This window comes from Priestia sp. YIM B13551, from assembly GCF_042787905.1.
Taxonomy (GTDB): Bacteria; Bacillota; Bacilli; order Bacillales; family Bacillaceae_H; genus Priestia.
Genome location: NZ_JBHZOX010000003.1, coordinates 288,357 through 403,699 on the forward strand (window position 1 = coordinate 288,357; position 115,343 = coordinate 403,699).

The following is a 115,343-nucleotide window of genomic DNA, read 5'->3' on the forward strand; positions in this document are numbered from 1 at the left end:
TGTTGCTTGCAGCAATCTTTATGGCCGTGGTAGAAAAACGAGTACGTAAATTTGTCCCTCAGTCACTGGATATTATTATTACACCAACCGTTACGGTGTTAATTACAGGCATTATTACGTATGTAGTATTCATGCCAATCGGAGGCTTAATTTCAGATGGAATCACAAAAGGTCTTTTAGGAGTTCTAGAGGTTGGAGGAGTTGTAGCAGGCTTTGTTTTAGGAGCAACGTTTTTGCCGCTCGTTATTACAGGACTGCATCAAGGTCTTACTCCTGTTCATTTAGAGCTTATTAATTCAATTGGAGATGATCCGCTTCTTCCTATACTAGCAATGGGCGGAGCCGGTCAGGTAGGTGCAGCTTTTGCTATTTATATCAAAACAAAGAAAAAACGTTTAAAGCGAGCAATTGGAGGGGCACTTCCTTCAGGTCTGCTGGGAATCGGAGAGCCGCTTATTTTTGGAGTCACACTTCCTTTAGGGCGCCCATTTTTAACCGCTTGTCTTGGAGCCGGAATCGGAGGAGCGTTTCAGGCGCACTTCCATATTGCAACTGTAGCAGTGGGGGTATCCGGTTTGCCGCTTACGTTTTTAGTTCATGCGCATCAAATTCTTCTTTATTTACTTGGATTAGTTATTGCTTATGCAGCAGGGTTTATTTGTACCTATTTCTTTGGATTTAACGATGAAATGGCGAGGGAGTTTGAATGATCGGTATTTCGTTTTATTTAAATGATAGTGATGCCAAAAAAAGATTAATAGAAGCGAGTGAATGCGGAGTTACACGCGCATTCACTTCGCTTCACATTCCAGAAGAAAAAGGAGATTTGGCTGAACGGGCAAAAGAATTGCTTCATGTGGCTAGAGATTGTGGAATAAGCGTGTATGCAGACGTATCCAAGCATACGCCGGTTCATTTAGGTATTGAAAGCCTTATGACGCTATCTTCACTTGGCGTATCGGGTATTAGACTAGACGATGGCTTTAGTGTAAAAGAAACTCTTTCGCTTGCGAATGAATTTTATATTGCTGTTAATGCAAGTACGTTATCCAAAGAAGAAATAGAATCGCTGTTATCTGCAGGCCTTCATCATCATCAGCTGCTTGCATGGCATAATTTTTATCCGCGGCCTGAAACAGGACTTGAAGAAACGTTTTTTCAACAGCAGACAGATTTATTTAATGAACTTCGTATCCCAGTCTGCGCTTATATTCCTGGAGAAGGCGAAAAAAGAGGCCCTGTTTATCAAGGTCTTCCTACTAGAGAAAAAGACCGTAATAGATGTCCTTTTACCTCTGCAGTAGATTTATACGGATGCGGAGTAACGGAGGTTTATATTGGAGATCCATACGCCGGTTCAAGTTTATTAAAGCGTTTAGTTCGATATCAAGAAAACCGCATTATTCCGCTGCGCATTCGTTCACTTCATATAGAGGGAACGTACAGCGTGCGTCCGGATGTATCAAGAGACGTTCTGCGGTTGGTTGATACTCGATCTGTAAAACCAGTGCCGCCATTTCGTACAGTAGAACGCAGAATCGGAGCAATTACAATGGACAATGATGGCTACGGACGCTACAGAGGAGAGGTTCAAATAGCTAAAACGAATTTGCCTGCAAATGCTAATGTTAACGTGATTGGGTATGTGATAGAGGAAGATCATGAGCTACTTTCATTAGTGAGACCGGGGCGAAAACTTGAGCTTGTCACTGTCTAAATGGAAAAATCGTGTATTTTTAAAAAAGCCGATAGCTAACTAGTAAGCTTATAAAAGTAAAGAGCACACACTGCTTAAAAAAGGTGTGTGCTTTTTATTTTACTAAAAAGGAAACTATTTTCATTGCTGAATCATGAACCTTTCTATTGAATAAACCGCTTTACTATGATAAAACTATTAAAGGTAAACATATGATAATAGTTTAATTTCATAGAGATACAACACCACTAGGGGTGCTTTCGAAGCTGAGAGAGACGAGAAGTCTTAACCCTTATAACCTGAACTAGGTAATACTAGCGTAGGAAAGAGGTATTGTAATGGATGTTTTGTATGGGATTTCCTTACGAACTCGTTATAATAATTTTGTGTATATAAACAAAAACACTTCTTTCCTGCGAAAGAAGTGTTTTTTTATGCATAAAGGAAGGTGTCATACATGGAAGAAACAATTGATTTGCTTGTCAAACAGGTAGAGGAGCGCAAAGGGGAGCTAATCCAGTTATTAACAACGCTTGTTTCATATAAAACGCCGGCGCCTCCTGCACGAAATTCTCATGAAGCGCAGCTATACGTAGCGGATTTCCTTAAAAACTGCGGTTTTTCCATCGATATGTGGGACTTATATTCCAACGATCCCATCGTAGTAGGTACGTTAAAAGGGAAAAAATCAGCTGACTATCAAAGCTTGATTATTAACGGGCATATGGATGTTGCTGAGGTACAAGAAAATGAAAAGTGGGAGACAAATCCGTTTGAAGCTGTGGTAAAAGACAATATGATAATCGGACGCGGAGTTGCTGATATGAAAGGCGGCTTGGCAGGAGCATTATTTGCAGTGCAGCTTTTAACGGAAGCAGGAATTGAACTGCCGGGAGACTTGATTTTTGAATCCGTTGTAGGAGAAGAAGTGGGAGAAGCAGGTACGCTGCAATGCTGTCAGAAAGGATATACAGCTGACTTTGCGCTTGTAGCCGATACGAGTGATTTACATATTCAAGGTCAAGGCGGAGTAATCACAGGATGGATTACGATAAAAAGCAGCAAAACCTATCATGACGGTACACGCCGAAGTATGATTCATGCTGGAGGAGGGCTGTTAGCTGCGAGCGCTATCGAAAAGATGGCAAAAGTGATCGGAGGGCTGCAAGAATTGGAGCGCCACTGGGCTGTTACAAAGAGCTATCCAGGATTTTTGCCAGGAACAAACACGATTAACCCAGCAGTAATCGAAGGCGGAAGGCATGCTGCGTTTATTGCAGATGAATGCAGGCTGTGGATCACCGTTCACTATTATCCTAATGAATCATACGACCAAGTATCAAAAGAAGTGGAAGAATACATTTTAGCTATTGCAAAAGCAGATCCATGGTTAAAAGATAATCTGCCAACCTTTGAATGGGGAGGCACATCAATGATTGAAGACAGAGGAGAAATCTTTCCGTCATTAGAAATTGATGAAGGTCATGCAGGAGTGCAGCTGCTTGCACATACTCACGAACAAATTGAAGGGAAAAAGCCTCCAATTGATGTGTCAACTAGCGTAACAGATGGCGGTTGGCTAGCTGATGCGGGTATTCCAGCAGCTATTTACGGTCCTGGGAATTTAGCAAATGCACATGCTGTGAACGAACAATTAGATATCAATCAGCTTATTCAATATACAAAAGTGATGGTGCAGTTCATTTATACGTGGCTGCATACGCATAAGGAGTGATCATCATGAAATTTAGTGAACGATTATATGAAAAGCTGCAGCCGATTTGGCGCCAAAATCATAATCATCCCTTTGTAGAGGGGATGGGAGACGGAACGCTTGAAAAGGAGAAGTTTCGCTTTTATATGATTCAAGATTATCTTTACCTAATTGATTATGCTAAATTATTTGCGATTGGAGCCATGAAAGCTACCGATGTTCAAACGATGGGGAAATTTGCTGCACTTTTAGATTCTACATTAAACGAAGAAATGAGCCTGCACCGTGAGTATGCCAAGAAATTTGAAATCAGCGAAAAAGAATTAGAAAAAGCGCAGCCATCTCCTACAACGCTTGCATACACACACTATATGCTGCACGTTGGTCAAAGCGGAACATTGGCTGAATTAGTGGCGGCTCTTTTGCCTTGTATGTGGAGCTACTGGGAAATAGGAAAAGAACTCAGTGAAAAGCCTGGAGCTAACAATGAGTTTTATCGTGAGTGGATTGAAATGTACAGCTCAGAAGAATTTGGAGAACTAGCGACGTGGTGTATCAACTTATTTGACTCACTTACTGAAGACAAATCAGAAGCGGAGTTAGAAAAGCTCGAAGAAATTTTCTTAAACACAACGCGTTTTGAGTATATGTTCTGGGATATGGCTTATAACGAAGCGATGTGGCCAATTTATGAATAAGTCTGTGTTATCTTTTCAAAACGTAAGTTTTACGTACAAAAACGGTGATCAAGCGATTTTAAAATCATTAAATTTAGACGTGAAAGAAGGCGAGTTTGTAAGTATCGTTGGAGCAAGCGGATCTGGAAAAAGTACGTTGTTTCGTCTCATTACAGGTCTTGAACAGCAGAGTGAAGGCGATATCATGATTAACGGACAGTCTTACGAAAAACGTCTTGGAAAAGTAGGCTACATGCCGCAGCAAGATTTGCTTCTTCCGTGGCGCACGATTCTAGACAATGCAGCACTGCCTCTTGAGCTTCACAATGTGTCAAAGGCAAGTGCTCATAGGCAAGTATCTCAGCTGCTCGAAGAGTTTGGGTTAAAAGGGTATGAAAACCGTTTTCCAAGTGATTTATCCGGAGGGATGAAGCAGCGTGTTTCTTTTCTGCGAACGGTATTAAGCGGTTCTAACGTGCTGCTTTTGGATGAGCCTTTCAGTGCGCTTGATGCCATTACGCGTCTATCGATGCAGGAATGGCTGCTTGAACAATGGCAAAAGCGTAAACACACCATCTTATTTATCACTCATGACGTAAACGAAGCGCTTTTTTTATCAGATCGTATTTTTATCTTTTCAGACAAGCGGGTAAGTCATCTTGAAGAGATTCAAGTGCCGCTTAGCAGACCTCGAACGCAAAAAGATTTGAATCAACAGCGTGTGCTTGACGTGAAAGATTATTTAATTGAACAGCTTAGATCGAAGGTGAACACATGAAAAAGTACGGAGCTTCAGTGATATTAGTAGTCATTTTACTGGCTGCTTGGGAAATTGGAGCACGCATTGTAAACTATCCGTTTATTTTACCAACGCCCACCGGTATTTTAACAAAGCTTTGGGATTTGCGAATGGATTTATTGTTTAAGCATTTACCAGCTACGTTATCTATTGTCGTAATTGGGCTGCTTATATCCGTTGTGCTAGGGGTTCTGCTGGCCGTGTGGATGAATTGGAGTCCGCTTATTGAGCGTGCTTTCTATCCGCTTATTATTGCGTCACAAATGATCCCGACCATTGCCATTGCTCCTGTATTTGTTCTCTGGTTTGGCTACTCCATTTGGAGCAAAGTGATTGTGACCGTATTAATTACTTTTTTTCCTATTACGGTTAGCACATTCGACGGGCTTCGTTCCACAAACAAAGAGTTAAAAGAACTCATGCTAACGATGGGAGCAACAAAAAAAGATATTTTCTTTAAGTTGAACATTCCTTCTGCACTGCCTCATTTTTATTCAGGGCTCAAAGTAGCGGTTACCTTTAGTATAATAGGTGCTGCCATTGGGGAATGGTTAGGTGCACAAGCAGGCTTAGGATATTTCAGTCGTCGCATGATGACACAGTTTGATGCAGCTGGTGTATTTGCACCAATTGTGATTTTATCCGCGCTTGGTATTTTATTCTTTATTATTGTAGTAGGTTTCGAAAAACGTTCATTAAAGTGGAGGAAAACAGAATGAAAAAATGGTTTGCGATTGGGTTAAGCCTGATGCTTGTTTTGATGCTCGCTGCTTGCGGCCAGGACAAGGAAAATAAAGCTGGTGACAGTAAAAAATTAAAAGACGTTACAATTATGCTTGATTGGTACCCAAATGCAGTGCACAGCTTCATTTACGCTGCACAAGAAAAAGGATATTTTAAAAAAGAAGGGCTGAATGTAAAAGTACAGTTTCCTGCTAATCCAACAGACTCGCTTAATTTAGCAGCTGCGGGGAAAGTTACGCTCGGACTTTATTATCAGCCTGATGTAGCAATGGCACGAGCAAATGAAGATGTGCCGGTAAAGTCGGTGGGAGCGATTGTAAGATCTCCGTTAAACCGAGTTGTGGCGCTGAAAGATAGCGGTATTAAGCGTCCTAAAGATTTAGAAGGAAAAGTAGTAGGCTACAGCGGAACACCATTAAGCGAGTCTGTTCTAAAGAAAATGGTAAAAAGCGATGGAGGAGATCCGAATAAAGTAAAACTAGTAGACGTAGGATTTGAGTTGAATTCATCGCTGATAAGTAAAAAAGTAGATGCTGTAATAGGGGCATATATTAATCACGAAGTACCATTGCTTCACAAAAAAGGATACAAAACGGTTGACATTGATCCTTCGGATTACGGTGTACCATCTTATTATGAGCTAGTGGCAGTTACTGGGGATCAAACGTGGGCAAAAGATTCTGATACGATTAAAGCGTTTTGGCGTGCTGCGACAAAAGGGTATGAGTACACAGAGAAGCATCCAAAAGAATCACTTCAAATTCTATTAGATAACCAAGATAAATCAAACTTCCCTCTTGAAAAAGACGTGGAAACAAAAAGTTTAAATATTTTACTTCCGAAAATGAAGTCTGACCAAGGATTTGGCAGTCAAACGAAAGAATCATGGCAGTTAAATGTGGACTGGTTAAAAGAGTCAGGATTAATTAAGAAAAAGGCAAATGTAGATGAAATGTTTGAGAATATCGGAGAATCCAAGTAAATAATTTAAGACAAATTTAAAAAAACCTTCTTATACTGAACGTAACTTTCTGAACGAGAAAGTGAAAAGGTAAAGGAGGTTTTTTTATGGCTTTTACGATAGTAGATAAGGAAAAATGTATTGCTTGCGGAGCATGTGGAGGGAGCGCACCAGATCTTTATGATTATGATTCAGAAGGTCTTGCTTATGCCGTGTTAGATAACAACGAAGGAACAAAAGAAGTTCCTGAACATCAGCAAGATGAGATGATGGAAGCGTACGAAGGATGCCCCACAGAATCGATTAAAGTTGCAGAGCAGCCCTTTTATGGAGATGCACAAAAATTCGAATAGGGCTTTTGAAAAAAGTAAATAATGATAAAGTACATTTAGTTTCTATGTGAGATAAGTTAACATTTCGGCATGTTCAGTATAAGGTTTCAAAACAAAAAGGTCTTGCCTAGGCAAGACCTTTTTTTATTCTAAATTTGCATGCTTTCCGTACATTGTATGGGTATCAAGTTCCTTCTTCTCCATGAAGCGAAGAATCAGCGCATCGTAAAAGAGAAGAAGCGTTTGTTCAAACAGTGACGCCATAGGCTGCACTGTTTGATAACTGCTTTGTTCTTGATCCTTCGGAGCACCGGGCAGCTTCACGATAAAGTCAGCCAGCTTGCCAAGCGTGGAGTCGGGAGAAATTGTGACTACTCCAACTTTTCCCCCAAGTTCTTTTGCTTTTTGAGCGATAGGAATCAAGCTCTTCGTCTCGCCAGAACCTGATCCGATGATTAATAAATCATCCTGCGTGAAAGTGGACGTCACGGTTTCTCCAATGACATAAGCATCAATGCCCATATGCATCATACGCATAGCAAACGACTTGCCCATAAGGCCTGAACGGCCTGCTCCTGTGACAAACACTTTTTTAGATGAGATGATGCCATTTACAAGCTGTTCAGCTTCATCGTCAGCGATTAGAGCTGTTGTTTGTAAAAGCTCATTCATAACCGTTTTTAAATGTTCGCTCGTCTGCTGTTCGCTCGTCTGCATAGAAAGCTCCTTAATTTGTAATAAGCTCTTTCATTTGAGAAGCAACTGATTTTTTATCGTCTTGGCTCGTGATTCCTCCGCCAACGATAACAAGATCAGGCTGTGCTTTTACTACTTCAGGTAAAGATTCTAATTTAATACCGCCAGCAACGGCTGTTTTTGCATTTTTTACAACGCTTTTGATTGTTACTAAATCTTCAAAAGAGTTTTGGCCAACTGCTTGAAGATCGTATCCTGTGTGTACACAGATATAGTCAACGCCAAATTCGTCTAGCTCTTTTGCGCGTCCTTTAATATCTTTTACACCAATCATATCGACTAGAATTTTTTTACCTTGTTTTTTGGCTTCTTCAACTGCACCTTTGATTGACATATCTTCAGCCACACCTAAGATGGTAATGATGTCTGCTCCAGCTTGAGAAGCTTGCTGTACTTCATAACCAGCTGCATCCATGATTTTTAGGTCAGCTAATACTTTTAAATTAGGAAATGCTTCTTTAATTTCTTTAACGGCGCGAAGCCCTTCATTAATTACAACGGGCGTACCGATTTCCACGATATCAATATGTTCTTCAACTTCTTTTACTACCTCTTTTGCTTGAGAAATATTAACAAGATCTAATGCTAATTGTAATTCCATTCTACTCCACTCCACTCCTTATAGAAATCTATAGATACCTTTTGTGCTTTTTTACATAAAAAGCAGCTGGTGTAGTTATTGTACCCGCAGTTTGAGGTTCTTAAAAGTACGCACTTTTCCCACAAATAGTGTGGGGAATGATAGTATACAGAAGTATACTAATGGACATATCAGTCTTGTAACCGCTTAATTTTCATTGAAAATGCGGATGATATTGATTAATATCATCCGCATAAAAAAATAAAAACTATGGAATAGAAGGATTAGTTTCCATTATTTAATTAACGTTTCTGCCTTTTGTTCTTGATTGATCAGCACTGTATCACGGTAATTTTTACCCCAATCGTACATGGCTGTCAAAATAGGCATTAAACTTTCTCCTTCTTTTGTAAGTGAGTATTCGACTTTAGGTGGTACGACAGGATAAACTTTACGGTTAACAATTAGATCTTCTTCCAGTTCCCGCAGCTGGTTAACCAGCATGCGCGGCGTAATATCAGGAATAAGCGATTTTAGTTCCCCGAACCGTTTTGTTCCTTCACGTCCTAAGTGCCATAGTATCAGCATCTTCCATTTTCCACCGATAATAGCAAGCGTTAATTCTTTTTCACAGTTAAATTCCTTATTAAGCTGGCTCAATTGCTTCACCCCTATGACCAATAGTATAAAATTTAAAGTACTACTTATTATACCGGTGCTGACAATCCTTTTACAAAAATCCGGCTTGTATCTTCCCATTAAAAAGCTCAGCTTTTCTTACTATATAGTTATTCTTGACTAGTGAGGTGTAAAAGGTGGCCTTTAGTCATGTTTTTTATTTTTAAGGAATTCAATTGTTTAAATATAAAAAAAGATGGGAAATCACTCAATAACAATGCTAAAGGAGGCAGTAAAAATGGAAAGAAGCCGATCTGAATTACAAAACCCTGCTTTAAGCAACAGCGCAGGCATTAATAACGACGTAGGAATCAATAACAATCCACAGACAGCTAATAGCACTACTGCTGTTAGCGCTGGAAAAAGCTGCAGCAGCAAGCTAGTAAAAGGTGTTGTTGTCGGGGCAGTTGTGGGTGGATGTATAACATTGCTTGATAATAAAACTCGCTCATCTGTTAAAAGAAGAGCCGTTACATTAAAGGACTCTTCTGCAAACATGATTAATCAAGTAAAAGAGAACCCTCAAGAAACAAAAGAAAAAATGGTGCAACAAATGAAAAACGCATCGAATCTTTTAAAAGATGCAATTAATGATGCTAAACATTTGTACGAGCGTGTAAATGAAGATTTCTTTAAGCAAGCAGAAGATGTGAAAAGCGTTACGCATGATGCAAAATCGACGGTAGAAGATGCTAAAAGTGATTTACAGCAAATTGGTGAAAAAGTGAAAGATGCAACTTCTGAAATAAGTAAAGAAAAAATGACACCAGACGAAAAACCAGAAGCTGAGCGTGAAAGAACATACCAGTCTATTCACTAAAAAGGAGATGTTAACTGTGAGTCAAATGAATGAAGGAACTACAAAAGACATGAATAAAATTGAAGAAACGGCAGATAATTTAGGGACGGAGAAAAAAGAAGCAATTTTGCAGAACTTTGATACGTTTACTGATTATTTGAGTCAAAAAGTTCATGTCGGTAAAAAGCTCGGGTTAAGCGAGGAACAATTAACGGCTGCTACAAAAAAAGTGGCTAGCTATTTAGCCAAAAATGAGGAGCCTCGAAACCGAGAAGAAAAAGTCCTTCATGAGTTATGGAAAGTCAGCAGTGAAGAGGAAAAGGAAGTCCTTTCTCATCTCATTTTAAAACTAGTTGCGTAACATTAAAAAAGCATCCCATCTATCAGGATGCTTTTTTAATGTATTAAGATGATTGATTTTGAGCCTCTTGAATCGTTTTATCCCAGTCAATACCGCAATCATCCGTTGTACAAGAAGATTGCTGTGCGCAGCTTGCACATTTTCCCTGAGTACTCTTGCGGAAGAATTTTGTCATATGATAAAGGGCATATCCAAATATCAAAACCCCAATTAAAATGTTAATAATCAATATTATTCACTCCTTTTAAGAAAAACCAAGTACTTTTCCAATAGTGTGTACAAGCAAAGCTACGAGATAAGCGACAACCAAAGGGTAGGCCACAGCAAATGCTGTCCATTTCAATGAGCCGGTTTCTCGTCGAATAACAGCGACGGTTGCTAGACACGGAACATAAAGAAGAACAAACACCATAAACGTATAGGCTGTTAGCGGTGTAAAGAATGTCTTCATTGTGTCGCCAAGCTGTCCTTCTTGTACTTTATAAATGATGCTCATAGTTGAAACAACCACTTCTTTTGCTAGGAAGCCTGTAATCAGTGATGCTACAGCTTGCCATGTCGCAAAACCTAAAGGGATAAATAGAGGAGCGATAGCACCTCCAATAATAGCCATAAAGCTATTTTCCATATCTACTCCAAAACCGCCAGGGCCAGCGTAAGATGATAGCCAGATAAATACAGAGCCAGCTAAAATAACCGTACCTGCTTTTCGGACGAAATTTCGGCCTTTTTCCCACGTGCTTCTCCAAAGAGTCTTGGCTTGAGGTACGCGGTAAGGAGGAAGTTCGACAATAAAAGTTGATTGTTCGTCTTTAAGAAGCGTTACTGATAAAATTTTCGTTACAACAAGTGCTAAAATAATGCCAAGCAAGTACATAGAAAACACCACAGCTGCTCCGTTTTGCACAAAAAACGCACCTACAAACAAAGCGTATACAGGAAGGCGTGCTGAGCAGCTCATAAATGGATTTACTAAAATGGTCATAAGGCGCTCTTTTCGCTGTTCAATTGTACGCGCGGCCATGATCCCCGGTACGTTACATCCAAAGCTAATAATCATCGGAATAAATGCTTTTCCGTTCAAACCGAAAAATTCCATGATACGATCCATTACTACAGCAATTCGAGCCATGTATCCTGAATCTTCAAGCAGTGAAATGAAAAAGAACAGGACAAAGATTTGTGGTACAAATACTAGTACGCCGCCTACGCCTGCGATGATGCCGTCCACAATTAAATTATGAATAAATGGAGCAGCACCAGCTGCATTTAGAAGAGAATCAGCGCCTTTACTAAGCGTTCCGCCAAAAAAACCGTCCAGTTTATCAGAAAGAGGAACGCCAATCCAAGTAAACGTAATATTAAAAATCAAATACATTAAGCCAAGAAAAATAGGGAGACCAAGCCACTTATGCGTCACAATTCGATCGATTCGATCTGTGAAGGTTAGAGGTGTTTCACTGCCCTTTACGATACACTCGCTGGAAATGCGCTCGATAAATGCTGTACGCACGTCGAAGAAATGCTCGCTAAGCGGCTTGGTTAATTTTTGTGCAGCTGCTTTTCGAAGCTCAAGCAGCTCTGAGTAACTCGTTTTTTCTTTTAATGTTGATTCAATTACGCTATTTTCAGCTAAAAATTGAATGGCAATCCATCTGCTGACATCCGCTTTTGTTTGAATCATATGAATTGCGTGTTCAGCGGTTTCCCCGTAATTTAGTTGAAATAACGGGGCTTTTAAATCTTGCTTCAAAGTGGAGAGAAGCTCATTAATTCCTTTTCCATTGCGGGCAATAATTGCAGAAACCGGAATATGTAATGATTTGCTAAGCTTCTCCAAATGAAAAGTCAATCCGCGTTTTTCCGCTACATCAATCATATTTAAGCCGATTACTAATGGCTTTCCATATTCCAATGCTTGAATAGTGAGATGCATGCTTCTTTCAAACTGAGAAGCGTCTACAATATTCAGCATACTGTTAAATTCTCCGGTTAACAAAAAGTTAGTTACCACTGCTTCATCTGAAGAAAGAGGAGTAAAATCATACACACCCGGCAAATCAACCAGCTGGCTGTTTTGCTTTTTAATAGACCCAACTTTCTTTTCAACGGTTACACCGCTCCAGTTTCCTACGTATTCATAGGAATCTGTTAATATATTGAATAAAGAAGTTTTTCCTGTGTTTGGATTTCCTAAAAGTGCAATTGTACTCATGCTGTCTCAACCTCAATTTTAGCCGCATCGCGTTTTCGGATGCTAATCATTTGACCTTGACATTCAATAATACAAGGTCCTCCTAAGATGGTTTTTTGCTTCATGCATAGTTCGCAGCCTTTTTTTACTCCAAAAGAAAGAAGGCGGCGTTCTAATGATCTATCTAAAAATTCAATGTTTTTAACTTTTACTTTGTCGCCAATACTCACGGTAGTTAAATTCATCATTCAGCACTCCTGTTAATGATAATCATTTTCAATTTGTATCTATCTCGATTATACATAAGGTTCTAAAATCAATCAATGCTTCTAGAGCGTTACAATTAAAAATATATATTTATAACTATATTTTTCAGGTGAAATTATGTACGATTTTAGCAGCAAATTGTCAGGAGGGATGTGAGTGGAGGTAATCATTCGCAAAATGAGAAAAGAAGATATTACGTCTGTTCAATACGTCGCAAAGATGAGCTGGTATGATACATATGAAGGAATTATTCCTAGAAGCGTTCAGAATCGGTTTCTTTCAGAAGCATACTCCAATAAAAGGCTGCTGTGGCGCCTGCACAATTCGTTCATTTATGTAGCAACTATTGATGAGAAAATCGTAGGGTACGCTAACTTTTTCCGACTACAAAACAGAGGGGAAATAGAACTAGGATCTATCTATATACTGCCTGCTTATCAAGGAAAAGGAATCGGTTCGCAATTGTTAGAAAAAGGAATGAAGCGCTCGAAGGAATTAAAAATCGTTTACATTAACGTAGAAAGGGAAAACGGAATAGGCCGTGCTTTTTATCAATCAAAAGGTTTCCAGCTCGTGGGTGAATTTGATGATGAATTTGAAGGGCATTTGTTAAAAACGATGCGGATGAAGTTAATGATTTAAGCCTGTAGCATGAACGTTATCTTAAAAAAGCTGATTTTAAACTTTCTGCTAAAATCAGCTTTTAATTACAGAATAACGATTGACCTTATTCTTGTGAATATGGTAACATTAATCAGAACTTAATGACCGAAAATGTTTTTCGGTCAAACAGTCAGGCGGAAGTAAGGATTATTGGAGGCTAAAAAACATGAATATGATTAAAGGAGAATGGAAAAAAATCTTTTCCAAACCAATGACTATTGTTGTGATTTGCGGATTGTTATTTGTTCCATTACTTTATAATGTCATCTTTTTATCTGCTTACTGGGATCCATATGGAAAAACAGATCAAATTCCAGTTGCAGTGGTAAATGAAGATAAAGGTGCTACGTTAGATGGAAAGAAATTGAATGTCGGTCGTGATTTTGTTGATGATTTAAAGAAAAACGATAAATTTGACTGGAAATTTACGAACAAAGAAAAAGCGTTAGAAGGCTTAAAAAATGAGGACTACTATTTAGTTTTAGAAATTCCAAAGAATTTCTCCAAAAATGCAACAACATTAATGGATAAAGATCCTAAAAAAATGAAATTTATCTATCATACAAATGCCGGAAAGAACTATTCAGGCGCTCAAATTAGCTCAAATGCAGTGGCTAAAATCAATGATCAGATTAAAGAAGCGGTCACAAAGCAGTATGCTGAAACGGTATTTGACAGCTTTAAGCAAGTAGCGGACGGTCTTCAAAAAGCAAGTGACGGTGCAGGAGAGCTCGAAAACGGCTCAAAAACCCTGCGAGATAACATGAAGAAATTAGCAGACAGCACCGTTACATTCGAAGACGGTACAGCTAAATTAGCAAACGGGTTAACGGATGCACGAAAAGGAGCAACAGATTTAAATGCTGGTGCAGCTAAGCTACTAAACGGTGCGGACACAATTAATGAAAACTTAGGCAGCCTAAACAGCGGTTTAGGAAAGTTAGAAAGTGGGAGCGGACAGCTTTATGCGGCTTCTAAAGAACTTGAAACAGGTGCAGGAAAGCTTAGCAATGGATTAGGACAACTACAAGACGGAACTGCAAAACTGCAAGGTGCGACACAACAGCTCAATGAAGGAACAAAGACACTTCAAGGGAAATTACCGCAGTTTACAAGCGGCTTAAATCAAGTGGACGCTGAAGTGAGCAGTGTTACGCAGCAAATTAATCAAGCGGAACAGGAAATTACGCAGATTAAACAGCAGGTCGATTCAAAAAAATCAGAGTTTGAACAGCAGCAGCAAGCCCTCATTGACAGCATTAACAGCAACGAGTCCATTCCTGATGAGCAAAAACAAACGCTGATTGCAGGAATTAAAAAACTCACGTCGCAGCAGTTTATGGATGAACAGCAGCAAAAAGCAGAGCAGTTAAAAGCAAAAGTAGATAAAGTGCAAGAGTTATCTGCGGCTCTTCAAAAGCTGTCTAAAGGCGGAGAAGATATTCAAAGCGCTATTAATAAAATTGCTGATGGACAAAGTCAGCTGTACAATGGCCAAACAAAATTATATAATGCCCAAACTCAATTATACAACGGTGCTGTTAAACTAGCAGACGGAGAAAAGCAGTTCAACAGCAAATTTGCAGAGCTAAACAGCGGTATTGCTGACGCTCATACAGGAGCTGGAAAGCTTGCTGACGGGCAGCAGCAAATTGTGGATGGGCTTAAGAAGTCTGAACAAGGAAGCGCAGCGCTAGCAAATGGTTTAACACAGCTAGAAAACGGGGCAACCAAGTTAGCAAATGGTTCTAAAGAGTTAACAAATGGTTCGTCCAAACTATATGATGGTTCATCTAAATTATCAGATGGAACGAGCGAGCTTCATTCATCTTTAGCAGATGGTGCAAAAGATGCAAAAGATGTTAAAGCGGATGATAAAACATATAGCATGTTTTCAAATCCAACGGATTTAAAATCAGATAAACAAAACAACGTAGATAAGTACGGTGTCGGATTAGCTCCATACATCTTATGTATTGGCTTGTTTGCGGGAACATTAATGTTTTCAGCGGTATATCCAATGAAAGAGCCATCAATTCGACCGACATCAGGCATTTCGTGGTTCTTAAGTAAGTTTAGTGTCATCACTATTGTAGGTATGCTGCAGGCAGCGATTGCTGTTACAGCTCTTCTATGGGGCTTGCATTTAAACGTAACAAGCATTTGGCACTTCTATATCTTTACCATGATTACAGGTGTGACGTTCTTTACACTTATCTTGTTCTTAACAACAGGGTTAGGGAAAGTAGGGCAGTATTTAGCCTTCATTATTCTGCTGCTTCAAATTGGCGGCAGTGCAGGTACATTCCCTAAAGCACTTGTGCCGGAATTCTTCCAGGCAATTAATCCGTACTTGCCTATGACCTATGCAATTCGCGGTTTCCGTGAAATCATTTCAATTGGTGATGATTTCGGCTATGTATGGCATCAGGCTGGCGTACTTGGAATCTTTGCAGCAATCTTCATCACTCTTTCATTGATAATGTTTTATATCAATGCCAGAAAAGAGAAGCATCACACAGAAGAAGAGGCAGCAGCATAATTTAACTAATATAAAAAGAGAGTTCCAGTTTAAAAAGGAACTCTCTTTTTCTTTATGATAGTATAGGTTTACGTATAAAAGAGGGGAACGTGAATGCATGCAGCTTACAAAATTTTCGGTATATGAAAGTGATCGTGTAAAAAAGTGGCAGGAAGGGCTGAAGGAATGGGACGGTTCAATATCGGAACGGATGATAAACGACCGAGCTGAAGATGAATTTTGGCAGCAGTATTTAGAGAAAATGTCTTTTAATTCAGTAAATGACCCTGTAGTAAAACAGCTTCAACAAGAACTTCTTGCTTTTTTGAATCCAAATGACTCTGTTATGGAAATTGGCCCTGGCTGGGGGAATTATACGTTTTCGATTGCTGATTATGTAAAAGAACTTACGTGTATGGATTGTTCGCCAAGCATTATTCGCTACTTACAAACGCAATCAGATGCCCGCTCTAATCTAAAGTTTATAGAAGGTAAATGGGAGTATGAGCGTCTAACAGATAGCTATGATGCCGTAGTAGGAATAAACTGTTTTTACCGTATGCATAATATTGTCGATGGTCTCTTAAATATGAATGATTCGGCTAATCGTTTGGCGGTTATCGGCATGTCAACGGGTCCAGAAAAGCCTCATTACGTAGAGTTACATAGAAAACTTGGGTACGAGATTAAATGGCGCCGTAAGGAATATATTGACTTACTAAATATTTTATATGAACTGGGTATTTACGCAGATTGTAAGCTGGTTCCTATAACCAAAACGGTAACCTATGAGACGTACGAAAATCTCATCAAGAAGAACTCGACAAAGGTGCTTTCTAAAGATATTGACAAGTTAGAAACGGAGAAGATTATTTTACAGCATGTAAAGAAAATAAATGGCAGATATGAATATACGTATCAATATCATATGGCTTTTATTTATTGGAAACCGATAAAAAGAACCCGTTGAGTAAAATCAACGGGTTCTTTTTAGTAGTGATAAAGCTGTAATTTAGAATAAGCAATATTAAAATCGTCGCCGCTTAGAAGAACTTTCAATTCCTGCTTCTTCACGGTATTTAGCTACTGTTCTTCTTGAAATTTGAATTCCTTCGCTGGAAAGAAGAGACATGAGCTTTTGATCTGAAAGAGGTTTTAATTTATTTTCTTCGGCAATTAATGTTTTAATTTTTTCTTTTATAAAGGCAGTAGAATTGCTTTGTTCGCCATCAGTTCGCTCTAAAGAATTGGTGAAAAAGTATTTTAACTCAAACAGCCCGCGTGGCGTTTGAATATACTTTCCGTTAGTCGCACGGCTTACCGTTGATTCGTGACAGTCTACTTTTTGAGCAATATCTTTTAAGGTAAGCGGCTTTAGCCCCGAAATACCCATTTCAAAAAAATCTTGCTGATGTTCCACAATGGCTTTGGACACGTTGTAAATCGTCGCATTACGCTGCTCAATACTATTGATTAGCCAAGTAGCTTCATGAATTTTTTCCTGTACGTATCGATCGGTTGTTACGCATGCAGAGCGATGAACCAGCTTTTGATAGGTACCGTTAATTTCGATGGGCGGAAGCAGCTCGCTATGAAGAATAACATGATAGCGGCCGTCAACTTTTTGTACCGTTACATCAGGCGAGATGTACTTCGTAAGCGGGACGTGGAAATCTCCTGCTGGACGAGGATTTAATGTCCGCAAGCAGTCAACAATTTCTTGTACTTCACGCATCGAAATAGAGTATTTTTTTGAAATGTTCCGATATTTTTTGTTAGCAATATCTTCAATATCGTGTTTTACCACGTCGTATAAAAGAGGAGGCTTTGACGTTTTGGCCTTAATTTGAATAAGCAGTGAATCGACAAAATTTTGAGCGCCCACGCCAATCGGATCAAAGCTTTGTAAAACGTGAATCATATCGTTGACTTCGTTAATTGAAACATTCAACAGTTCGGCTGCCAGTTTTGGCTCAATTGCTAAAAAGCCGTTTTTATTTAAGTTTCCAATTAGAAATTGAACGATGTGTTTTTGGTGTGAGTGTAAATGATTTAGCATAGACACCTGCTCTAATAAATGACTCTCTAATGTCACAGTTTGATCAGATATATAATTAAACGGATTATACTCGTGGTCGGTATAACCTTTTGAATATGAACGCTGTTCTCGAGTATCAAATGAATCTTTTTGCTGAGAGTCGCCAGCAGACAGTTTAATTACAGGATTTTCATTGACTTGCTGATGAAGATAATGAACTAAATCGGCCGTAGAATAATTTAAAATGTTGATAGACTGACGTAATTCAGGTGTCATGGCCAATTTTAATAGTTGTTTTTGGGATAAATCTAAACCTAATTGCATCATTGAATCACCTATCATTCTTGAGTTTTATTTCGACAATTCTGGCTGCATCGTTCGACATCATCATAGCTGAAAATGCGAAAGAATTCTATAGTGTTGTCAGATGTTCTTACACAGGGACGAATCGCAAGAAAGAGTAGGAGAATAGATAAAACAAAAACGAATAGCTCTTGGCAATAGCTATTCGCTTGTTTTAACAGAGCCGCTAGGAGAACTTAGCTGCAATTTGGGGTGTTTCCCATTCTTCTATCTCCCCATGCGCACATCATATTTAAAATTTCTCGTAAGGTTTCGCCTTCTTCACTGAGTGAGTACTCTACTTTAGGAGGAACTTCATTGTATACCTTTCTATTAACCACACCGTCTTTTTCTAATTCTTTTAGCTGTTGGGACAGCATTTTTTTGGTAATAGCAGGCATAGCTCGCTGAAGTTCACTAAAACGTTTTTCGCCTTCTTTTAATAGGCATAAAATAACGACTTTCCATTTCCCGCCGATTACTTCAAGCGTTGCTTCAACAGGTACATTATAGTGGGGTGCTTTCACCGTTAATCCTCCATTCATAAACAGATATGAAATATGGATATAATAATTTAATATCCATAGACCTAGGTTACCGGGAAGGTACCTGGTTACATGAAAGTGCCGTCTTTTGTAAACAACATGTATTTATTATACTGAAAAAGAACTTTTAATTGAAGGAAGAAATGTAAAAGGGGAGATCTTGATGAAAGCTTTACTGCTAGAAGGCAAAGGGAAAGTAAGTGAGATGAAAGTCGGAAATATCCAAAAGCCGCATCCAGCTAAAGGTGAAATTTTAGTTAAAATTAAAGCTACTGCCCTGAACCCTGTAGATTATAAAACAGGAAAAGGCGGTAATCCTAGTTGGACATATCCTCACGTATTAGGACTTGATTCAGCTGGCGTTGTCGAGGAAGTGGGAGAAGAAGTCACAACTGTCAAAGTCGGAGACCGCGTTGTATATCATAGCGATTTATCAAAAAAAGGCGGGTTTGCACAATACGGAGTGACAACAGCCCACACAGTTTCTCTTATTCCGCAAGGAGTTTCATTCGAAGACGCTGCGGCTATTCCATGTGCGGGATATACAGCATATCAAGCATTGTTTCACAAAATGAACGCTTCAAAAGGCCAAACGATTTTAATTCACGCAGGTGCTGGAGGGGTTGGAGGGTTTGCCATTCAGCTTGCCAAAAATGCAGGCCTTACAGTGCTCACAACCGCATCTTCTGCCAATCATGAGTTTGTAAAAAGTTTAGGTGCTGATTATGTAATCGACTACCGTAAAGAAGACTTTGTGAAAAAAGTGTTGGAGCTTACCGATGGAATCGGTGTAGATTTAGTCTTGGATACCGTTGGACGAGACAATGCAGACGAGTCGGTAAAGGCTCTTGCTTTTAATGGTCAAATTGCATTCATCGCAGGACCGCCTAATGTAAACGATGCGATTTCGTTTGTGCACCCACTATCGTTTCATCAAATTGCATTAGGAAGTGTACATCAGTCTAATAACGTAAAAGAACAGCGGAAGCTTGCTGAGATGGGAAATAGAATGCTTTTGCTTTTACAAGAAAATAAGCTAAATGCACTCGTGGAAAAAGTCATTTCACTAGAAGAAGTGCCAGCAGCATTAGATGAACTGGCGACTCGTCGAGTAAAAGGGAAAATTGTAGCTGTAATAGATAAATGATAGAACGAAAAAGAGATTGAGACATAACTACATCAATTCAATCTAAAGACAAATAAATGGAATAAAGGAACTCGTATCGACCATTTATTACACCGCTGTTGATTTCCGTGCAAGGCTTCGCTTTCCGCGGGCGGCCGATGAGCCTCCTCGTTGCTTGCGCTCCTGCGGGGTCTCATCTGTTCCGCTGTTCCCGCAGGAGTCTTCGCCTTGCTCTCCAATCAACAGCTAGAAGCAACTAACTGGATGAACCCTACGTTTACCAACACAATGAAAAGGTCCGAACAATTACTCGTTCGGACCTTCCTTAAACTAACATACTTTTTATTTTACTCTTTTAAATCGTAAACTGCTGCGTATAGAGCTTGTGATAAAACCCTTGTTTTTCTAGCAGCTCGCGATGATTTCCTTCTTCAATAATTTGTCCGTCTTTTAAGACAAGGATTTGATCTGCATTTTCAATCGTTTTAAGGCGGTGGGCAATCACAAAGCTTGTTTTTCCTTTTAATAGATTACTCATTCCTCTTTGAATATCAATTTCTGTTTTTGTATCAATGTTGGAAGTAGCTTCGTCTAAAATTAAAATATCACAGTCAGAAAGCATGGCTCGAGCAATCGATAAAAGCTGCTTTTGACCTTCACTTAAATTTCCTCCGCCAGCTGAAATCACGGTATTGTATTGCTGCGGCAGATGCTTGATAAACGAATGAGCATTGGCCATCTTTGCGGCGCTTTTAACTTCTTCGTCGCTGGCATCTAACCGGCCAAATCGAATATTATCCGCAATCGTACCGGAAAATAAATAGGTATCTTGAAGAACAATGCCGATTCGGTTTCGTAAATCATGGATGTTATAGTCACTGATGGAACGTCCGTCAATTTTAATGTCTCCGTTTGAGATGTCATAAAATCGTGTGAGCAAGTTAATGATTGTTGTTTTACCAGAACCTGTCGGACCGACCAAAGCAACCATTTCACCTTTTTTTGCTGTCAGTGTAACATCTTTTAAAATCATTTTTTCATCGTTATAGCCAAATGATACGTTCTCAAAAGCAACGTCTCCTGCAAATTTTGTAACAGAAAGAGCGTTTGGTTTGTTTGTGACGTCCGGCTGCTCATCCATAATCGCAAACACGCGCTCTGCGCCGGCAATAGCCGAAAGAATGGTGTTTACTAAGTTTGCCATTTGACTGATTGGGCGAGAGAACTGACGTGAGTAGTTAACAAATGAAGCGATCATCCCAACTGTAACGCTACCTTGAACAGCCATAAATGCTCCCGCTCCAATCACTAGTGCTAAGCCTAAGTTGTTAATAAAGTTTGTGACAGGACCTAAAAAGCCTGAAAATGTTTCCGCTTTTGTTGCTGAACTTCTCAGCTGTTCATTTCGTTCATTAAAAACAGTTAAAAAGTCTTTTTCCTTACTAAAAAGCGTAACAACTTCTCCTCCAGAGATTGCTTCTTCTACAAAGCCGTTTAGCTCACCTAAATCTTTTTGGCGTTTGACAAAATTTTCACTGCTTCGTTTTAATATTTGTCGAACGATTATAACCATCAATGGAATAACAATCAGCGTGATAATGGCAAGAATCCAGTTGAGCGAGAACATCGCAATGGTAATGCCCACTAAAGACAAAATAGAGGACAGAGCCTGAATAACGCTTTGACTCAGAGCGTTGTTTAGATTATCAATATCATTTGTGACTCTGCTCATTAACTCTCCGTGAGCTCGTTTGTCAAAAAAGCGAAGGGAGAGAGTCTGAAGCTTTGCAAATAAATCTTGGCGGAGCATTCCAATAGTCGTAAACGAAACGTTCACCATTAAATAGGTTTGCAGCCATGTTAATAAAGATGTCGTGATATAAATTCCTGCAAGAATAAGGGACATTCGTATAGTCCCGCTGATATCTTTAGGAATAATATGCTCATCAATAATAACCCCAATTAAATAAGGGCCTAATAAATTAAGCAGGGAAGTCACAATAACTAAGATTATCGCAGCCGCAAGCGGAGGTTTTCGTTTCCCCATATATGACCAGATTCTGTACAGTGTTTTTTTCGCATTCTTTGGCTTAACTACAGGGCCTTTCATCATTCCTCTAGGGCCGCGAATAGAGCTCATTTGATTTTTACCTTGATTATTCACTAGGCAACACCTCTTTTCCGCCTTGTGCAAGATAAATGTCGTAATAAAGAGAGCGATAACGAAGCAATTCTTCATGAGTCCCTTGTTCAGCAATTTTGCCTTCATCCATGACGATAATATGATCAGCGTGGAGAAGAGACGAAATTTTAGAAGCAATGATGATAACGGTCGCATCAGCAAACTCTTCTTTTAAATGTTTTAGTACCTGTGCTTCTGAGACAGCGTCTAATGCCGAAGTTGCATCATCGATGACCAGGATAGCGGGCTTTCTAACAAATGCACGCGCGATTGAAAGACGCTGCTTTTGCCCTCCTGATAAATTGGTTGCCCCTCGCGTTAAAGGATACTCATATCTTTCTGGGAGTTTTTCAATAAACTCCGTTGCGCATGCAAAATCCGCAGCATCTTCAATTTCTGAGGAAGAAGCATGATCTTTTCCCATTCGAATATTCATATCAATCGTACCGGTAAACAGCGTAGCTTTTTGAGGAATAAACCCAATGGATGAGCGAAGCTCTTTTACGTCATAGTCCGTAAGATTTTTTCCATCTACAAAAATTTCGCCGCCATCGGGATCATATAAGCGGGAAATAAGTTTTGCAAGCGTCGACTTTCCGCTTCCAGTAGAGCCAATAATGCCAATGGTTTCCCCGTGTCTAGCAGTAAACGAAATATCTTTTAATACGTTTTCGCCATTTTTACTATAGCTGTATGTAACGTTTTGAAACGATAGATCACCTTTAAGTCTGTTGATTTGAGCAGCAGAGTTTGCTGGAGGAATGTCTATTTTTGTTTTTAAAACAGAATCGATTCGTTCAGCTGAAGGGAATGCGCGTGTAATTTGCATCAGCACCATGCTGCTTGACATAAGTCCGTTTAAAATAATCGTTAAGTAATTAATAAAAGCTAAAATCACACCTGCTTCAATTTTTCCTGCTTCGACTTGAAGTCCTCCCAGCCATAGAGTAGCTACCATTCCGATATTTACTACAAATAAAATAACGGGCATTAAAAGCGAAATAAGCTGAACAGCACTCATATTAGCTCGCGTCAAGGAACTGTTTGCTTCTTTAAACTGATTGATTTCATACGATTCTCTTACATACGCTTTTACTACACGCATCCCTGATAAATTTTCTTGGACTTTTGTGTTTACACGATCAACGCTTTGCTGAACTTTTTTAAAAAGTTTTCCAGCTTTCGTGATCACAAACCAAATGCATAAAAATAAAATAGGGACGACCACGACGATAATAGGAAACAAAGAACGAGCGGTTAATAACACGATGACAATACTTCCTGCAAAAAGTAAAGGACCTCTAACTAATACTTTGAGCGTCATATTCAATGCGTTTTGAACACTCGTTACATCATTTGTGATGACGGTAATTAAGTGACCAGTCCCTAGTTTGTCTCTGTTGCTGTTTGAGAGGTTTTCAATCTTTTCAAAAAGCGATTTCCGAATATCGGTAGAAAAATTTACTGCCGCTTTTGTGCTAAGGATGGCGCAGACGATACCGGCAGCTAAACCAATGAGTGCTAACATGAGCATAAGGATACTTCGGGTGATAACATATGTTTGATTGTTGTTTGCAATGCCATAATCAATGATATGCTGCATAATAGTAGGCTGAAGAAGGTCAGCTAACACTTCAATTACCATCAATAGCGGGGCAAACAGCGCGAGCCATTTGTAAGGTTTTAAGTAAGGGTACAAAGATTTAATTGTATTCACACATTGTGGCACTCCTTTCTGTAAAAAATATGGTAACATAGAATAAGTTTAGAAGTTTGTTTCAAGCACCATTTATTATACGCCAATGCAAGCAGAAATCCACTTTTTGAGAGGGTCAGGTATGCAATGAATCAAACATTACGAGTACATCATCCACTTTTTGGATCTTTGTTATATGACTCGGCCTGGGTTGGAGAAAAACAGGTCACTTTCTTTGGACAAAAACAACAAGTGTTGCTGACAATTGATGGAGATAAAGAGAAGCCATTTCAAAAACGACAAGAAGAGGCCTTTCAAGCATTTTGGCTTCAAGGTGAATTATTGTTAAAGAGGACGGAAAAAGCTCTTTTTGATTATTATCAACAGGTGCGAGATGAATACAGAACTCAAGTTGAAAAAGACGTGGTAGACTTATTAGTTCCGAATGTAAAAAAGCGAAAAGACATCGGTTTTTTAGTTGAGTGTATTCAAATCTTTGTTCCTGAAGCACCTCATGATACAAGAGAACTTGGTTTGTTTTTTGAATGTACGTGGGAAGAAGAGCATATGTTAGCTGTAAAATTTAGAAATGAACAAATTTCCGCTATTGGTTTACAAGAAGATTTATTTTAGTAAAAAGCCTTGAAGCAAAAGTGCTTCAAGGCTTTTTGGCATTAATGTTTGACAGGCTCTTCGATTCCCATACCTGTATTTGCTTTTACTAAAATCTCATCAAATTTCTTTTCGTCTGCTTTTTTAGACGAAAGAAGTGTTCCTATAAAAGCAGCTAAGAAGCCTAGAGGAATAGAGATAATACCAGGGTTTGTTAATGTGATGAGCGGTTCACCTACAAAGATAGCAGCTCCAGGCTCAGGTGCCCACACGTTTGGACTAATGGCAACTAAAAACAGTGAGCTGAATAGTCCAACCAGCATGCCAGTGACTGCTCCTGCTGTATTAAAACGTTTCCAAAAAATAGTAAGAAGAATAATTGGCAAGTTAGCGCTCGCTGCTACAGCAAAGGCAAGTGCAACTAAAAATGCTACGTTCATGTTTTGAGCAAATAATGCAAGAATAATAGATAGAATGGATACCCCAATAGAAGCCCATCGTGCAGCCACTACCTGTTCTTTTTCAGTTGCAGCTCCTTTACGGAGAATATGACTATAGAAGTCGTGCGCGAATGCTGAAGCTGCTGAGAGCACCAGCCCAGCTACAACAGCTAAAATCGTAGCAAAAGCTACAGCTGAGACAAACGCAAAGAGAAAGTCTCCGCCAAGAACTTGAGCGAGCAGGGGAGCTGCCATGTTTCCTGCTGCATTTGCTTTGACAATATCATCGTACCCTACAAATGCAGCAGCACCGAACCCTAAAAAGATTGTCATAATGTAAAAAACGCCAATGATCCACGTTGCATAAATAACAGACTTTCGTGCGGTGATGGCATCTTTTACTGTAAAGAAACGAATAAGGATATGAGGAAGGCCTGCTGTACCAAGAACAAGAGCTAAATTCAACGAAATCATGTCCAGCGGATTTTTGAATTTATTTCCTGGATTTAAAAAGCCGTCACCAAGAGGAGTTGCGGTTTTCATCTCAGAAAACATTTTAGCTAAGCTAAAATCAAATTTTGAAAATACAATAATGGAAATAATGAACGTACCAATCATCAGAAGCAAGGCTTTGACAATCTGCACCCAGCTGGTCGCCGTCATCCCTCCAAATACAACGTAAACCGTCATCAAGACGCCGACAATCAAGACAGAATACACATAATCTAGACCAAGTAATAAATGAATTAATGCCCCTGCTCCAACAAGCTGTGCAATCATATAAAAAATGGAAATGGTGATCGTGTTTAACGCAGCAACTCCCCGCACTTTCTTTTCGTTAAAACGAGCTGCTATCATATCTGCCATCGTGTACTTTCCTAAGTTGCGAAGTGGTTCAGCTACAATGTATAACACGACGAGATAGGCAACTAAAAAGCCGATGCTGTAAAAAAAACCGTCAAATCCAGAAAGCGCTACCATTCCAGCTATGCCTAAAAATGACGCAGCAGACATATAATCTCCGGCAATCGCCATGCCGTTTTGCCAGCCGGTTAAACTTCCATCTGCTGTATAAAAGTCACTGGTCGTTTTTGTCCGCTTGGATGCCGCATACGTAATGATTAGCGTAAGACCTACAATGGCTAAAAAAAGTGAAAAAGCTAGTACGTTCATTCATTTAACCCCCTATTCAATTTGCAGCTTCTTTTTTTATCGTGTCAACAAGTTCATCAAATTTCGAGGCTCTTTTTGTGTATAGAATGCATAGGGTCCAGGTCATCACAAACTGTGCAAAAGCAAATACCCATGCCCAGGTCATAGAAGCAAAAGCTGGTTTGTTTAAGACGGTTGTGTAAGCCGTTAAGATAGGCAAGGTAAAATAAAAAGCAAGAAAAAACAGAGAGAGCGGTAAAATAAAATTGCGTTTTTGTTTCAAAAGCTTTTGAAATGAAGCAGACTGTACAATTTCTGTGTAATCAGGAGAGGAAGAAGCATTGTTTACCTTCTTTAAAGAATTTTCATTCATCGCCAAGCGGAATTCCCCCTTTGATAATAAATAGATGAAGCGAAAAGCTTCATATCACTTGAATTATATTATTTTCGGAATAAAAAGTAAATTCTGTCTTTTTGTGAGAATGGTAACTGTGTAAGTTTTTTAATATACTGAAGGTTCACAATAAATGCATACTGCCATAATAAAAAAAAGAACAACATTCAATACAAAGGAAAAATCATTCGCAAAAGAAATGTTGAAATTCATCCTTAGTTTCTTTTATATATAAGGCTTTTCTTTATTATTTAAACGTTATTTGGTTGTTTGATCTTTTGAAAAAAGAAGAGAAGATGATGATAAAATTATAAGCACACAATAATGCTTAGAGAGGAAACAGGTTGAGAAAATAAGCTATTATTTAGAGATGGTTATAAATAGACAAGATATTATGAAAGATTTCTATATGAATGATATTTTTTCTTTATAGTAAACAAATAATGTGACTACTTATATAAAAGAGAAAAGGTGAAAGAATGGCATTTGGAATTAAACGCCCGGAACTAAACGCATGGAAAGCAGCTGTTAAGCGAGGAGAGATCGCATTTTTAACTCATTATTGGCTTGATGAGCGTTTTCCACATGCAACTACCGTAACAAAAGTAGGTTGCAGTGACTTAAATAAGCTGATTAAGTGGGGAAAAAAGTATGGTATTCCCGCTAAGTATATTGATAATCGATCCGGCTATCCTCATTTCGATTTACTAGGCGAGCGTCAGAAAGAAATTATGAAAAAGGAAAATCAGCTGGAGCAGCTGAAGCGATTTGAAGAAGTTAATGAGTGAAAAGCAAAACTAATTTAAAAAACTGTAAAAAAATTCTATTGTTAAGGCTTTTTTTATGTTTAAATAGAAAAAATAGTGGAATAGATTAAGAAGAACAATTACGTCATGTATTCTCTCATATAGGGAAAACAAATTAGAAAAGTTTCCTTATTTGATACAATAAAGAGCTTTGCTTTATAATAAAATTGTTGTTCGGATAAAAGGAGGAAGAAGGGCATGTCCGAGGTTGGAACTTTAAAAAAAGGATTAGATATCTTCTCTTTGCTTTTAAACCGTCCGAATATGACTATTCCAGAAATGATGGAAGCGCTCGGTTTTAATAAGAGTACGATGTATCGTCTTGTGAGCACGCTTGAACAAAATGGATTTATTGTAAGAAACCCGTCTAACCGCTATACGGTTTCACCACAACTGGTGCTGGCACTCGTGCAAAATACGATGCATACGAACTATGAAATGAATTGGCTGTCTGTTCCTGCTATGCAGAAGCTGAGTGAAGAGACCAATGAGACCATTTACGCGGGAATTCTCCATCATAAACAAATGGTTACAACTCAGGTGGTGAACGGGCAATATAGCACTCGTACGCATTCCGAAGTAGGAAATAAAAAGCCGCTTCATGCAAATGCTATTGGGAAGTGTATTCTTGCTTATCAAGAGGACAGCGTGCAAAAATCTATTCTTCACGAACTTTCGCTTGAAGCTTATACAGATCGAACGATCACCGAGCTGGACGAGCTTGAAGCTGATTTGGCTTTAAGTAAGGAAAGAGGATATGCTGTCGATGATGAAGAACGGGAGCCTGGCGTTCGCTGTATTGCAGCCCCTATTTTCAGAAAAGGAAAAATAATGGCGGCTATTGCTTTATCAGGTCCATCCGTTCGTATTTCACAAGAGAAAGACGAAAAGCATGCTGCACTTGTTAAACAGTGCGCAGAACAAATTTCACAAGCAATTACTCTTTACGAATAATTCAACAGTAAAAAAGGGGATGAACAGCAACATGGAAAACTTACAGTCAACGACGACCTTAGCAAACGGCGTTAAAATGCCTTGGTTAGGTTTAGGTGTTTATAAAGTAGAAGATGGTCAAGAAGTTGTAGATTCAGTTAAATATGCAATCAAAGCTGGATATAAAAGCATTGATACGGCTAAAATTTATGAAAATGAAGAAGGCGTGGGACAAGCGATCAAAGAATCAGGTGTTTCTCGCGAAGAACTATTTGTTACATCAAAAGTGTGGAATGCAGATCAAGGATATGACACAACTCTTCAAGCGTTTGAAACAAGCTTAAACAAGCTGGGTCTTGAATATTTAGATTTATACTTAATTCACTGGCCAGTTCAAGGTAAGTATAAAGATACGTGGAAAGCACTTGAAAAGCTTTATAAAGACGGGAAAATTCGTGCAATCGGCGTATCGAATTTCCAAGTTCATCATTTAGAAGACTTAATTGCAGATGCAGAAGTCAAGCCGATGGTAAACCAAATCGAATTTCATCCACTTTTAACACAAACAGAAGTGCGTGAATACTGCAAAAAACAAGGAATCCAAGTGGAAGCATGGTCACCGCTTGCACAAGGTGAGCTGCTTGATAACGAAGTGTTAACTCAAATTGCTGAAAAGCACGGAAAATCAACTGCTCAAGTTATCTTACGTTGGGACTTACAAAACGAAGTAGTAACTATTCCTAAGTCAACAAAAGAACATCGTATTATCCAAAATGCAGACGTATTTGATTTTGAATTAAATGCAGAAGAAGTTGAAAAAATTAACGCATTAAATCAAAATCATCGCGTAGGTCCAGATCCGGATAACTTTGACTTTTAATTTTAAAGCAAGACTAAAACGTCTTGTAAGATAAATAATAAACAAAGCGCTATTGTCATTCATGCAGTAGCGCTTTGTTTATTAAAAAGTAAATGTGACGGTTGAACGAGGAGGAAAAGTAATGAAAATGTCAGGAAATACTCTTTTAATTACGGGCGGAGCATCCGGAATTGGGTTGGCGCTTGCAGAACGTTTTTTAAATGAAGGAAATGAAGTCATTATTTGTGGAAGAAGGGAATCAAAGCTGCAAGAAGCAAAAGAAAGATTCCCTTCATTACATACAAAAGTGTGCGACATATCAATGGAAGAAAGCAGAGTAGAGCTAGTAAAATGGGTGACTCAAAGGTTCCCAAAATTAAATGTTATTGTGAATAATGCAGGCATTCAGCAGCGCGTAAATCTTTTACATATGCACGAAGAGTGGCAGTATTACGAAAAAGAACTAATGAGTAATGTAAGTGCTCCTATTCATTTAACGTCGTTATTGATTCCTCATTTCGTTCAGCAAGAACGTGCTGCGGTTATTAACGTAACGTCCGGGCTGTCTTTAACACCTGGAGCATGGGTGCCAATCTACAGCGCAACAAAAGCAGCGTTAAGGTCGTTTACGATTAGTTTAAGACATCAATTAGAAGAAACAAATACCGAAGTGATAGAAATTCTTCCTCCAGCCGTGAACACGGATTTAGGAGGACCGGGACTTCATACATTTGGAGCACCGCTTGATGACTTTGCTGATTCGATATTTGAAGAATTGAAAAAAGGTAAAATCGAAATTGGCTATGGGGATAGCGCTAAGAGGCTTCAAGCTTCCAAAGAAGAAATTGAGAAAGCTACAGCACAGGCTTGGAATGGATTTTTGAAAAATAATCCTGAATTTTAAAGGCAGCAAATAAAAAGCTTCCTAAACTCGTCAAGAGTAGCGGGTCATAAAAAGCGTGTGTCCATAAAATAAATGAACACACGCTTTTTGGCATTAACGATCCACAGTTTGTCTAATTCGTTTTTCCATTTTTTCAAGCATGCGGAGGTACTCATCCTGTTCTTCAGGAGTTAGAGCAAAAAGCATGTCTTGCCAAAATAAATTTCGCTGCTCAATTACATAGTTCACTAATGTTTCGCCAGCCTCTGTTAAGGATATCCATACAATTCGGCGGTCTTTTTGGTCACGTACGCGCTTAATGAGTGCATCATCTTCTAATTGATTTAATAAAATGGTAGTAGCCCCGGAGGTTAGCTTTAGATTTGAAGAAATTTCGGCTACCATACGTTTAGAGCTGGCTCCAATGAATTTTAGAATTAAAAATTTCGTAATGGTCAAATTATAGGGCTGCTCACTGATTTTATCTTCCAAGAGCTTTCGCTTGAGTTCAAATAATGAGGTTTTAACTTGGTCAAGTTTTTCTAGTTTATCTATTAACTGCTGATCCATTATAATCACCTTCTCTTTATCATTATAGGTGTTAAACAAGTGCTGCTAGTTACCTATTGTGGTTTATGTATATAGGGAGTTTGTTCCAAAAAAAGGAGCTGTTTTTGTGTATAACCCTATGCTTATATATCTAACTTTAAAGTAAAGTAAAGTACTTGTAAAGAAACCAAAACTTTTAAGTTGTATTTCAGTTAAAGATGTAGTAAAGTATTCAGTCGGGAAAACTTTATGAAACATAAATGTTTAGTTTTAAAAATAAATTAAAATCAAAGTTATTTACAACTAAATATCTTTGTGATAAAGTTATCTAGCGTAATACTTAACTGAATGAAATATTAAGGAGGTAAAATAAATGTCAAGAGGGCGTTTAATTTTAATGAACTTTATCGGAATTATTGTAGTATTAGCTTTAATTATTGGTGGGGGATACTATTATATTCAAAAATCTAATTATGTATCCACAGACAATGCAAAAGTGTCCGGCGACCTTTATACAGTAGTAGCCCCAGCGGCAGGTAAAGTAGCAAGCTGGAACGTTGAAGAAGGTAAAGATGTTTCAAAAGATGATGAGGTAGCTAAAATCCAATCAGAAGATGGAGAAAAAACAGTTACAGTACCAGAAGACGGTAAAATCATCAAAACACAGGTAAAAGAAAATCAAATGGTTCAAGCTGGTCAACAAATTGCTAGCGAAGTAGATATGAATAACTTATTCATCATTGCAAACATTAAAGAAGACAAATTAAAAGATATTGAAGCTGGCGATGACGTTGATGTAACAGTTGACGGAGATACTAAAACAACAATCGATGGAAAAGTAGAAGAAATCGGTTATGCAACAAACTCAATTTTCTCATTAATGCCAAGTTCTAATTCAGACGGCAACTATACGAAAGTATCACAAACAGTTCCTGTTAAAATCTCTATTTCTAACTACTCTGAAAACGTACTACCAGGTATGAACGCAGAAGTTAAAATCTCTAAAAACTAAGAACGTACATGATTAAGAAGAGAAGAAAGGAGGAAGGAACTGATGTCAGCAAACACGATACAACCAGAGGAAAGCTCAGTTAAAAAGCATATTCCGCTGCTAGTCGTACTTATGCTTGGATTGTTCTTAGCAATTTTAAACCAAACGCTGCTAAATGTTGCGATTCCGCATCTGATTACAGAGTTTGGTGTTACGGCTAATACGGCACAGTGGTTGCTTACAGGATATATGCTTGTAAATGGTGCACTTATTCCATTATCAGCCTATTTAATTGAACGTTTTGGAGTTCGTCGCTTATTCTTATTTGCAATGGCCTGCTTTACAATAGGGGCACTTGTCTGCGGAATTGCGCCTACTTTCTCGATTATGCTAATCGGACGTCTGGTTCAAGCAGTCGGAGGCGGAGTGCTAGCACCTCTAGTTATGACCATTATCGTATTTATTTTCCCTCCTCATATGCGCGGAAAAGGAATGGGTATCTTTGGTTTAGCCATGATGTTCGCTCCGGCAATTGGACCGACGCTTTCAGGATGGGTTATTCAGAACTATGACTGGCACATTTTATTTACGGGAATGGTGCCACTAGGTGCGATCGTACTTATTATTGCAGCTTTTAAATTAAAAGATATTAAACCACCTCAAAATGTAAAAGTAGATCTAATTTCTGTGTTTACATCTCTTGCAGGTATGGCTTTACTTCTATACGGCTTCAGTGAAGCTGGAAACGATGGCTGGACGGATTCAGTTGTATTGTCAACGATGATTGGCGGTATTGTCTTATTAATCATCTTTGTCGTGCAGCAGCTTCGACTTAAGAGTCCATTACTTGATGTGAGAGTATTTAAATACAGTATTTTCTCATTATCTAATATCATTAGTATTGCCATCACAATTAGCATGTATGCTGGTATGTTCTTATTGCCAATTTACTTGCAAAATATTCGTGGCTATTCAGCATTTGATTCAGGTTTATTAATCTTGCCTGGTGCACTTGTTATGTTAGTTATGTCACCAATTTCTGGTACACTGTTTGATAAATTAGGACCGCGTCCACTAGGGATTGTCGGGATGTTGATTACGGTTGTGACAACATTTGAATTTACAAAATTAACGCTTGAAACACCGTTTAGTCATATTGTTATTATTTATATGATCCGTGCATTCGGTATGTCATTATTGATGATGCCAATTATGACGGCTGGTTTAAATCAGCTGCCGGCAAAATTAAGCAGCCATGGTACATCAATGGCGAACACGCTTCGTCAGGTGAGTGGTTCAATCGGTATCAGTTTAATGACTACAATCTTTACAAATCGCACAACATATCATGTGAATGAAATGAGCAGTTCAATGACTACATCCGATCCATTCTTTATGAATAACTTCCAGGTATTTGTTCAAAAGATTGCTCAAACGCTTCACCTTTCTCAAACAGAGGCGCAAAAACAAGCTTTAACAACATTAGCTGGAAAAGTTCAAGCGCAAGCAACTGTACAAGGAATTAACGACGCGTTTTACTGGACAGTTATTATTGCCATTATTGGATTGATTTTAAGTTTCTTCCTACGTGATGTTCGTAAAGATGCAGTAGTAGAAGTAGAAGAGACAGAAAAAGAAACAACAGACGATATTCGTATGTTACCGGCACCAAAAGATATGAACTCATAAGCAACGGAGGGATAAAGGATGAAAATTTGTATCGTATATGATAGTGAAGGCGGGCATACAGAGGCATTAGCAAAAGCGATTGCTTCTGGCGCCGAGCTGTCTGGAGAAGCAACCGTATATGTAAAGTATGTCGAAGATGCAGATGTACGTGAACTGCCTGAAATGGATGCTATTATTTGGGGCTGCCCAGGGCATTTTGGAACAATTAGTTCAGGGTTAAAAACGTGGATCGATAAATTAGGTTATCTATGGGCAGAAGGTAAATTAATTAATAAAGTAGGTGCGGTGTTCTGTACAACAGCTACAACGCATGGTGGCTTAGAAGCGACGCTTTTAAATTTAATTACACCTATGCTTCATCAAGGTATGATTATTGCTGGGTTACCAGGTAACATCCCAGAAAATGCGCTTTACGGTACTTATTACGGTGTTGGAATTACTTGTCCAATCGAAGGTGACGAATTATTAACAGAGAACGACCAAGCGCTAGGTAAAGCATTAGGAGAACGTGTTGTTCAAGTGACTAAACGAATGACACAAGGACAGTAGGTGACGGTATGTTAGGTATTTTACTGATCGTTGTAGCTGTGATTCTGGTTGTACTAATTATTACAATGAATGCCAAAGCATCATCTTCTAAGCGCCAGCGTACAGTTCCACCTAAAAAAGAAGCGGCTGCTTCAAATGCTCCTAAAGAGCCGAAAGTAGAAGAGAAAAAAGTAGCAGAAGAAAAACCTGCAGCACCAAAAGAGCCGCAGACGAAGACGGAAACAAGAACATCTAGACATAAGAAAGAAAAAGATGTCATGAACGATGATATGTATCGTCAAGTGCTGCAAAAGTTTAGAGAAGGCGAAAAAGACGACACGGTTTTTACAAAAGAGGAACGTGACGTTATGAATGATGACGCTTTTCGTAAGGCTTTAAGATCGTTTAAGAAAAACGATAGTGAATGAGTTTCTTCTATTATAATAGTACGGAATAAAATAGATAGAAAATAGGTTATAAGCATTCCGCGAAACCAGCCGCTCTCCCCAGGCTAGGTTTCGCTTGGAGTGTCAGGGGGCTGACATGTTAACATCGACTCCCTGATTATAAGAAAGGGGACGTCAAAACATGGAACAGCTCACATTTATTGAAGAGGTCCAGAGAATTTCGATATCCCTTAACAAAAAGGTAATGACAGAGATAAAAGAAAGGTTACTTTCACAAGGGATTACACCTTTTCAATATCATATCTTATTAATTATCGGTAAGTGCAGTCACATTGGGGTAACCAAGCTGGCAGAAGAGATGCGCGTCAAGCCTAGTGCGATTACTCCTGTTATTAATCGTTTAATAGACTTAGAGTTAGTTTCACGCTATCACTCTAAAGAGGATCGCCGTAAAGTAAACATTGAGTTAACAGCTAAAGGTGAACAAGTGATTGAAGAAGCAAATGAAATTGTGCAAAAGATGATTGCTCATTTCTTTTCTTGCTATGAACCGAAAGATCAAGAGCAATTTTTGAAATTATTTAAGAAACTAGACGCTAATATCTAATGAAAGAAAAATCACTTCTTAATGAAGTGATTTTTTTTAATAAAAAGATTGTCAACTTCACTTTTCCATGTTATCATTTGTGTAAACGGTTACATATATGAAGGGAGGGAAATAAGGTGGTAACAATTCGCGATGTAGCAAAAGAAGCAGGCGTGTCCGTTGCGACCGTTTCGCGCGTTTTAAACAGTACAGGATATGTAAAAGAAGACACGCGTGTGCGAGTAATGAATACAATTCAAAAATTAAACTACAGCCCTAACGAGGTAGCCCGTTCGCTTTATACACGTGAATCGCGTTTGATTGGTCTCTTGCTTCCAGACATTACAAACCCTTTTTTCCCTCAGCTTGCACGAGGAATAGAAGATGAAGTACATAGCCATGGATTTCGTTTAATTCTTGGCAATAGTGATGAGCAGTTAGAGAAAGAATTAACCTATCTCCAAACGTTTACGCAAAACCATGTAGTAGGGATGATCACGGCAACAACAAGTCTAGCTCAGAAACTATATGAAGGTCTTACATTTCCCGTTGTGTTTTTAGATAGAAGTTCTGATCAGTATCCATCCGTTTATGCTGATGGTTTTGAAGGTGGAAAACTTGCTGCAGAAGAAATAATTAAAAGAGGAAGTAAAAGAATTACACTTATCAAAGGTCCAGTAAATGTAAAGCCTGCCCAGGAACGTTTTCAAGGCTCTCTGTCTGTTTTGAGTCAGTCTGATGCAGACTTTTACGTATTAAATACAAATTCTCTAGCGTTTGACGATGCGCAGAAATGGGCAAAGGAAATCTTTCAAAAGTACCCGGAAACAGACGGGATTATTGCAAGTAATGACATTGTAGCCGCAGCCGTTTTACATGAGGCGTTTCGATTAGAAAAAAGCGTGCCTGATGATCTGCAAGTAATTGGTTTTGATGATATTCCGCAAAGCCGCTTTTCGTTTCCAGCGCTGTCTACAATTCGTCAGCCTGCTTATGAAATGGGCAAGCAAGCAGCATGTCTGTTAATGAAATGCATTAAGAAAGAACCTTTAATTCAAAAGCAAGTACAACTACCCGTTACGTTTATTGAACGAAATACGACACGAAAGGTTGAGGAACATGGCTAAAGTAACTGTGATTGGAAGTTCATCAATGGATTTAGTAGTAACATCAAATATTCGTCCTGGAGCTGGAGAAACAGTGTTAGGAGAATCATTCAAAACCGTTCCTGGAGGAAAAGGAGCGAACCAAGCTGTTGCAGCAGCCCGTCTTGGAGCTGATGTGAGTATGATTGGGTGTGTGGGCGAAGATCATTACGGAAAAGCAATTCTGGAGAATTTCAAATCAAACGGTGTATCCGTGAAAAATGTGAAACCGGTTACAGATTCAGATAGCGGAACAGCTCACATTATACTCGCTGAAGGAGATAACAGCATTGTAGTTGTCAAAGGAGCAAACGATTATATTACTCCAGACTACGTAGAAAAAGCAAAAGAAAAAATTAAAGAAGCTGATATCGTACTTATTCAGCAAGAGATTCCAGAAGAAACGGTTGAATATGTTGCTCAGCTTTGTCAGGAACTTAAAGTACCGCTTTTGTTAAATCCAGCGCCTGCAAGACCATTAAAAGCAGAAGTGATTGAACAAGTTTCTTACATCACTCCAAATGAACATGAAGCAGAGCTTTTATTTGAAGGAAAAGAAAAAGAAGAAGTATTAAAACAGTATCCAAATAAATTGTTTATTACAGAAGGAAAACAAGGTGTACGCTATTTTAACGGCGAGAAAGAAGTATTGGTTCCTTCTTATCAAGTAGAAACGATTGATACAACAGGAGCAGGAGATACATTTAACGCAGCGCTTGCTGTGGCACTTGCCGAAGGAATGGGTTTTGAAAAAGGAATTCGGTTTGCTAATCGCGCAGCTTCGCTATCCGTCACTAAATTTGGTGCGCAAGGCGGTATGCCGACTCGAAAAGAAGTGGAGGAGAGTCTGTAAATGAAACGTCACGGAATGATTAACAGTCATATTACGAAAATACTAACAGATCTAGGTCATACAGACACTATTGTCATTGCAGATGCAGGGTTACCTGTTCCGAGTGACGTGCCTAAAATTGATTTATCTTTAAAGCTAGGGGTGCCTAGCTTTGAAGATGTAGTAGTAGCTGTGTTAGAAGATATGGCTACAGAAAAAATAGTGATTGCTTCTGAAATGAAAGAAAGAAATCAAAAGGCTTACGAGCTGATGGAGAAGCAAAACATCTTAGTAGAAGAAGTATCGCATGAACAATTAAAAATGCTGACAAGCAAAGCGAAAGTTGTGATTCGTACAGGAGAAGCAACTCCTTATGCAAACTGCATTTTACAAGCGGGAGTTATTTTTTAAAAGAGGTGAACAGCATGCATATTGCAATGAGAGGGATTCATAAAGCCTTTGGAGCAAACCGTGTACTAAGGGGCGTGGATTTTGAATTACATGAAGGTGAAGTTCACGCACTAATGGGGGAAAATGGAGCGGGGAAATCTACGCTGATGAATATTTTAACCGGCCTTCATAAAAAAGATCAAGGGCAGATTCTGATTGATGGCAAAGAGACGTATTTTCAAAATCCAAAAGAAGCAGAACAAAACGGAATTACCTTTATTCATCAAGAGCTGAACGTTTGGCCTGAAATGACGGTGCTTGAGAACTTATTTATCGGCAAAGAATTAAAAACGCCTTTAGGTTTTTTAAAAACAAAAGAAATGAAAGCGTTAGCAAAGAAGCAGTTTGAAAAATTAGCTGTGACCATTCCTCTTGACCAAGAAGCGGGACTTTGTTCTGTAGGACAGCAGCAAATGATTGAGATAGCCAAAGCGCTGATGACGAATGCAAAAGTCATTATCATGGATGAGCCAACCGCAGCGCTTACTGAAAGAGAAATTCAAAAGTTATTTGACGTAATTAATGCGCTGCGAAAACAAGGTGTATCGATTGTCTATATTTCACATCGTATGGAAGAGATTTTCGCTATTTGTGATTCCATTACGGTCATGCGTGACGGACAGACGGTAGACAAAAAGCCGATTCCAGAAACTAGCTTCGATGATGTTGTTCGCAAAATGGTAGGAAGAGAACTAACAGATCGATTTCCTGCTAGAACTTCTCCTAAAGGAGACGTTGTATTTGAAGCAAAAGGCTTAGAGAGAAAAGGTGTCTTTCAAGACGTTCATTTTTCAGTGCGATCAGGAGAAATTGTTGGCGTTGCGGGGCTAATGGGAGCTGGCAGGACCGAGATTATGCGCGCTATCTTCGGGCTTGATCCGTTAGAAAAAGGCGAAATTATCTTAAATGGAAAGCGTGTCAACATCACAAAGCCCGATCAAGCCATCAAATTGGGTCTCGGCTTTATTACAGAAGACCGTAAGACAGAAGGGCTCGTCCTGGATTTTTCTATTCGAGAAAATATTGCGCTCCCAAGTCTATTCAGCTTTTCGCCAAAAGGATTTATTGAACAAAAAAGCGAGCAGCAATTTGTAGATTTACTTATTAAACGTTTAACGATCAAAACCGAGTCGTCTGAGACGAGTGCGGGTAACTTATCGGGAGGAAATCAGCAAAAAGTAGTTATTGCCAAGTGGATTGGCATTGGACCAAAAGTGCTGATTTTAGATGAACCAACTCGAGGAGTTGACGTCGGGGCAAAACGTGAAATTTATCAGCTTATGAATGAACTGACAGACAGAGGCGTGGCCATTATTATGGTGTCTTCAGAGCTTCCCGAGGTACTCGGCATGAGCGATCGCATTTTGGTTGTGCATGAAGGAAAAATAACGGGTGAACTGACAAGTGAAGAAGCAACTCAAGAAAAAATTATGACATTTGCAACAGGGGGTCAGTAAAATGAAAGCAAACACAGCGATAAAAGAAAATCGGGTTGATAACGTGATGCAAAAGCTAGGTCCGTTACTAGGTCTATTTATTCTTATTGTCATTGTATCAATTTTAAATCCAAGCTTTTTAGAACCTTTAAATATTTTAAACTTGCTGCGTCAAGTAGCCATTAATGCTTTAATTGCATTCGGTATGACGTTTGTCATTTTAACGGGCGGAATTGATTTATCGGTTGGCTCTATACTTGCTCTGTCAAGTGCGTTAATGGCTGGTATGATAGTGTCAGGCGTAGATCCTATTTTAGCTATTTTAATAGGATGTGTGTTAGGAGCTGTAATGGGTATGATTAACGGCTTGCTTATTACAAAAGGAAAAATGGCGCCGTTTATTGCGACGCTAGCGACGATGACAATTTTTAGAGGGTTAACGCTTGTTTATACAGATGGAAATCCGATTACGGGCTTAGGCGAAAACTATTACTTCCAGTTATTTGGTCGCGGCTATTTTCTAGGTATTCCTGTTCCGGCGATTACGATGATACTAGCATTTGCTGTCCTATGGGTGATTTTGCATAAAACGCCGTTTGGCCGCAGAACATATGCAATCGGGGGAAATGAAAAAGCAGCATTTATTTCAGGAATTAAAGTACCAAAAGTTAAGGTTATGATCTACTCACTAGCAGGATTATTGGCAGCGTTATCAGGAGCGATTTTGACTTCTCGTTTGAACTCTGCTCAGCCAACGGCAGGTACGTCTTACGAGTTAGATGCTATCGCTGCAGTAGTACTGGGTGGAACAAGCCTTTCTGGAGGACGTGGACGCATTGTTGGAACGTTAATTGGTGCGCTGATTATCGGAACGTTAAACAACGGCTTGAACTTACTCGGCGTTTCGTCATTTTACCAAATGGTCGTAAAAGGAATTGTTATTTTAATCGCGGTATTAATTGATCGCAAAAAGTCAGCTTAGGAGGGAAAAACATGAAGAAAATTTGGCTCGTGCTATTATCATTTTCATTATTACTGTTAGGGGCTTGTTCACTTCAGCCTCCTGAGTGGGCGAAACCATCTGAAAGTAAAAATTTAAAAGATATTAAAATTGGTTTATCCGTTTCTACATTAAACAATCCGTTCTTTGTTTCGCTAAAAGAAGGGGTACAAAAAGAAGCAAAAAAACTGGGCATGGAAGTAGTTGTAGTAGATGCTCAAAATGATTCAGCCAAACAAATTAACGATGTAGAAGATTTAATGCAGCAAGGTGTTAACATTCTGCTTATTAACCCAACGGATTCAGCTGCTATTTCAACAGCTGTACAATCGGCTAATAATGTAGGCATTCCAGTTATTACGCTAGATCGTTCAGCAGAAAAAGGAAAAGTAGAAACACTGGTAGCTTCAGATAATGTAAAAGGTGGTCAAATGGCTGCTGATTACATTGTGAAAAAAGTAGGGGAAAAAGCTCAAGTAGCAGAACTTGAAGGCGTGCCGGGAGCTTCAGCAACTCGTGAACGAGGAAAAGGGTTCCACAACGTTGCAGATCAAAAGCTAGATATTACGGCTAAACAGTCGGCTGATTTTGACCGTACAAAAGGCTTAAACGTTATGGAGAATGTTCTTCAAGGAAATCCTGGTATCAAAGCCGTATTTGCTCATAATGATGAAATGGCATTAGGAGCTATTCAAGCGATTAACAGCTCAGGAAAAGATGTGCTAGTAGTAGGGTTTGATGGAAACGACGATGCAATTAAAGCGGTAAAAGAAGGGAAGCTAGGAGCAACTGTAGCCCAGCAGCCTGTTTTAATTGGTAAACTTGCTGTAAAGTCTGCTAAAAATGTTCTTCAAGGCAAAAAGGTAGATAAGCAAATTCCAGTGCCTTTAAAACTAGTAACCTCTGACAAATAATAGTTTTATACGTGTGTAGAAAAAAGACGCTCATTTGATTTATGGGCGTCTTTTTATGTATATAAAGTGTAAAAAAGAAGTGAAAAAGTCACAACTTTATAAATAGTGTAGGAATTATGTAGGTGGAATTTATGTAATAAAAAGTAAAAAACACCGAAAAAAGACGGTAAAACACATAATTTTCTGTGAAAAATTTGTAATATACCTGTAATAATAAGCGTTTATTTCTATTTTCAAAGAGCAATTTTGCCCTGTTTATGACAAAAATATATCTTTTTTAATAAACAATAAACCTCTCTATCAAGGGATTCTGGTGATGAATTCCCAGAAAGAGATTCTTGGTTATACAGATTATGGGGAACTTTTAACTGTATTGTAACATAAACAGATAGTTTTTTATGGTATAACTATGTCTATGAGGAAAGGGGACTATTACTTTATGAAAATTTTTAAGCGTATGACTCTTGCAGCAGTCACAGGAATTTTCTTCATGACCGGCATCACAGAGACTCACGCCCAATCGAATGAAGAAGCGCTCCAGAGTACTGAAAATAAAATTAAAGAAACAGAAAAGGCTGTTCAACAAAAAGAGAAAGAGAAACAGTCTATCAATTCAGATGTTCAAAACATTCAATCACAATTAAATTCATTACATACAGTAATCTCTAGCAATAAAAAAGAGTTAGCATCGACTGAAAAGCAGATTTCAGAAGCGAACAAAATGATTGAGAAAAAGAAAAAAGAAATCGTTTTGCTTCAGGAAAAAGTGTTAAGTCGTAAAGATATTATTGAAAATCGATTAGTTGCTTTACAGCAAGACGATAAAACAAGCGTTGTTATTGATACATTAATGAATGCTGATAACTTTGGAGATTTTGTTGCACGTATGGGTGCTGTCACAACTTTATTGTCAGCAGATAATGATATTTTAAAGCAGCATCAAAATGATTTAGATCAAATTGAAAAAGATAAAAAAGAAATTGATAAGCAAGAAAAAGTATTAGAAGCAGCAAAAGGTAGCTTAGCGGCTAAACAAGCTGAATTAGATAAAAACGTTGCCAAACAAACAGCAACGTTAACAACTATGCAAGAAAAATACAGCACGGTCGTAAATGAAATCGATGCAGCTTCTTCAGAAAAAGCAAACCTTCAGTCTGAATTAACAGGCATTCAAGATAAGATTGCAAAAGAAAAAGAAGCAGCTCAAAAGCAAGCTGAGCAAGTGGCAAAACAGAAGGCAGCTGAAAAGGCTGAGGCTGATGCAGAAGCAAAGCGTCAAGCTGAACTGGCAACAGCTAAAAAAGAAGTAAAAACAGAGCCAAAACAAGAAGTAAAAACAGCTGCGGCTACAGAGAAGAAAGCATCCGTTTCTTCAGAAGCAAAAGAAACGAAAAAAGAAGAAAGCACACAAAAGCATTCTGGAAAAGAAATGTATGTAGAAGCAACAGCTTATACAGCTAATTGTGCAGGCTGTAGCGGAGTAACAGCCACTGGACAAAATGTAAGTTCAGGCACTCATAAAATTATTGCGGTAGATCCATCCGTTATTCCATTAGGTTCGAAAGTATATGTAGAAGGATACGGAGTGGCAACAGCAGGTGATACGGGCGGTGCGATTAAAGGATATCGAATTGACGTATTAGTACCTTCCGAGTCAGCTGCAAAAGCATTTGGACGTCGTACAGTGAAAATTACGGTGTTAAATTAAAGAAATAGACTGGAACAAAAATATTTTAGTTGCAGGAAAATCCGAACGATGAATCGTTCGGATTTTTTCATTGTTGTAGTGAACGTAGGTTTCATCTAGTTAGTTGCTTCTAGCTGTTGATTGGAGAGGAAGGTGAAGACTCCCGAGGGAAAAGAGGAAGTGATGAGACCCCGCAGGAGTGTACGCGACGAGGATGCTCATCGGTCGCCCGCGGAAAGCGAAGCCTTGCATGGAAATCAACAGTGGTGTCACAAGTGATCTATACCAGCTCATTACTTCCATTTGTTCGTCTTAGGATTAGGTGGATGGAGTTATGTCTCAATCACTTTTTTGCATGTTTGGTGAGCAAGTTGCTAGCTAATCTATACTCTTTTCGTTACCATACAATAAAGTAAATGGAAGAAAAGGAGTGGGTAAAATGAAGATAGTCGATCCAGCGGTACAAAGTGCAAAAGACAATTATCATTTGTTAACAGGTGTCGTCATTCCCCGGCCGATTGCGTTTGTTACAAGTCAAAACGATGACGGTGTAGTGAATGCCGCGCCGTTTAGTTTCTTTAATGTAGTTGCGGCAGAGCCTCCGCTGATTGCTGTTTCGGTTTCGAGAAGTGAAGGTCAAATGACGAAAGATACGGCCAAAAATATTAGTGTATCTAAAGAATTTGTAGTTCATCTTGTAGACGAAAACTTAGTGGAACAGGTGAATCAAGCGGCATCTTCTTATCCTTCTTCCGTCAGTGAAGTCGAAGAAACAGGATTAACACTAGCACCGAGCAAAAAAGTGCAGGTTCCTGGAATTCAAGAAGCCAGCATTCGGATGGAATGTAAGCTTCACCAAATTGTTCCATTAGGAACGGATGAGGCATACAGCTCAGATTTGTTTATCGGTGAAGTTGTGATGTTTCATATTAGTGAAAAAGTGATAGAAAACGATCGCGTTTCTGCAGAACGTGTGAAGCCAGTCAGCCGACTTGCGGGTTCTAACTATAGTAAATTGGGGCAATTATTTTCCTTAGAACGTCCCAAATAAGCAAGAAAGTGTTACTTATGTAGCAAAAAAATAGTATACATTGGATTTTTTTAAATAAGCGATTGTGTTCTGTTTCAACAACGACAGTACATTCGCTTTTTTTCATGAACGAAAAAGTTAATAGAAACCATAATAACAAAATCAATTTAGAAAAAGGCAAAAATGTAAGGTTTTTGCCTTTTATATTTACCATTGAGGAAAAGGGTATTCATTCATATAATTTAGATTAAGTAAATTGTATACGCTTTCAATATACAGAATTATTTTTCAATAATTCTCTCGAGAAAGAATCATGAGCGTTTACAAAAAAACTTGCCACGCTAGGAGACGAGATTATAGGAGGGGTATTCATTGAAACGTTGGTTTAGTTTAATCAGTTTTGCACTCATTTTAACCCTAGTACTTGCAGGATGCGGAGGAAAGTCCGCTAATGAAACAAGTGGTAGCGGTGGAAAAGAAGTTGTTGCATGGGCTTGGAATATTAACGTACCGGTATTAAAGAAAGCAGCAGCAGAATACCAAAAAGAGAATCCAGGGTTTAAATTAAAAGTAGTGGATATGGGACGTGAAGACGTTTATTCAAAATTAACAACAGGATTGCAAGCTGGCGGAAAAGGCCTTCCTGATATTGTATTAGTAGAAGACGATCGTTTCCAAGGATACTTGGATGCATTTCCAAAAGCATTTTTAAACCTATCTAAAAAAGGATTTGATAAGCAAGAAGATAAGTTTCCAGAGTTTAAGAAAGCTCTTTTATCAAAGGATGGGGACATGTACGGCTTCCCGTTTGATGCAGGTCCAACAGGCGTTTTCTACCGCACAGATTACTTTGAAAAAGCAGGCGTAGATCCAAACAGTATCAAAACATGGGATGATTACATTGCGGCTGGTAAGAAAATTAAAGAAAAAGTTGGCGTTGATTTACTAGGTTTAGATTTTAATAATGACGATGGCTTATTCCGAATGGCGCTGACGCAGCAAGGTACGTTCTATTTTAATAACAAAGGAAAGTTGAATTTAACTTCTAAAGAAGCGAAAAAAGCAATGGAGTTAAATAAGAAGTTAAAAGAAGCAGGCATTGTTAAAAATACAGTGGGCTGGGATGCTTCAATCAGTGCTTTAGCAGAAGGTAAAGTAGCAAGTTCACCATCTGGTGCTTGGCTATCCGGTTCTATTACGCAGCAGGCTCCGGATTTAAAAGGAAAATGGGGAGTGTTTTTATTACCTTCGTTTGAAGAAGGAGGCAACCGTGCTTCTAACTTAGGTGGAAGCAACTATGTGATTTCAGCAACTAGTCAAAAAGCAGATGAAGCGTACAAATTTATGGAGTATTTCTCAACAACGGATAAAGTTCAAGAAGAAGCGATGAAGGGCGGATTATTCCCGTCATTAAATACCGTATATTCTTCAAAATTATTCGCTGCACAAGATGAGTACTTTAACAATCAAACGATTTGGAAAACATTCGCAGATGAAATGAAAGATATTAAGCCGGTTAACTTTACGGGCAATTACTCAGTTGCAAACAGTGAAGCAGTCAAAGCTGTGTCAGAAGTAACAAATGGTAAGGGCGTTACAGACTCGCTTGAAGCAGCTCAAAAACGCTTAGAAAACCGAATTCAAAAATAATCAAGAAGCATAGAAGGTGATTTCTAGAAAATTGCCTTCTATCTCTTCTTCTTGCGGTACTAGGAGGTCATCATGAAGACAAATAAATCGTTGCCTTACTTATTTATTGCTCCAGCACTTTTGCTGTTCGCGCTGTTTACAATCTACCCTATTTTTTCATCGTTTGTTTTAAGCTTTCAGAGTATGGAAGGCGGAAAGTATGTATTTACCGGGTTATCAAACTATACACGTTTGCTCGGAGATGATATTTTCTGGAAAGCGCTTGGAAATACGGGTATTATTTTGATCGTTCAAGTACCCGTTATGATTTTATTAGCGCTTGTACTAGCTAACGCTTTAAACAGTCAGCTTTTAAGACTAAAAGGTTTTTTCCGAGTTTCTTTTTTCTTGCCGGCGGTAACGTCACTAGTTGCCTACTCTATTTTGTTTTCAATCATTCTTCAAGATGAAGGAATTATGAATACTATTTTAGGATTTTTCGGTATTGATGCCATTCAGTGGCTGGGAGATCCATTTTGGGCTAAAGTCTCAATCATCGTTGCGATGACTTGGAGATGGACAGGTTATAACATGGTTATTTTTCTAGCAGCTCTTCAAAGTTTATCTCATGAAGTTTACGAAGCAGCTGATTTAGATGGAGCAAATCGTATTCAAAAGTTTTTCCACGTAACGGTTCCACAATTAAAACCCGTTATCTTGTTCGCTACTATTTTATCGACAATTGGCACGCTTCAATTGTTTGACGAACCTTTTAATTTAACAAAAGGCGGCCCTGCTGATTCAACGATGACGCTAGGCTTATATATTTATCAAAATGGCTTTAAATACTTTGATTTTGGATATGCTTCAGCCATTGCGTACGTTGTTGTATTATTAGTTGGTATTTTAACGTTCTTCCAATTTAAATTTACGGGTGATAAATCATGAGTGTATTAGAGAGAGTAGAAGCAACCGCAGTAGCTACCGTGCCTAAGGTTAAAAAGAAAAGTAACATTATGCGCAAAATAGGATTATACAGCATGCTTGGGCTGTTCACGATTATTTCTATTTTTCCTTTTTACTGGATGATTATCGGCGCTACGAATGAATCAGGAAAAATGTTTACAAACCCTCCAACGCTGAAGCCTGGCGATCAATTTATGACAAATCTACAAAATTTAAATGCTTCAATTGATTTAGGGCGCGTCTTTTTTAACTCAGTATTTGTTTCAGTCGTGTATGTGATTGTAGCTTTAATGGTCTGCTCCACAGCTGCATATGCGCTATCTAAATTTGAATTCAAAGGCCGAAACGCAATTTTCACTACGCTTTTATTGTCTATGATGATTCCATATCAAGCAACGCTCATTCCGCTTTTTCAGCTGATGTCGAATTTTAATTTGCTTGATACGTATTTTGCACTTATTGTTCCGCAGCTGTGCTTTCCGTTTGCTATCTTTTTATTACGTCAGAACTTTTTAGCTTTTCCAACAGAACTTATTGAAGCAGCTCGTTTGGACGGAGCTGGAGAGATGAGAATCTTTTTAACTATTGTGCTTCCTTCTATGAAGCCTGCTATGGCTGCAGCAGCTATTTTCTTATTTATGACACAGTGGAATAACTTTATGTGGCCTCTAGTTGCGACTACATCTAACGAAATGGCTACATTGCCAGTTGCTCTTTCAAGCTTAATTGGCTTATCGATTATTGATTACGGTCAAGTAATGATGGGGGTAACGATTGCAACCATTCCAATCATTGTATTCTTCCTGGCACTTCAACGTCATTTTATTTCAGGAATGCTTGGAAGTGCAGTAAAATAAAAGCAGAAGCTCCTACTATAGGAGCTTTCTCAATGAACAGGGGGAGAGAAGATGGGAGAAATACCTGTAGGAGTTCAGCTTTATACGCTGCGTGAAGAAACGAAAAAAGATTTTAAAGAAACTCTTCAAAAAGTAGCTGCATTAGGATATCAAGGAGTAGAATTTGCAGGGTATGAAGGACATACAGCGCAAGAAGTAAAAGCATGGTTAACGGATTTACAGCTGAAGCCAGCTTCTAGTCATGTGCCGCTTGAACAATTAGAATCTAATTTAGCGCAAGTGATTCACTTTGAACAGCAAGTTGGCAATTCACATATTGTTTGTCCTTATTTAATGCCTGAACGTCAAACGGAAAAAGGGTATTACGAACTTATTGATTCTTTAAATGATATTGATACGTATTGTAAAAAAGAAGGCATGTCGTTTAGCTATCATCATCATGATTTTGAGCTGAAGAAATTGTCAACTGGAAAGTCAGCTCTCCAAACAATCTTAGAAGAAACTGAGGTAAACGTAGAGCTGGACATTTATTGGCTGACTAAAGCAGGCGAAGATCCAGTGGAATGGATGAAGCATTATCAAAATCGGACGCCTTTCATCCATTTAAAAGATATGACAACAGACGGCGAGCAATTTTTTGCTCCTCTTGGTACCGGAGGAGTAGATGTGAAGGCTGTAATGCAAGAAGGATATAGAGCAGGCGTAAAATGGTGGATCGTTGAACAAGATCAATGCAAAGAAAGTCCTCTTAGCAGTATTAAAAAAAGCTTAGCATATATCAAATAAAAAACGAACAGACAGCGTCTGTTCGTTTTTTTATTGATAAGCTGGAGTCCACTCAATTTCTCCGCACTTATTCGTATAATCAATATTTACCTCAAAGTTATGTTTTTCATAAAAATGAATCAATCTTTCGAGATGATCCCAATCGCGCTCAGCGATATCGCCTTTAATGACATGAACATTTTGATCAACCGCTACTTCTTTTAAATAATTCATACATACAGAGCCATATCCCTTATTAGCGGGCCCTTTAATGTCACCAATAAAAATCGTGTGATTATCTTCATATACGCCATCGATGGCAAAATCCCAAGCCCCTCTATAGGCTTTTGTACATTCATTTAGCATAATTTTACATGCGTTTCCGTCATTTTGTGCCGATACAATAACTAACTGATTATCTTCAGGCTGATCGACACCAATAACTTCATACTTTTTAGCAATTTCTTTTAAATTATCCTGCATGCGAAATAGCTGAAACTCTAAATCATCAAGTGTTTCTTTTAGTTCTTCTGCATTCTGGTTTTTTTCTGTAAGCTGAGTAAACATTTTATACTCCTTTCCGTCTGTTTTCGGTCTAAGTGCGCCTATGACAAAGAGGACACGGTGTATAAAGCGAAACTTTATTTAGCAAAGTATCTACCTTAGTAAAAATATAAAAAGGAAAGAACCTGATTTGATTGATTATTCATCAAAACGGCTGCTTTCCTTAACATTCACTTTTAAATTTTTCACAACGTGTATAAGGGTAACAAAGACTCATTAATTTTGTCAATAAGGTTGTAAGTCTATTTATAAAGAAGATAACAGGACATTTTGCTTATTGGGAAGAAAAAATAATGAGTGAAAAAAGAATCATTTTAAAGTAAAATCATTGGAGGAAAAGTATGGTTAAAAAGGAATTGCTTTTCATTTTAAAAAACATACTTAAAATAAAAGTAAGAAAATATTTCATTTACTTACAAAATATTATAAAAAATGGATGGAGTAATATGGGGTAAGTGTTAACTATATCGAACAAAGGGTGTATAAGATGGATAAATATCAAATTGCATTATTAGCTAATGTGCGTAAGCAGCTGCAAGAGTGGACCGATCAAAATGAAGAAATACCTCATGAAGAAGTGTACCGCTTTTTGCATTCAATTTCTGGAACGTCTGCAACCATTGGACTGAATTATTTAGGAGATCGTTCCCGCGAGTTAATGGAAGCTGTTGAAAAAAATCAGAAAAAAACCTGGAATTACGCGGAGTTGAATACATTTTTATTAGATATTATTAAAATTTGTTATCAAGATGAAATTCAATCCGTAGAAGATATAAATAAACCGATAGAAATTAGTGAACAAACAGCTAATGTTTTACTTGTGGATGATGATCTTTCAATGCTGATGTATTTAAAAGAACAGTTTGAAAAACAAGGGTGGTACGTATTAGCAACTGCCTCTAAAGAAAAAGCCATTACGGCTTTTTACGAATTAAAGCCGGATTGTTTTGTTGTTGATGTACATATGAAAGACTGTACAGGCTTTGACATTCTTTCATTTTTACGTGATAAAACAAAGCAACTGTTCGTCCCCATTGTCATGATGAGCGTTGATAATCAAAGAGAGACGCGTTTGAAGGCTTTTAAATTAGGGGCCGATGATTTTTTTGTTAAACCTCTCGATAGGGAAGAAAGTCTACTTCGAATTGGTCACCATATTGAACGAAAGCAGATGTTTAACTCCTATTTAATGTTTGATGAATTAACAGGAGCCTATAACCGAACGTATTTAAAAGAAATCTACAGTCAGCAGCTATCCAGCTACGACCGCTTAAAAGATCCTTTTTGTTTAGCGATTTTAGATTTAGATTTCTTTAAGAGAATAAACGATCAATATGGACATCTTATGGGAGACCGTGTGCTGCAAGCATTTGTAGAGTATATGAAGCATGAAATTCGTCCAACAGATCACATTTTTAGATATGGAGGCGAAGAATTTATTCTTTTACTGCCAAAAACCAATATAAAAGAGGCAGAAACAGTATTAAATAGACTGTTGGATTTGTTTGTGAAAAAAGTGTTCACACATCAAAGCAATTCGTTTTATTGCAGCTTTTCCGGCGGAGTTGTAGAAGTTCATAACACTGAATGGCCGTTAGAAAAAGCTCTTCATCAAGCTGATGAGGCATTATATATAGCGAAGGAATCAGGACGTCAAAAAATTGTAGCTTCTTCTCAAAGCAAGCTGGTCAAAAAGCGAACGCTTCGTATGGCTATTATTGATGATGATTCTATCATTCGAACGATGCTGAAAGAGCTTTTAAGTAAGATTGATGTAGGAGATCGCTATGAAGTGAAAATAGAAGTGTTTAAAGATGGCATCGAATTTTTTGAGTCCCAATGGATTCATTCTAGCGATCAGTACTTTGTTATTTTAGACGGAATGATGCCTAAGATGGATGGCTTAGAAGTGCTGCAAAAATTAAGACAGCATAAACGTCACGATCAGTACACGGTTATTATGCTTACATCAAGAAACAGCGAACAAGATATTCAAAGAGCATTAGAACTTGGGGCAGACGATTACATGACAAAGCCATTTAAGTTAATGGAGCTTGAAGCGCGCGTGCGTCATTTAATGAAGAAGATGAAATAAATGGCGATGTCAATTCAAGTGGTATATGTCTTATTTGGCGGATTGCTATTGCTTTTAGTCTGTTTTCTGAGTTATTTACTTATTCAAAAAGCGCGTTTAAACGCTTTTCGAGCAAAAGTAGAATCCTATAAAGATAGTATGAAAGAATCTCTTTTTATTTATTTATACAGAAAAGATGAAGAACATCGGGTAGAGCCTAAAAATAAAATAGAGCTGGCGGGTGTAGAGGAACTATTGAGCAGTTTTTCTGCAGCTGTGCAAGGCGATGAAATTCTAAATAACATCACGCTCTATGCGGAGAAGGTTTTTACACCCAAATATAAAAAAGAGCTGCATCATTCTAGATGGAGTGTCAGAATGAATGCTCTTTATGCTATCGAAGACTTTGGTCTAACTACGCTAACACACCAATTAGTAGAAATGTATGAGAAAAAAAATAGTACAGCGGCTGAAAAAAATCAAATTTTAAAAATTTTAGTTAAGCTGAACCGCCCTGAGTTTGTTGTGTACATGACGAACGCTTCTAGACCGCTGTCTGAATTTATGTACCGCTCTTTGTTTGGAACTATGAACAGTGAGCAGTTTCAGCAATTTATTAATAAATTTGAACATCTACAAGAAGAAATTCAGCTGCCTCTTATCGATATGATAGGTATCAATCATAAGTTAGAGTATATAGATTTCTTAAAAATGCACATGAAAAGTTCATCAGAAGAACTGCGAATTCGTTCGTTGAAATCACTTAATGCTTTATCTTTTCCATTAAGAATAGAGGAGCTCACGAAACATCTTCAGTCAGGTATTTGGCAAGAAAGAATGATGGCTACAAAACTAATAGGCAAAACGAGAGATGAGAAGGGATTGTCACTTCTTGAGCAGTCGCTAAAAGATTCTCATTTTCTTGTGCGTTCGAATGCTGCTCAGTCAATGATGAAAATCCCAACAGGTAAAGAATATTTAGTTCATGTATACAAAACGACTGATGACAAGTTTTCGAAAGATATGGCAGCAGAATGGCTTGAAAAAGGAGGAGTTACGGTTGTGGAATAGTGTTTGGCATCTTTTATTGTCTATTTGCGGATGGGCTGTATTTGCTTATATGATTTTTGTGCTTTGTTTTTATTTTATGATGTTTATCATCTCTGCTTTTCAACTGCGAAAGCAATATCAATTAAATGATGAAGAACCTTATGAAGATTTGCTTGCGGTTAGCTATACAACACCGTTATCTATATTAGTTCCCGCTTATAACGAATCTGTCGGGATTATTGGAAGCGTGCGTTCGCTGCTTGGAATTGAATATCCGGAATATGAAGTAATTGTAGTAAACGACGGATCTTCAGATGATACGTTAGAAAAGCTAATCGAGGAGTTTTCTCTTGTGAAAATGAATCGAGTTGTGAGAAAGCAAGTAGAGACGAAAGAAGTAAAAGCTGTATATCGTTCTAAATTATACGATTATTTATATGTAGTCGATAAACAAAATGGGGGAAAGTCAGATGCATTAAATGCAGGAATTAATTTATCCAACTATCCTTATTTTTGTTCGATCGATGGCGATTCAGTGTTAGAAAGAGATGCTTTTTTAAAAGTTATGAAGCCAATTATTGATTCAGACGGAGAAGTAATTGCTTCAGGGGGAAGTATTCGAATTGCAAACGGATGTAAAATCGAAAACGGTGCGGTCGTATCGATTGGACTTGATACGCAGCCGCTTGTTGTGATGCAGATTATTGAATATTTACGTGCCTTTCTTATGGGGCGCATTGGTCTCAGTCGCCATAATTTATTACTTATTGTGTCAGGAGCATTTGGCGTATTTTCTAAACGCTGGGTGATTGAGGCTGGGGGTTATTCTCATACAGTCGGCGAAGACATGGAACTTGTTGTTCGCCTGCACCGACTGATTAAACAGAAAAAAACCAACAATCAAATTGTTTATATTCCAGATCCCGTATGCTGGACAGAGGCACCCGATGAAATCAAATATTTGCGAAGACAGCGGAACCGCTGGCACCGCGGTTTATTTGATAGTCTTTGGAAGCATAAAGAGATGCTGTTTAATCCGAGATACGGAAGTATCGGAATGATTTCTATGCCTTATTTTGTGTTTATTGAACTAATCGGTCCGGTCATGGAAATGTTAGGCTATTTGTTTATTGTTATTTCTCTAGTTGTAGGCGGGATTTATGTAGAATTTGCTTATTTGCTTTTTCTCTTGATGGTTGTATATGGTTCTCTTTATTCGATGGCGGCCGTTTTGCTAGAAGAGTGGAGCCTTCGCAAATATCCAAGAGTATCCGATATTGCTAAGCTATTTGTCTTTTCCCTGACTGAATCCTTTTGGTATCGCCCTCTAACTGTTATATGGCGCTGTCATGGATTGTTGGATGTTATTCGCAATAAAAAAGGCTGGGGAGACATGCAGCGAAAAGGAGTTTCACAATGAAAAAATGGTTGTTAATTGGCGGCATTATTTTGGTTATGGCAGTAACGGCTTCTCCATTTCTTATTTGGCAGCTAAAGAAACCAACTGATTTGAATATGCTTGTCATTGATAAAACAGTGCCGGATCAAACGTTTCGAGAGCATCAAGGTTTAATGTGGATGCTGAATCAAGCGAAAGTACGCAAAGACGGGAAGCCTTATAAAATCTCAAAAGATTATGCAGGGTTTTACCCAAAAGGAGATAAAACATACAGCATTAAATCTCTGCCAAAAACAAACTCTGCAGATATGATTTATATCACGGACACGTATGGCGTATACAAAGAAGATTTAGGCGTAAAAGCTAAAAGAGGAGATCGCTCTCAATTGGTGTATGGTGGCATGACTTCTGAAGACGTGAGCTACGTTAAGAAAGCTCTAAATGGACGTACAAAAACGCTGATTGGAGAGTTTAATACATTTGGGAGTCCTACTTCTTTAGACGTTCGCAAAGAACTGTATGAATTGTACAATGTTACGTGGTCCGGCTGGATTGGACGCTATTTTGAGGAATTCGGCAGTGAAGAAGTTCCTGCTTGGGTGAAAAGTGCTTACAAAAAGCAGTACAACAAAGAGTGGAGCCTTACAGGAAAAGGCTTATTATTCGTTAATGAATCCAATAAGCTCGTTATTATAACGGAAAAAGAATTAAAAGAAAATCCAGTATGGTTTCAATACACAAAACAAGGAAAGAAAACATTGAATTTACAGGATGAATCTGCTTATCAATATTGGTTTGACGTAATTGCACCGCAGCAAAAAAGTGATGTGCAGGCTCAGTTTGTCTTTCACTTGGATTCTGAAGGGAAAAACAAGCTAAAGGAAAATGGTATTCCTTTGTCCATACCAGCAGTCGTTCATCATAATAAAGAGCGATATGATACCTATTACTTTGCAGGAGATTTTGCAGATCAAGGAGAAATACCTTCCATTTATCAAACCTCTTTTTACCCGCTGTGGAAGAAATGGACAGAGAAAATCGGAAAAGAAGATGAGTCTTCTTTTTACTGGACTGTTTACCTGCCTCTTATGAATAAGATCATAGATCAACAGCAAAATGAATCGCAGCCTGCTTCTGTTACTTTTAATAAAAATATGGAAATCTATGAAGATGCTGACCTTAAAGTAGCAGGGAAAGTAGGAAAAGATTATTTGCAAATTTATCAAAACGGCAAGTGGCAAGATGTGCTGATTAAAGGAGTAAATATGGGCATTAGTAAGCCAGGCCATTTCCCTGGTGAGACTGCTATTTCGAAAGAAGAATATTTGCGCTGGTTTAAAGAAATTGGAAAGATGAATGCAAACTCAATCCGCGTATACACCATTCATCCTCCCGCCTTTTATGAAGCGCTTGCTGAGTATAACCAAAAAGCCAAAGAACCCATTTATCTTTTTCATGGGGTATGGGTGAATGAAGAAGTTTTCTATGATTCACAAGATGCTTTTGCAAAGGAAAATACAAAAGAATTTGAAGCTGAAATGAAAAGGATTGTAAACGTTATTCACGGAAATGCAACACTGCCAAAACGGACAGGACATGCAAGCGGAACGTATACAGCAGACGTGTCTCCTTATGTTTTAGGCTGGATTATAGGAGTTGAATGGGATCCCACGGTAGCCCTTTCGACAAATGAAAAACATAAAGGAATGAAAGATTTTAAAGGGCAGTACATCTATACCGAAAAAGGCAATCCCTTTGAAATTTGGCTTGCTCAGCTTATGGAAAAAACAATTTCCTATGAGCAGGATAAATATGATTGGCAGCGGCCTATGAGCTTTACGAACTGGGTGACGACGGATTTGCTTACTCATCCATATGAGCCTTCTGAAGACGAAGATAAAGTGTCTGTTAATCCTAATTTAATTCACACAACTAAAAAATTTGAGCCGGGCTTATTTGCCTCTTATCATATTTATCCGTACTATCCTGATTTCTTAAACTATGAATCTCGTTATCTCGCTTATCGAGATCATCGAGGAGAGAAAAATAACTACGCAGGCTATTTGCAAAATATGAAAGAAGTTCATCATATGCCCGTTCTTGTTGCTGAATTTGGCATTCCGGCTTCGCGAGGACTCACCCATAGAAACGTATACGGGTGGGATCAAGGCTTTCATACGGAACAAGAACAAGGAAAGATTCTGTCACGCTTATACGAAGACATTGTTGAAGAAAAAATGGCTGGCGGTATGGTCTTTACATGGCAAGATGAATGGTTTAAGCGAACGTGGAATACGATGGAGTACGACAATCCGAACCGCAGGCCATTTTGGACGAATTTGCAAACGGGAGAGCAGCATTTTGGATTGCTGAGTTTTGATCCAGGAACGAAGCTGAAAGTCAAAGTAGACGGTAAATCAGATGATTGGAAAAAGCTGAACAGCAAGTCGGTATATAAGCCGTCTAAGAAGTTAAAAGCATTGAACATTACAAGTGATGAAGGTTATCTATATCTACACGTGAGTGCAAAAGAACTGGAAAATCAAAAGCTTTATTTCTTGTTTAACACGATTAACAATCAGGGACAGTCAAAGATTCCTCAAATCCCTTCCTTAAAAACAAAAGGAATTGATTTTGTAGCAGAATTAAACGGAAAAGAAGACAGTCATTTATGGATAGACAGCTATTACGATACGTATTATTTTTCATATGCTCATCAGCTCCAAATGATTCCCGCGGTAAAAGGAACCGATACAAAAGACAACGGCATGTTTAATCCAATCAGGCTCGCCCTTAACAAAGAGTTAGCGATTGGAGAGGGGAAAAACAAGAGAACCATTCCTTTTGACGCCTATGAAACAGGGAAGCTCCAAGAAGGAAACAGCGATCCTAACTCTTCTTCATTTGATTCGCTAGCAGATTTTAAAGTGAATGAATCAAATGGAATTGCTGAACTTCGCATTCCCTGGGCGCTTTTAAATGTAAAAGACCCGAGTCAAAAAGAAATAATGGGAGATATTTGGTCCAAAAAAGGATTAGAATCCAGCGAGAAAATAAAAGGAATTCAAGTGGGAGTCGTAGCTGTTAATAAGAAGAGCAATGACGTAGAAGATACGTTTCCGACTCAGAAAAAAGGCGAACTTTTATTAAAAGATTTTTACTTATACAAGTGGAAAAATTGGGAGTATCCAACTTTTCACGAACGAATAAAGCCGTCCTACTTCATATTGCAAAAAACGTATGGACGACTACAAGCGGAGGAATAACAATGGCAAAAATTTTATTAGCGGAAGATGAAGAAGTGCTTCGTATGTTAGTGGTAGATACGCTTGAAGATGAAGGACATGATGTGACGGAAGCAGAAAATGGCGAAGAAGCTTTGGAATTTATTAAAGAACGTGATTTTGACTTAATTATTTTGGATTATATGATGCCCGTGTTCACCGGGCTTGAAGTCATTCAGCAGCTGAAAGAAATGAAAGATAAGCGCCATACAAAAGTATTGATGCTTTCAGCTAAGAGTCAAGCTGCTGATCAAAGCCGAGTGTTAGAAGCAGGGGCTGCGTATTTTATGTCTAAGCCGTTTAGTCCCCTATTACTAGCTGAACGTGTCGAGGAAATTTTAGATGAACAATAAACTAAAACGAAAAAGTATCTCAACCCAGTTCATCCTCTTAGCAAGTATCCTTTTACTTGCTTTTGCGGCGGGTTCAACTGTACTTGTTGTACGGCAAAAAGAAATTACAGCTGATTATGCCCAGTACAGGGCACAAGTACGGGAAAAGGCACAGCTGCTATCTACAATTGATAAATCAATGAACAAGGCTTTTTTGCAGGCTCGTGGGTTTATTGTGTTTGATTCAGAGGATATGTATAACGAGGCTGCAAGTCAGCAAAAAATTATCGAAGAAAATCTTGACCGACTTTCAGGTCTAGCCGCAGATAGACGTGAGCGTACGCTTGTAAATGAAGCGACGGTGATGCTAAACACGTATTTTAATCAAACGCTTCCTTATTTTAAAGATATTTACGACAAAAAAGGTATTGAAGGAGTCCGCTCTAGTCCTGAGCGGAAGGCTGCTTCTAAATCAATAGAACAAATGCAAAAAGAACTTGATGACTACCAAAATGAATTAACTAAAGACTTAAATACACAGTACGATGATACGTCGAGTGACATGCAGAAAAGTCAAACATTCTTTATTTTATTTTTAGCGTTTACAGTGGTCATTTTATTGTTGCTTACACGGGTACTGCTAAATAAGTTTGTAAAGCCACTGAGTCAGCTAGCATATACGGCAAGCGAAATTGCTGCCGGAAAAGAAATGCCTATGACATTTGATGAACATAGAAGAGATGAAATTGGTATGCTATCGCAAGCCTTTTACAAAATGGTATCGACTTTGCAAAATAATGAACAGGAGTTAACGGCTCAAAATGAGGAGCTGATTGCACAGCAAGATGAATTGCACAGTCAGCAAGATGAACTTCAGCACGCATTAGAATTGACAAAGGAACGAGAAGGGGAGTTAGAATTGCGCAATTTATTTGTGCATGGACTAACAAATTCTCTTCACAAGCAAGAGGTTCTCACGAGTGCTGTCACAAACATGAGCCGGGTGATGAAAGCTGATCACGGGTTTATTATGCTAGCCGATGAAAAGACACATGCTTCATTTGGTCTATCTTCATCAAGTGTTCAACAGATGGTGGCAAATCTTCATAATAATTACGTTGATCATGTGCAGAAGACGAAAAAATGTATGGTAGTAAAAAGAGAGTGTATAGAAAATGAGCGCCTATATCATCAGCAAACGTTTTATTTGTATGATGTTATCGTACCGGTGCTGTCTTCACAGGGAGATATGCTAGCCTATATGTTTTACAGCCGCTACGCTGATGAATACACAGACCATGAATTACAGACATTTGAAATACTGGCCAAACAAATCACGATTGCTCTTGAAAAAATTTATATTTACGAAGAGTCTGAGCATGACCGATTGCTATCTCAAGATATTTTAAATTCGATTCAAGAAGGAATGCAGCTTGTAGATACAAGCGGTACGATTCTACAAGTGAATACGAAGATTAGCGAATTGTTTCAATATGAGCATCAAAGCGGGCTTCTTCAGCTCTCTCGTGATCAATGGCTAGATGCTCTCTCTCAAAAAGTCGAAAATATACAGCAGCTGAGACAATACGTTGAAGCCATTTGTAAGGGAGAGCAAGTAGAAAAGTCTTTTGTTTATTACCTGTACACGGAAGGTAAGCGAAAAATTATAAAAGTTTATAGTGAATACGTATATCGAAACCGTCAGATGTTTGGCGTATTGTTCGTTCATCGGGATATTACGAAAGAATTTGAAGTTGATCAGATGAAGTCGGAATTTGTAAGTACTGTGAGTCACGAGCTGCGCACACCTTTAGCAAGTGTATTAGGGTTCACTGAGCTTATGCTAAACAAAACATTAAAAGAAGAAAGACAGAAGAAGTACTTAACTACTATTTATCAGGAAGCACAGCGGTTAACGTCTTTAATCAACGATTTTCTGGACGTCCAAAGAATGGAAGCGGGGAAACAAACCTACGACAAAAAGTATCAAGACATTCTGCCGCTTATTAAGCAGGTGATTGAGGTCCAGAAAATACAAACAAGTAAGCATGAATTTGATATGATTTCCGATCAAGAGCATTTTACAGTAATGGGAGATAAAGATAAGCTGCTGCAATTGTTTAATAATGTAATTAGCAATGCAGTGAAATATTCCCCCGATGGAGGGAACGTTACAGTTAAAGTGTATCAAAAGGAACACGCTGTTTATATTGATATTCAAGATGAAGGAATTGGTATACCAAGTGAAGCGCTAGGTCAATTGTTTACCAAATTCTACAGAGTAGATAACTCCGATATGCGCAAAATTGGCGGAACAGGTCTAGGATTAGCAATTGTAAAGGAAATTGTAAAAGCTCATGGTGGAGACATTACTGTACAATCGGAATGGAAAAAAGGAACAACATTCACGGTTGTTCTCCCGCTTCTATATGAAGTTCAGTACGATGAAGAGATGATAAGTACGAATGATAACCGTAAAAGCGTAGTGATTGTAGAAGATGATAAAAGTTTAGCGACGCTTTTACAGGTAGAATTAAAAGAAAGCGGTTTTCACGTTCGGTATTTTAACAACGGAGAAGACGCATTAAACTCTATTCATCAGCAAAAGCCTGAAGTGGTTGTTCTAGATATTATGTTGGGAGAAAATAAGTTAGACGGCTGGGATGTTTTAAGACAGCTCAAAGAAAATACAGAGACAGAAAAAATTCCTATTTTAATCTCATCCGCTTTAGACGAAAGAAGCAAAGGGTTAGAGCTTGGAGTGTGTGAGTTTCTGATTAAACCCTATCAGCCTAGTGAATTATCCAAAACGATTCTCCAGCTGCTTTTGAAAAAACAAGAGCACGAAGGAGAAATTATGATTCCATCAGATAAAGAAGAGTAGAAATTTGGTGAGGCTTCGTTATATTTGCGGAGTCTCATTAAACGAAAAGAAAATTAGCAAAGTAATATAAAAAAATATTGAAAACGCTATCAAAATGTGGTTTTATAGAAAGTAGGCATAACATGATGACCTTAGAATTACCTTTTTCCACCTCCTTACATGCGTAAGGAGGCTTTTTTGTATAAATATAGTAAGATAAGATAACAAAACCTGATGCAGAATCGTTTATTGAATTTCAGCTAGTTAAGAAACTGCTCAAGAAAGTTTGATAGTGAAAGGAGTGAAGCTCTGGAAATCATTTCACAAAGGGAGGATAGTCTATCCTAGAAGTGAAGGTAGTTCAATTTTTATAATCATAGTATAATAAAAAATACGGTTATAAAAGTTGTGTTTGTTATACATCTTTTATATAGAAGGTAGGATTGAATTTTATATTTGCTTAAAGGAGGTCTTTCCTTGGATATTGCGTATATAATTGCTGAAGAAAGAATTAGACAAGCAATAAAAGACGGTGACTTTGATAAGCTGCCTGGGGAAGGAAAACCATTAAAGTTAGAAGATTTGTCACACATACCTGAAGAACTGCGCCAAGCGTATAGGATATTAAAAAATGCAAACATGATAACGGATGAACAAGAGCTAAAACGAGATATGGCTACAATAGAAGAATTGATTTCTATATGCACGGATGCTAATGAAGAACAAAGGCTAACAGAGATGCTTACGGAAAAGCGTTTGCGCTTTGAGCAGCTCGTTGGCAAGAAAAAGATGACAAGTTCTGCAGCTTACAGGACGTATCAGAATAAAATTTACTCCAAATTTTTTTATTAATGAGTGTAATGAACGAGACGATCGGAGGGTGAGAACTTGCGGCTGTTAATTTTATTGATCAGTATCATACTATTTATTTCGCTTTGTTTTTATATTTTTGCCCCACAAATAAAACGAGGTGCCCAATCGAAAAATGTGCCGGTTTTATTTATTCATGGCTATTTAGGCAGTCAAAAAAGCTTAGGGAAAATGATTAAACGATTTGAACAAAACGGATGGGGAACTAAAGTAGGTTACTGCGTTGTTCAAAAAGATGGAGCTATTCAGTGGAAGCATATTATGAAAGCAAAAGAGGGAAAACTTCCGCTTATTCATATCGTTTTTAAAAAGCCAGATGCCAGTATTGCACAGCAGCAAAAATGGATTGAAGCTATTATGCAAGATGTACGTGATACATATAAAGCATCTTCTGTTGATTTAGTTGGACATAGTATGGGAGGAGTAACAGCAGCAGCTGTTAGTTTGTCTAACCCTCAGTATATTCAAAAGTTAGTTACGTTAGGATCGCCAATTCAAGGATTAGATTATCAGGAATTAATGGAGATGTATCCTCATGCACGCAATCATATTGAATCTATGGGTGCTCGTGATTTAGCTTTTCACTCTATAGCGTTAAACAAGCTGTACGAAAGTCGTCAAGATTTCTCAAAAGAAATCGACGTTTTTTCAGGAGCAGGAGATGTGGGAGATAAGACAGATGGAGTGGTAACAGTAGAAAGTGCGTACGGGCTGCAAGAGTTCACCGAACACATTCATCTCCAAACGTTTCATGAAGCACATTCAGATTTACATGAAAGCTCAGAGGTTGATAAAGCTGTCTATCAATTTTTAAAACGGGATTAAAGGGGGATTACGATGCTTTACTTAATTAGGCACGGCCAAACAGATTGGAATAAAAACAAACTTATTCAAGGGCATGCTGATATTCCGCTCAACGAAGCGGGAAAGCAACAAGCTAAACGCGTAGCGGAACGCTTTCGAGATATCCATATTGATGTAATCTATACAAGCGATTTGCTTCGTGCGCAGGAGACGGCTAGGAAAATTGCAGCAGCTGCTAAAGTAGAGAAAGTCGAGGCTTGTGAGCAGCTGCGTGAGCGCTCTTTTGGAGAACTAGAATCAAAGAACGTAGAAGTTCTGCATGAGCTTGTGCCAAACTATGCGACAAATTGGGGAGAAGAACCTTTATATAATATCGAAACACTCGAAGCCGCTCAAGAACGGATGGTTCGGCGGTTAACGGAAATTATGAAGAAGTCTATCGGAAAGAAAGTAGCAGTTGTTAGTCACGGGGCGGCAATTAATACATTCATTCATCATGTAACAAGCGGAGAACAAGGAACAGGGACTACTATTTTACAAAATACATCGATTACAACTTTTGCTTATGAAAGTGGAAAATGGCGCCTTGAAACGATCAATGATGCCAAACATCTTGAATAAATATACTTAAAGAGGCTGTGACAGTAGTATTTTAGTTGAGGGAAGATCCGAACGATTAATCGTTCGGATTTTTTTATGGTGATGGTGAACCTAGGTTTCATATATGTAAGTACTTCTAGCAGTTGATTGGAGGGAAAGGCGAAGACTCCTGCGGGAAAAGCGGAAGGGATGAGACCCCGCATATTAATTTTATATATAAATATTTATACAATTGATTTTAATAAAAATGCATAGTAAAATAAGTTTTATTACTATTCTATTAAAGCGTTTAGTATAACTGAATTTCCTAATATTGTTTAATAAGTAACTATATTTCGGAATAAGATTAATTGATTTGTATAATTTCAAGGAGGATGTAGTATGTCAAAAGATTGGAGTCACTTATTTGAAAGAATGCCTGAATTGCTAGCACCGACGATGGCTAAAGACCATCCGAATTTGCCCGTTGTGAAGGAAGAAGGATGCTATTATTATGGATTGGATGGTAAAGAATATCTCGATTTTACTTCCGGAATCGCTACGACAAATGTAGGACACAGACATCCGAAAGTAGTAAAAGCAATCAAAGACGGAGCAGATCAATTATTGCACGGTCCTTCAGGTGTTATTATGTACGAATCGATATTAAAGTTAGCCGATGAGTTAGGAAAAGTAACGCCGGGCAATTTAGACTGCTTTTTCTTTGGAAATAGTGGCACCGAAGCAATTGAAGGAGCCTTGAAATTAGCGAGACATGTCACAAAGCGTCCGTATGTTATTTCTTTTTTAGGGTGTTTTCATGGCCGCTCGATGGGAGCTTTAAGTGTTACAACCTCGAAAAGCAAATATAGACAATTTCAGCAGCCTTCGGGACTGACGTATCAGATTCCATATGCCAATCCAAAAGAGTGCCCTGCGGAGCTAGACAGCGATGTGTACTTTACTGAAAAGCTTGAAAAAGATTTTGAAATACTCTTTAAGCACCAAGTCACGCCTGAAGAAGTGGCTGCCGTTATTTTGGAACCAGTATTAGGAGAAGGCGGCTATATTATTCCTCCGAAAAGTTGGATGAAGAAGTTAAGAGAGATTTGTGATCGTCACGGAATATTACTTATTTTCGATGAAGTGCAAACAGGGTTTGGCCGTACCGGCGAATGGTTTGCTGGACAAACGTTTGATGTCGTGCCAGATATTATGGCTATAGCAAAAGGAATTGCTTCTGGAATTCCGCTTAGTGCAACGGTAGCTTCTCAAGAATTAATGAAGCAGTGGCCCCTTGGCACACATAGTACAACATTTGGAGGAAATCCTATTGGATGTTCAGCAGCCCTTGCAACTCTTGAAGTGATGAAAGAAGAACAACTGCTGGATAACACGAAAAAAATGGGCGCTTATGCGTTAGAAAAGCTGCATCTTTTAAAGGGAAAACATTCAATTATTGGGGATATCCGTGGTTTAGGACTTATGATTGGAATTGAAATTGTTAATCCGGATACGGGAGAAGGCGATGGAGACGCCTTATTCGAGATTTTGGACTTAGCTTTAGAAAAAGGCGTGTTATTTTATTTTTGCGGAAATGCAAGTGAAGTTATTCGCATGGTACCTCCGCTTACTGTAACAAAAGAACAGATAGATGACGGCATTCGCATGCTAGATGAGGCTATCACTTCTTTTGAGAAAAAGTCAGCTGTAAAAGCGTGATAAAAAAATTATATATTTGTAACCTAGTTGTCATAGTAATGGTAGCGATATCATAGTTTTAGAGGGAAAAGAATTTTCTGAAAAGTAGTTGACATCTGTTTGTGCAGCATGTAACATAATATTTATCTTATCAACAATTATCAACAAAATTCGACAAACTTCTTATCAAGAGAGGTGGAGGGATAGGCCCTTTGAAACCTCGGCAACGGACTTTATAGAACCGTGCCAACTCCCACAAGCAGTGCTTGAAAGATAAGAAGAGACCAGGCTTACTAACAATTGTGATCCCAACCTCTTCTTACAGGCACTTAGACACTGTAAGTGGAGGTTTTAATTTTATGACAAGAATATGACATTTAGATAAAAAACAGCAGGCGAAATTACCTGCTGTTTTTATATGCTGTAAAATGATAAATAACCTACCAGAATTCCTAGTAAAAGTACTCCAATCGTAATACCAACAATCCACCACATCATTTTTTTCATTATTTATTCCTCTTTATCAATTAACTGTAGCTGTTGATCCGCCTGAAGCGCCGGAAGCTGTACCGTAAGCAGTTTGTCTTTTGATTCCGGCATTTTTAGCTGCAATTTTCCACTGCCAGTCAATTCGCCCGTAGGCTCGATTATTTTGCACCCAAGATTTTGAGCTCTTTTTTGAAATAGACACAAGGGGGTTTACATTTTTCGTGACGACGCCTCGTACACTTTTGACTGAAGTCACCGATGAGTTTTTCGTGTAATAGTCTACATACACCGTTAGTTTTGTTGTTGTAAATCCAGCCGCTTTATAAGAAGCCGTATAAGCTGCTGTTTTGAATAAAGGTGAAGCCGTTCTTGCTCCGTATGCTGCTGTACTTGCAGCTTCGACTGTGCCGCTAGTCTCTTCAATATCCATTTTTAACAGAGATGGATCCTTTAGTGATTGTACAACTTTTTGTTTTTGTTGACGCGACAGTTTTGAAAATTCATACAGTGAACTTTTATCACTTTGCGCTTTCAAGAACTGCGTGTAAGAAGCAAGCGTTAAATGTGCAGGTTTTTCACTAGCCATAACAGAGTTTGGTACGACTAATAGACATAATAACGCACTTATCAGGAAAAAAGAAAAAAACGTTCTTTTTGTAGCCATATTTATATAAATCCTTTCTAGTATTCTATCTTTATAAATAGATAAGAAGTAATTTATCGTTTTGAAGAAGGACTGTGTGCTGACATATTAACTGTCATCACGACACGAGCTTGCTGTACAGATTTCATAAAACATTCGTATAGAGAAGCGAATACTTTATCCACATCTCCTTCTAAAGCTGTTGCAAAAGGCACGGTTTCGGCAAATACTCCCTGTTGTTTAACTGCGCCAATTCCGCTTTTGATGATGTCTACATAATGCGGCGTATCTAATGGATACAAAGAAAATTGAGTGGATACAGGGAACGAAGCACAAAGCTGTTGGTTTGAAGACATGTTTTCTTTTGGTTTTATTTTTCTTTCTTCGAAATATTCTTCGTGCTGCCCTGTTGAAAACGTGGCATTCAGCACAATATGCTTTCCTGATTTTCCAGCACTTTTATAAACGGCTTGCACAACTTCAAATACGTCTTTGGCAGTTCCTTCAATAAACGTACTAACACGGTCTGTTTTTCGCTGAACTTTAGACATATCCACTTCGTTTAGTGCGCCTAAAATAATATCGATAAAGTTATCACTCATAACGGAAAGCGTAAAACGGCAGCCAACATTTATTTTTTCCAAGTTAATCACCCCTAAAATATAGATTTGTAGTTTTTTAATCATACAAATCATAAAATAACTTTTCTGTTTTGTATAGAAACAGAAGATAGATTCTTTATTTTTAGGAAATATTACATAGAAGAAACGAAAATAAATTGCATAACATGAAAAATAAGGGTGTTAAGAAAAGTCACATAATAAAAAAGAATAAAAAAAACAATGTTAGAACTTCTGACAAAAAACTGGTATATAGACTGAAAACACCATATTATAAATACAAGATCACATTATTCTCCTGCGATTTCGTATAACCTCTTGAAAAAGGGACTTGGGATTTTATCATAAATCCAACCTCCTAGCTGTATAATCAGCTAGGAATTTTTTTTACCCAAACTCTCTATCGCGCATGAGGTTACCTACACTTATTCAACTCAGAGCATGCACCATATATATTTAAGACCAGTGTAAGAAAGATTGCTTGAAGATGTTAGTGTTCGGCTTGAGCTAGAAATAGATAGATGTTACGAAAGAGGGGAAAGAAGGTATGACGCACACATTAATTAAAAATGCAGAGATTATTACGATGAATGAGAAGAATGATATTATTTACGGTGACCTTTATATTGTTGGAAATCGTATTGCAGCCATCGGGAAAAACCTGCATCCGGAAAAGGTAGATAAAGTCATTGACGCAGCAAATAAAACAATTGTGCCGGGCTTTATACATACTCATATTCATTTATGTCAAACGCTTTTTAGAGGGCAAGCAGATGATTTAGAGCTGCTAGACTGGCTAAAGAAGAAAATATGGCCGCTTGAAGCTTCACATGATGAAGAATCTATCTATTATTCAGCAATGTTAGGGATCGGCGAACTCATTCAAAGCGGGACTACAACAATTGTAGATATGGAAACTGTTCATCATACGGACTCTGCTTTTCAAGCTATATCTCAAAGTGGAATCCGAGCTCTTGCAGGAAAAGTAATGATGGATAAAAAAGGCGATGATCTGCCAAAAGCTCTGCAGGAGACAACGGCTGACTCGATCAAAGAAAGTGTAGAGCTGCTTGAAAAATGGCATAATTCAAATAACGGTCGTATTCGATACGCATTCTCCCCAAGATTTGTGCTGTCGTGTACGGAAGATTTGCTGCGTGAAGTGAGCCATTTATCAGCTGCCTATAATGTTCATGTCCATACTCATGCTTCTGAGAATCAAGAAGAAATTCGCATCGTAGAAGCTGAAACGGGTATGAGAAATATTATGTATTTAGACCATTTAGGATTAGCCAATGAGCGCCTTATTTTAGCGCACTGTGTGTGGCTAAATGATCAAGAAAAGCAAATTATTAAGAATCAAGGAGTAAAAGTCAGTCATTGCCCAGGATCAAACTTAAAACTTGCATCCGGAATCGCAGATGTGCCCGGTTTATTAGAGCAAGGTGTATTTTTAAGTCTTGGCGCTGATGGTGCTCCTTGTAATAATAATTTGGATATGTTCAACGAAATGAGGCTGGCGGCTACGATTCATAAACCCTCGTACGGACCAACGGCCATGAATGCAAAGCACGTGCTAGAAATGGCTACAATCGGCGGAGCGAAAGCAGTTGGGCTTGAAAAAGAAATTGGAAGTTTAGAGGTCGGGAAAAAAGCGGATCTTGCTATTTTAAATTTAAATCAGCTTCATACCTTTCCATCTTACGGCGTAGACCCTATTTCCAGAGTTGTGTATTCAGCAACGCGAGGAGATGTAGAACTAACGATGGTTGATGGAGAAATTGTGATGGAAAATCGCGTGCTGAAAACAATTGACCAAGGAATTGTATTGAAAGAAGCAAATCATTCGATTGATCGTCTTTTAAAAAGAATCCCGCTTTTAATTTCATAATCATAAGATGTAAAACAAAGAAGAGGCCGGGATAAAAGTATTTTAGTTGAAGTAAAACTCGAATTATTGATTAATAATTCGAGTTTTTTGTTGTCATGGTGAACGTGGGTTTAATCTGTTTAGTTGCTTCTAGCTGTTGATTGGAGACAAGGCGTAGAATCCTGCGGGAAAAGCGGAAGGGATGAGACTCCCGCAGGAGCGCAAGCAACGAGAAGGCTCATCGGCCGCCCGCGGAAAGCGAAGCTTTGTACGGAAATCAACAGCGGTGTCACAAGCAGTCCAGATCATTTATCCAATTTGATCGTCTTTAGATGGGATTGATTTAGTTATGTCTCAATCTCTTTTTTTGTATAAATGATTAAAAAGAGCACTCTTGCCACAGACTAAAGGGATAGAAGAAATAAATTTTCAAAATTCCAAACTAACGGAAGATAAAAATTTTTATAATGATAGCGTTTTCTACCTTTGCATATCTACAAATTAAGACTATAATAGGACAAAAGATTTTACTTTGTAACGTAAAATCCTCCTAAATCGTGTCCTTTTTAGGACATTTGAATAGGTAGGGTTTTTTATTTTTTTTAGAAGTAGGGAGGCGCGCGTGTTGGAGCGTAACGGAATATTAGAGCGCTTGTTTAAACTATCAGAGCGCAACACAACACCAAAACAAGAAATACTAGCAGGACTTACAACTTTTATGACGGTCAGTTATATGGTAATCGTCAACCCCATTATCATGTCTGACGCGGGTATCCCCCGTGAAGCGGCTCTTGCAGCTACCATTTACGCCATTGTATTTAGTACGTTACTGATGGCCCTGTGGGCAAACTTCCCGATTGTAACCGGTCCAGGGATGGGTTTAAATGCGTTTTTTACGTATTCAGTAGTATTAGGACAAGGATTGTCATGGCAAACGGCACTTGGAGCAGTTTTTATATCCGGGGTCTTATTTTTTGTTTTAACGGTAACAGGAATACGTGGAAAGATTATTGATGCCATTCCGAACGTATTAAAGTCTTCCATAGCAGTTGGAATTGGTCTTTTTGTTGCGTTTATCGGTTTGAAAAACGCTGGATTAGTTGTGGCAAACGAGTCTACTTTTGTAGGGCTTGGAAATGTCATGGATAAAGGCCCCTTACTGGCTATTTTTGGGCTGATATTAGCAGCTGTGCTGATGGCTAAAAATGTAAAAGGCGCTCTCATTATAAGTATTTTTGCTACGACAATATTAGCGATGATTGTAGGAGTACAAGCAGTTCCTCATTCGGTGAAAGACGTCTTTTCAGCTACGCCGCCAAGCGTCGGAGAAACATTCTTTCAAATGGATTTAAAAGGTGCAGTTGCCTACGGTATTTTTTCAGTTGTATTTTCTTTCACCATCGTAGAATTATTTGATACGCTAGCGACATTGATTGGACTATCTAAAAAAGCAAACTTAGTAGATAAAAACGGTAAAATTCCAGGATTAAACCGTGCGCTTGCAGCGGATTCAATCGGTACAATGGCGAGTGCTATTTTTGGAAGCACAGCGTTAAATACGTATATTGAAAATGCAACAGGTATTGCAGAAGGAGGACGTACCGGCTTAAAGGCATTAACGGTTGCCATCTTATTTATATTTACCTTGTTTTTTGCACCGCTCATTCAATTTATCCCAAGCGTTGCTACTGCTCCAGCACTCATTATTATTGGTTCGCTTATGCTAAGTGACATTCGAAACGTTAACTTCGACGATTTTACTGAGGTTGTTCCCGCTTTCTTAACAATTGTCATGATGCCGTTAACCTACAGCATTGCAGAAGGGTTAGCATTCGGCTTCATTTCATACACAGCGATTAAACTGTTTACAGGACGCCATCGCGAAATTCATTGGATGATGTATGTAATCACCATTGCCTTTTTTATCAATTTTTATATGAGTTCCCATTAGGAATGAAAAAAGACGTAGCATTAAGCTACGTCTTTTTTTGTTACTGAGTCCTTGTCAGGGAACATCGTGAAAGAATGAAGCTTTTCTTTTATTTTAGATAATTGTAAAATAATTATAAAAGGTGCGTTATAAAGGGTTGGTGGAATAAATTGAAACAAAGTAAACGCAAACGTGTAACCTTACAACAAGTGGCAGAACACGCGGGAGTATCTCGAGCTACCGCTTCGCTTATTGTGCGAAATAGTCCAAGTGTTTCTGAAAAAACAAGGAAAAAAGTTCTAGCTTCGATGAAAGAGTTAGGATACGTATATGACCGAATTGCAGCAAATTTAAGATCTCAAACTTCATCAACAATCGGAGTTATTATTACGGATATATCTAATACGTTTTTTACAGAATTGTTAATTGGAGTACATGAGGAGCTCGAGAAAGACGGGTATACGGTGTTTTTAGGTACGACGTTTGATTCGGATAATCGACAGGATCAGCTGCTTTCTACGATGCTAGAGCATCGGGTAGGAGGCATTATTTTATGTCCTGTTGCGGGTACATCGGAAGATACGATAAGAAAAATTCAGCATTTAGATGTTCCTTCAGTACTAGCAGTAAGGGAATTGCCTGAGGTGGAGTCAGATTATGTAGGGGTAGATTATAGCTTAGGCGTTCAAAAAGCGGTTCAACATCTACTTCAACAGGGACACAAAAGAATTGCATTTTTAGGAGGAACAACGGGTTCTACAACGTGGAAGGAACGAATGGAAGGTTACCAGTTAGCTCTGGAGAACGCAGGGATTTCTATTGATGAAGAGCTTGTTATTCCGAGCGGTCCGACAAGAAGCGGCGGTGTAGAAGCTGCTCATCAAGTATTGAACATTTCTGAACCTCCAACAGCAGTTTTTTGTTTTAGCGACTTAGTTGCATTTGGTGTTATGCAAGGTTTAAAAGAGAAAGGGATTGTTCCGGGAGAAGATATAGCGGTAGTGGGATTTGATAATGTCATGGAATCATCCGTATGTCACCCTACTCTAACAACCGTCTCTTCTTTTGCAAGACAAATAGGAAAAGATGCTGCACGGTGTCTTCATAACCAAATTGTTGATAAAAAAGAACATCATCATCGCATTATTTTAACGCCTCAGTTAGTTGTTCGAGAATCGTCATCAAAAAAAAGAAGCAGTTAATGAACTGCTTCTTTTCCTTGTGAATTATTTAGACGGTTCATAAATATCCCAAGCCATTTTCAAGGAATCAACAATATAATTTGCTACTTCTTCAATATCCAAATTGTCAGTTTCTACTTTGGAGTGGTGGTTGGAATAGATTGCTTGTCGCGTATAGAATAATTCTTCAATATCCTCTAGACTTCTTCCTTGTAAAACAGGGCGACTGTCAATAATAAGGCTGATGCGCTCTTTCCACGAATCCCATGAAAGGTCTAAAAAGAATACAATACAATTTGATAAGCATATTTTTTGAATTTCTTCTTGAAGAAATGCGCCTCCGCCAACGGATATAATTTTTAAACGCTGCTGAGATAACTGGCTAATTACTTCTTTTTCTTTATTTCGGAAAAACTCTTCACCAAACTCTTTAAAAATTTGTGATGTAGGCATTTGAAACATTTTTTCAATTTCTTGGTCTATATCGACAAAATCTCTGTATAATTTCTTAGCGACTAGTTCGCCGATTGTTGTTTTACCTACGCCCATAAAGCCAATAAATACAATGCTTTTTTCTCTAAGAGACATCTCGCTGTAAGTCATTTTTCAAAGCCTCTTTCTGTTTTTAACAATAAAAAACTTATTATTTTGTATTTTAGTTATTAGAATTATAATACAAATTTTACTGTTTGTAAAAACAGTGAAAGGTATATTATGTCCTAAGAAGCAAGTATCAGCTGACGTTTATAAAATTTTTGTTAGTCAACAGATGGTGATACGCTGTAACGAAAATAAATAAGTAATAGTTAAGCTCGATCACAATCATAAATCTTTGTCATATTGACAGTGCTGCTATCTTACATACTCCTACAGTGTATGTAAGAAAAAAAAGGAAGTGAATGTGAGACTACGTAAGCGAGTATAGGCAAACTGAACTCAGGATCAATGAATATTTTTAGAAAATTCTTTAATTTTCTATTGCTAGATTAAAATTTCTGTTGTAGGATTATGATAACGTTTACAAAACGAGTTGTTACTTTAAATCAATAGGATTTATAGAAAACTGCATTAAATTTTAGATCGATCTAAATATAAAAATAGATCGATCTAAAAATAGCAGTCAGGTCAATTGTTAAAAGGAGAGATAACAATGAGCTTTAGACGAGCAAGGCCTTATGTAAATAAAGAATGGCTTGAAGGTAATCGATCAGCAGTAAGTATTAAAAGTCCGTATTCGCAGGAAGTAATTGGTGAGCAAATTATAGCAACGCCAGAAGATGTTGAACGAGCGCTATCAGCCGCCTATGAAGCTAAAAAAACAATTGCGAGTCTGTCTTCTTATGAAAGGGCCAAAATTTTAAAAGAAGCAGCACGGCTTTTGGAAAAGCAAAAAGAAAAGTTTGCTTCTCTCATCTCAAATGAGTTAGGAAAACCGTTGAAGAATACGTTGGATGAAGTATCTCGATCTGTAGAAACATTAGAACAATCTGCGGAAGAAGCAAAAAGGCTTATCGGTGAAACGATACCAGGAGATGCTTCCGAACGAGGGGGAAAAGCGATAGCTTCGACATTCCGTGTGCCTGTCGGGGTTGTTGCTGCTATTACTCCTTTTAATGCACCTTTGAATTTAGTATGCCACAAAATTGGACCAGCTTTTGCTGCTGGCAACAGTGTTATTTTAAAACCGGCTCCGCAAACAACCTTAGTTGCTTCAGAATTTATAGCTCTATTATTAGAAGCTGGAATGCCTGAATGCGCTATTAATATGGTTTTAGGGGGAGTAGAAACAGGACAGCAAATCGTAAAAGATGACCGTGTAAATATAATTTCTTTTACCGGTGGAACAGTGGCAAGCAGAAATATATGTGAACTGGCTGGAATGAAAAAAGTGCTTCTAGAATTAGGAGGAAATGCTTCAACAATTGTTCATGAAGATGCCGACATTAAGAAAGCTGCTGAAATGTGCGGGAGAACAGGGTTTAGCAACTCCGGTCAAAGCTGTATTTCAGTTCAGCGTATTTATGTACATGACTCAGTTGTTTCTGAATTTACAGAGCTTCTGAAGAATGAGGTAACGTCTTTAAAAGTTGGTGATCCTCTGCTGCCGCAGACGGATGTTGGATGTTTAGTAGATGAAAAAGCAGCAAACCGAGTTTTGGCTTGGATTGAAGAAGCAGTCGCTCTAGGTGCAAAGCTGATATGCGGCGGCAAAAAGACAGGGGCTTCTATAGAACCTACTGTTCTATTAAATCCTCCTAAACAAAGCAAAGTAGTGTGTCAAGAAGTGTTTGGGCCTGTGGTAAGCATTATTCCTTATCAAGATATTGAAGAGGCTATTCGGGAAACAAATGATTCATCATTCGGTTTGCAAGCAGGGCTGTTTACAAATCAAATGGATTTAGCTTACCGTGTTGCTGAATCTTTAGAAGTAGGAGGAGTTGTGATTAATGGGACCTCTAATTTTCGACTCGACCATTGGCCGTACGGCGGGATAAAAGACAGCGGCGTTGGTAGAGAAGGACCTCGATTTGCGATTGAAGATATGACAGAAACAAAAATGATTGTCCTGCAGCTATCGTAGCTGAGTTTATTACCTGAAAAAATATATAGTGAATTTAAAGGAGGATATACAATGGAAAAATTAATATCACATCAATTAGTAAATTATCTTGAGGAACGAGGCATCGAGCATATTTTTGGTTTGTGTGGTCATACAAACATAGCGGTACTAACAGCCTTAGAAGAAAGCAAAATTAAATTTATCAACGTTCGACACGAACAAATTGCAGCGCATGCAGCTGATGGCTATGCACGTGTGACGAAAAAAGCAGCAGTAGTATTAAGTCACTTAGGTCCTGGCTTAACAAATGCTGCTACAGGTGTAGCCAATGCAGCGTTAGATTCAATTCCAATGGTTGTCATCGCTGGTGATGTTCCTACTCATTATTATGGAAAGCATCCGCATCAAGAGGTAAATTTACATGCTGATGCTTCGCAATATGAAATTTATCGTCCATTCGTTAAGCGTGCATGGAGAGTTGACCGTCCAGATTTATTTCCAGAAATATTAGAGAAAGCATTTTTACTAGCGGAAAGTGGAAATCCTGGCCCCGTATTAGTATCTGTACCTATGGATATCTTTTCAAAAAAGATCGATGTTTCTTTATTTGACCGATTGCATCGCCAAACGAAATCTTTGCAAAAACCTTCTATCGATGATGAAACGGCAAAGAGTATTGTACAAAAATTAATTAATGCTAAAAATCCAGTGTTATATGTAGGCGGAGGCATCCTATTAGCAGATGCAGCAAATGAATTAAAAGAGCTTGTGGACCACTTGAACATTCCGGTAGCCCACTCCTTAATGGGCAAAGGAGCACTTCCAGATGATCATGACTTGACTCTAGGGATGACTGGTTTTTGGGGCACGAAGTTTATTAATGAAAAGTGTCGGACTGCTGATTATATTTTAGCATTAGGAACACGATTTGCAGAAGCAGATTCTAGCTCCTGGGAGCCGGAATATACGTTTGATTTTTCACAAACAAAATTGCTTCATATTGATATTGATCCTAGCGAGATAGGGCGTAATTACCCTGCCGAAATCGGTGCAGTGGCTGATTTAAAACAAGCCCTTAAAGTCTTAAATCGCGTAGCTAAACAGCTTATTCCGGAAGGAGTAAAAAATGAAGCATTAATCAAAGAGATTGCTTCTTATCGTGAAGAGTTTAAAGCTAGCAATGAAGAATATATTCACGACAATTCATTCCCAATGCAGCCGCAGCGAATTTTAAATGAAGTTCGCGAAGTCCTGCCGAAAGATGCCTATATTACTACTGATGTAGGCTGGAATAAGAATGGGGTAGGACAGCAGTTTCCAATCTATGAAGCTGGAAGTATATTAACTCCAGGAGGCTTTGCCACAATGGGATTTGGAGCGCCGGCAGCTTTAGGAGCAAAGGTAGCTCAGCCTGATAAAGTAGTTGTTTCTCTAGTAGGAGACGGGGGATTCGGCCAAAATCCAGCTGTGCTTGCTACGGCAGCCGAAGAGAATATTCCTGTGGTTTGGATCATTATGAACAACTTTGCGTTTGGTACGATCGCGGGACTGCAAAAAGCACATTTTGGAACCACTCTAGGCACGATATTTGAAAAAGATGGAGAGGTATATTCTCCTGACTTTGCAAGTATCGCTAAAGCTTATGGAGTAGAAGGCATAAAAATTCAATCAGCCGAAGAGTTTAAACCGGCACTTCAAAGAGCTGTTGCTTCTAATAAACCAGTTGTAATTGATGTAGCGATGTTAAACAATCCTGTACCAACGTCAGGACATTGGAACATCATGGATATTTACTCACCGGATAAGAAAGTACACCATGTATCTGTTTAACAAGTATGGAACAAATGCTGAAATGAAAACGGAAACATTTAACTTTGATAAAAAGGAGCTGTTCCTATGTTAGGACGAGGAGAAGGAACTCATTCTCCATCTATTTGTACGCCTTTAGTGGGCAAAGATCGCAAAGAGCTTTTAACAGAACTAGCGGAAATTCTATTAAAAAAACCGGATATAATTGAATGGCGCTTAGATTTTTACGAAGAAATTCAAGATATAAACAGCGTCCTTTCTGCAGCTAAAGATATATATGAAAATGGCGAGCGCACGCCTATTTTGCTTACTGTACGTTCTCAAAAAGAAGGGGGGCAGCCTATTTCCTTATCAGAAAAGGAAGTAGTAGCGATACTTGCAGAGGTATGTAAGCATCCATATGTAGCAATTATTGATTTTGAAGTATCAAATCAGCCAGAGCATATCCGCTATTTACGTGAAGTTTCCAAGGGAAATAATAAGAAACTTGTGCTTTCTTATCATAATTTTTCTTTTACTCCTCCTAAAGCGGAAATTTTTAAAAGCTTATTTCTAGCTGAATTTTACGGAGCAGATGCAGCGAAAGCAGCTGTCATGCCTCAGAACAATCAAGATGTTTTAACTTTATTAGAAGCTACAAGAGAGGCTGAAAAAGAGCTCAGCATTCCTCTCATTACCATGTCGATGGGAGGGTTAGGAGCTATTACCCGAATCGTCGGGTGGATGTATGGCTCTTCTGTTACTTTCGCTGTAGGGAAAAGCAGCTCAGCTCCTGGGCAAGTTCCAATTGATGAATTACGAAAAATAATTCAGTTAACAAAAAAAGTTACGGATCCTGAGAACTATCATTCCCATCAAATTGTTTCGATGTAAAATAAAAAGCACAAGAGCATGCTATGCTCTTGTGCTTTTTATTTATCCTTTAAATGCATGGAAAGATACACCCGAGTATCTTTTTTGCGCTCGTACTTTGGATTAGCGCTTCGCGTATATTCTTTTGACTGATGTTCTATATGGTAGTTCTGTGCAAACTGTTTGATCGCTTCATTAATTTCTTCTTGTTTTCCCATTAATCTTACTTGCAGCATTGTAACGTCTCCTTCCATATACTTTGCTTTTTGACTATATCATGAAATGAAAAAGAAGTAATTTTATTTTTGTTGACGATCTTGTATATACAGGTTAGAATAAAAACATAAAACTTGTATATACAGGTTTGCGGTGAGATTTATATGGGGGATAGGAAATACAAGAGTAAAATGAAAACGGAAACAAGGGGGAAAAGACATGAATCGAGAATCTGTTGAACGCATTGTAGAAGCCGTTGGCGGAAAAGAAAATATCTCTGCTGCAACGCATTGTGTAACGCGTCTTCGACTTGTTTTAAAAGATGAAGGTAAAGTCAATCAACGTATGCTAGATGAGCACGAATTAGTAAAAGGATCTTTTTCTACAAACGGCCAGTTTCAAGTTGTTATTGGTCAAGGCACGGTTGATAAAGTATATAAAGAGATGGTGACGCTTACAGGAATAGGTGAACTGTCAAAAGAGGAAGTGAAAAACGAAGCGGCTAAAAACTTAAATCCTCTGCAGCGCGCAATAAAAACATTAGCTGACATTTTTATTCCCATTTTACCGGCCATCGTAACCGCGGGTTTATTAATGGGAATCAATAATGTATTAACAGGAGCCGGAATTTTTTACGATGATAAATCAATCGTAGATGTTCATACACAGTGGAAAGACTTCGCGAGCATGATTAATTTAATTGCTAATACGGCTTTTGCCTTTTTGCCGGCTCTTATAGGATGGTCAGCTGTTACGCGTTTTGGAGGAAGTCCTTTATTTGGAATTGTCCTTGGGCTCATGCTGGTCCATCCTGATTTGCTAAATGCCTGGTCTTATGGAGAAGCATTAAAAAAAGGAAGCATCGATACGTGGAATTTATTTGGTCTGCACGTTGAGAAAGTTGGCTATCAGGGGCAGGTTTTACCTGTGCTAGCTGCTTCGTTTGTGTTAGCTAAAATCGAATTGTTTTTACGAAAACGAATACCGGATGGTTTTCAGCTTTTAATTGTAGCGCCTGTAGCTCTTTTAGTAACAGGGTTTCTCGCTTTTATTGTGATTGGTCCGATTACGTTTGCAATAGGAAATGTGATTACAGGTGCAGTTGTATGGCTGTTTAAAACGGCTCCATTTATTGGAGGGCTTGTATACGGAGGCTTATATGCTCCCCTTGTTATTACAGGCATGCATCATACATTTTTGGCCGTAGATTTACAGCTGATTGGAAGCGTAGGAAGTACGTTCTTATGGCCGATGGTAGCATTATCTAATATTGCACAAGGCTCTGCGGCTTTCGCGATAATGGTTCTTTCAAAAGACGATGAGAAATTAAAAGGACTGTCTTTAACGTCAGGGATTTCAGCTTGGCTTGGCATTACGGAGCCTGCAATGTTTGGCGTGAATTTACGCTTTAGATTTGCTTTTATTTCTGCAGTGATTGGTTCAGCTATTGCAGGTGTCGTCATATCCGTGGCTGGAGTGAAAGCAGCATCGGTGGGAATTGGTGGTATCCCAGCTCCGTTATCGATTGTTCCACAGAGCTGGTCAGCTTTTATTATTGGAATGGTAATCGTAATTGTGGTGCCGTTTCTTTTAACGTTAACACTTGGAAAGCTTCAGAAAAAATCAACCGTTACATCAACTGTCGCGGCTACAGAATCGTTTCAACATAATCCAAAGAATTAAATGGTGGTGTTAAAAATGCAAGAACCTTGGTGGGAAAAATCGGTTGTCTATCAAATTTATCCTAAAAGCTTTTACGATACGACTGGCAACGGCGTGGGTGATATAGCTGGTATTATTGAAAAGCTAGATTATTTGAAAAAGCTTGGTGTAGACGTTGTGTGGCTAACGCCAATTTATAAATCGCCGCAGCGGGATAATGGATATGATATAAGTGATTATTTTGTTATTCAAGAAGAATACGGAACAATGGAGGACTTCGATCGTTTAATAACAGAAGCGCATAAGCGGGATCTTAAAATCATCATGGATATTGTCGTTAATCATACGTCAACTGAACATGAATGGTTTCAAGAAGCTAAAAAATCGAAAGATAACCCGTACAGAGATTTTTATATTTGGAAAGATCAAAAAGAAGATGGAAGTGCTCCGACGAATTGGGTTTCAAAATTTGGAGGTTCGGCGTGGGAGCATGATAAGTTGACAGAACAATCCTATCTGCATTTGTTTGATGTCACGCAAGCGGATTTGAACTGGGAAAATGAGCGTGTGCGCCGCAGCGTGTACGATATGATGACGTTTTGGTTTGAAAAAGGAGTAGATGGATTTCGTCTGGACGTTATTAACTTAATTTCAAAAGATCAGCGCTTTTTAGATGATGATGGTTCTATCGCGCCAGGAGATGGACGGAAATTTTATACCGACGGTCCTCGCGTTCACGAATATATGCGAGAAATGAATCAAGAAGTTTTTTCAAAATACGATAGCATGACCGTTGGGGAAATGTCGTCGACAACTGTTGACCACTGTATTCAATATTCTCATCCGGACCGGGGCGAGCTTAGCATGACGTTTAATTTTCATCATTTGAAAGTCGATTACCCAAACGGAGAAAAGTGGGCGCTAGCAGATTTTGATTTCATTAAATTAAAAGAGATTTTATCAACTTGGCAAACGGAGATGAATAAAGGAGGGGGATGGAATGCACTATTTTGGTGCAACCATGATCAGCCTCGCGTTGTTTCCCGCTATGGAAACGATGAACTCTATCATAATAAATCTGCCAAAATGCTCGCTGCAACGATTCATCTGATGCAGGGAACACCTTATATTTATCAAGGGGAAGAAATAGGTATGACAAACCCGAAGTTTTCCTCTATTGATGAATATAGAGATGTGGAGTCATTAAATGTGTATGAGATAAAACGTGCACAAGGAATGAACGAAAATGAAATTTTGGAGATTTTAAAACATAAATCAAGAGATAATTCCCGTACACCGGTGCAATGGAGCGATGAGCCAAATGCAGGTTTTACAAAAGGAACTCCATGGATCAATCCGGCCGATAACTACCGTGAAATTAATGTAGAAAAAGCGTTAGATGATGAAGATTCAATTTTTTATTTTTATCAAAAACTTATTGCATTACGCAAGCAGTACGACATTATCACCTATGGAAACTATGAATTGATTCTTGGAGAAGACGAGCAGATTTTCGCTTATATCCGAAATGGAGCAGATGAAAAGCTGTTGGTGATAAATAATTTCTACGGCAGCGAAACAGCCTTTGAACTGCCAGAAGATATAACTTTTGAAGGATATCATAGTGAAATATTGCTGTCTAACTACAAAGATTCATCAAAGGAATTCAAGCAAGTCTTACTTCGGCCGTATGAATCAATCGTGTATCATTTAAAAAAATAGAGAAAAAAGTAAAAAGAACGATGGGTGACAATCTATCGTTCTTTTTATACAATTGGGTATATATAGAAAGTAAAATAGGTGATGGCAATTGAAAGAAAATAAATTTATCAGTATTTACGAACAGTTAGTCGATAAAATTAAACGTGGTGACTGGCGTCCTAATACAAAACTTCCTTCTGAAAATGAGCTTGTTGAACAGTATCAAACGTCTCGTGAAACGATACGGAAAGCGTTAAATTTACTTTCACAAAATGGGTACATTCAAAAAATGAAAGGAAAAGGCTCATTTGTATTGGACGTATCACGCTTTGATTTTCCAGTATCAGGACTTGTTAGCTTCAAAGAAGTGGCGGAAAAGCTAGGGCATACATCGACTACTATTGTAAAAGAATTTGAATTAGTTAAGGCCGATCAAGATCTGTGCACACAGCTTGGGGCGACGAAAAAAGATCTTATATGGAAAGTGGTTCGAGCGCGGGAAATCGATGGAGAGAAAATTATTTTAGATAAAGATTTTTTTCATAAAAAGTATGTTCCTCACCTCACAAAAGACATATGCAAAGGCTCTATTTATGAATACTTAGAAAAAGATCTTGGGCTGAAAATAAGCTTTGCCAAAAAAGAAATTTCCGTTGACGAGCTGACGGACGAAGATAAGTGTTACTTAGATTTAAAAGACTATGAACATATTGTGGTAGTAAGAAACTATGTGTATTTAGAAGATGCAAGCCTTTTTCAATATACGGAATCACGTCATCGTCTTGATAAGTTTCGTTTTGTAGATTTTGCTCGAAGAGGTATATAATGTTTTACTGCCCATGAGTTTTTCCTTTTTGTACATGTTTACAAAAAACTGCTTTAGTATAAAAAACAAAGCAGTTTTTTTATGGGGAAAATTGAAAAAACGTAATCCTTTTGACGATAAAACTTTAAAAAGGTTGAATTTTTCTTTGGAGTTTGTTTTAGTAGAACATAAGATTATTTTATATTTGTATAATGTTATCCATACAGGATAGGGATTTATTGTTCTTTTTTTTTATTAGATATATAAGAAAATGTTATTTAAAAACAACAATTCCATTAGTAATTCTAATGAATGTATCTAACTACAGCATTAAAGGGAGCTGCTCAAACAATACTAAGTAAAAAGGAGGAGACGGAATGAGTCACGATTATCGACTTTATCCTCTTGGTGACAGCGGCATTGTCGTTTCATTTGGAGACGAAATTAATTTCGGCATACACAAACGTATTCAGCAATTTACTGAGGTGCTAGAGCAATCATTATGTAAGGGAATGATTGAATATGTGCCGGCTTTTGCAACAGTTACAATATATTATGATCCTTGGATAATGAGTGAAAAAGGAAGAAGAAATCCTTACACAGCAATATCTACATATATTGAAGAACTGCTTTTCCGCCAGGAAGAAAAATCTGAAGCGGTCGCTAGACAAATTGAAATTCCGGTGTGTTACGGAGGAAAGTACGGCCCGGACTTAGAGAGAGTAGCCGCTTTTCATTCATTAACGCCTGATGAAGTTATCTCCATTCATACAAATGGAGAATATTTGGTGTATATGATAGGCTTTGCTCCTGGTTTTCCTTACTTGGGAGGGATGAGCGAAGAAATTGCGACTCCAAGAAAAGAATCACCGAGAAACAGCATCCCAAAAGGGTCAGTTGGCATCGCAGGAATGCAAACCGGCGTGTACCCAATTGAGACACCTGGAGGATGGCAGTTAATCGGGCGTACTCCTCTTACACTATTTAACCCAGAAAAAGATTCGCCAAGCTTGCTTCAAGCAGGTGATCGCATCCGATTTGTTTCCATTTCTGAAACGGAATATGAAGCCCAAAAGGAGGTGGATGAAGATGAGTATTAAAGTGATACGTCCCGGTTTATTAACAACGATTCAAGATATCGGCAGACATGGATATCAAAAGGACGGCATGATTGTCAGCGGGGCAATGGACAAAGTTGCTTTAAGGATTGCCAACTTATTAGTAGGAAATCAAGAAAACCAGCCGGTTATTGAAATTACGTTAATGGGACCAAAAATTGAATTTCAGCAAGATGCTTTGATTGCCCTGACAGGAGGGGATTTATCGCCAACTGTTAATGATGAAGCCGTAAAGATGTGGCGGCCTTTATATGTGAAAAAAGGGAGCGTGCTACAGTTTGGTGTTCCGACTTTAGGGTGCCGTTCTTATTTATCGGTTTCCGGTGCTTTTAATGTTCCTGCAGTTATGGGAAGTACATCTACTTCACTTCGCGCTCGGATAGGCGGGCTGCACGGTAAAGCATTACAGTCAGGTGACGAAGTATTAAGCCACCCTCCTACAGAAACAGGGGAAGCAATTATAAAGAAACTGGTGAAAAAGCAAACGGACCGCTCTTTTCAGCAGGCTTTTTGGACGATTCATCCTAAACTTCTTCCTTCATACGAGACGTCTATTATCCGCACGATGAAAGGTGCGGAATTTGATTGGTTTACAAAAGAAAGTCAACAGCATTTCTTTAATCAAGAATTTGACGTTACCCCTCAATCTGACCGCATGGGCTATAGGCTAAAAGGGAAGAAATTAGTCCTTGGTCAAGAAAAAGAGCTGCTCTCTAGCGCTGTGACGTTCGGTACGATTCAAGTACCAAAAGAAGGGCAGCCCATTGTTTTATTAGCAGATCATCAAACGACAGGAGGATATCCTAGAATCGGACAGGTAGCAACTGCAGATTTTTCAGCGCTGGCGCAAATTTCCCCAGGGAAAAAGGTTTCTTTTCAAGCAATTTCACTGGATGAAGCGCAGCATTTATATATGGAGCAGGAAAAGAAAATAAATCATATTAAAAGAGCACTTCGAATGAAAATATAAGGGGGAAGAAGATGGCTACCGTTGATTTGAACTGTGACTTAGGAGAGAGCTTTGGGAACTATAGATTAGGAAATGATAAAGAAATTTTACGCTATGTAACGTCAGCAAACATTGCTTGTGGCTTTCATGCCGGAGATCCTTCGGTTATGAGAGAAACAGTAAAGCTGGCTTTGAGTGAAAATGTGGCGATTGGCGCGCACCCCGGATTGCAAGATTTAGCTGGATTTGGACGTAGATATATGAAAATTACGCCTCGAGAAGCTTATGATTTAATGGTGTATCAAATGGGGGCTCTTTCAGCTTTTATACGTGCAGAAGGAGGGACCCTTCATCATGTGAAACCTCATGGCGCTTTATATAATATGGCTGCAGGGGATCGAGACATAGCTAAAGCTATTGCTGAAGCCGTTTATAATGTTAGTGAGGAAGCTATTCTATATGGTTTGGCTGGAAGTGAATCGATTAAAGCCGGAAACGAAATAGGCTTGCGTACGTCTCAGGAAGTATTTGCAGATCGAACCTATCAACAGAACGGCATGCTGACGCCGAGAAACGTTGAAAACGCTGTGATTCAAGATGAAGAAGCGGCTATTTCTCAAGTAATTAAAATGGTCAAAGAAAAGAAAGTATTCACTGTGCAAAATGAAGAGATTCCCATTCAAGCAGATACCGTTTGTATTCATGGAGACGGTGCACATGCTGTTGAATTTGCCAAAGCTATTTGTGACAAGCTAAAAGAAGAACAAATCATTATTCAACCACAATGAGGTGACATCATGAAAAAAGAACGCAACTGGAGCGTGCTGCTTGGAGCAGCATTTTTAATGGCTACTTCAGCAGTGGGTCCAGGTTTTTTAACTCAAACAACGGTCTTTACACAAGCTCTCGCCGCAAGTTTTGGTTTTGTCATTTTACTGTCGATTTTATTAGACATTGGCGTTCAGCTAAACGTATGGCGTATTATTGCCGTTTCAGAAAAAAGAGCACAGGATATCGCTAACAGTGTTTTGCCAGGTCTCGGCTTATTTATTGCTATTTTAATTGTAATCGGAGGCTTAGCATTTAATATTGGAAACGTAGGAGGAGCGGGTCTTGGCTTCAATGCGCTATTTGGTATTTCTCCTAAAGCGGGTGCAGTCATTACAGCCATCATTTCTATCGCAATCTTTTTAGTCAAAGAAGCCGGAAAATTAATGGATCGTTTTGCTCAATTAATGGGCGGAATATTAATTGTTTTAATGGTTTATGTTGCAGTTTCTTCCGCTCCGCCATTAGGAGAAGCAGTCTCTAAAACATTTTGGCCGGATCACATTGACGTAATGGCGATTGTTACTCTTGTAGGAGGAACAGTAGGAGGATATATTACATTTGCAGGAGGTCACCGTTTATTAGATGCAGGAATTAAAGGAAAAGCCGCGATTCCTGAAGTAACAAGAGGAGCAGTATCAGGTATTACGATTGCTTCGATCATTCGAATTTTTCTATTTTTAGCGACATTAGGTGTGTTGAGTCAAGGGTTAAAACTGAATCCTGATAATCCACCTGCCTCTGTTTTTCAGTTAGCCGCAGGGGATATTGGCTATAAATTATTCGGTGTCGTCATGGCAGCGGCGGCTATCACTTCAGTTATTGGTTCGGCATATACATCGGTTTCCTTTATTAAATCCTTTAGCAAAAGGATTGAGAAATATGAAAACTGGATTATCATTGCATTTATTACGATTTCAACCCTGGTTTTCTTAACGATTGGTCAGCCGGTCACTCTGCTTATTTTAGCTGGAGCATTAAATGGGTTAATCTTACCTATTACACTCGGAACAATGCTTATAGCGGCGTATAAAAAGAAGATAGTAGGCGATTACAAGCATCCGACTTGGCTTACCGTTTTTGGCGGTTTTGTGGTCGTTATTATGGCTGTGCTAGGAGTCTATACGCTTGTGACTCAAATGGCAAAACTGTGGTAAGGAATTCTATAACCAATTAAAAAAGGGCCTTCGGGCCCTTTTTTAATTGGTTATAGGCAATACATATAAAATGATTGCTAAAAAGTGGAGTACGGTTCCGCCAAGAACAAACATATGCCAAATCATATGATGAAAACGAAATCCTCGCCATACGTAAAAAACGGCCCCGATTGTATACAACACGCCTCCAACTACGAGAAGGACAATTCCTTGATGGGCAATGTTTTGAGTTAACGAATCCCAAGCAAACACAATCATCCATCCCATAAATACGTAAAGAATGGTGGAAATAAAAAGGAATTTCTTTACAAAAAAAGCTTTGAATACAATTCCTGCAAGAGCGATGCCCCATACAATTCCAAACAGTGTCCAGCCGGTGGTTCCTTTTACTGCGATAAATAAAAATGGAGTGTACGTACCGGCAATAAACAAATAAATAGAAGAGTGGTCAAATATCTCAAAAAGATCTTTTACCTTACCTTCCGGAAAGCTATGGACAAGCGTAGAGGAGACATAGAGAAGCAGCATAGTTACTCCGTAAATAGTAAAACTGATAACATGCCAAGGCGTTCCTTCTAACGAAGAAAGTACGATTAAAAGCGTTAATCCAACAATGCTGAGTACGGCTCCAACGCCGTGTGTAATCGCATTTGCAATTTCTTCTCCTCTTGTAAATGTGTGTGTAGTAGCCATTTACAAAATCCTTTCTTTACACAAATTTATCTTCTATGTTCTCAGAGGATCAGTTTTGAACATACCTGCTGAGAAAAAATCCGTAACTGTCAAAAACATGAGTGAAAAGGTCATTGGTTATTTCTTTATTATAGACCATTCTTTTGATTTTATCTATTTTGACTGGAGGTCCGAAAAGAGGAAAGATGTATATGTGAATGTTCAATAGCTGTAAAAAGCATGTATAGAAGAAAAAATTGCTTTTTGAAAAAATGGAAGAAAAGTTGTCATGAAGGCATGATTTTGAAATACATATAAAATAAAACTTTTAACAGTCAAGGTTACGATTACTGCTTAGCTCATTTGCAATAGATAAGTAACAAGATTGTAAGAAGGCAGGGGGATGGAAGCAGTGAAAAAAGAAGTTATTTTTGATGAAACAGGCACATACAAATACTCTCTATTATGCAAATGGAGTGAAGTAAACGAACGTAAACTTACGTTTATCTTGTCATTTCCAGAAAATACGTATGAATACAGCGATGATACAGCTGTATCCAAATGCATAGAACTAGCGCAAAAGTGGGGATTTGGAGTCTTAGAAATCGTTTATTTATTCAGCTATCAAACCGACCATGTTTCGTTTTTACGCATGCTTTCAAAAGAAGAAGCTGTTGGAACAAGAACAGGTGAATATATTCAAAAAGCAGTGGAAGATGCTGAACTGGTTGTGGTAGCTTGGGGTGATCATGGAAGCATTTATAACCGGCAAGAGGAAGTAGAACGCTTTTTGAAACACAAGCCGGTATACTGTTTTGGAAAAACAAAGCAGCAATTTCCTCGCCATATTTTATCCGTCGTGCACCGTACAGAATTACAAAAATACGAAATGCCAGCTAATCGTGAAGAGTCAGAAGAAGTTTCTTCATTTATTGAAGACATAGATCAAAGTTTTGGTGGAGAGGATTATTCTCCAATTAAACAACTAACAGAAGAAGAACCGCTTATGTTTATCGAAGATATTGCCAGTATGTATCGGTGAAAAGAAGAAGCGAGGTTTATATTCCTCGCTTTTTCGTTAGTATAAAACATCAAGTTTTGTCATATGGTTGTATCAAGAAGCGTGTGTGAAGGGGGAACTTTATGAAGTTGAATGAAGTGTTGCACCGCATCACAACTATTTATAATGAGTTAGAAGAAGAGTGCTTTCAATATATAGGGGCTGTGATCAACGAAAATGCAGAGCTGGATATTTCTCGTCTAGAAGAATTAAGTACGCTGTTAAACTTCGTATATGAATGCTCGCAGGATGTATTAGTAAGTTCTATTTTAACAAAATTGGATTATGGACAACCCATTTATCAATTTGCTATGTTAAAGCCTATTTCCCTTGAAGGAAATGAAGATAAGTTAGATATTTTATATGAAGAAAAGGTAAAAGTAGAAAGAGCTATTCTAGATGTGTATACAGCTCAGCGAAAGAAGTTATTGACTCAAGCAGCTGAAGACTTAAAAGAACTGCACTACGAGCTGCAGACCTATGTGTATGCTTGCAACATATAAGTGAATCTGTTGAACTGGCAAGGCATATATACAAATAAAAGGGAACATGTTAGGATAAGTAAAAAGAACTCCTAATCAAAGAGTTCTTTTTATTGTAAAATATATGATTTTGAACTAGTAAAGCAAAGCATAAAGACGGTGGTAATGGCAGTTACCCTTTTCTTTGTGCTTTTTTTATCCGATTGTGTTGATGATACTGCTTACTGCGTTAAAAAAGTTCATAAGTACCTCGTTTAGCAATGTAATATGCCTCCTCTCTTACTAAATATGTACAATCAAATTATCCAATAGTGTTAATGATGCTGCTTACCGCGTTAAATAAGTTCATTAAAACGTCGTTGAACATGTTTGCAACCTCCTTTATGATAGATTCATATAGTAATACGAGAAAACATAAAGTTTGGATCACATTTTTTTAATGTTTTTTTAGAAAAATAGTTAAAAAGAGAGTTTAATGGAGGTTGAAGAAGATGAACTCGTTTACAAACGACGAAAAGCAAGCGGTATACAAAGCGATTTACGGAAGAAGAGATGTACGAACATTTTTGTCTGATGAGATTCCGAATGAAACGGTTTATAACATTCTACAGGCTGCTCACAGCGGACCTTCCGTCGGGTTTATGCAGCCTTGGAATTTTATATTAGTATCTGATATAGAAGTGAAAAATAAACTTGCCTGGGCAGCAGATAAAGAGAGAAGAGCACTGGCTATTCATTATGAAGGTGAAAAGAAAGAAGATTTTTTAGAGCTAAAGATTCAAGGATTAAAAGAAGCGCCGTTAACTATTTGCGTAACGTGTGATCCAACAAGAGGGGGCTCTCATGTTCTCGGAAGAAACTCAATTCCAGAAACCGATATGATGTCAACTGCGTGTGCGATTCAAAATATGTGGCTTGCTTCATATGCAGAAGGACTGGCAATGGGGTGGGTAAGTTTTTATAAGAAAAATGATGTACGTGACATTTTACATATTCCTCCTCATATTGATCCTGTAGCGCTCATGTCAATTGGCTATACAGATAAATATCCTGAGAAACCAATCTTAGAACAAGCAAACTGGGAAAAAAGAAGGGATTTAGACAAGCTAATTTATCATAATGTATGGGAAAATGAAAAAGAATAGCGGAGAGAAAATAAAGACATACTAAAAAGCGCCGAAATATAGTAAAATTTGAATATTAAATGATACACTATATATAGCGAAAGCGGATATGAGCGTCTAGCGTATCCGTTTTATTTATATGTATACAAATGACTTGGGAAAAAGAGAGATAGGAGAATTGAAGGTTTCATGAATATTGCAAGAAGTTGGCTTCACAACAAACTTACTGTTCGCATCATTACGCTTATTATCATTACAGTTTTACTTGTCAGCATTAGAAGTATGCTTCAGCTGCTGTTATTTACGTTTATTTTTACCTTTTTAATTGGTCGTCTTCAACAAACGTTAAGAAGAAAGCTTCCGCTTAATTCAACGCTTATACTCATCGTCATCTATATCGCACTGATTGGGGCCCTCGGTATTGTAGGGTATGTATATATCCCGGTTATTATGACGCAAGTTACCGAGCTTGTACAGAAGCTGATGTATTTTTACAAGCATCCCCCTGATAATACATTCGTCACCTATATTATCGATAATCTAAAGAGATTCAAATCACCAGAAAATATTCAGCAGAATATTGATTTAGTATACAGCTATTTATCTAATATTGGAAAAGTAAGTGCACAAGTTTTCTTAGCACTCCTGTTAAGCCTATTCTTTTTACTTGAAAAGTCGCGGATTCACCGATTATTTGTCCAACTGGAACAATCTAGGCTGGGCTGGTTTTTCAAAGAAGCTGGCTACTTGGGGAGAAAATTTGTTAATTCCTTCGGCAAGGTAATAGAAGTTCAGTTTATTATCGCTTTTGTGAACAGCATTTTATCCGTTATTGCGCTGTGGGTGTTAGGGTTTCCTAATTTGCTTGCACTTGGCGTTATGGTCTTTCTACTAGGGCTAGTGCCGGTTCTTGGGGTATTTGTTTCACTCATTCCACTTTGTACAATCGCTTACAGTTTAGGAGGCGGTGTAAAAGTACTATCTGTGTTAATTATGGTGGTAGTACTTCACGCACTTGAAAGCTATGTATTAAATCCAAAGCTCATGTCATCTAAAACAAACTTGCCAACGTTCATTACGTTTATCATTTTAGTGTTTGGTGAACACTTCTTGGGCGTATGGGGGCTAATTCTTGGCATTCCTATTTTTATTTTCTTTTTAGATTTAGTAGGAGTAGATTCAGCACAGCAACTGTCAAAAAAAGAAGAGGCTGGAACAAAATGATTTTAGACGAGGTGAAAAACGAACCATTAATCAAGATGTTTGATTAGTGGTTCGTTTTTTTTGTTATGGTGAACGTAGGTTTCATCTGTCTTCGTTCCTTCTAGCAGTTGACTGGAGGGCAAGGCGAAGACTCCTGCGGGAAAAGTGGAACAGGTGAGACCCCGCAGGAGCATAAGCGACGAGGAGCTCAGCGCTCGCCCTCGGAAAGCGAATTCTTGCATGGAAATCAACTGCGGTGTCACAAGCGGTTCGGTTCATATATCCTATTTGTTCGTCTTTAGAATGGATTCATGTCGTTATGTCTCAACCTCTTCTTTTTTAGCGAGCGTATCGTTTTTTGAATAGTAGGATGATCGCGATGCTTAAGTTTATAAGCAAGAAAGATCTGATTTTTTACTGCTAAATGTTCAAGTTCGATTTTCACTTTTTTTTCTCGAATCGCTTCTTGAATTAAATAGCGGGGAAGCAGGCTGATTCCCATGTGATGCTGAATGGCTTTTAACACCGTTTGAAGATTTGGAATTACATGATGAGGCTGAATTTCAGGTCGTTTTTTAAAATGTTGCCGCCAAAATCTCCTGATAATAGGAAGTTCAAGACCATAGCTAATCCACCGCTGATTATATAAAAAATCTTCTACGTCTTTACTAGCTGTCATTTCAAAAGAAGGAGGGACGGTTAAGACAAACTCTTCTTCTTCAATGACCGTATATTCGACTCCTGGTATTTGCAATCTTTGGGTTGTAATAGCAATATCAATTTCGTCGTTTTGTATCTTTTCAAGTAAAACAGAAGCAATACCAAACTGGCTGTAGCAGCGGATACCTGCATCTTTTATTCTTTCTAAAGCTTGTTCGGTAAAATACTCTACGGGAGAACCAATTTTTACGACCGGCAGCGCGTCGGGAGATGAAGCGGTCATTTTTAATTCAATTGAAGCAGCTTCTAGACTTTCAATTAACGGGACAATACGCGTGTACAGTTCTTTACCTTTTTCTGTTGGAATCATCTTTCTCGGTGCACGGATAAATAAACCTTCGCCTATTTCAGCTTCTAAAGCAGCTAAGTGCTGACTCATGGCCGGCTGAGTTAAGATCCTCGCTCTGGCTGCTTCAGAAACGGATCTATATTTGTAAATGCTTATAAAGCTACGATACCATTCAAAATCAATCATTTATGCTATCCTTTCTTATAATTTTATTTATGGATATCTATTTATTTTCTAATTTGTATTATAGACAAGCTCTCTTTAAAATAAAAATAGTAAGCAAATCATTTTTAGATAAAATAATAAAAGCAACGCTAGGAAAATGATTTAAAAAGGAGAGTTAGACTGTGAAAGCATTATTATTGCAAGATAAAAATAAATGGACAGAAATGAAAGTAGAAGAAATAGAAAAACCTCTTCCAAATAAAGGGGAAGTAGTAGTTGAAGTTCACGCAGTGGGACTTAATCCCGTAGATTATAAAACGGCTACTAACGGAAACCCTCATTGGACATATCCTCACATTCTGGGTTTAGACGTAGCTGGGACAATTGATGCAGTTGGAGAAGGAGTAGTTGACTGGAAAAAAGGAGACCGCGTTGTCTATCACGGGGACTTTATGAAAAAAGGCGGATATGCTGAATATGCGGTTACAACTGTTCATTCAATTTCGCGCATTCCTGATGCTGTTACATTTGAAGAAGCTGCTGCTTTGCCTACTGCAGGTTACACGGCGTATGAAGCACTATTTCGTAAACTTCCAATGAACCATATTCAAACCATCTTAATTCACGGAGGAGCTGGAGGTGTAGGGGGCTTTGGCGTGCAGCTTGCTAAAAACGCTGGAAAAACCGTTTTCTCAACAGCTTCAGCACATAATCATGAGTATGTGAAGTCGTTAGGAGCTGATTATGTAATTGATTATCGCGAGGAAAATGTCGTGGAAAAAGTATTGGAGCTGACAAATGGCCGCGGCGTAGATGCTGTGCTTGACACGGTGAGCGCAAAGAACGCAACGGATTCTTTAGATATGATTGCCTATAGAGGACATTTAGCACATATTGCTGGTGCACCTGATTATACAAAAGTAAAGCCTTTTACAAAGGTGACTTCTTATCATGAAGTAGCTTTAAATGCTGCACACCACATTGATGACATGATTGCGCAAGCGGATTTAGCAAAAATGGGCGATGAGCTTTTAGCATTAGTAGCAGAGAAGAAAGTAGCTCCGATGATTGAGCGCATCATCTCGTTAAAAGAAGTGCCAAGTGCATTAGAAGAGCTTTCAAAACGCCATGTGAAAGGGAAAATTATTACTAAAGTTAAATAATAGCAGGACAGAAAAGACTCTTTTATTACAACTAATAAAAGAGTTTTTTTCTGCTATTTTCTTTTTTTGCGTTACTTCACTTATGAACTGCATATGATAGAAGATAATCAAATATAGCAAACGGGTGCGTATGAGCTTTTTTTACTAGTAAAATTGCTTTGAAATCGTGAAATTTTGAATAGTTTGAGTTATGATGAAAGAACGTGAAATTTGTATGATTGAAAGGAGAAAAAAGGTGCAGGGGTTTATTGATTTTGTACAAAATTTAGGCATAGTGGGCATCTTTATTGCTACAGCAATCGAAGCTGCGGCAATTCCTTTTCCGTGTACGTTATCGATTTTGCTCATTGGCTCGGTGCTGCAGCTCTCAATATGGAAAATCCTTATTGTTTCAGCTGTCAATACCGTTATTTATATCGCATTCAACTATATTCCGTTCGTTATGGGATACAGGTTTGAATCTATTACCAAGCGCTGGTTTGGTGAAAAAAATATAAAGCGTGCCCAAAAATGGTTTCATAAATATGGAAAATGGAGTATTACGATTTCTCGTCCCATCAGTATCGCAAACTATATAACCTATTTGGCAGGCCTTAGTAAAATCAAATCTAAGGACTTTGTTTTATACAGCACCTTAGGCATTTTTCCGTGGTTTGTTTTTTTGCTCTATGTAGGAGGACTTGGAGATATTGAAAAAATCCAAAAATATTTGCATGATGTAGATCGTTTAATAATTGTTATTCTTATAATCGGAGTGACAGTTGGTGCAGGCTGGTGGATGAAAAAGAGAAGAGAAAGCCACGCTCAAGAATAAAGCTATAATTATGGTTATAGCTTTATTTTAATATAAAGAAATTCTTTAAATAAAAAGATTTTTCTGAAAAGTAACAAAAAAACATTTTTCCTTTTAAAAAAATGTGATACTATGATACATAAGGTCGCTAAGAGTTGTCTTGGTTCACCGGGTGTTTAATGCAGTCATTTAATAAAAGAATCTAGGTATAGGTGAAAGCTTTGTTTCGAGTAATGTTGAGAAATGCTGCCTTGTGAAGGGAGGTAAGACGTACAGTACGTGTCAAACGTATGTTATTAAAACCGTAAACTTGTAAGCGGTTTCTTGTTTTTTACATGTGAGTAGAGCAGTTTTGGTTTTGAATGCGGCTTGTCAAAGGTTGGTGAATAGTGAGTATAGGTTAAAATTAGATCGATCTAATTACCTGTAGTATATGAATGTGAAATGTGTTTGATCGTAAATGAAAATAAGCTTAAAAAGTACAGGCTAGGTACCACAAGTATTTCTGAAATTTTAATAAAACAGGAGGTAAAATCATGAAAAGCGTAGGGCGTATTAATGGCAAAACTCAGCTCATCGGCCTTTTAGCAACTCCAATTGGACATTCATTATCACCATCTATGCATAATATGGCCTTTAAGAAACTGGGATTAAATTATGCTTATTTAGCTTTTGAGGTAGGAAATGACTCGTTAGAAGATGCGATTAAAGGGCTGAGAGCGTTAAATGTTAAAGGTTTTAATGTATCCATGCCCAATAAGACAAAAATTCTCCCGTTTCTTGATGAATTAGCAGACAGCGCCAAATTTTCAGGAGCTGTCAATACCGTCGTAAACGATAATGGCGTACTAGTTGGGCATAGCACAGACGGCATGGGCTACATTCGAAATTTAAAAGAGCACGGCGTAGATATCACAGGGAAAAAAATGACGTTGATCGGTTCGGGTGGAGCAGCGACGCCTATTGCTATTCAAGCGGCTTTAGAAGGACTTGAAGAATTAACAATTTTTGCTCGTCACGATGAATTTTATTCAAAAGCTGTAGAAAACGTAAAAATTATTAATGAAGAGATGAAACATGTTTCATGTAAAGCGAAGCTGTATTCTCTTGAGGATACAGACATGTTAAGAGAAGAAATTAGAACGAGCGATATTTTGACAAATGGAACAGGAGTGGGAATGAAACCGTTAGAAGAATTCAGCATTATTGAAGATATATCAATGCTGCGTCCTGATTTAATTGTAACCGATGTCGTGTATATGCCTATGAGATCAAAACTGTTAGAACAAGCTGAATCAATTGGATGTCACACCATTAATGGAATAGGAATGATGATCTGGCAAGGGGCCATGGCGTTTGAATTGTGGACAGGAAAAGAGATGCCTGTGGAGTATATTAAGGAACAAATGTTTGAACCGAGCTTACAGTATTAAAAACGCGTATTTTTTAACTTTGCTAGAAAGTTGTATGAATGAAGTGGCTATATCTTCTTTTTCTCTAGCAAAATAAAAAAATGATTCTAAGTCCAGATGATTAATATATAAAAGGTTTTGTTATATTAAAAAAGTGTATATTTTAATTTTCTAAAAATTAAAAATATATATTGCGCAGAGAAATGTAATTCAGTATACTAAAACTCAAGTTTGAATTGATTTTATATTAGGCTGTGTCAAACGACGACGCTTAGTAAAAAAGGCAGGTGTTACAATGAGAAATTAAAAAAGCAGACGTTGATCATCATGTTCGGATATTTGAGTAGATCATAAAATATACAGCACCGTTCCGCAATATGTGAAGAGATTCCCGCTGGAATTAGATCGTTCTAATAAAAATTTATTAGATCGTTCTAATTAGAACTTTCTATTAATCTTTTTAATTCCACTAATAAAATGTTTTTACGAAAGGATAAAAGAACAAGTAAATAGCTAGAGGATTAGGTTTTCAGCATTGCCATCTTTCAACTTTAGTTCAGACAGACTTTATGTAAGCAAGCAATTATAAATGGGATCTGAGCAAAGAAATATTTTGTAAAAATGAAAGCGCATACTTAAAATCTTATGAGTGAGGGAAGATAATGAAAAAACATCGTTGGTCGATTGTATTCTTGATTGCGGTTGGTGTAGTTGTAAACTATTTTGATCGAATTAATATGTCCATTGCTATGCCATTGTTACAAAAAGAATTTAACTTGACAGCAGGTCAGATGGGGATTTTCCTATCAGCATTTGCATGGTCTTACGCTTTACTTCAACTTCCTATAGGGCCTTTGCTAGATAAAATAGGCGTAAAATGGGTAACGCGTGTAGCGACCGTAATATGGACAGTAGCTTGTCTTTTAACTGCAGTAGCAAATGGATGGGGGTTAATTATTTTATCTCGGGTGCTGTTAGGAGTTGGAGAAGCACCATTCTTTCCATCTGCTGCCAAAGCAGTTAGCCATTGGGTTCCGCGTCAGGAACGCGGAAAAGCTATCGCAGCTTATGATTCTCAATCCAAACTTTCCAACGCCATCGGGGCGCCTATATTAGCACTAATTGTAACAGAGTGGGGCTGGCGAGGCGGTTTCTTAGCAACTGCTATTCTTAGTTTCATATATGCTATCGTTTATTGGATCTGGTATCGTGAACCTCATGAAGATGAGCGTTTGACGAAAGAAGAATATGACTACATTGTTCAAGGCGGTTCTCAAAGTTCAGAAGAAGCGAAAGGCAGTGCAATGGAGAACATTCGATATTTGCTAACTAAAAGAAAAGTCTGGGCAGTATTCATTGGGTTTGCGGCATACGGCTATTCATGGTTTTTGTTCTTGACTTGGCTTCCTGGATATTTAGCAACAGAAATGAACATGTCTATTTTAAAATCAGGCTGGTACTCGGCTATACCTTGGATTGTAGGTACCATTACTGAAATAGTAATCGGGGGCTGGCTTGTTGATCGTCTTATTAACAAAGGGTATAACCGGACGCGTGTCAGCAAGTTTTTTCTAGTAATAGGTATGGTATTTGGTTTGTCAATTATTGGGGCAGCGTTTACTCACAGTGCGAACGTAGCTGTATTTTGGATTTCAACAGCACTTGGAGGTCTTGTTGTCACATCTGCTGTTGCCTACAGTATTCCTACATTTATTGCACCCAAAGGAACGGTAGGAACATTAACGGGACTTTTAACATTTGGGAATAACTCGATGGCTATTGTTGCACCTATTACGACTGGGTTTATTGTTCAGGCCACGGGTTCATTTATGTATGCTTTCCTTTTAGCAGCTGCTTTTTTAGTGATTGGAATTTTAAGCTATACGTTTCTGCTAACAGATTTAGACCCGATTGAAAGCAAAGAGTCTATCCTATTAGAAGAAAAAGAGTTAACTTTAGAAAAATAAATAATCTTAATATTTTGACTACTATCATTGGTTTTTAACATACAAAAGGAAATCTACAAATTAATTATCTTAATTAACTATGCAAACAGTTATTACCGGAGGGGATTCAACGTGTTGACCAAAAATTATGGACCTTTAACAGGAGTTCAAATACTAGATATTTCTACTATGATTGCTGCTCCCTTTGGAGCTACTTTACTAGCGGACTTGGGGGCGGAAGTAACCAAAATTGAACTTCCAGGAAAAGGAGATACGCTTCGGACTGTAGGGCCTTGGAAAGGGACTGAACCCTTAAGGTGGCCGGGACTTGCTCGCAATAAAAAGTCTGTTACGCTGGACATTCGGTCAGAAGAAGGAGCAGAAATTTTCAAAAATCTAATTAGTGGAGTAGACATTTTAATTGAAAATTTTCGCCCTGGTACACTGGAAAAATGGAACTTAGGATATGAAGAGCTTAAAAAAGTTAACCCTAAGCTAGTAATGGTGCGCGTATCAGGTTATGGACAAACAGGTCCTTATCGAGAAAAAGCTGGATTCGGTACACCGGGGACAGCATTTAGCGGACATACTTATTTACAAGGATATTCAGATCGTCCGCCCGTCAGTCCTTCTTACTCTTTACTAGATTATGTAACGGGCATATACACTGCGTTCGCTTGTGTAAGCGCTATCTATCATAGAGATGTACACGAACAGCCGGAAGGTCAAGTAGTAGAAATGGGATTATATGAATCTATTTTTCGAATGATGGAGTTTTTAATCGCTGAATATGATCAAAACGGAAAAGTAAGAGAAAGAAGCCCTGGACTTGCAGGTCACTCAAGCCCTGCAGGCACATATGAAACAAAAGACGGAAAGTTTGTTGTTTTAGTATGCAGTACAGACTCTACCTTTGATCGTCTTGCAGAGGCAATGGAAAGAAAAGATATGTTAAAGGATCCGCGATACTATACAAACGTAGAGCGTCTAAAACATGATCATGAAGTTCAGGAAATTGTGTCAAATTGGATTAAGTCCTTCACTCAAGACGAGCTGCAGGCAAAGTTAGATTCATTTGGTGTGCCAGTTAGTCCTATCTACAGCATTGAAGATATATTTAACGATCCTCAGTATAGAGAACGAGAAAACATTGTAGAAGTAGAGCACCCCCGCCTAGGAAAAATTAAGGTTCCGGGAGTAGTACCAAAGTTTTCACATACACCGGGAGCAATTCGTCATCGTGCCCCTGAATTGGGAGAACATAATGAAGAAATTCTAGGCGGAAAACTGGGGTTATCAAGTGAAGACTTAGCGGTGTTAAAAGAAAAGGGGGTTATTTAATGAATACTATTCAAAAAATAGAATTACCGGAAAAAGTCATAATCTGTGAAGTAGCCCCAAGGGATGGGTTTCAAGCTGAACATGAGTGGATTCCTACAGAAGAAAAAATATCTATTATCCGTCAGCTAGCCAAGACAGGCATTCAATCAATGGAAATTACATCTTTTGTACATCCGAGAGCGATTCCTCAGTTAAAGGATGCCGAGCAGGTCGTAGAAAGTGTTCAAGATTTAACAAATATCAAATTTCGCGCGTTAGTGCCGAATGTAAAAGGTGCACAGAGAGCCATTGATGCCGGAGTGAAAAAGTTAAAGCTTATGCTTTCAGCTACAGATTCTCACAGCTTATCTAACGCAAATTGTTCTGTAGAAGAGGCTCAAAAAGGTTTTTATCCTATTATCGAATTAGCGGAAAAGCATAACGTTAAAGTGGGAGGTTCAATTTCGGTAGCGTTTGGATGTCCTTATGAAGGAAAAGTTGCTATAGAACGCATTTCTTCTATTGTAGAACGATACAAAATGATGGGTGTCGAAGAAATTTCTTTAGCGGATACAACGGGGATGGCAAATCCTCAGCAAGTGTATCGTGTGCTAGGGTTTCTTAAACAAAATTATCCCGGCATCATTTTCTCCATGCATTTGCACAATACGAGAGGAATGGCATTTTCTAATGTAGTGGCTGCTTTGCAGCAGGGTGTTATTCATTTTGATAGTTCTATTATCGGTTTAGGAGGGTGTCCCTACGCTCCAGGCGCCACTGGAAATATAGCTACAGAAGACCTGGTTCATGGATTAAGTGAAATGGGAATTCATACGGGCATTGATCTTAACAAGCTTATTGAAGCAGCAAAAGAGGTGAAGCAAGTAATTGGTCATGACGGTGGAAGCTATATGCTGCAAGCAGGTCCTTGTTCACAACTTCATGCCAAGCCAAAGGTTCAAGAGAAATTAGTATAACTAAGCCGTGAACATGATAGCCTGTTAGGAGGTGATGAGAGCGTTTAAATCAAAATAAATTAGATCGATCTATTTTCATCTCATGTAAAAACGTTCAGGTCTTGTTTTATATAAAAGTTTGTTTAATAAAAATGAAAAGTTGGTGCTAAATATGATAGAAACTATTGAAAAGAAATCACAGCCTTATATTAACGGTGGATGGATTATTGAAAATCGAGAAGTTGCTTTAATAAAAAACCCCTATTCTGGAGAAGTCATAGGTGAGCAGCTATTAGCAAATGAAGAAGATGTTGAAAAAGCATTGGCATCAGCCTATGAAGCAAAAAAACATGTCGCCGCCCTTTCTTCTTACCAGCGTTCTAAAATTTTAAAGAAAGCGGCTCTATTACTAGAACAAGAGAAAGAAAAATTTGCTCGACTTATTTCTTTAGAATTAGGAAAGCCTTTGAAAAACACGCTGGACGAAGTGGCCCGTTCAATCGAAACATTGGAACTGTCAGGGGAAGAGGCAAAAAGATTGATTGGTGAAACATTGCCTGGCGACGTTTCAGAACGAGGTGCACAAGCTATTGCATCTACTTTCCGAGTGCCCGTTGGTGTTGTAGCGGCTATCACACCGTTTAACGCCCCTTTAAATCTTGTATGCCATAAAATTGGGCCGGCTTTTGCTGCTGGGAATAGCGTGATTTTAAAGCCATCTTCCCAAACAACTTTAATCGCAACAGAACTCTTAAAGCTGCTGCTGCGGGCGGGATTCCCTAAAAATGCTGTAAATATGGTGCTTGGTCGAAGACAGGTTGCACAGCAAATTGTAAAAGATGATCGTGTGAATATTATTTCATTTACAGGTGGAACAGTAGCTAGCAAAAACATCTGTGAGCTAGCTGGAATGAAAAAAGTATTGCTCGAACTAGGAGGAAATGCTGCAACGATCGTCCATAACGACGCAGATTTAAACCGTGCTGCAGCTATGTGTGCTAAAACCGGATTTAGCAATTCAGGGCAGAGCTGTATCTCTGTTCAGAGAATTTATGTACATCAATCTGTGGTCTCTGAGTTTACCAATCTTTTAAAAGACGAGGTGCTAACACTTAAAATCGGAGATCCCTTATTGCCTGATACGGATGTAGGGTGTGTAGTAGATGTCCATGCAGCTGCACGAGTGACGAGCTGGATTGATGAGGCCGTACAGTCAGGGGCACAAGTGATATGCGGAGGAAAGCGCCGCGGAGCTACGGTGGAACCTACCGTTCTACTAAATCCTTCTAAAGAAAGTAAAGTTATTTGTGAAGAAGTATTTGGTCCTATTATTAGTATTGTCCCGTACGCTACGATTGAAGAAGCTATTGAAGAGACAAATGATTCTGCTTTTGGTCTTCAAGCAGGGATTTTTACGAACAAAATGGATTTGGCTTATAAAGTGGCTCATTCTCTTGAAATGGGCGGTGTAGTTATTAATGGAACATCTAACTTTAGATTAGATCATTGGCCATATGGCGGAGTGAAAAACAGCGGTATTGGCAGAGAAGGTCCACGTTACGCTGTTGAAGAAATGACTGAAACGAAGATGATTGTATTAAGACTGCCTACAGAGAATTAAAATCAAATCAATATGCAGGACGTTTATAAGTATATATCGTCATTTTAATTAGATCGATCTAATTCGTTTCAATAAAGGAGGAATTTATAAAATGCCTAATCAGTTTTCCCTTGCGTATCTTACTGTTCTTGGATGTTCGCCACCTGAAATGACGTATATGGCTGCGAAGGCAGGATATGATTTTGTTAGTTTAAGGCCTATTTACATGGGGTTGCCTGGAGAGCCTAACTATGCGTTAGCTGAAAATAAGCAGCTGATGCGAGAAACAAAATCTGCTATGTCAGAAACAGGAGTGAAGCTTCTTGATATAGAGTTAGCACGTATCTATGAGGGAGTTGATCCAAAACGTTACTTACCTGCAATGGAAGCAGCTGCTGAACTTGGAGGACGCCACGTCCTTAGCAGCATTTGGACGGACGATCGCAATTTTGGTATCGAATGCTTTGCTGAACTCTGTGATCTAGCTAAGCCTTTTGGGTTAACCATTGAATTAGAATTTGTTCCTATTGCGAGCGTATACAACCTTAAAGGCGCAATGGATGTTCTTCATACGGCTAATCGTGAAAATGCAGGTCTTATGATTGATATCCACCATTTTCATCGATCAGGAGATAAGGTGGAAGATTTGGAAGACGTGCCTCGTGAGTGGTTTCGCTATCTTCATCTTTGCAATGCTTCTGCGGAAATTCCGAGTTCAAAGGAGGAGATGACTCGAGTTCTTAGAGAAGAACGATTGTATTTAAATGAAGAAGGCATTGATGTTGCAAGTATTATTAATCGTATCCCGCAGGTTCCTTATTCCATAGAGTTGCCAAATGTAAAACGTGCCAACGAACTAGGATATGAAGAGTTTGCGCGCCAATGTTTACAAACTGCTAAACAATACTTAGATAAGCATCCGCGCAAGAAGTATGTTTCTCATGACGCTGTGGGACAAGATCAGCTGCGTTTTCATTCTACAAGATAGGTGCTCTGGAGAGTATTGTGCAGCTTGCCTTTTAGGTCTATTTAATTGAAGTACCCCCATTTAGCAAGCTTAAAGTGGGGGTATTCTCTGTTAAAACGGTAAACGTAAGAATCAAGAATAAATATAAAAGTGTGAGATCATACCTTCACTTTGTCATAGTTAATGCTAAGTTCTTATTTTTATATACATTGAAGGTTTGATGAAAAAGAGCTGTTAAGAATGTACTCAACAGCTTAGTAAATAATCGATTTATTAGTAAGTTGAGAGAGCCCGCCAGCCTCTATAAGACGTAATATCCTCCGCATCTTCTGTCGCATGAGCTTCACAAAGAAAACCCGCTACTTTACTGCCGTCTTCAAGAGTGATTTTGCCTAGTCCAAGAGGAGAAGGGATAGAATCGGCAAAAGAGCCGAGCAGTGATAAAGGAATTTTCCAAAGTTCAACTTCAATTTTTTCTCCTTGTTGATGTGTTCGCAACAGCCCCGGTTTTGCTGGAGAAGTAGGCAGTTTAAAAAGCTGGTAATAAGGAGCGGTTTGGTCTTTTCGTACGAATGAAGCTCCGTGTTCACGCATTTGAGATTCAAGGGGGAACCCGCGCATATGCAAACCGCAAACAGCTACTAATGTTGTATCTTTTTTTGAATCAGCCGTTCGTTCACCATTTAAAAACAATTCGCTGAGTCCGCAAATGAATTGTTCGCCGTCAAATGTAGAGAAAAATGAAATGCCAAACGGTAAATCAAGATCTGCATCTTGAGATGGAAGAGATACAGCACACAAGTCGAGTAAGTTACAATGATTTGTAAAACGCCCCATGTCACTGTTTGTTTCAATTGGATTTTCTCTTACTTGTTCCCGCGTCCACGTTCCGCCTGCTGTTGGCATAACAAGAACAGCATTTTTAAGCTGATGATATGCTTTATGTTTAAAGGATTGAAGCTTATGTGAAGCTTGAAATAAAGCAGCAGCATTATATTCTGATTTAGCTCCTGAACGAAGGACTTGCTCGGTTACAGGAAATGCTGTTTCTTCATGAGAAGTAATAAATTCTCCTAAGTCAGCCCAGCGCTCCGCTACGTATGGGCCGTCATACAATAAAGCAGCTGCTTCACTTAAATACGAGCCGTCAATGTATTCAATGGGAATAGATAAATCTTCAATCTTTTTCACTGCTTGCTTCCACGCTTCCTCGTACTGCTCAGCAAACGGTCCGTAAAATGAGAGCGGTTCTTTTACCATACAAATTTTTTCAGGGAGAGCCGAAGAAGCCCGAACAACAGAGCGTGACCATGGATCTTGATCGTCTACTCCTCTAATAATAGAATCTACGAGCACTACATCATTCCATTCATGAGCAAAAGCAGTGACGCAGTCTAAGCTTTTACACGCCGGAACTACACCTGCAGATGGCCACGCTCCGAGAGAAGGTTTATAGCCAATTAAACGGTTTAAACCGGCTGGAACGCGTCCTGAACCTGCTGTATCGGTACCTAAAGAAAAAGCAGCATGCCCCCGAGCTACGGATACAGCTGACCCAGAGCTCGATCCACCGCTAATGAGCTCGGACTTTAACGCGTTGTGCGTTTCGCCGTAAGGGCTTCGTGTACCGACAAGTCCTGTAGCAAATTGGTCCAAGTTGGTCTTTCCAAGAGGAATAGCACCTGCATCAATAAGGCGTTGAACAACCGTAGCATGTTCAGAAGGGATATACGTATATTCTTTACATCCGGCTGTCGTCGGTACATGTGCTACATCGATATTGTCTTTAACGGCGAATGGAATTCCCCACAAAGGTAACGCTTCAGGGCTTAGCATAGCTAAGCGATCTAGATAAGGTTTTAACTCACCGAGTGTAGGAGGGGTAATCCAAATATTCATGTCTTTATCAGCTTCTACACGTGTAAGAATTTGATGTACTACATCTTCCGGAGTTAATTCTTTTTTGATATACATATCACGTAACCATTGAACCGAAAATGTTTTAGGCAAGCTCACTGTTTTCATTGTATCCACCGTCCTTAATTAGTAATTGGAGCAAAGGCTTTTATACCGGCAATCAGCTGTCCAGCTTGTACTTCATCGCCGGGTTTTACATGAATAGAACTGATATATCCATCCATAGGTGCTAGCTGTGGAAACTCCATTTTCATGCTTTCTTCGATAATTAACGTATCGCCTTTTTCAACTTTTTGTCCTTCTTCTACAAGAACTTTCCATACGCTTCCCGGCATTGTACAGCGCGCGGCTTCCGTACCTTCGGGCAGTTCTTGTTCCGTAATTTCAGCGGTTTCATGTTCAGAGACGTACTCAGCTAAGCCGAGTGCTTTCCAATTTTCTCGCTCTGTTTGAAAAGCAGCCTGCTGGGTGTGACGAAAAGCAGCCGTGCTTTCTTCAATAGATGAAAGAAAATCTAAATATTCTCCAAGTTTAAACGTTGTCTCCGTAATATCTGCTTCAAATCTCCCACGAAGGAAATCTTCGCGCAGTTTTAAAAGCTCATCTGCTTCTACTGGGTAAAATTGAATTTGATCAAAGAAACGAAGAAGCCACGGTTTTCCTGCTTCAAAACTTTCCGTTTGACGAAGTCGGTTCCACATTTGAATCGTGCGTCCCACAAATTGATAGCCACCAGGACCTTCCATTCCGTATACGCACATATACGCACCGCCAATACCAACTGCATTTTCAGGCGTCCATGTACGAGCGGGATTATATTTCGTTGTAACTAAACGGTGACGAGGGTCTAGAGGCGTAGCAACAGGTGCGCCTAAATATACATCTCCAAGCCCCATTACAAGATAATTAGCGTCAAATACAACTCGTTTAACATCTTCAATGTGATCCAGACCGTTTACTCGGCGAATAAACTCTAGATTGCTTGGACACCAGGGGGCATCTGGACGAACGTTTTGCTGATAGCGTTCAATAGCTAATTGAGTCGCAGGATCATCCCATGAAAGTGGAAGTTTTACAATACGAGAGGGAACTTCCATTTCTTCAAGCGGAGGAAGTGCGCGATCAATAGCTGAAATGTGCTGGCAAAGTTCAAGAATAGACATCTTTGTTGCATCAATATGAATTTGAAGAGAACGGATACCAGGCGTTAAATCTAGAACTGGTAAATCCTTACGCTTTTGAATAGCTTCCATTAAAGCATGCACTTGGAAGCGAAGCAGCAGATCAAGCTCCATTTCTCCGTACTCCACAAGTATATTCGCATCGCCTGAGCAGCGGACGGAAAAAGGGAATCGTCTATTTTCCGTTTCGTTGATCAGCAGCGGATAATCGCTTTTGAGCGGCTGTGCTACTGGATTTGTAAGCACAGGAAGTGATGCAGATGTTCCGATACGCTGTAAAAAGTCTTCCTGCGTACATTTGAGTTTTTCAGCTTGTTCAAGATCAATTAATTTAAACGAAATTTTATCTCCGGGGTGAAGCTGTCCTATTTTCCAAAACTCTGCTGAAGCAGTCGTAACAGGGCAGACAAAGCCGCCAAGGCTCGGGCCGTCTGGGCCAAGTAGAATAGGCATATCTCCGGTTAAGTCTAAGGTGCCGATAGCATAGGCATTATCGTGAATATTTGATGGATGCAAACCGGCTTCTCCTCCATCTTCACGCGTCCAAAAAGGAGCAGGACCTATTAATCTAACGCCTGTTCTAGAGCTGTTAAAATGAACTTCCCATTTTGTATTTGTTAGCTGCTGCAAGTACTCTGGCTGCAAAAACTCTTCTGTACAATGAGGGCCGGGAATCACCCCGATTGTCCATTCTTTAGACATGGTCGGCTGATCAGAAAGAGCAAGTTCATTTTCAACGTGAGCGTAGTCAGAAACACGCAGTACATCTCCTGTGCGAAGTGCTCTTCCGCCGTGTCCTCCAAAGCTTCCTAGTGTAAAAGTAGAAGAGCTGCCTAATATTTTAGGCATATCAAGTCCGCCGCCAATCAGTAAATACGTACGCATTCCTTCGGTTGCTTCACTAAATGAAAGAATTTGTCCTGGCTTTGCTTGAATGGTTTTATACATGGGAATTTCAGCGCCGTCTAATGTAGCATGCATGTTAGCACCGGTAATACAAAGAGATACATCATCTCTAAATTTATAAGAGCCGCCTCGAAGAGTCATTTCAATTCCCGGGGCATCCGGTAAATTTCCGAGAAGTTTGTTTCCAGTACGAAAAGCAAAAGGGTCCATTGGCCCGCACGGAGGAACTCCTACATTCCAGTGCCCGGTGCGTCCCGGGTAATCTTGAACAGTGGACTGAACGCCGCCGTCTAATACTTCAATTGCTTGTTCGCTCGGAGTATATGAGTTAAGCATTCGGGTATATACGTCTCCCGTTTTGCACGCTTTTTCTTCTAACAGTCCCTGCAAGTATTGAAGATTACTAGTAATGCCGTATAGTCTTGTCTCTTTTAAGGCAGCGCTCAATTTTAAAAGGGCTTCTTCTCGTGTTTCTCCATGAACGATAATTTTAGCCAGCATAGGATCATAAAGTGACGTTACAGTAATGCCGTCTCGCACCCATGTTTCAACTCGAGAATTTTTAGAGAAAATGGCTTGATCGATTTGCCCGCCGCTGGGACGAAAATCATTTAAGCAATCTTCGGCATAAATACGCGCTTGGATACTGTGACCTGAAGGAACAGGAAGCAAAGAAGGAAGGTTTACTAGCTCATCGCATGCTTCTTTAAGCATCCATTCTACTAAATCGATGTTTAACACTTCTTCTGTAACTCCGTGTTCTACTTGAAGACGAGTATTTACTTCTAAAAAATAAAATTTCTCCGCTTCGGCGTCATATAAAAATTCTACCGTTCCGGCACTTCGGTATCCTACTTCTTTAGCTAGTCTAGTAGCTGCTTGCAGCATATTTTCCCGTATATATGAAGGGAAGTTTGGAGCTGGGCTTTCTTCAATTACTTTTTGATTTCTTCGCTGAATAGAGCAGTCGCGTTCTCCTAAAGCCACTACTTCTCCAAAAGAATTCCCGAAGATTTGAACTTCCACATGGCGAGCTTTTTGAATGTATTTCTCTAAAAAAACACCGCTGTTTTTAAAGTTTGTTTGTGCTAAATGGCAAACTGAGTCAAAAGCGGCTTGAAGCGCTTTTTCATCTTGGCAAACACGCATTCCAATTCCGCCGCCGCCAGCTGTACTTTTTAACATAACGGGATAGCCAATCTTTTCAGCAGCACATATAGCTTCTGATACATCTGTAATAAGAGGTGTACCAGGCAGCAAAGGCACGTCGGCTTTTTGCGCAATTTCACGAGCTGAATGTTTTAATCCGAATACTTCCATTTGCTGAGGTGTAGGACCAATAAATACAATTCCTTCTGCTCGACAGCGACGGGCAAATTCCGCGTTTTCACTTAAAAAACCGTAGCCTGGATGAATAGCTTCCGCACCTGTTTTTTTTGCAATATCTAGAATAAGGTCTTCATTTAAATAACTTTCTTTGACCGGGCCGCTGCCGATTAAAATGGCTTCATCTGCGTCGTCAACGTGAAGGCTGTCTTGATCAGCTTCTGTATAAACAGCTACAGACTTCACTCCTAAATTTCTTAATGTTCGCTCAATTCTAACGGCAATTGCGCCTCGGTTAGCAATTAATACTTTTGTAAACATAGATGAACACTCCTTTTTATAATGAATCCCAAATAACTAAGCGAATAGGGGTAGGGTTATAATCGTTGCACGGATTGTTAAGCTGAGGGCAGTTGCTAATCAATACAAGTGTAGGATTGATAGCTTCCATTTCTACATAGTATCCAGGTGCAGATACCCCGTCATTAAACGTTAATCCGCCGCTTGGCGTCACAGGTACATTCATAAAAAAGTTTACGTTTGGTGCTAAATCTCTTTTGGTGTAGCGGCTATCATATTTTGATAGCTGCAGCATAAATGTATCTCGGCAGTTATGCATCGGAAGCGTGTCATGTGCATAACGTACGGTGTTGCTTTGTGCGGAACAAGCTCCGCCTAAGGTATCGTGGCGTCCACACGTGTCAGCTACAATTTTGACTAGTTCTTTGCCAGATTGAGAAAGCAGCACTGTGCCGGTGGATAAATAAATATTTCCTTGATTAGCAATCGTAGACACTGCACTGTAATGATCTTCTGGATTTTCTGCATCAAAGAATAAAGTATCCGCTGCTTGATTGCCTTCTACATCTATTATTCTAAGAGTTTGGCCTGGTTTAAGTTCGTGCATCCAGCCGTCCCCAGCCAGTACCGTTTCATCATAAATTGCGTTCTCTATTTTTCTGTTGCTTTCCACTCGATTAAATACAGCCATTATAGAAGCCTCCTTCATTTTTAAATCGTTGATAATGTTTTATTTCCAAGCAATAGGTCATAAGACCATGTGTTTTCAAACGCTCGTTTATTTTCAGGTCTAAAATTTAAACAGTAGTCATCTGAGCTTAGCGGAGCTGCTTCATCTACGGTTATTTCAATCGGAACAGAAGGATACGTTCCGCTCGGGTCTAGAGGGTTAGGTGTATTAGAGAGCAGAAAAAGCAAATCCATTTCTGTTCTAAGCGTAATAAAATCTCCTTTTTTACAATGAGAAGAAACAAAATTCATATTGCCTTCTTCGTCGCAGTATACTTTTGAAAATATGTTGAGGTTAGGGACTAAATCCCGTGTTGTTAAACCGTTGCGCAGAAGCTCCATTGAAAAATTTTCTTCGCCATTCCTTCTCCATTCGTTTCGGGATTCTTGATAAGTAGATGCGCCGTATTTTTGATGAGTTAAGCTGCGCGTAGTGTAGCCTGAAATGGTATCATGCCAGCCGGTGGTGTCGGCAGTGATGCTTGCAAATGCTCTGCCGTTGTCACTCATCAGAACGTGTCCTTTTGTTAAGTGAGCAGTATGCTGAGCTTTTAAGGTATCAGGCATGTTGTATCGTTCCGTTAAATCATAAGCGTTGTATAATAGTACGGATACGTTTGCACCGGATTCTTGTGCGGTAAATGTCACCGATTTTCCTCTTCCAATTCGTCCTGACCATTTTCCGCCTGCCGGGATGGTTTGCTTCCAAATATAACTCATAAAATAACCTCCTTAGAATAAAAAAAGGATAAAAGCCTGGGAGAGTAGTCTCCCAGGCTTTTATCCTTCCGTGTTATACAGCGTAGCGCTATATCGCTCTCTCTCGGACCAGTCTTTAACATATGTTAAACGGAACCCTAGACAGCTTTTTTGTTCTTAACGGCTGTAAGAACCTTTATCCATTTGTGGCTTTCGATTAATCGTAGTATAGTACGTGTGAAAATAAGTTGACAAGCAGTTTGTTAGAATGCCTGACACGAAAACTGATTTTTCAGTTTATTTTTCAGGGACCGTCACTTTTGAATGATCTCTCTTTACAAAAGGAGCCGACAGTCGAGATTTTACAAATAAATAGAGAAATCCAATCGTAAGCCAGGCGACACCAATCAAAAGAGTGTCTTTGTTTAACAGTGTGAGCAGCCATCCGATAAATGCCGCTCCGATTAAAGGGAAGATTAAATAAAGTATTGTTTCAGTAAACGACCGTTTCTTTAACTTAATATAAAAATGGACGATGACTGATAGATTAACAAATGTAAAAGCGGTTAAAGCACCGAAACTGACAAAAGTAACGGCTGTGTTTAAATCAATAAACATTCCCAAAAACGAAAAAGTGGTAACAAGCAAGATATTCACCACGGGCGTTTTAAACGTTGGATGAATATATGAAAATACCTTTTGAGGCAGTACGGATTCACGGCCTAAAGCATATAAAAACCGAGTAACGCTTGTGACTGAAGAAACTCCTTGAGTAAAGGTTGCGATAATTAAGACCGTAATAAATAAACTGCTTAAGAGATTTCCGCCCACTAATTTTACAAGGGTGTAGGCAGCATTATCAGGATTAGTAAATGTGAATCCCGGATAGGCAATCTGCGTAAAATACGAGATAGCGATGTACATAACAGCTGCAATACAAACAATAAGAAAAATGGCTTTTGGAATTGTCCTTTCCGGTTGAATCGTTTCTTCCGCCATTGTTGTAACTGCATCAAATCCTAAAAAGCAAAAGCAAATGAGAGCAGCTCCAGAAAAGATAGTCGTAAACGGTACATCTGAAGCCAAAAAAGGATGAAGTGAAAAAAGAGTAGAAGAACTAGCTTGACCTGTTGCAATATCTTTGATGATAAATAAACAAAACAAACTTATAAAGAGAATCTGAACTACAACAGAGATGCCGCTTATACGAGCTACAGATTTAATACCAACAATATTGACTAAAGCTAAGATAATGTTCATGACAATGACCCATACGTATACAGGAATAGAAGGAAATTCCGTATGCATAAAAATACCAAATGTTAAAATAGCGATAATAGGGGAGAAAATATAGTCTAAAAGAAGTGCCCAGCCTACTAAAAAGCCAAGGCGAGGATGTATAGCTTTTTTCGTATACGTATAAGCAGATCCCGCTATTGGATATGCTTTTACCATTCGGCTATAGCTATATGCGGTAAAAAAGATAGCTAAAAAAGCAATTAAATAAGCAAGGACCATTTGCCCTCCAGCCGCATCGTAGGCTACTCCGTAAACTGTAAAGAAAATCATCGGAGTCATCCAGGCAAGACCCAAAAATACAATTTGATATACCTTTAGCGATTTACTTAACGCTGGTTGGTTGTTCATATAAATCCCTTCTTTCCTCTATTTTATACTAGTAAAAAAGAAAAGCCTGGGAGAATGATGTCATTCTCCCAGGCTTTTATCCTTCCGTGTATACGGAACGTTCCGTACGCTCTCTCTCGGACCAGCCTTTAACATGTGTTAAACGGAACCCTAGATCGCTTTTTGTCTTCAACAGAGTGAAGACCTTTATAGATAATGTAAGTAGTTCGAAGTATAAGCAGGATTATAGGAAGATGCAACTACTGTGTTAGATAGTTTAACAAACTTTTTTAAAAAGTAAACTTTTGTAAAAGGCGAACTATATATAATTTTATTAAAAAGATTATTCGTTTATAGTTGACTTATAGAAAGACCTATAGTATATTTGTAGACAAGAAAAAGCTAAATACGGTTCACTCATATATGTTTGAGAATATGGCTCAGACGTTTCTACCTTATCACCGTAAATGATAGGACTATGAGTAAAAAGTGAATCTAGGTTCCCATTTTTACGTTAGTAGAAAGTTTGGTCCAAGCGATTCACATATTCATTTTTGAAAAGAAGTGGATATGACACCGAAGGGATAAAAGCCCAGGCGGGTAGGTTTTTGCTCATTGTATTTGAGAGACCTGCCTTTGTTTGGGCTTTTTCTTATGTGTCTATTTACAGTATGAGCGAGTGATGGAAATTTCTTGTTTGTATCTGCATTGCTTTCTGGGGAGAATAGCGTTGCAAAGCATGAAATCACTCACTGAAGCTTTATCTGTAAGCCCTCATTTAACCATGGGAAGTACATTCTATCTATTTTCTAGCATTTTTTCTTTGATGAGCAGCGTGGGGACGCTGCTCCTTTTTTTGTGCTCGCTTTTTTCTCTGTAAATAAAGGTCTCTAAAGAGAAGGTGATTTGCGAAATTTGGCGAATTAATGCTTTAAACAATAAATGATAGAGAAGATAAAGCGGTCTATGAAAAATGAAGAAGTTGAAAAATTGAGGAGGGAATTATGTTGCTTCACTTAATTAATGTTCGTTTGCCAATTATGCACGATCACGCTCTTTTTGAAGTGAAAATTTCAAATGGAATGTATACTTCTATCGTTTTACAAAACGGTTACCTTGAAGGTGACGAGTTTTTTCCCCTACACGCGGCCGTGTTAGGAAAAGAAACGTCACTTGATGCACAGGGTCGTGTGCTATTACCAGGATTTGTAGATATGCATATGCATTTAGACAAAGCTCATTCGCTTCCTCAAGTGCCCAATATATCTGGAACTCTTCAAGAAGCCATTAAAAATTACAGCAGCAGCCTGCCGGCATTTCCAGAAGAAGAAATTAAGCAGCGAATGTTAAAAACTGCTTTGCAGGCATTAGCTAACGGTACGACTACTATTCGAACGCATATTGATTTTGACTGCAGCATGGAAGAAGATAGTTTATTTCGAAGTTTACAAGCGGCTGTCGAAGTGAGAGATGAATTAAGCCCGTATATGGACGTGCAGGTTGTTCCGCTATTCTCTAACCTAGACATTGATGATATGCATAAGATGAATAAAATTGAACGAGCATTCGACCTTGAAATTGATGCGATTGGAGGCTGTCCTCATTTAGCTAGAAATCCAGAAAAAGAGATTGATGCTCTGTTTTTGCTGGCTCAAGCCTATAATAAACCTCTTGACTTACATGTGGATGAAAGCGATGATCCGTCTGTTGATACAATAATTAATATTGCTCATAGAACAATTGAACTGAATATGGAAGGAAAAGTGGTAGTAGGGCATCTTTGCTCGCTTGCAGGAATGACTGATGCAAAAGTGAAAGAAATCTTAAACCTTTTGAAACAGGCGAAAATTGGAGTTGTCACATTACCTGCTTCTAATTTATATTTACAGGGAAGAGAAGATAAAGGAATTGTAAGACGAGGCGTAACGCGTATTCGCGACATACAAAAAGCAGCGATTCCAATTGCTACTGCATCTGATAACGTGAACGACCCCTTTCATCCGTTTGGAAAAGCAGACTTGCTGCAAGTAGGGTTACTAACTGCCTATGCTGCACATATGGGAAGTCCGGATGATCAGCGGCAGTTGCTCCGAATGATTACAAGTATACCAGCCCGGCTGATTGGAAAAGAAAAGTATGGAGTGGAAGAAGGAAACGAAGCAAACTTTGTTCTATTAAATGTCCAGTCTGTACAGGAAATATGGACTGAACTTCCCGAAACTCGCTTTGTTTTCAACAAGCATCGCTGGCTTAGCGTAAAGGAGACGCATCAGCGGCTCGCTGATACGAACTTAACTAACCTTTGGCAGGAAAATCAAATTTTAATTGGTTAAATAGACATAAAAAGAAGCTGTCACATTAGTGACAGCTTCTTAATCAATTACTTTTGAACGTTAGCAGCTTGTGGTCCACGAGCTCCATCTTCGATTTCAAATGTAACTTCTTGACCTTCTTCAAGTGATTTGAAACCTTCGCCTTGGATAGCTGAGAAGTGTACGAATACGTCGTCTTGTCCTTCTACTTCGATGAATCCAAAACCTTTTTCTGCATTAAACCATTTTACTTTACCTTGTACCATTGTAGTACCTCCTGTGTGGAAAATCCACGAATATATTACTATCTCTGCTCAATTTCAATAAGAATCACTTTAAAGAAAGTCTTTCTATTTGTTAACACCGAACAAGAAATAATATACCTAGTATAACACTTTTTTATAAAAAAGAAACCTTTTTTCATAAAAAAGTACTCTGAGATAAAAATAAGTTGAAAATATGGATATATTTTGAAATGGCAAATAAGCTATTGTTTTGTGGATCTTTAGCAATCACTAAAATCTTTTATCTCGTAAAAAAAATGAATAGCAAGGTTGACAAATTGAATAATGTGTAACTATAATGGTTACAACGAGCTGAGAAGAATTAGCAGTGCTATAAAAAGCTCAAATTTTTTGTGTTTTATGTAACTATAATGGTTACAACGAAAATAAAAGGAGAGAATAAAAATGAAAATTGGTGTTATTGGAGCAACAGGAAAAGCAGGTCAATTAATTATGGAAGAAGCAAAACAGAGAGGACATGAAGTAACAGCCATTGTTCGAAATGCTTCTAAACTAAAAAATCAAACAAACGTAATGGAAAAAGATATTTTTGCCATTACTTCAAAAGATATTGAACAGTTCGATGCTGTGGTAGATGCATTTAATGCACCTCCTGGAAGCGAACAGCTCCACGTTGAGTCTATACAATCACTTATTAAAGTATTTCAAGGTGTTCAAACGCGACTCGCAGTAGTGGGCGGAGCGGGAAGTTTATTTGTAGATGCAGAAAAAACAACGCCTTTAATGAGCACAGAAGGTTTTCCAGCAGCTTATTATCCAACGGCTTCAAACATGGGGAAAGGTTTAAAAGAACTTGAAAAGTCGACTATAAATTGGACTTATTTAAGCCCAGCAGCCTTTTTTGATGCAGAAGGTGCTCGCACGGGAGCCTATCAATTAGGAAAAGATCATGTGATCACAAATAGTCAAAATGAAAGTTATATTAGCTATGCTGATTATGCGATTGCTTTAATAGATGAGTTAGAAAATAAAAACCATGTGAATGAACGTTTTGCTGTAGTGGGTGAGAAAGCATAAGCTTACGTTTGAGTCATATTGAAAAACAGCTTACATTTGTTGTGAGCTGTTTTTTATATAAAACAAAATAGATATAAAGCAATGGAAAATGGTATAGAATTTTTATTATTTCTTCGTTTTTCTTTTTAAAAACGATACAATACAACATAGATGATAAAAAGGAGATGAAAAGATGATTCGTTTTGGCATAATAGGAACAAACTGGATAACAGATCGACTGTTAGAATCAGCTCAGTATGTAGACGACTTTCAGCTTGCAGCTGTTTATTCTCGAACCATTGAAAAAGCAGAAGAATTTGCAGGTAAATATGATATTCCTCATATATTTACTGATTTAGAGGAAATGGCAGCGAGTGCTGAAATTGATGCAGTGTATATTGCTACTCCCAATGCTTATCATGCGGAACAAGCTATCTTATTTTTGAAAAATAACAAGCATGTACTGTGTGAAAAACCGCTCGCAGCCAATGCAGCAGAAGTAACCCGCATGATTCAAACAGCCAAAAATCACAAGGTGTTACTAATGGAAGCGATGAAATCAACCCTTCTTCCTAACTTCAAAGTGATTCAAGAGAACTTACATAAAATTGGGCCAATTCGGAAATACGTTGCATCTTACTGTCAGTATTCTTCTCGTTACGATAAATACAAAGAAGGTATCGTGCTTAATGCCTTTAAGCCAGAGCTTGCCAATGGTTCACTGATGGATTTAGGTGTATATTGTCTTTATCCTCTGATTACGTTGTTTGGAGGGCCTCATAAAATAAAGGCAACGGCGTTTATGCTAGAATCTGGAGTAGATGGAGAAGGGTCAGTTGCGTTAGAGTACGAAGATCGCAACGCGGTCATCATGTATTCTAAGATTACAAATTCGCATTTGCCAAGTGAAATTCAAGGAGAAAAAGGCAGTATGATTATTGACAAAATACATACCGCTGAAAAAGTAGAAATTCGATACAATGACGGACGGGTAGAAGAGTTAACGGTCGATCAGCCTTATCCTGCTATGTACTATGAACTAAATGAATTCGTAGAGCTGTTAAAGCAAGGAAAGATAGAATCGGACACAAATTCTTATGAGAATTCATATTTAACAATGCACGTGATGGATAAAGTGCGAGAGCAAATCGGTCTTGTATATCCAAATGATGAGAAATAAATAACAGAGGCTGGACAAAAGTAGTTTAGTTGAAGAAAGATCCGAACGAGGTTGATTCTTGATGGAGAATCAACCTCGTTCGGATTTTTTCATGGGTAGGGTAAAAGTAGGTTTCATGTATGAAGTTGCTTCTAGCTGTTGCACGGAAATCAACAGCGGTGTAACCAGTCATCCATACTAGATCATTTTCCAATTTGTTCGTCTCTAAATTGGTTTGAGATAGTTATGTCTCATTCTCTTTTATTGTGGTTATAAAGAGCATAATTGAGATTCGAAATCTTGCTGCAGCACATTTTAAAAGCAAATATGTTGAAACAAGGGAAGTTTTTTAGTATCTTCTATCTTTATTCATCCCTGCATACATAGGATTAATCAAAGTAAAGAATAAAAAGAGTGCAAAACATTCGATAATTAATCCTAGATTAAAATGATTATAAAAAAGTATTGACTATAATAATAGCTCGTGTATAATAAAGAATGTAATCAATAGTCATTACTAGTTTATAATGATACTAATAATCGTTATCAAATAGAAACTGTCATTGATTGCATTAAAAATAATACATACAAGCATAAGCTTGTGAAATACATTGTACAAGGAGAGGTTTTGACATGGCAGAACGTATGGTAGGAAAACAAGCACCACGCTTCGAAATGGAAGCAGTACTTGCAAATAAGGAATTTGGAAAAGTAAGTTTAGAAGAAAATATGAAAAACGGTAAATGGACAGTATTGTTCTTCTATCCAATGGACTTTACATTCGTATGTCCAACAGAAATTACAGCTCTATCAGATCACTACGAAGAGTTTGAAGATCTAGATGCTGAAGTTGTAGGCGTTTCTACAGATACAATTCATACTCACTTAGCTTGGATTAACACAGATCGTAAAGATAATGGACTTGGAGATTTGAATTATCCATTAGCTGCAGATCCAACTCATGCAGTAGCACGTGATTACGGCGTGTTAATTGAAGAAGAAGGCGTAGCGCTTCGCGGATTATTTATTATTAATCCAGAAGGTGAATTGCAATACGCAGTTGTAAATCATAACAACATCGGCCGCAGCGTAGAAGAAACATTACGTGTACTTCAAGCCCTTCAAACTGGCGGACTTTGCCCAGCTAACTGGAAACCAGGTCAAAAAACACTTTAATAAATAGCGGTGGAGTAGAGGAGAAATTCCTCTACTGCTGCCATTAAAATAGAAAAGATAGTTTTCCAACTATAAAAGACAGAATATTCAGTTTTTATTAATAAGGAGGATTTTAAAATGAAATTACGTGAACAAATGCCTGAATTAACTGGAGCAACATCTTGGATTAACGACGAAGTAACAAAGGAAGACTTAGTAGGTGATAAAGCAACGCTTATCCACTTTTGGTCAGTAAGCTGCCATTTATGTAAAGAAGCAATGCCTGAAGTTAATGATCTTCGTGATGAGTATGATGATCAATTGAATGTTGTAGCGGTTCATATGCCTCGTTCGGAAGATGACTTAGATATGGGTGTTATTGAGGCAATGGCCATGGGACACGATATTACTCAGCCAATTTACGTAGACAGTGAGCATAAGTTAACAGACGCTTTTGAAAATAAATATGTACCAGCATATTATGTATTTGATAAAGAAGGTCAGCTTCGTCATTTCCAAGCGGGTGGAAATGGAATGCCGATGCTTCGCAAACGTATTAACCGCGTCTTAGGCGAAGAATAATCTCTACATGAAGAAGAAATAAAAAGGGCTGGGATAAAAATATTTTAGACGAAGTTAAAAACGAACCACTGATCAACATGTTTGATTAGCGGTTCGTTTTTTTTGCTATGCTGAACGTAGATTTCATCTGTTTCGTTCCTATAGCAGTTGATTGGAGGGCAAAGCGAAGACTCCTGCGGGAAAAGCGGAACAGGTGAGACCCCACAGGAGCGCATGCGACGAGGAGGCTCACCGGCCGCCCGCGGAAAGCGAAGTCTTGCACGGAAATCAACGGCCGTGTCACAAGCGGATCAGCTCATGTATCCTATTTGTTCGTCTTTAAATTAGATTCATTTCGTTATGTCTCAATCTCTTTTTTATTTTTTACTGAGTCATTTCAATCATTAATAAGCCTTTCATCATATTGACATAAAAAACCTAATATAGTTAAATTTATATAAGAACAAATGTTCGTTTTTGGTGTTGTTATTTTACTCTTTTCTCCCTTTTTAATAAGTATAAGAAAAAAAGGAGGAGATTTGCACAATGACTCAGCTCTATTCGCAGCAAGAAAAGCGGCACGACAAAGAATGTACCTTTCATACATTTCTTACAAACCACAGCGCAACTCTTCAGACTCATATAATGAATACATTTTTGACACCAGAACGCTATGAGCGATTACAAAAAGCGGTTGTTAAAAATGATACAAAAGAACAAATACTTCTAAACAAAGAATTTCATCAGTTTTATAGCGAAGTTAGATTGCTTCATTATATTAACAAGCTTTGCAGACATTATTCCAGAGATGTTATGCGTGTCAAAGAAAAAGAGCGTTCTTATATTCCTCTTCGCCTGCAGCAGCCGGCTGCGCTAGATGGAAATCGAACAGTGGAAGATATGCTAGGAGTACAGGACGGGGCTGTATGGGAGCATGAATTTTTAGGAAATCAACTCGAAAATCGTATTCTTCATCATGCATTTCGCCAATTAACGGCCAAGCAGCAGTGTATGCTGCACTTGATTATTGTCGAACGCTGGACTCATAAAGAAATCGCTGCTTATTTTTCTATTTCTCAGCAAGCGGTTTCTAATCATTATCAACGTGCGCTAAGCAAGTTAAAAAAAATTATGAAGGTGAGTGATAGATATGTTTGATCCTCAGTGGCTTCAACTTG

Annotated in this window: 109 protein-coding genes, 1 pseudogene and 5 riboswitches (2 of these 115 cut by a window edge); of the genes and pseudogenes, 83 read left to right on the top strand and 27 right to left on the bottom strand. The window is 38.5% G+C overall.

What is annotated here, in order from left to right:
• The 8 genes from ACFX4N_RS18485 to ACFX4N_RS18520 all read left to right on the top strand — a co-directional run.
• A protein-coding gene (locus ACFX4N_RS18485; protein WP_013055590.1) for a PTS transporter subunit EIIC crosses the window boundary here: on the top strand, nucleotides 1–710 show its 3' portion. Its footprint begins 652 nt before the window's first position; only the last 710 of its 1,362 coding nucleotides appear in the window; the start codon falls outside the window, past its left edge; its stop codon occupies nucleotides 708–710.
• Nucleotides 707–1,717, top strand: coding sequence for a MupG family TIM beta-alpha barrel fold protein (locus ACFX4N_RS18490; protein WP_057274380.1), 1,011 nt, complete (start codon nucleotides 707–709; stop codon nucleotides 1,715–1,717). Before ACFX4N_RS18485 ends, ACFX4N_RS18490 begins: the two co-directional genes overlap by 4 nt.
• A gap of 219 nt (nucleotides 1,718–1,936) precedes the next feature.
• Nucleotides 1,937–2,039: riboswitch (TPP riboswitch) on the top strand.
• A 114-nt stretch (nucleotides 2,040–2,153) separates the two neighbouring features.
• The gene (locus ACFX4N_RS18495; protein ID WP_057274381.1) at nucleotides 2,154–3,431 is read left to right on the top strand and encodes an acetylornithine deacetylase; all 1,278 of its coding nucleotides are present in this window, start codon (nucleotides 2,154–2,156) and stop codon (nucleotides 3,429–3,431) included.
• Between the two features lie 5 nt (nucleotides 3,432–3,436).
• Nucleotides 3,437–4,108, top strand: coding sequence for a thiaminase II (tenA, locus tag ACFX4N_RS18500; protein ID WP_013055593.1), 672 nt, complete (start codon nucleotides 3,437–3,439; stop codon nucleotides 4,106–4,108).
• Nucleotides 4,101–4,865, top strand: coding sequence for an ABC transporter ATP-binding protein (locus ACFX4N_RS18505; RefSeq protein ID WP_192100528.1), 765 nt, complete (start codon nucleotides 4,101–4,103; stop codon nucleotides 4,863–4,865). Before tenA ends, ACFX4N_RS18505 begins: the two co-directional genes overlap by 8 nt.
• Nucleotides 4,862–5,605, top strand: a complete 744-nt coding sequence (locus ACFX4N_RS18510; RefSeq protein WP_013055595.1) for an ABC transporter permease — start codon at nucleotides 4,862–4,864, stop codon at nucleotides 5,603–5,605. The genes ACFX4N_RS18505 and ACFX4N_RS18510 overlap by 4 nt, the downstream gene beginning before the upstream one ends.
• On the top strand, nucleotides 5,602–6,612 hold the full coding sequence (locus ACFX4N_RS18515) for an ABC transporter substrate-binding protein (RefSeq protein ID WP_192100529.1): 1,011 nt from the start codon (nucleotides 5,602–5,604) through the stop codon (nucleotides 6,610–6,612). Before ACFX4N_RS18510 ends, ACFX4N_RS18515 begins: the two co-directional genes overlap by 4 nt.
• An 86-nt stretch (nucleotides 6,613–6,698) precedes the next feature.
• On the top strand, nucleotides 6,699–6,944 hold the full coding sequence (locus tag ACFX4N_RS18520) for a ferredoxin (protein WP_192100530.1): 246 nt from the start codon (nucleotides 6,699–6,701) through the stop codon (nucleotides 6,942–6,944).
• 123 nt (nucleotides 6,945–7,067) lie between these two features.
• On the opposite strand, the gene hxlB is transcribed toward ACFX4N_RS18520, so the two are convergent.
• From hxlB to hxlR, 3 genes are all read right to left on the bottom strand, one after another.
• A complete protein-coding gene (hxlB, locus tag ACFX4N_RS18525; protein ID WP_377262009.1) occupies nucleotides 7,068–7,640 on the bottom strand; it encodes a 6-phospho-3-hexuloisomerase in 573 nt (190 codons plus the stop codon).
• A gap of 10 nt (nucleotides 7,641–7,650) precedes the next feature.
• Entirely contained in the window at nucleotides 7,651–8,280 is a 630-nt protein-coding gene (gene hxlA, locus ACFX4N_RS18530; RefSeq protein WP_013055599.1) for a 3-hexulose-6-phosphate synthase, read from the bottom strand.
• Between the two features lie 273 nt (nucleotides 8,281–8,553).
• The gene (gene hxlR / locus ACFX4N_RS18535; RefSeq protein WP_013055600.1) at nucleotides 8,554–8,919 is read right to left on the bottom strand and encodes a transcriptional activator HxlR; all 366 of its coding nucleotides are present in this window, start codon (nucleotides 8,917–8,919) and stop codon (nucleotides 8,554–8,556) included.
• A gap of 256 nt (nucleotides 8,920–9,175) precedes the next feature.
• Between hxlR and ACFX4N_RS18540 the strand changes: the two genes are divergently transcribed.
• Both ACFX4N_RS18540 and ACFX4N_RS18545 read left to right on the top strand, forming a co-directional pair.
• Nucleotides 9,176–9,757, top strand: a complete 582-nt coding sequence (locus tag ACFX4N_RS18540; protein WP_013055601.1) for a hypothetical protein — start codon at nucleotides 9,176–9,178, stop codon at nucleotides 9,755–9,757.
• Between the two features lie 16 nt (nucleotides 9,758–9,773).
• Nucleotides 9,774–10,097 (top strand): DUF3243 domain-containing protein, encoded by a 324-nt coding sequence (locus ACFX4N_RS18545; RefSeq protein WP_013055602.1) that lies wholly within the window; start codon nucleotides 9,774–9,776, stop codon nucleotides 10,095–10,097.
• Between the two features lie 43 nt (nucleotides 10,098–10,140).
• Here ACFX4N_RS18545 and ACFX4N_RS18550 read toward each other — a convergent pair whose 3' ends face one another.
• From ACFX4N_RS18550 to ACFX4N_RS18560, 3 genes are read right to left on the bottom strand one after another with little or no spacing between them, the layout of a single operon-like run.
• Nucleotides 10,141–10,326 (bottom strand): FeoB-associated Cys-rich membrane protein, encoded by a 186-nt coding sequence (locus ACFX4N_RS18550; protein WP_013055603.1) that lies wholly within the window; start codon nucleotides 10,324–10,326, stop codon nucleotides 10,141–10,143.
• A 15-nt stretch (nucleotides 10,327–10,341) separates the two neighbouring features.
• The gene (gene feoB, locus ACFX4N_RS18555) at nucleotides 10,342–12,312 is read right to left on the bottom strand and encodes a ferrous iron transport protein B (RefSeq protein WP_192100531.1); all 1,971 of its coding nucleotides are present in this window, start codon (nucleotides 12,310–12,312) and stop codon (nucleotides 10,342–10,344) included.
• On the bottom strand, nucleotides 12,309–12,536 hold the full coding sequence (locus ACFX4N_RS18560; protein ID WP_025749730.1) for a FeoA family protein: 228 nt from the start codon (nucleotides 12,534–12,536) through the stop codon (nucleotides 12,309–12,311). The genes feoB and ACFX4N_RS18560 overlap by 4 nt, the downstream gene beginning before the upstream one ends.
• A 178-nt stretch (nucleotides 12,537–12,714) precedes the next feature.
• Here ACFX4N_RS18560 and ACFX4N_RS18565 point away from each other — a divergent pair, with 178 nt between their 5' ends.
• From ACFX4N_RS18565 to ACFX4N_RS18575, 3 genes are all read left to right on the top strand, one after another.
• Complete coding sequence (locus ACFX4N_RS18565) at nucleotides 12,715–13,200, top strand: GNAT family N-acetyltransferase (protein WP_081252118.1); 486 nt, start codon at nucleotides 12,715–12,717, stop codon at nucleotides 13,198–13,200.
• A 187-nt stretch (nucleotides 13,201–13,387) separates the two neighbouring features.
• The gene (locus ACFX4N_RS18570) at nucleotides 13,388–15,763 is read left to right on the top strand and encodes a YhgE/Pip domain-containing protein (protein WP_057274383.1); all 2,376 of its coding nucleotides are present in this window, start codon (nucleotides 13,388–13,390) and stop codon (nucleotides 15,761–15,763) included.
• Nucleotides 15,764–15,860: 97 nt separating this feature from the next.
• Nucleotides 15,861–16,712, top strand: coding sequence for a class I SAM-dependent methyltransferase (locus ACFX4N_RS18575; RefSeq protein WP_057274384.1), 852 nt, complete (start codon nucleotides 15,861–15,863; stop codon nucleotides 16,710–16,712).
• 57 nt (nucleotides 16,713–16,769) lie between these two features.
• On the opposite strand, the gene rpoN is transcribed toward ACFX4N_RS18575, so the two are convergent.
• Both rpoN and ACFX4N_RS18585 read right to left on the bottom strand, forming a co-directional pair.
• A complete protein-coding gene (gene rpoN, locus ACFX4N_RS18580; RefSeq protein ID WP_057274385.1) occupies nucleotides 16,770–18,104 on the bottom strand; it encodes an RNA polymerase factor sigma-54 in 1,335 nt (444 codons plus the stop codon).
• A 215-nt stretch (nucleotides 18,105–18,319) separates the two neighbouring features.
• The gene (locus ACFX4N_RS18585; RefSeq protein ID WP_034668472.1) at nucleotides 18,320–18,667 is read right to left on the bottom strand and encodes a winged helix-turn-helix transcriptional regulator; all 348 of its coding nucleotides are present in this window, start codon (nucleotides 18,665–18,667) and stop codon (nucleotides 18,320–18,322) included.
• Nucleotides 18,668–18,830: 163 nt separating this feature from the next.
• Here ACFX4N_RS18585 and ACFX4N_RS18590 point away from each other — a divergent pair, with 163 nt between their 5' ends.
• Nucleotides 18,831–19,814, top strand: a complete 984-nt coding sequence (locus ACFX4N_RS18590) for a zinc-binding dehydrogenase (RefSeq protein ID WP_377262018.1) — start codon at nucleotides 18,831–18,833, stop codon at nucleotides 19,812–19,814.
• An 87-nt stretch (nucleotides 19,815–19,901) separates the two neighbouring features.
• Here the strand turns inward: ACFX4N_RS18590 and ACFX4N_RS18595 are convergent, their stop codons facing one another.
• The 3 genes from ACFX4N_RS18595 to ACFX4N_RS18605 form a co-directional block, all read right to left on the bottom strand.
• Nucleotides 19,902–20,036: a hypothetical protein gene (locus ACFX4N_RS18595; protein WP_013055612.1), complete on the bottom strand. Its 135-nt coding sequence runs from the start codon at nucleotides 20,034–20,036 to the stop codon at nucleotides 19,902–19,904.
• A gap of 112 nt (nucleotides 20,037–20,148) precedes the next feature.
• Nucleotides 20,149–21,933, bottom strand: coding sequence for an ABC transporter ATP-binding protein (locus ACFX4N_RS18600; RefSeq protein ID WP_035439422.1), 1,785 nt, complete (start codon nucleotides 21,931–21,933; stop codon nucleotides 20,149–20,151).
• Nucleotides 21,934–21,949: 16 nt separating this feature from the next.
• Nucleotides 21,950–23,692 carry an ABC transporter ATP-binding protein gene (locus ACFX4N_RS18605; protein ID WP_013055614.1) on the bottom strand — a complete coding sequence of 581 codons (1,743 nt, stop codon included), beginning with the start codon at nucleotides 23,690–23,692 and terminating at the stop codon, nucleotides 21,950–21,952.
• A gap of 126 nt (nucleotides 23,693–23,818) precedes the next feature.
• Here ACFX4N_RS18605 and ACFX4N_RS18610 point away from each other — a divergent pair, with 126 nt between their 5' ends.
• Nucleotides 23,819–24,304, top strand: a complete 486-nt coding sequence (locus ACFX4N_RS18610) for a DUF6985 domain-containing protein (protein WP_013055615.1) — start codon at nucleotides 23,819–23,821, stop codon at nucleotides 24,302–24,304.
• Between the two features lie 41 nt (nucleotides 24,305–24,345).
• Here the strand turns inward: ACFX4N_RS18610 and ACFX4N_RS18615 are convergent, their stop codons facing one another.
• The gene (locus tag ACFX4N_RS18615; protein ID WP_057274387.1) at nucleotides 24,346–25,896 is read right to left on the bottom strand and encodes a solute symporter family protein; all 1,551 of its coding nucleotides are present in this window, start codon (nucleotides 25,894–25,896) and stop codon (nucleotides 24,346–24,348) included.
• Between the two features lie 16 nt (nucleotides 25,897–25,912).
• Nucleotides 25,913–26,248 carry a DUF485 domain-containing protein gene (locus ACFX4N_RS18620; RefSeq protein WP_034275644.1) on the bottom strand — a complete coding sequence of 112 codons (336 nt, stop codon included), beginning with the start codon at nucleotides 26,246–26,248 and terminating at the stop codon, nucleotides 25,913–25,915.
• 500 nt (nucleotides 26,249–26,748) lie between these two features.
• Here ACFX4N_RS18620 and ACFX4N_RS18625 point away from each other — a divergent pair, with 500 nt between their 5' ends.
• The 4 genes from ACFX4N_RS18625 to ACFX4N_RS18640 all read left to right on the top strand — a co-directional run bounded on the left by ACFX4N_RS18625 (nucleotide 26,749) and on the right by ACFX4N_RS18640 (nucleotide 29,771).
• Nucleotides 26,749–27,057 carry a hypothetical protein gene (locus ACFX4N_RS18625; protein WP_013055618.1) on the top strand — a complete coding sequence of 103 codons (309 nt, stop codon included), beginning with the start codon at nucleotides 26,749–26,751 and terminating at the stop codon, nucleotides 27,055–27,057.
• Nucleotides 27,058–27,273: 216 nt separating this feature from the next.
• Nucleotides 27,274–28,029, top strand: a complete 756-nt coding sequence (locus ACFX4N_RS18630; RefSeq protein WP_013055619.1) for an IclR family transcriptional regulator — start codon at nucleotides 27,274–27,276, stop codon at nucleotides 28,027–28,029.
• Between the two features lie 31 nt (nucleotides 28,030–28,060).
• Nucleotides 28,061–28,888: an aldo/keto reductase gene (locus tag ACFX4N_RS18635; protein WP_013055620.1), complete on the top strand. Its 828-nt coding sequence runs from the start codon at nucleotides 28,061–28,063 to the stop codon at nucleotides 28,886–28,888.
• A gap of 121 nt (nucleotides 28,889–29,009) precedes the next feature.
• Complete coding sequence (locus tag ACFX4N_RS18640) at nucleotides 29,010–29,771, top strand: SDR family oxidoreductase (protein WP_057274389.1); 762 nt, start codon at nucleotides 29,010–29,012, stop codon at nucleotides 29,769–29,771.
• A gap of 93 nt (nucleotides 29,772–29,864) precedes the next feature.
• Here the strand turns inward: ACFX4N_RS18640 and ACFX4N_RS18645 are convergent, their stop codons facing one another.
• Nucleotides 29,865–30,320 (bottom strand): MarR family winged helix-turn-helix transcriptional regulator, encoded by a 456-nt coding sequence (locus ACFX4N_RS18645; protein ID WP_013055623.1) that lies wholly within the window; start codon nucleotides 30,318–30,320, stop codon nucleotides 29,865–29,867.
• Between the two features lie 352 nt (nucleotides 30,321–30,672).
• Here ACFX4N_RS18645 and ACFX4N_RS18650 point away from each other — a divergent pair, with 352 nt between their 5' ends.
• From ACFX4N_RS18650 to ACFX4N_RS18735, 18 genes are all read left to right on the top strand, one after another.
• Complete coding sequence (locus ACFX4N_RS18650) at nucleotides 30,673–31,311, top strand: biotin/lipoyl-containing protein (protein ID WP_013055624.1); 639 nt, start codon at nucleotides 30,673–30,675, stop codon at nucleotides 31,309–31,311.
• A gap of 42 nt (nucleotides 31,312–31,353) precedes the next feature.
• Entirely contained in the window at nucleotides 31,354–32,979 is a 1,626-nt protein-coding gene (locus ACFX4N_RS18655; RefSeq protein WP_013055625.1) for a DHA2 family efflux MFS transporter permease subunit, read from the top strand.
• An 18-nt stretch (nucleotides 32,980–32,997) separates the two neighbouring features.
• The gene (locus ACFX4N_RS18660; RefSeq protein WP_057274390.1) at nucleotides 32,998–33,528 is read left to right on the top strand and encodes an NAD(P)H-dependent oxidoreductase; all 531 of its coding nucleotides are present in this window, start codon (nucleotides 32,998–33,000) and stop codon (nucleotides 33,526–33,528) included.
• An 8-nt stretch (nucleotides 33,529–33,536) separates the two neighbouring features.
• Nucleotides 33,537–33,935, top strand: a complete 399-nt coding sequence (locus tag ACFX4N_RS18665; protein ID WP_057274391.1) for a hypothetical protein — start codon at nucleotides 33,537–33,539, stop codon at nucleotides 33,933–33,935.
• 160 nt (nucleotides 33,936–34,095) lie between these two features.
• On the top strand, nucleotides 34,096–34,521 hold the full coding sequence (locus ACFX4N_RS18670; protein ID WP_013055628.1) for a MarR family winged helix-turn-helix transcriptional regulator: 426 nt from the start codon (nucleotides 34,096–34,098) through the stop codon (nucleotides 34,519–34,521).
• A 116-nt stretch (nucleotides 34,522–34,637) separates the two neighbouring features.
• Nucleotides 34,638–35,627: a LacI family DNA-binding transcriptional regulator gene (locus ACFX4N_RS18675; protein ID WP_029324875.1), complete on the top strand. Its 990-nt coding sequence runs from the start codon at nucleotides 34,638–34,640 to the stop codon at nucleotides 35,625–35,627.
• The gene (gene rbsK / locus ACFX4N_RS18680; RefSeq protein WP_057274392.1) at nucleotides 35,620–36,498 is read left to right on the top strand and encodes a ribokinase; all 879 of its coding nucleotides are present in this window, start codon (nucleotides 35,620–35,622) and stop codon (nucleotides 36,496–36,498) included. Before ACFX4N_RS18675 ends, rbsK begins: the two co-directional genes overlap by 8 nt.
• Entirely contained in the window at nucleotides 36,499–36,888 is a 390-nt protein-coding gene (rbsD, locus tag ACFX4N_RS18685; RefSeq protein WP_013055631.1) for a D-ribose pyranase, read from the top strand.
• Nucleotides 36,889–36,902: 14 nt separating this feature from the next.
• On the top strand, nucleotides 36,903–38,384 hold the full coding sequence (locus ACFX4N_RS18690; RefSeq protein ID WP_013055632.1) for a sugar ABC transporter ATP-binding protein: 1,482 nt from the start codon (nucleotides 36,903–36,905) through the stop codon (nucleotides 38,382–38,384).
• Nucleotide 38,385: 1 nt separating this feature from the next.
• Complete coding sequence (rbsC, locus tag ACFX4N_RS18695) at nucleotides 38,386–39,345, top strand: ribose ABC transporter permease RbsC (protein WP_013055633.1); 960 nt, start codon at nucleotides 38,386–38,388, stop codon at nucleotides 39,343–39,345.
• Nucleotides 39,346–39,356: 11 nt separating this feature from the next.
• Nucleotides 39,357–40,277 carry a ribose ABC transporter substrate-binding protein RbsB gene (gene rbsB, locus ACFX4N_RS18700; protein ID WP_013055634.1) on the top strand — a complete coding sequence of 307 codons (921 nt, stop codon included), beginning with the start codon at nucleotides 39,357–39,359 and terminating at the stop codon, nucleotides 40,275–40,277.
• A 439-nt stretch (nucleotides 40,278–40,716) separates the two neighbouring features.
• Nucleotides 40,717–41,985 carry a 3D domain-containing protein gene (locus ACFX4N_RS18705; protein WP_192100532.1) on the top strand — a complete coding sequence of 423 codons (1,269 nt, stop codon included), beginning with the start codon at nucleotides 40,717–40,719 and terminating at the stop codon, nucleotides 41,983–41,985.
• 116 nt (nucleotides 41,986–42,101) lie between these two features.
• Complete coding sequence (locus ACFX4N_RS18710; protein ID WP_137738668.1) at nucleotides 42,102–42,380, top strand: hypothetical protein; 279 nt, start codon at nucleotides 42,102–42,104, stop codon at nucleotides 42,378–42,380.
• Nucleotides 42,381–42,403: 23 nt separating this feature from the next.
• A complete protein-coding gene (locus ACFX4N_RS18715) occupies nucleotides 42,404–43,015 on the top strand; it encodes a flavin reductase family protein (protein ID WP_013055636.1) in 612 nt (203 codons plus the stop codon).
• 351 nt (nucleotides 43,016–43,366) lie between these two features.
• Nucleotides 43,367–44,644: an ABC transporter substrate-binding protein gene (locus ACFX4N_RS18720; protein WP_192100533.1), complete on the top strand. Its 1,278-nt coding sequence runs from the start codon at nucleotides 43,367–43,369 to the stop codon at nucleotides 44,642–44,644.
• Between the two features lie 72 nt (nucleotides 44,645–44,716).
• Nucleotides 44,717–45,571 (top strand): carbohydrate ABC transporter permease, encoded by an 855-nt coding sequence (locus ACFX4N_RS18725; RefSeq protein WP_013055639.1) that lies wholly within the window; start codon nucleotides 44,717–44,719, stop codon nucleotides 45,569–45,571.
• Nucleotides 45,572–45,639: 68 nt separating this feature from the next.
• The gene (locus ACFX4N_RS18730; protein WP_013055640.1) at nucleotides 45,640–46,446 is read left to right on the top strand and encodes a carbohydrate ABC transporter permease; all 807 of its coding nucleotides are present in this window, start codon (nucleotides 45,640–45,642) and stop codon (nucleotides 46,444–46,446) included.
• 51 nt (nucleotides 46,447–46,497) lie between these two features.
• A complete protein-coding gene (locus ACFX4N_RS18735) occupies nucleotides 46,498–47,232 on the top strand; it encodes a sugar phosphate isomerase/epimerase family protein (protein ID WP_013055641.1) in 735 nt (244 codons plus the stop codon).
• Between the two features lie 30 nt (nucleotides 47,233–47,262).
• Here the strand turns inward: ACFX4N_RS18735 and ACFX4N_RS18740 are convergent, their stop codons facing one another.
• The gene (locus tag ACFX4N_RS18740) at nucleotides 47,263–47,778 is read right to left on the bottom strand and encodes a GNAT family protein (RefSeq protein ID WP_013055642.1); all 516 of its coding nucleotides are present in this window, start codon (nucleotides 47,776–47,778) and stop codon (nucleotides 47,263–47,265) included.
• Nucleotides 47,779–48,262: 484 nt separating this feature from the next.
• On the opposite strand from ACFX4N_RS18740, the gene ACFX4N_RS18745 reads away from it, so the two are divergent.
• The 10 genes from ACFX4N_RS18745 (at nucleotide 48,263) to ACFX4N_RS18790 (ending at nucleotide 62,752) form a co-directional block, all read left to right on the top strand.
• A complete protein-coding gene (locus ACFX4N_RS18745) occupies nucleotides 48,263–49,870 on the top strand; it encodes a GGDEF domain-containing response regulator (RefSeq protein ID WP_192100534.1) in 1,608 nt (535 codons plus the stop codon).
• Nucleotides 49,871–50,920 carry a HEAT repeat domain-containing protein gene (locus tag ACFX4N_RS18750; protein WP_013055644.1) on the top strand — a complete coding sequence of 350 codons (1,050 nt, stop codon included), beginning with the start codon at nucleotides 49,871–49,873 and terminating at the stop codon, nucleotides 50,918–50,920.
• Nucleotides 50,910–52,319 (top strand): glycosyltransferase family 2 protein, encoded by a 1,410-nt coding sequence (locus ACFX4N_RS18755; protein WP_013055645.1) that lies wholly within the window; start codon nucleotides 50,910–50,912, stop codon nucleotides 52,317–52,319. The genes ACFX4N_RS18750 and ACFX4N_RS18755 overlap by 11 nt, the downstream gene beginning before the upstream one ends.
• Nucleotides 52,316–55,564, top strand: a complete 3,249-nt coding sequence (locus ACFX4N_RS18760) for a hypothetical protein (protein WP_057274396.1) — start codon at nucleotides 52,316–52,318, stop codon at nucleotides 55,562–55,564. Before ACFX4N_RS18755 ends, ACFX4N_RS18760 begins: the two co-directional genes overlap by 4 nt.
• A 2-nt stretch (nucleotides 55,565–55,566) precedes the next feature.
• On the top strand, nucleotides 55,567–55,935 hold the full coding sequence (locus ACFX4N_RS18765) for a response regulator transcription factor (RefSeq protein WP_013055647.1): 369 nt from the start codon (nucleotides 55,567–55,569) through the stop codon (nucleotides 55,933–55,935).
• Entirely contained in the window at nucleotides 55,925–58,798 is a 2,874-nt protein-coding gene (locus ACFX4N_RS18770; RefSeq protein ID WP_377262035.1) for an ATP-binding protein, read from the top strand. Before ACFX4N_RS18765 ends, ACFX4N_RS18770 begins: the two co-directional genes overlap by 11 nt.
• A gap of 456 nt (nucleotides 58,799–59,254) precedes the next feature.
• On the top strand, nucleotides 59,255–59,629 hold the full coding sequence (locus tag ACFX4N_RS18775; protein ID WP_028407648.1) for a DnaJ family domain-containing protein: 375 nt from the start codon (nucleotides 59,255–59,257) through the stop codon (nucleotides 59,627–59,629).
• A 36-nt stretch (nucleotides 59,630–59,665) separates the two neighbouring features.
• The gene (locus ACFX4N_RS18780) at nucleotides 59,666–60,472 is read left to right on the top strand and encodes an alpha/beta fold hydrolase (protein ID WP_013081956.1); all 807 of its coding nucleotides are present in this window, start codon (nucleotides 59,666–59,668) and stop codon (nucleotides 60,470–60,472) included.
• 12 nt (nucleotides 60,473–60,484) lie between these two features.
• On the top strand, nucleotides 60,485–61,072 hold the full coding sequence (locus ACFX4N_RS18785) for a histidine phosphatase family protein (RefSeq protein WP_377262038.1): 588 nt from the start codon (nucleotides 60,485–60,487) through the stop codon (nucleotides 61,070–61,072).
• 360 nt (nucleotides 61,073–61,432) lie between these two features.
• On the top strand, nucleotides 61,433–62,752 hold the full coding sequence (locus ACFX4N_RS18790) for an aspartate aminotransferase family protein (protein ID WP_057274400.1): 1,320 nt from the start codon (nucleotides 61,433–61,435) through the stop codon (nucleotides 62,750–62,752).
• Nucleotides 62,753–62,911: 159 nt separating this feature from the next.
• Nucleotides 62,912–63,011, top strand: a riboswitch (SAM riboswitch).
• Between the two features lie 243 nt (nucleotides 63,012–63,254).
• On the opposite strand, the gene ACFX4N_RS18795 is transcribed toward ACFX4N_RS18790, so the two are convergent.
• Both ACFX4N_RS18795 and ACFX4N_RS18800 read right to left on the bottom strand, forming a co-directional pair.
• Nucleotides 63,255–63,884, bottom strand: coding sequence for a hypothetical protein (locus ACFX4N_RS18795; RefSeq protein WP_029324888.1), 630 nt, complete (start codon nucleotides 63,882–63,884; stop codon nucleotides 63,255–63,257).
• A 53-nt stretch (nucleotides 63,885–63,937) separates the two neighbouring features.
• On the bottom strand, nucleotides 63,938–64,507 hold the full coding sequence (locus tag ACFX4N_RS18800; RefSeq protein WP_013055654.1) for a YkoF family thiamine/hydroxymethylpyrimidine-binding protein: 570 nt from the start codon (nucleotides 64,505–64,507) through the stop codon (nucleotides 63,938–63,940).
• 523 nt (nucleotides 64,508–65,030) lie between these two features.
• Here ACFX4N_RS18800 and ACFX4N_RS18805 point away from each other — a divergent pair.
• From ACFX4N_RS18805 to ACFX4N_RS18820, 4 genes are all read left to right on the top strand, one after another.
• On the top strand, nucleotides 65,031–66,374 hold the full coding sequence (locus ACFX4N_RS18805; protein ID WP_057274401.1) for a 5'-deoxyadenosine deaminase: 1,344 nt from the start codon (nucleotides 65,031–65,033) through the stop codon (nucleotides 66,372–66,374).
• 123 nt (nucleotides 66,375–66,497) lie between these two features.
• Complete coding sequence (locus tag ACFX4N_RS18810) at nucleotides 66,498–66,695, top strand: hypothetical protein (protein ID WP_156622808.1); 198 nt, start codon at nucleotides 66,498–66,500, stop codon at nucleotides 66,693–66,695.
• A 283-nt stretch (nucleotides 66,696–66,978) separates the two neighbouring features.
• Nucleotides 66,979–68,304: an NCS2 family permease gene (locus ACFX4N_RS18815; RefSeq protein WP_013055656.1), complete on the top strand. Its 1,326-nt coding sequence runs from the start codon at nucleotides 66,979–66,981 to the stop codon at nucleotides 68,302–68,304.
• A gap of 149 nt (nucleotides 68,305–68,453) precedes the next feature.
• Nucleotides 68,454–69,485 (top strand): LacI family DNA-binding transcriptional regulator, encoded by a 1,032-nt coding sequence (locus ACFX4N_RS18820; RefSeq protein ID WP_057274402.1) that lies wholly within the window; start codon nucleotides 68,454–68,456, stop codon nucleotides 69,483–69,485.
• Nucleotides 69,486–69,509: 24 nt separating this feature from the next.
• Here ACFX4N_RS18820 and ACFX4N_RS18825 read toward each other — a convergent pair whose 3' ends face one another.
• The gene (locus tag ACFX4N_RS18825; RefSeq protein WP_013055659.1) at nucleotides 69,510–70,067 is read right to left on the bottom strand and encodes a shikimate kinase; all 558 of its coding nucleotides are present in this window, start codon (nucleotides 70,065–70,067) and stop codon (nucleotides 69,510–69,512) included.
• Nucleotides 70,068–70,614: 547 nt separating this feature from the next.
• On the opposite strand from ACFX4N_RS18825, the gene ACFX4N_RS18830 reads away from it, so the two are divergent.
• The 3 genes from ACFX4N_RS18830 (at nucleotide 70,615) to aroD (ending at nucleotide 74,706) form a co-directional block, all read left to right on the top strand.
• Entirely contained in the window at nucleotides 70,615–72,045 is a 1,431-nt protein-coding gene (locus ACFX4N_RS18830; RefSeq protein ID WP_013055660.1) for an aldehyde dehydrogenase family protein, read from the top strand.
• A gap of 51 nt (nucleotides 72,046–72,096) precedes the next feature.
• Entirely contained in the window at nucleotides 72,097–73,854 is a 1,758-nt protein-coding gene (locus tag ACFX4N_RS18835) for a thiamine pyrophosphate-binding protein (RefSeq protein WP_013055661.1), read from the top strand.
• Between the two features lie 66 nt (nucleotides 73,855–73,920).
• Nucleotides 73,921–74,706: a type I 3-dehydroquinate dehydratase gene (gene aroD / locus ACFX4N_RS18840; protein ID WP_057274403.1), complete on the top strand. Its 786-nt coding sequence runs from the start codon at nucleotides 73,921–73,923 to the stop codon at nucleotides 74,704–74,706.
• A gap of 38 nt (nucleotides 74,707–74,744) precedes the next feature.
• Here aroD and ACFX4N_RS18845 read toward each other — a convergent pair whose 3' ends face one another.
• Nucleotides 74,745–74,921: a YvzF family protein gene (locus tag ACFX4N_RS18845; protein WP_013055663.1), complete on the bottom strand. Its 177-nt coding sequence runs from the start codon at nucleotides 74,919–74,921 to the stop codon at nucleotides 74,745–74,747.
• Nucleotides 74,922–75,120: 199 nt separating this feature from the next.
• Between ACFX4N_RS18845 and treP the strand changes: the two genes are divergently transcribed.
• The 8 genes from treP to ACFX4N_RS18885 all read left to right on the top strand — a co-directional run bounded on the left by treP (nucleotide 75,121) and on the right by ACFX4N_RS18885 (nucleotide 83,121).
• Entirely contained in the window at nucleotides 75,121–76,584 is a 1,464-nt protein-coding gene (treP, locus tag ACFX4N_RS18850) for a PTS system trehalose-specific EIIBC component (protein ID WP_053486886.1), read from the top strand.
• Nucleotides 76,585–76,599: 15 nt separating this feature from the next.
• Nucleotides 76,600–78,285, top strand: a complete 1,686-nt coding sequence (gene treC, locus ACFX4N_RS18855) for an alpha,alpha-phosphotrehalase (RefSeq protein ID WP_098546954.1) — start codon at nucleotides 76,600–76,602, stop codon at nucleotides 78,283–78,285.
• An 88-nt stretch (nucleotides 78,286–78,373) separates the two neighbouring features.
• Nucleotides 78,374–79,090, top strand: coding sequence for a trehalose operon repressor (gene treR, locus ACFX4N_RS18860; protein WP_013055666.1), 717 nt, complete (start codon nucleotides 78,374–78,376; stop codon nucleotides 79,088–79,090).
• 34 nt (nucleotides 79,091–79,124) lie between these two features.
• The gene (locus ACFX4N_RS18865; RefSeq protein ID WP_377262049.1) at nucleotides 79,125–79,301 is read left to right on the top strand and encodes a hypothetical protein; all 177 of its coding nucleotides are present in this window, start codon (nucleotides 79,125–79,127) and stop codon (nucleotides 79,299–79,301) included.
• A gap of 145 nt (nucleotides 79,302–79,446) precedes the next feature.
• Nucleotides 79,447–80,169, top strand: coding sequence for a 5-oxoprolinase subunit PxpB (pxpB, locus tag ACFX4N_RS18870; RefSeq protein WP_013055667.1), 723 nt, complete (start codon nucleotides 79,447–79,449; stop codon nucleotides 80,167–80,169).
• Nucleotides 80,159–81,157 carry a 5-oxoprolinase subunit C family protein gene (locus ACFX4N_RS18875; protein ID WP_057274405.1) on the top strand — a complete coding sequence of 333 codons (999 nt, stop codon included), beginning with the start codon at nucleotides 80,159–80,161 and terminating at the stop codon, nucleotides 81,155–81,157. Before pxpB ends, ACFX4N_RS18875 begins: the two co-directional genes overlap by 11 nt.
• Nucleotides 81,158–81,168: 11 nt before the next feature.
• Complete coding sequence (locus ACFX4N_RS18880; protein ID WP_013055669.1) at nucleotides 81,169–81,924, top strand: LamB/YcsF family protein; 756 nt, start codon at nucleotides 81,169–81,171, stop codon at nucleotides 81,922–81,924.
• Between the two features lie 9 nt (nucleotides 81,925–81,933).
• A complete protein-coding gene (locus ACFX4N_RS18885; protein WP_013055670.1) occupies nucleotides 81,934–83,121 on the top strand; it encodes an NRAMP family divalent metal transporter in 1,188 nt (395 codons plus the stop codon).
• Between the two features lie 42 nt (nucleotides 83,122–83,163).
• On the opposite strand, the gene trhA is transcribed toward ACFX4N_RS18885, so the two are convergent.
• Nucleotides 83,164–83,814: a PAQR family membrane homeostasis protein TrhA gene (gene trhA / locus ACFX4N_RS18890; protein ID WP_013055671.1), complete on the bottom strand. Its 651-nt coding sequence runs from the start codon at nucleotides 83,812–83,814 to the stop codon at nucleotides 83,164–83,166.
• Nucleotides 83,815–84,196: 382 nt separating this feature from the next.
• Here trhA and ACFX4N_RS18895 point away from each other — a divergent pair, with 382 nt between their 5' ends.
• From ACFX4N_RS18895 to ACFX4N_RS18915, 5 genes and pseudogenes are all read left to right on the top strand, one after another.
• A complete protein-coding gene (locus ACFX4N_RS18895) occupies nucleotides 84,197–84,835 on the top strand; it encodes a DUF1643 domain-containing protein (protein WP_016763237.1) in 639 nt (212 codons plus the stop codon).
• Between the two features lie 101 nt (nucleotides 84,836–84,936).
• Nucleotides 84,937–85,356 (top strand): hypothetical protein, encoded by a 420-nt coding sequence (locus tag ACFX4N_RS18900; protein WP_013055675.1) that lies wholly within the window; start codon nucleotides 84,937–84,939, stop codon nucleotides 85,354–85,356.
• A gap of 470 nt (nucleotides 85,357–85,826) precedes the next feature.
• Entirely contained in the window at nucleotides 85,827–86,480 is a 654-nt protein-coding gene (gene bluB, locus ACFX4N_RS18905; protein WP_057274406.1) for a 5,6-dimethylbenzimidazole synthase, read from the top strand.
• A gap of 168 nt (nucleotides 86,481–86,648) precedes the next feature.
• The gene (locus ACFX4N_RS18910) at nucleotides 86,649–87,683 is read left to right on the top strand and encodes an AI-2E family transporter (protein WP_013055677.1); all 1,035 of its coding nucleotides are present in this window, start codon (nucleotides 86,649–86,651) and stop codon (nucleotides 87,681–87,683) included.
• 107 nt (nucleotides 87,684–87,790) lie between these two features.
• Nucleotides 87,791–88,005: pseudogene (locus ACFX4N_RS18915) on the top strand (hypothetical protein).
• Here the strand turns inward: ACFX4N_RS18915 and ACFX4N_RS18920 are convergent.
• Entirely contained in the window at nucleotides 87,961–88,857 is an 897-nt protein-coding gene (locus ACFX4N_RS18920) for a LysR family transcriptional regulator (protein WP_053486889.1), read from the bottom strand. The pseudogene ACFX4N_RS18915 and the gene ACFX4N_RS18920 sit on opposite strands and share 45 nt — an antisense overlap.
• Nucleotides 88,858–89,018: 161 nt before the next feature.
• Here ACFX4N_RS18920 and ACFX4N_RS18925 point away from each other — a divergent pair, with 161 nt between their 5' ends.
• From ACFX4N_RS18925 to ACFX4N_RS18960, 8 genes are all read left to right on the top strand, one after another.
• Complete coding sequence (locus tag ACFX4N_RS18925) at nucleotides 89,019–89,999, top strand: zinc-binding dehydrogenase (RefSeq protein ID WP_057274407.1); 981 nt, start codon at nucleotides 89,019–89,021, stop codon at nucleotides 89,997–89,999.
• Between the two features lie 235 nt (nucleotides 90,000–90,234).
• Nucleotides 90,235–90,813: a DedA family protein gene (locus tag ACFX4N_RS18930; RefSeq protein WP_225519207.1), complete on the top strand. Its 579-nt coding sequence runs from the start codon at nucleotides 90,235–90,237 to the stop codon at nucleotides 90,811–90,813.
• 515 nt (nucleotides 90,814–91,328) lie between these two features.
• Nucleotides 91,329–92,225 carry a shikimate dehydrogenase gene (locus ACFX4N_RS18935; protein WP_013055682.1) on the top strand — a complete coding sequence of 299 codons (897 nt, stop codon included), beginning with the start codon at nucleotides 91,329–91,331 and terminating at the stop codon, nucleotides 92,223–92,225.
• Between the two features lie 641 nt (nucleotides 92,226–92,866).
• Nucleotides 92,867–94,171: an MFS transporter gene (locus ACFX4N_RS18940; RefSeq protein ID WP_013055683.1), complete on the top strand. Its 1,305-nt coding sequence runs from the start codon at nucleotides 92,867–92,869 to the stop codon at nucleotides 94,169–94,171.
• 111 nt (nucleotides 94,172–94,282) lie between these two features.
• Nucleotides 94,283–95,491: a CaiB/BaiF CoA transferase family protein gene (locus ACFX4N_RS18945; RefSeq protein ID WP_057274408.1), complete on the top strand. Its 1,209-nt coding sequence runs from the start codon at nucleotides 94,283–94,285 to the stop codon at nucleotides 95,489–95,491.
• Nucleotides 95,491–96,447, top strand: a complete 957-nt coding sequence (locus ACFX4N_RS18950) for a hydroxymethylglutaryl-CoA lyase (protein ID WP_057274409.1) — start codon at nucleotides 95,491–95,493, stop codon at nucleotides 96,445–96,447. Before ACFX4N_RS18945 ends, ACFX4N_RS18950 begins: the two co-directional genes overlap by 1 nt.
• Nucleotides 96,448–96,598: 151 nt before the next feature.
• Nucleotides 96,599–98,047 carry an aldehyde dehydrogenase family protein gene (locus ACFX4N_RS18955; RefSeq protein WP_013055686.1) on the top strand — a complete coding sequence of 483 codons (1,449 nt, stop codon included), beginning with the start codon at nucleotides 96,599–96,601 and terminating at the stop codon, nucleotides 98,045–98,047.
• Between the two features lie 91 nt (nucleotides 98,048–98,138).
• Entirely contained in the window at nucleotides 98,139–99,014 is an 876-nt protein-coding gene (locus ACFX4N_RS18960; protein ID WP_057274410.1) for a sugar phosphate isomerase/epimerase family protein, read from the top strand.
• 252 nt (nucleotides 99,015–99,266) lie between these two features.
• Here ACFX4N_RS18960 and atzF read toward each other — a convergent pair whose 3' ends face one another.
• From atzF to ACFX4N_RS18985, 5 genes are all read right to left on the bottom strand, one after another.
• Nucleotides 99,267–101,018, bottom strand: a complete 1,752-nt coding sequence (atzF, locus tag ACFX4N_RS18965; RefSeq protein ID WP_029324911.1) for an allophanate hydrolase — start codon at nucleotides 101,016–101,018, stop codon at nucleotides 99,267–99,269.
• A 14-nt stretch (nucleotides 101,019–101,032) separates the two neighbouring features.
• Nucleotides 101,033–104,644 carry an urea carboxylase gene (gene uca / locus ACFX4N_RS18970; RefSeq protein ID WP_192100538.1) on the bottom strand — a complete coding sequence of 1,204 codons (3,612 nt, stop codon included), beginning with the start codon at nucleotides 104,642–104,644 and terminating at the stop codon, nucleotides 101,033–101,035.
• A 16-nt stretch (nucleotides 104,645–104,660) separates the two neighbouring features.
• A complete protein-coding gene (locus ACFX4N_RS18975) occupies nucleotides 104,661–105,314 on the bottom strand; it encodes an urea amidolyase associated protein UAAP2 (RefSeq protein WP_029324913.1) in 654 nt (217 codons plus the stop codon).
• A gap of 20 nt (nucleotides 105,315–105,334) precedes the next feature.
• The gene (locus ACFX4N_RS18980; RefSeq protein ID WP_029324914.1) at nucleotides 105,335–106,072 is read right to left on the bottom strand and encodes an urea amidolyase associated protein UAAP1; all 738 of its coding nucleotides are present in this window, start codon (nucleotides 106,070–106,072) and stop codon (nucleotides 105,335–105,337) included.
• A gap of 47 nt (nucleotides 106,073–106,119) precedes the next feature.
• Nucleotides 106,120–106,224: riboswitch (guanidine-I (ykkC/yxkD leader) on the bottom strand.
• Nucleotides 106,225–106,348: 124 nt separating this feature from the next.
• The gene (locus ACFX4N_RS18985) at nucleotides 106,349–107,698 is read right to left on the bottom strand and encodes an APC family permease (RefSeq protein WP_057274412.1); all 1,350 of its coding nucleotides are present in this window, start codon (nucleotides 107,696–107,698) and stop codon (nucleotides 106,349–106,351) included.
• Between the two features lie 63 nt (nucleotides 107,699–107,761).
• Nucleotides 107,762–107,863, bottom strand: a riboswitch (guanidine-I (ykkC/yxkD leader).
• A 211-nt stretch (nucleotides 107,864–108,074) separates the two neighbouring features.
• A riboswitch (purine riboswitch) is annotated at nucleotides 108,075–108,176 on the top strand.
• Nucleotides 108,177–108,681: 505 nt separating this feature from the next.
• Here ACFX4N_RS18985 and ACFX4N_RS18990 point away from each other — a divergent pair.
• Entirely contained in the window at nucleotides 108,682–110,010 is a 1,329-nt protein-coding gene (locus ACFX4N_RS18990) for an amidohydrolase family protein (protein WP_057274413.1), read from the top strand.
• Between the two features lie 47 nt (nucleotides 110,011–110,057).
• Here ACFX4N_RS18990 and ACFX4N_RS18995 read toward each other — a convergent pair whose 3' ends face one another.
• Nucleotides 110,058–110,255, bottom strand: coding sequence for a cold-shock protein (locus ACFX4N_RS18995; protein WP_013055689.1), 198 nt, complete (start codon nucleotides 110,253–110,255; stop codon nucleotides 110,058–110,060).
• Between the two features lie 423 nt (nucleotides 110,256–110,678).
• Here ACFX4N_RS18995 and ACFX4N_RS19000 point away from each other — a divergent pair, with 423 nt between their 5' ends.
• From ACFX4N_RS19000 to ACFX4N_RS19030, 7 genes are all read left to right on the top strand, one after another.
• The gene (locus ACFX4N_RS19000) at nucleotides 110,679–111,311 is read left to right on the top strand and encodes an NAD(P)-dependent oxidoreductase (RefSeq protein WP_057239089.1); all 633 of its coding nucleotides are present in this window, start codon (nucleotides 110,679–110,681) and stop codon (nucleotides 111,309–111,311) included.
• 172 nt (nucleotides 111,312–111,483) lie between these two features.
• Nucleotides 111,484–112,470, top strand: coding sequence for a Gfo/Idh/MocA family protein (locus ACFX4N_RS19005; protein WP_057274414.1), 987 nt, complete (start codon nucleotides 111,484–111,486; stop codon nucleotides 112,468–112,470).
• Between the two features lie 612 nt (nucleotides 112,471–113,082).
• Nucleotides 113,083–113,625, top strand: a complete 543-nt coding sequence (locus tag ACFX4N_RS19010; protein WP_014461319.1) for a peroxiredoxin — start codon at nucleotides 113,083–113,085, stop codon at nucleotides 113,623–113,625.
• Between the two features lie 117 nt (nucleotides 113,626–113,742).
• Entirely contained in the window at nucleotides 113,743–114,186 is a 444-nt protein-coding gene (locus ACFX4N_RS19015; RefSeq protein ID WP_013055693.1) for a TlpA family protein disulfide reductase, read from the top strand.
• 147 nt (nucleotides 114,187–114,333) lie between these two features.
• Nucleotides 114,334–114,513: a hypothetical protein gene (locus tag ACFX4N_RS19020; protein ID WP_055989280.1), complete on the top strand. Its 180-nt coding sequence runs from the start codon at nucleotides 114,334–114,336 to the stop codon at nucleotides 114,511–114,513.
• Nucleotides 114,514–114,711: 198 nt separating this feature from the next.
• Nucleotides 114,712–115,323: a sigma-70 family RNA polymerase sigma factor gene (locus tag ACFX4N_RS19025; RefSeq protein ID WP_053486895.1), complete on the top strand. Its 612-nt coding sequence runs from the start codon at nucleotides 114,712–114,714 to the stop codon at nucleotides 115,321–115,323.
• On the top strand, nucleotides 115,316–115,343 hold the 5' end (the start) of the coding sequence (locus ACFX4N_RS19030) for a YvrJ family protein (protein ID WP_013055696.1). 119 nt of this gene lie beyond the right edge of the window; only the first 28 of its 147 coding nucleotides appear in the window; the start codon lies at nucleotides 115,316–115,318; its stop codon lies beyond the right edge, outside the window. Before ACFX4N_RS19025 ends, ACFX4N_RS19030 begins: the two co-directional genes overlap by 8 nt.

Excerpts from the sequence above, each read along its gene's own strand:
- bluB (WP_057274406.1), top strand. The coding sequence starts at position 85,827 with ATGAACTCGTTTACAAACGACGAAAAGCAAGCGGTATACAAAGCGATT.
- ACFX4N_RS18835 (WP_013055661.1), top strand. The coding sequence starts at position 72,097 with ATGGAAAAATTAATATCACATCAATTAGTAAATTATCTTGAGGAACGA.
- ACFX4N_RS18875 (WP_057274405.1), top strand. The coding sequence starts at position 80,159 with ATGAGTATTAAAGTGATACGTCCCGGTTTATTAACAACGATTCAAGAT.
- ACFX4N_RS18610 (WP_013055615.1), top strand. The coding sequence starts at position 23,819 with ATGAATCAAACATTACGAGTACATCATCCACTTTTTGGATCTTTGTTA.
- ACFX4N_RS18935 (WP_013055682.1), top strand. The coding sequence starts at position 91,329 with ATGAAAAGCGTAGGGCGTATTAATGGCAAAACTCAGCTCATCGGCCTT.
- tenA (WP_013055593.1), top strand. The coding sequence starts at position 3,437 with ATGAAATTTAGTGAACGATTATATGAAAAGCTGCAGCCGATTTGGCGC.
- ACFX4N_RS18735 (WP_013055641.1), top strand. The coding sequence starts at position 46,498 with ATGGGAGAAATACCTGTAGGAGTTCAGCTTTATACGCTGCGTGAAGAA.
- ACFX4N_RS18490 (WP_057274380.1), top strand. The coding sequence starts at position 707 with ATGATCGGTATTTCGTTTTATTTAAATGATAGTGATGCCAAAAAAAGA.
- ACFX4N_RS18585 (WP_034668472.1), bottom strand. The coding sequence starts at position 18,667 with ATGAATGGAGGATTAACGGTGAAAGCACCCCACTATAATGTACCTGTT.
- ACFX4N_RS18655 (WP_013055625.1), top strand. The coding sequence starts at position 31,354 with ATGTCAGCAAACACGATACAACCAGAGGAAAGCTCAGTTAAAAAGCAT.
- ACFX4N_RS18505 (WP_192100528.1), top strand. The coding sequence starts at position 4,101 with ATGAATAAGTCTGTGTTATCTTTTCAAAACGTAAGTTTTACGTACAAA.
- ACFX4N_RS18985 (WP_057274412.1), bottom strand. The coding sequence starts at position 107,698 with ATGAACAACCAACCAGCGTTAAGTAAATCGCTAAAGGTATATCAAATT.
- ACFX4N_RS18825 (WP_013055659.1), bottom strand. The coding sequence starts at position 70,067 with ATGACTTACAGCGAGATGTCTCTTAGAGAAAAAAGCATTGTATTTATT.
- ACFX4N_RS18760 (WP_057274396.1), top strand. The coding sequence starts at position 52,316 with ATGAAAAAATGGTTGTTAATTGGCGGCATTATTTTGGTTATGGCAGTA.
- ACFX4N_RS18895 (WP_016763237.1), top strand. The coding sequence starts at position 84,197 with ATGGAAGCAGTGAAAAAAGAAGTTATTTTTGATGAAACAGGCACATAC.
- ACFX4N_RS18900 (WP_013055675.1), top strand. The coding sequence starts at position 84,937 with ATGAAGTTGAATGAAGTGTTGCACCGCATCACAACTATTTATAATGAG.
- ACFX4N_RS18885 (WP_013055670.1), top strand. The coding sequence starts at position 81,934 with ATGAAAAAAGAACGCAACTGGAGCGTGCTGCTTGGAGCAGCATTTTTA.
- ACFX4N_RS18980 (WP_029324914.1), bottom strand. The coding sequence starts at position 106,072 with ATGAGTTATATTTGGAAGCAAACCATCCCGGCAGGCGGAAAATGGTCA.
- ACFX4N_RS19025 (WP_053486895.1), top strand. The coding sequence starts at position 114,712 with ATGACTCAGCTCTATTCGCAGCAAGAAAAGCGGCACGACAAAGAATGT.
- uca (WP_192100538.1), bottom strand. The coding sequence starts at position 104,644 with ATGTTTACAAAAGTATTAATTGCTAACCGAGGCGCAATTGCCGTTAGA.
- ACFX4N_RS19000 (WP_057239089.1), top strand. The coding sequence starts at position 110,679 with ATGAAAATTGGTGTTATTGGAGCAACAGGAAAAGCAGGTCAATTAATT.
- ACFX4N_RS18830 (WP_013055660.1), top strand. The coding sequence starts at position 70,615 with ATGAGCTTTAGACGAGCAAGGCCTTATGTAAATAAAGAATGGCTTGAA.
- rbsC (WP_013055633.1), top strand. The coding sequence starts at position 38,386 with ATGAAAGCAAACACAGCGATAAAAGAAAATCGGGTTGATAACGTGATG.
- ACFX4N_RS19005 (WP_057274414.1), top strand. The coding sequence starts at position 111,484 with ATGATTCGTTTTGGCATAATAGGAACAAACTGGATAACAGATCGACTG.
- ACFX4N_RS18880 (WP_013055669.1), top strand. The coding sequence starts at position 81,169 with ATGGCTACCGTTGATTTGAACTGTGACTTAGGAGAGAGCTTTGGGAAC.
- ACFX4N_RS18960 (WP_057274410.1), top strand. The coding sequence starts at position 98,139 with ATGCCTAATCAGTTTTCCCTTGCGTATCTTACTGTTCTTGGATGTTCG.
- ACFX4N_RS18765 (WP_013055647.1), top strand. The coding sequence starts at position 55,567 with ATGGCAAAAATTTTATTAGCGGAAGATGAAGAAGTGCTTCGTATGTTA.
- rpoN (WP_057274385.1), bottom strand. The coding sequence starts at position 18,104 with ATGCAATTAGGTTTAGATTTATCCCAAAAACAACTATTAAAATTGGCC.
- ACFX4N_RS18665 (WP_057274391.1), top strand. The coding sequence starts at position 33,537 with ATGTTAGGTATTTTACTGATCGTTGTAGCTGTGATTCTGGTTGTACTA.
- ACFX4N_RS18625 (WP_013055618.1), top strand. The coding sequence starts at position 26,749 with ATGGCATTTGGAATTAAACGCCCGGAACTAAACGCATGGAAAGCAGCT.
- ACFX4N_RS18615 (WP_057274387.1), bottom strand. The coding sequence starts at position 25,896 with ATGAACGTACTAGCTTTTTCACTTTTTTTAGCCATTGTAGGTCTTACG.
- ACFX4N_RS18620 (WP_034275644.1), bottom strand. The coding sequence starts at position 26,248 with ATGAATGAAAATTCTTTAAAGAAGGTAAACAATGCTTCTTCCTCTCCT.
- ACFX4N_RS18670 (WP_013055628.1), top strand. The coding sequence starts at position 34,096 with ATGGAACAGCTCACATTTATTGAAGAGGTCCAGAGAATTTCGATATCC.
- pxpB (WP_013055667.1), top strand. The coding sequence starts at position 79,447 with ATGAGTCACGATTATCGACTTTATCCTCTTGGTGACAGCGGCATTGTC.
- ACFX4N_RS18635 (WP_013055620.1), top strand. The coding sequence starts at position 28,061 with ATGGAAAACTTACAGTCAACGACGACCTTAGCAAACGGCGTTAAAATG.
- ACFX4N_RS18975 (WP_029324913.1), bottom strand. The coding sequence starts at position 105,314 with ATGGCTGTATTTAATCGAGTGGAAAGCAACAGAAAAATAGAGAACGCA.
- ACFX4N_RS18950 (WP_057274409.1), top strand. The coding sequence starts at position 95,491 with ATGAATACTATTCAAAAAATAGAATTACCGGAAAAAGTCATAATCTGT.
- treP (WP_053486886.1), top strand. The coding sequence starts at position 75,121 with ATGAATCGAGAATCTGTTGAACGCATTGTAGAAGCCGTTGGCGGAAAA.
- ACFX4N_RS18725 (WP_013055639.1), top strand. The coding sequence starts at position 44,717 with ATGAAGACAAATAAATCGTTGCCTTACTTATTTATTGCTCCAGCACTT.
- ACFX4N_RS18570 (WP_057274383.1), top strand. The coding sequence starts at position 13,388 with ATGAATATGATTAAAGGAGAATGGAAAAAAATCTTTTCCAAACCAATG.
- ACFX4N_RS18495 (WP_057274381.1), top strand. The coding sequence starts at position 2,154 with ATGGAAGAAACAATTGATTTGCTTGTCAAACAGGTAGAGGAGCGCAAA.
- ACFX4N_RS18785 (WP_377262038.1), top strand. The coding sequence starts at position 60,485 with ATGCTTTACTTAATTAGGCACGGCCAAACAGATTGGAATAAAAACAAA.
- ACFX4N_RS18745 (WP_192100534.1), top strand. The coding sequence starts at position 48,263 with ATGGATAAATATCAAATTGCATTATTAGCTAATGTGCGTAAGCAGCTG.
- ACFX4N_RS18740 (WP_013055642.1), bottom strand. The coding sequence starts at position 47,778 with ATGTTTACTCAGCTTACAGAAAAAAACCAGAATGCAGAAGAACTAAAA.
- ACFX4N_RS18995 (WP_013055689.1), bottom strand. The coding sequence starts at position 110,255 with ATGGTACAAGGTAAAGTAAAATGGTTTAATGCAGAAAAAGGTTTTGGA.
- ACFX4N_RS18955 (WP_013055686.1), top strand. The coding sequence starts at position 96,599 with ATGATAGAAACTATTGAAAAGAAATCACAGCCTTATATTAACGGTGGA.
- hxlB (WP_377262009.1), bottom strand. The coding sequence starts at position 7,640 with ATGCAGACGAGCGAACAGCAGACGAGCGAACATTTAAAAACGGTTATG.
- ACFX4N_RS18515 (WP_192100529.1), top strand. The coding sequence starts at position 5,602 with ATGAAAAAATGGTTTGCGATTGGGTTAAGCCTGATGCTTGTTTTGATG.
- ACFX4N_RS18510 (WP_013055595.1), top strand. The coding sequence starts at position 4,862 with ATGAAAAAGTACGGAGCTTCAGTGATATTAGTAGTCATTTTACTGGCT.
- ACFX4N_RS18690 (WP_013055632.1), top strand. The coding sequence starts at position 36,903 with ATGCATATTGCAATGAGAGGGATTCATAAAGCCTTTGGAGCAAACCGT.
- ACFX4N_RS18715 (WP_013055636.1), top strand. The coding sequence starts at position 42,404 with ATGAAGATAGTCGATCCAGCGGTACAAAGTGCAAAAGACAATTATCAT.
- ACFX4N_RS18600 (WP_035439422.1), bottom strand. The coding sequence starts at position 21,933 with ATGAGCTCTATTCGCGGCCCTAGAGGAATGATGAAAGGCCCTGTAGTT.
- ACFX4N_RS19015 (WP_013055693.1), top strand. The coding sequence starts at position 113,743 with ATGAAATTACGTGAACAAATGCCTGAATTAACTGGAGCAACATCTTGG.
- ACFX4N_RS18920 (WP_053486889.1), bottom strand. The coding sequence starts at position 88,857 with ATGATTGATTTTGAATGGTATCGTAGCTTTATAAGCATTTACAAATAT.
- ACFX4N_RS18640 (WP_057274389.1), top strand. The coding sequence starts at position 29,010 with ATGAAAATGTCAGGAAATACTCTTTTAATTACGGGCGGAGCATCCGGA.
- ACFX4N_RS18770 (WP_377262035.1), top strand. The coding sequence starts at position 55,925 with ATGAACAATAAACTAAAACGAAAAAGTATCTCAACCCAGTTCATCCTC.
- ACFX4N_RS18705 (WP_192100532.1), top strand. The coding sequence starts at position 40,717 with ATGAAAATTTTTAAGCGTATGACTCTTGCAGCAGTCACAGGAATTTTC.
- hxlA (WP_013055599.1), bottom strand. The coding sequence starts at position 8,280 with ATGGAATTACAATTAGCATTAGATCTTGTTAATATTTCTCAAGCAAAA.
- ACFX4N_RS18630 (WP_013055619.1), top strand. The coding sequence starts at position 27,274 with ATGTCCGAGGTTGGAACTTTAAAAAAAGGATTAGATATCTTCTCTTTG.
- ACFX4N_RS18660 (WP_057274390.1), top strand. The coding sequence starts at position 32,998 with ATGAAAATTTGTATCGTATATGATAGTGAAGGCGGGCATACAGAGGCA.
- ACFX4N_RS18990 (WP_057274413.1), top strand. The coding sequence starts at position 108,682 with ATGTTGCTTCACTTAATTAATGTTCGTTTGCCAATTATGCACGATCAC.
- ACFX4N_RS19010 (WP_014461319.1), top strand. The coding sequence starts at position 113,083 with ATGGCAGAACGTATGGTAGGAAAACAAGCACCACGCTTCGAAATGGAA.
- rbsK (WP_057274392.1), top strand. The coding sequence starts at position 35,620 with ATGGCTAAAGTAACTGTGATTGGAAGTTCATCAATGGATTTAGTAGTA.
- rbsD (WP_013055631.1), top strand. The coding sequence starts at position 36,499 with ATGAAACGTCACGGAATGATTAACAGTCATATTACGAAAATACTAACA.
- ACFX4N_RS18750 (WP_013055644.1), top strand. The coding sequence starts at position 49,871 with ATGGCGATGTCAATTCAAGTGGTATATGTCTTATTTGGCGGATTGCTA.
- ACFX4N_RS18795 (WP_029324888.1), bottom strand. The coding sequence starts at position 63,884 with ATGGCTACAAAAAGAACGTTTTTTTCTTTTTTCCTGATAAGTGCGTTA.
- ACFX4N_RS18520 (WP_192100530.1), top strand. The coding sequence starts at position 6,699 with ATGGCTTTTACGATAGTAGATAAGGAAAAATGTATTGCTTGCGGAGCA.
- ACFX4N_RS18845 (WP_013055663.1), bottom strand. The coding sequence starts at position 74,921 with ATGCTGCAAGTAAGATTAATGGGAAAACAAGAAGAAATTAATGAAGCG.
- ACFX4N_RS18540 (WP_013055601.1), top strand. The coding sequence starts at position 9,176 with ATGGAAAGAAGCCGATCTGAATTACAAAACCCTGCTTTAAGCAACAGC.
- ACFX4N_RS18940 (WP_013055683.1), top strand. The coding sequence starts at position 92,867 with ATGAAAAAACATCGTTGGTCGATTGTATTCTTGATTGCGGTTGGTGTA.
- ACFX4N_RS18590 (WP_377262018.1), top strand. The coding sequence starts at position 18,831 with ATGAAAGCTTTACTGCTAGAAGGCAAAGGGAAAGTAAGTGAGATGAAA.
- rbsB (WP_013055634.1), top strand. The coding sequence starts at position 39,357 with ATGAAGAAAATTTGGCTCGTGCTATTATCATTTTCATTATTACTGTTA.
- atzF (WP_029324911.1), bottom strand. The coding sequence starts at position 101,018 with ATGAAAACAGTGAGCTTGCCTAAAACATTTTCGGTTCAATGGTTACGT.
- ACFX4N_RS18865 (WP_377262049.1), top strand. The coding sequence starts at position 79,125 with ATGTTTACAAAAAACTGCTTTAGTATAAAAAACAAAGCAGTTTTTTTA.
- ACFX4N_RS18910 (WP_013055677.1), top strand. The coding sequence starts at position 86,649 with ATGAATATTGCAAGAAGTTGGCTTCACAACAAACTTACTGTTCGCATC.
- ACFX4N_RS18805 (WP_057274401.1), top strand. The coding sequence starts at position 65,031 with ATGACGCACACATTAATTAAAAATGCAGAGATTATTACGATGAATGAG.
- ACFX4N_RS18730 (WP_013055640.1), top strand. The coding sequence starts at position 45,640 with ATGCGCAAAATAGGATTATACAGCATGCTTGGGCTGTTCACGATTATT.
- ACFX4N_RS18575 (WP_057274384.1), top strand. The coding sequence starts at position 15,861 with ATGCAGCTTACAAAATTTTCGGTATATGAAAGTGATCGTGTAAAAAAG.
- aroD (WP_057274403.1), top strand. The coding sequence starts at position 73,921 with ATGTTAGGACGAGGAGAAGGAACTCATTCTCCATCTATTTGTACGCCT.
- ACFX4N_RS18790 (WP_057274400.1), top strand. The coding sequence starts at position 61,433 with ATGTCAAAAGATTGGAGTCACTTATTTGAAAGAATGCCTGAATTGCTA.
- ACFX4N_RS18560 (WP_025749730.1), bottom strand. The coding sequence starts at position 12,536 with ATGAATTTAACTACCGTGAGTATTGGCGACAAAGTAAAAGTTAAAAAC.
- treC (WP_098546954.1), top strand. The coding sequence starts at position 76,600 with ATGCAAGAACCTTGGTGGGAAAAATCGGTTGTCTATCAAATTTATCCT.
- trhA (WP_013055671.1), bottom strand. The coding sequence starts at position 83,814 with ATGGCTACTACACACACATTTACAAGAGGAGAAGAAATTGCAAATGCG.
- feoB (WP_192100531.1), bottom strand. The coding sequence starts at position 12,312 with ATGAGTACAATTGCACTTTTAGGAAATCCAAACACAGGAAAAACTTCT.
- ACFX4N_RS18645 (WP_013055623.1), bottom strand. The coding sequence starts at position 30,320 with ATGGATCAGCAGTTAATAGATAAACTAGAAAAACTTGACCAAGTTAAA.
- ACFX4N_RS18650 (WP_013055624.1), top strand. The coding sequence starts at position 30,673 with ATGTCAAGAGGGCGTTTAATTTTAATGAACTTTATCGGAATTATTGTA.